Origin of the sequence: Vibrio sp. bablab_jr001 (assembly GCF_016464285.1) — a bacterium.
GTDB classification, from domain to species: domain Bacteria; phylum Pseudomonadota; class Gammaproteobacteria; order Enterobacterales; family Vibrionaceae; genus Vibrio; species Vibrio fluvialis.
Window position 1 is genome coordinate 345,265 of the sequence record NZ_JACDWZ010000092.1, and the last position, 115,343, is coordinate 460,607.

General features: G+C 47.7%; 104 protein-coding genes, 1 tRNA gene, 2 pseudogenes and 1 riboswitch (2 of these 108 only partly in view). Of the genes and pseudogenes, 47 read left to right on the forward strand and 60 right to left on the reverse strand.

Features of this window, described 5'->3' with window-relative positions; all coding sequences use genetic code 11:
- The 3 genes in view from JIG40_RS15240 to JIG40_RS15250 are tightly spaced (each overlapping or abutting the next) and all read right to left on the reverse strand, a layout consistent with a single transcriptional unit that may run on beyond the window.
- Positions 1 to 1,843, reverse strand: the 5' portion of a protein-coding gene (locus JIG40_RS15240) for a DUF3732 domain-containing protein (protein WP_199465605.1). 110 nt of this gene lie to the left of the window's left edge; the window shows 1,843 of its 1,953 coding nt (coding positions 1-1,843); its start codon is at positions 1,841 to 1,843; the stop codon falls past the left edge of the window.
- Positions 1,840 to 2,319 carry a three component ABC system middle component gene (locus JIG40_RS15245; protein ID WP_047886027.1) on the reverse strand — a complete coding sequence of 160 codons (480 nt, stop codon included), beginning with the start codon at positions 2,317 to 2,319 and terminating at the stop codon, positions 1,840 to 1,842. Before JIG40_RS15245 ends, JIG40_RS15240 begins: the two co-directional genes overlap by 4 nt.
- A complete protein-coding gene (locus JIG40_RS15250; protein WP_193256233.1) occupies positions 2,319 to 3,434 on the reverse strand; it encodes a hypothetical protein in 1,116 nt (371 codons plus the stop codon). The genes JIG40_RS15245 and JIG40_RS15250 overlap by 1 nt, the downstream gene beginning before the upstream one ends.
- Positions 3,435 to 4,082: 648 nt before the next feature.
- Between JIG40_RS15250 and JIG40_RS15255 the strand changes: the two genes are divergently transcribed.
- Together JIG40_RS15255 and JIG40_RS15260 are read left to right on the forward strand one after the other, a co-directional pair.
- The gene (locus JIG40_RS15255) at positions 4,083 to 7,022 is read left to right on the forward strand and encodes an RNA-directed DNA polymerase (protein WP_193256232.1); all 2,940 of its coding nucleotides are present in this window, start codon (positions 4,083 to 4,085) and stop codon (positions 7,020 to 7,022) included.
- Positions 7,023 to 7,054: 32 nt separating this feature from the next.
- Positions 7,055 to 7,531, forward strand: a complete 477-nt coding sequence (locus tag JIG40_RS15260; protein WP_193256230.1) for a hypothetical protein — start codon at positions 7,055 to 7,057, stop codon at positions 7,529 to 7,531.
- A gap of 512 nt (positions 7,532 to 8,043) precedes the next feature.
- On the opposite strand, the gene JIG40_RS15265 is transcribed toward JIG40_RS15260, so the two are convergent.
- Positions 8,044 to 8,253, reverse strand: a complete 210-nt coding sequence (locus JIG40_RS15265; RefSeq protein WP_039453138.1) for a helix-turn-helix transcriptional regulator — start codon at positions 8,251 to 8,253, stop codon at positions 8,044 to 8,046.
- Positions 8,254 to 8,352: 99 nt separating this feature from the next.
- Here JIG40_RS15265 and JIG40_RS15270 point away from each other — a divergent pair, with 99 nt between their 5' ends.
- The 5 genes from JIG40_RS15270 to JIG40_RS15285 all read left to right on the forward strand — a co-directional run bounded on the left by JIG40_RS15270 (position 8,353) and on the right by JIG40_RS15285 (position 11,039).
- The gene (locus tag JIG40_RS15270; protein ID WP_199465606.1) at positions 8,353 to 8,898 is read left to right on the forward strand and encodes a hypothetical protein; all 546 of its coding nucleotides are present in this window, start codon (positions 8,353 to 8,355) and stop codon (positions 8,896 to 8,898) included.
- A 1-nt stretch (position 8,899) separates the two neighbouring features.
- Complete coding sequence (locus JIG40_RS15275; protein WP_193256228.1) at positions 8,900 to 10,204, forward strand: HipA domain-containing protein; 1,305 nt, start codon at positions 8,900 to 8,902, stop codon at positions 10,202 to 10,204.
- 61 nt (positions 10,205 to 10,265) lie between these two features.
- Entirely contained in the window at positions 10,266 to 10,469 is a 204-nt protein-coding gene (locus JIG40_RS15280) for a hypothetical protein (protein ID WP_193256226.1), read from the forward strand.
- Complete coding sequence (locus JIG40_RS22965) at positions 10,466 to 10,600, forward strand: hypothetical protein (RefSeq protein ID WP_257390238.1); 135 nt, start codon at positions 10,466 to 10,468, stop codon at positions 10,598 to 10,600. Before JIG40_RS15280 ends, JIG40_RS22965 begins: the two co-directional genes overlap by 4 nt.
- Before the next feature lie 76 nt (positions 10,601 to 10,676).
- Positions 10,677 to 11,039: a transcriptional regulator gene (locus JIG40_RS15285; RefSeq protein ID WP_116921402.1), complete on the forward strand. Its 363-nt coding sequence runs from the start codon at positions 10,677 to 10,679 to the stop codon at positions 11,037 to 11,039.
- Positions 11,040 to 11,164: 125 nt separating this feature from the next.
- Here JIG40_RS15285 and JIG40_RS15290 read toward each other — a convergent pair whose 3' ends face one another.
- Positions 11,165 to 12,934, reverse strand: a complete 1,770-nt coding sequence (locus JIG40_RS15290) for an ATP-dependent helicase (RefSeq protein WP_193256224.1) — start codon at positions 12,932 to 12,934, stop codon at positions 11,165 to 11,167.
- On the reverse strand, positions 12,925 to 15,018 hold the full coding sequence (locus JIG40_RS15295; RefSeq protein WP_199465607.1) for an AAA family ATPase: 2,094 nt from the start codon (positions 15,016 to 15,018) through the stop codon (positions 12,925 to 12,927). The genes JIG40_RS15290 and JIG40_RS15295 overlap by 10 nt, the downstream gene beginning before the upstream one ends.
- A gap of 454 nt (positions 15,019 to 15,472) precedes the next feature.
- Here JIG40_RS15295 and JIG40_RS15300 point away from each other — a divergent pair, with 454 nt between their 5' ends.
- Positions 15,473 to 16,741, forward strand: a complete 1,269-nt coding sequence (locus JIG40_RS15300; RefSeq protein WP_244662680.1) for a hypothetical protein — start codon at positions 15,473 to 15,475, stop codon at positions 16,739 to 16,741.
- A gap of 1,128 nt (positions 16,742 to 17,869) precedes the next feature.
- The gene (folD, locus tag JIG40_RS15305) at positions 17,870 to 18,730 is read left to right on the forward strand and encodes a bifunctional methylenetetrahydrofolate dehydrogenase/methenyltetrahydrofolate cyclohydrolase FolD (RefSeq protein ID WP_020327859.1); all 861 of its coding nucleotides are present in this window, start codon (positions 17,870 to 17,872) and stop codon (positions 18,728 to 18,730) included.
- Positions 18,731 to 18,800: 70 nt separating this feature from the next.
- On the opposite strand, the gene JIG40_RS15310 is transcribed toward folD, so the two are convergent.
- The 4 genes from JIG40_RS15310 to JIG40_RS15325 all read right to left on the reverse strand — a co-directional run bounded on the left by JIG40_RS15310 (position 18,801) and on the right by JIG40_RS15325 (position 22,528).
- Positions 18,801 to 20,006, reverse strand: coding sequence for a NupC/NupG family nucleoside CNT transporter (locus JIG40_RS15310; RefSeq protein ID WP_024373149.1), 1,206 nt, complete (start codon positions 20,004 to 20,006; stop codon positions 18,801 to 18,803).
- A 209-nt stretch (positions 20,007 to 20,215) separates the two neighbouring features.
- The gene (locus tag JIG40_RS15315; RefSeq protein WP_024373148.1) at positions 20,216 to 21,163 is read right to left on the reverse strand and encodes a LysR family transcriptional regulator; all 948 of its coding nucleotides are present in this window, start codon (positions 21,161 to 21,163) and stop codon (positions 20,216 to 20,218) included.
- 90 nt (positions 21,164 to 21,253) lie between these two features.
- Positions 21,254 to 22,225: a lytic murein transglycosylase gene (locus tag JIG40_RS15320; RefSeq protein ID WP_199465608.1), complete on the reverse strand. Its 972-nt coding sequence runs from the start codon at positions 22,223 to 22,225 to the stop codon at positions 21,254 to 21,256.
- 24 nt (positions 22,226 to 22,249) lie between these two features.
- Positions 22,250 to 22,528 (reverse strand): YcgL domain-containing protein, encoded by a 279-nt coding sequence (locus JIG40_RS15325; protein WP_020327863.1) that lies wholly within the window; start codon positions 22,526 to 22,528, stop codon positions 22,250 to 22,252.
- A 201-nt stretch (positions 22,529 to 22,729) separates the two neighbouring features.
- On the opposite strand from JIG40_RS15325, the gene minC reads away from it, so the two are divergent.
- Genes minC through minE form a run of 3 tightly spaced genes read left to right on the forward strand, consistent with a single transcriptional unit; the run spans position 22,730 to position 24,496 of the window.
- Complete coding sequence (minC, locus tag JIG40_RS15330; protein ID WP_020327865.1) at positions 22,730 to 23,392, forward strand: septum site-determining protein MinC; 663 nt, start codon at positions 22,730 to 22,732, stop codon at positions 23,390 to 23,392.
- Positions 23,393 to 23,413: 21 nt separating this feature from the next.
- Positions 23,414 to 24,226, forward strand: coding sequence for a septum site-determining protein MinD (gene minD / locus JIG40_RS15335; RefSeq protein ID WP_020327867.1), 813 nt, complete (start codon positions 23,414 to 23,416; stop codon positions 24,224 to 24,226).
- Positions 24,227 to 24,232: 6 nt separating this feature from the next.
- Positions 24,233 to 24,496 carry a cell division topological specificity factor MinE gene (gene minE / locus JIG40_RS15340; RefSeq protein WP_004726580.1) on the forward strand — a complete coding sequence of 88 codons (264 nt, stop codon included), beginning with the start codon at positions 24,233 to 24,235 and terminating at the stop codon, positions 24,494 to 24,496.
- Positions 24,497 to 24,550: 54 nt separating this feature from the next.
- Here the strand turns inward: minE and JIG40_RS15345 are convergent, their stop codons facing one another.
- From JIG40_RS15345 to JIG40_RS15385, 9 genes are all read right to left on the reverse strand, one after another.
- Positions 24,551 to 26,398 (reverse strand): M3 family metallopeptidase, encoded by a 1,848-nt coding sequence (locus JIG40_RS15345; protein WP_199465609.1) that lies wholly within the window; start codon positions 26,396 to 26,398, stop codon positions 24,551 to 24,553.
- A 168-nt stretch (positions 26,399 to 26,566) separates the two neighbouring features.
- Entirely contained in the window at positions 26,567 to 27,682 is a 1,116-nt protein-coding gene (gene rnd / locus JIG40_RS15350; protein WP_020327869.1) for a ribonuclease D, read from the reverse strand.
- Between the two features lie 104 nt (positions 27,683 to 27,786).
- A complete protein-coding gene (gene fadD / locus JIG40_RS15355) occupies positions 27,787 to 29,484 on the reverse strand; it encodes a long-chain-fatty-acid--CoA ligase FadD (RefSeq protein ID WP_020327870.1) in 1,698 nt (565 codons plus the stop codon).
- 105 nt (positions 29,485 to 29,589) lie between these two features.
- On the reverse strand, positions 29,590 to 30,450 hold the full coding sequence (locus tag JIG40_RS15360) for an alpha/beta hydrolase (protein WP_199465736.1): 861 nt from the start codon (positions 30,448 to 30,450) through the stop codon (positions 29,590 to 29,592).
- Entirely contained in the window at positions 30,447 to 31,004 is a 558-nt protein-coding gene (locus JIG40_RS15365) for a Slp family lipoprotein (RefSeq protein ID WP_020429932.1), read from the reverse strand. Before JIG40_RS15365 ends, JIG40_RS15360 begins: the two co-directional genes overlap by 4 nt.
- Positions 31,005 to 31,022: 18 nt before the next feature.
- Positions 31,023 to 31,322: a hypothetical protein gene (locus JIG40_RS15370; protein WP_024373154.1), complete on the reverse strand. Its 300-nt coding sequence runs from the start codon at positions 31,320 to 31,322 to the stop codon at positions 31,023 to 31,025.
- A gap of 61 nt (positions 31,323 to 31,383) precedes the next feature.
- Positions 31,384 to 32,085, reverse strand: coding sequence for a tRNA (adenosine(37)-N6)-threonylcarbamoyltransferase complex dimerization subunit type 1 TsaB (tsaB, locus tag JIG40_RS15375; protein ID WP_032081518.1), 702 nt, complete (start codon positions 32,083 to 32,085; stop codon positions 31,384 to 31,386).
- An 8-nt stretch (positions 32,086 to 32,093) separates the two neighbouring features.
- Positions 32,094 to 34,022: an ATP-dependent DNA helicase gene (locus tag JIG40_RS15380; RefSeq protein ID WP_199465610.1), complete on the reverse strand. Its 1,929-nt coding sequence runs from the start codon at positions 34,020 to 34,022 to the stop codon at positions 32,094 to 32,096.
- A gap of 117 nt (positions 34,023 to 34,139) precedes the next feature.
- Positions 34,140 to 34,340, reverse strand: a complete 201-nt coding sequence (locus JIG40_RS15385; RefSeq protein ID WP_020327876.1) for a hypothetical protein — start codon at positions 34,338 to 34,340, stop codon at positions 34,140 to 34,142.
- 295 nt (positions 34,341 to 34,635) lie between these two features.
- On the opposite strand from JIG40_RS15385, the gene purU reads away from it, so the two are divergent.
- Entirely contained in the window at positions 34,636 to 35,469 is an 834-nt protein-coding gene (gene purU, locus JIG40_RS15390) for a formyltetrahydrofolate deformylase (protein WP_024373156.1), read from the forward strand.
- A gap of 69 nt (positions 35,470 to 35,538) precedes the next feature.
- Here the strand turns inward: purU and JIG40_RS15395 are convergent, their stop codons facing one another.
- Complete coding sequence (locus JIG40_RS15395; RefSeq protein ID WP_047462773.1) at positions 35,539 to 37,542, reverse strand: NADPH-dependent 2,4-dienoyl-CoA reductase; 2,004 nt, start codon at positions 37,540 to 37,542, stop codon at positions 35,539 to 35,541.
- Between the two features lie 211 nt (positions 37,543 to 37,753).
- On the opposite strand from JIG40_RS15395, the gene sppA reads away from it, so the two are divergent.
- Positions 37,754 to 39,604, forward strand: a complete 1,851-nt coding sequence (sppA, locus tag JIG40_RS15400; RefSeq protein WP_047462776.1) for a signal peptide peptidase SppA — start codon at positions 37,754 to 37,756, stop codon at positions 39,602 to 39,604.
- A gap of 133 nt (positions 39,605 to 39,737) precedes the next feature.
- Positions 39,738 to 40,751, forward strand: coding sequence for an asparaginase (ansA, locus tag JIG40_RS15405; RefSeq protein ID WP_020327881.1), 1,014 nt, complete (start codon positions 39,738 to 39,740; stop codon positions 40,749 to 40,751).
- Between the two features lie 80 nt (positions 40,752 to 40,831).
- Here ansA and JIG40_RS15410 read toward each other — a convergent pair whose 3' ends face one another.
- Positions 40,832 to 41,116, reverse strand: a complete 285-nt coding sequence (locus JIG40_RS15410; protein WP_020327882.1) for a DUF1315 family protein — start codon at positions 41,114 to 41,116, stop codon at positions 40,832 to 40,834.
- 114 nt (positions 41,117 to 41,230) lie between these two features.
- Between JIG40_RS15410 and JIG40_RS15415 the strand changes: the two genes are divergently transcribed.
- Positions 41,231 to 42,052 carry a DUF2989 domain-containing protein gene (locus JIG40_RS15415; RefSeq protein WP_199465611.1) on the forward strand — a complete coding sequence of 274 codons (822 nt, stop codon included), beginning with the start codon at positions 41,231 to 41,233 and terminating at the stop codon, positions 42,050 to 42,052.
- A 43-nt stretch (positions 42,053 to 42,095) separates the two neighbouring features.
- Here the strand turns inward: JIG40_RS15415 and msrB are convergent, their stop codons facing one another.
- A complete protein-coding gene (gene msrB, locus JIG40_RS15420; protein ID WP_020431689.1) occupies positions 42,096 to 42,500 on the reverse strand; it encodes a peptide-methionine (R)-S-oxide reductase MsrB in 405 nt (134 codons plus the stop codon).
- A 338-nt stretch (positions 42,501 to 42,838) separates the two neighbouring features.
- Between msrB and gap the strand changes: the two genes are divergently transcribed.
- The 5 genes from gap (at position 42,839) to JIG40_RS15445 (ending at position 47,382) form a co-directional block, all read left to right on the forward strand.
- Entirely contained in the window at positions 42,839 to 43,834 is a 996-nt protein-coding gene (gap, locus tag JIG40_RS15425; protein WP_020327886.1) for a type I glyceraldehyde-3-phosphate dehydrogenase, read from the forward strand.
- A 249-nt stretch (positions 43,835 to 44,083) separates the two neighbouring features.
- Positions 44,084 to 44,968, forward strand: a complete 885-nt coding sequence (locus JIG40_RS15430) for a D-hexose-6-phosphate mutarotase (RefSeq protein WP_199465612.1) — start codon at positions 44,084 to 44,086, stop codon at positions 44,966 to 44,968.
- Between the two features lie 82 nt (positions 44,969 to 45,050).
- Entirely contained in the window at positions 45,051 to 45,881 is an 831-nt protein-coding gene (gene rlmA / locus JIG40_RS15435; RefSeq protein ID WP_158142267.1) for a 23S rRNA (guanine(745)-N(1))-methyltransferase, read from the forward strand.
- A gap of 77 nt (positions 45,882 to 45,958) precedes the next feature.
- Complete coding sequence (locus JIG40_RS15440) at positions 45,959 to 46,891, forward strand: ChaN family lipoprotein (protein ID WP_199465613.1); 933 nt, start codon at positions 45,959 to 45,961, stop codon at positions 46,889 to 46,891.
- Between the two features lie 137 nt (positions 46,892 to 47,028).
- Positions 47,029 to 47,382 carry a hypothetical protein gene (locus JIG40_RS15445; RefSeq protein ID WP_020327890.1) on the forward strand — a complete coding sequence of 118 codons (354 nt, stop codon included), beginning with the start codon at positions 47,029 to 47,031 and terminating at the stop codon, positions 47,380 to 47,382.
- A gap of 136 nt (positions 47,383 to 47,518) precedes the next feature.
- Here JIG40_RS15445 and JIG40_RS15450 read toward each other — a convergent pair whose 3' ends face one another.
- Entirely contained in the window at positions 47,519 to 48,283 is a 765-nt protein-coding gene (locus JIG40_RS15450) for a DUF4344 domain-containing metallopeptidase (RefSeq protein ID WP_038127194.1), read from the reverse strand.
- A gap of 305 nt (positions 48,284 to 48,588) precedes the next feature.
- Entirely contained in the window at positions 48,589 to 49,029 is a 441-nt protein-coding gene (locus JIG40_RS15455) for a YcgN family cysteine cluster protein (RefSeq protein ID WP_024374733.1), read from the reverse strand.
- Between the two features lie 155 nt (positions 49,030 to 49,184).
- Here JIG40_RS15455 and JIG40_RS15460 point away from each other — a divergent pair, with 155 nt between their 5' ends.
- Positions 49,185 to 49,433 (forward strand): YkgJ family cysteine cluster protein, encoded by a 249-nt coding sequence (locus JIG40_RS15460; RefSeq protein WP_020327893.1) that lies wholly within the window; start codon positions 49,185 to 49,187, stop codon positions 49,431 to 49,433.
- A 132-nt stretch (positions 49,434 to 49,565) separates the two neighbouring features.
- Complete coding sequence (gene aqpZ / locus JIG40_RS15465; RefSeq protein WP_199465614.1) at positions 49,566 to 50,264, forward strand: aquaporin Z; 699 nt, start codon at positions 49,566 to 49,568, stop codon at positions 50,262 to 50,264.
- A gap of 53 nt (positions 50,265 to 50,317) precedes the next feature.
- On the opposite strand, the gene recR is transcribed toward aqpZ, so the two are convergent.
- The 7 genes from recR to JIG40_RS15495 form a co-directional block, all read right to left on the reverse strand.
- The gene (gene recR / locus JIG40_RS15470) at positions 50,318 to 50,917 is read right to left on the reverse strand and encodes a recombination mediator RecR (RefSeq protein WP_199465615.1); all 600 of its coding nucleotides are present in this window, start codon (positions 50,915 to 50,917) and stop codon (positions 50,318 to 50,320) included.
- Between the two features lie 15 nt (positions 50,918 to 50,932).
- Positions 50,933 to 51,262, reverse strand: a complete 330-nt coding sequence (locus JIG40_RS15475; protein WP_004726608.1) for a YbaB/EbfC family nucleoid-associated protein — start codon at positions 51,260 to 51,262, stop codon at positions 50,933 to 50,935.
- A gap of 78 nt (positions 51,263 to 51,340) precedes the next feature.
- A complete protein-coding gene (gene dnaX / locus JIG40_RS15480) occupies positions 51,341 to 53,410 on the reverse strand; it encodes a DNA polymerase III subunit gamma/tau (RefSeq protein WP_199465616.1) in 2,070 nt (689 codons plus the stop codon).
- A 21-nt stretch (positions 53,411 to 53,431) separates the two neighbouring features.
- Positions 53,432 to 53,977 carry an adenine phosphoribosyltransferase gene (apt, locus tag JIG40_RS15485; protein WP_020327897.1) on the reverse strand — a complete coding sequence of 182 codons (546 nt, stop codon included), beginning with the start codon at positions 53,975 to 53,977 and terminating at the stop codon, positions 53,432 to 53,434.
- A gap of 130 nt (positions 53,978 to 54,107) precedes the next feature.
- Positions 54,108 to 54,512 carry a YbaN family protein gene (locus JIG40_RS15490; RefSeq protein WP_061056707.1) on the reverse strand — a complete coding sequence of 135 codons (405 nt, stop codon included), beginning with the start codon at positions 54,510 to 54,512 and terminating at the stop codon, positions 54,108 to 54,110.
- A gap of 52 nt (positions 54,513 to 54,564) precedes the next feature.
- A complete protein-coding gene (locus JIG40_RS22970; RefSeq protein ID WP_020327898.1) occupies positions 54,565 to 54,696 on the reverse strand; it encodes a hypothetical protein in 132 nt (43 codons plus the stop codon).
- A gap of 188 nt (positions 54,697 to 54,884) precedes the next feature.
- Positions 54,885 to 55,988, reverse strand: coding sequence for a response regulator (locus JIG40_RS15495; RefSeq protein WP_020327899.1), 1,104 nt, complete (start codon positions 55,986 to 55,988; stop codon positions 54,885 to 54,887).
- A 240-nt stretch (positions 55,989 to 56,228) separates the two neighbouring features.
- Here JIG40_RS15495 and JIG40_RS15500 point away from each other — a divergent pair, with 240 nt between their 5' ends.
- Positions 56,229 to 57,104 (forward strand): LysR family transcriptional regulator, encoded by an 876-nt coding sequence (locus JIG40_RS15500; RefSeq protein ID WP_024373883.1) that lies wholly within the window; start codon positions 56,229 to 56,231, stop codon positions 57,102 to 57,104.
- Positions 57,105 to 57,164: 60 nt separating this feature from the next.
- Here JIG40_RS15500 and JIG40_RS15505 read toward each other — a convergent pair whose 3' ends face one another.
- From JIG40_RS15505 to fadI, 3 genes are all read right to left on the reverse strand, one after another.
- Positions 57,165 to 57,713: an NAD(P)H nitroreductase gene (locus JIG40_RS15505; RefSeq protein ID WP_020327901.1), complete on the reverse strand. Its 549-nt coding sequence runs from the start codon at positions 57,711 to 57,713 to the stop codon at positions 57,165 to 57,167.
- Positions 57,714 to 57,851: 138 nt separating this feature from the next.
- On the reverse strand, positions 57,852 to 59,978 hold the full coding sequence (gene fadJ, locus JIG40_RS15510) for a fatty acid oxidation complex subunit alpha FadJ (protein ID WP_100267406.1): 2,127 nt from the start codon (positions 59,976 to 59,978) through the stop codon (positions 57,852 to 57,854).
- Positions 59,978 to 61,285 carry an acetyl-CoA C-acyltransferase FadI gene (gene fadI / locus JIG40_RS15515; protein WP_032081507.1) on the reverse strand — a complete coding sequence of 436 codons (1,308 nt, stop codon included), beginning with the start codon at positions 61,283 to 61,285 and terminating at the stop codon, positions 59,978 to 59,980. Before fadI ends, fadJ begins: the two co-directional genes overlap by 1 nt.
- A gap of 566 nt (positions 61,286 to 61,851) precedes the next feature.
- Here fadI and JIG40_RS15520 point away from each other — a divergent pair.
- The 4 genes from JIG40_RS15520 to JIG40_RS15535 all read left to right on the forward strand — a co-directional run bounded on the left by JIG40_RS15520 (position 61,852) and on the right by JIG40_RS15535 (position 66,219).
- On the forward strand, positions 61,852 to 62,415 hold the full coding sequence (locus JIG40_RS15520; RefSeq protein WP_020327904.1) for a sigma-70 family RNA polymerase sigma factor: 564 nt from the start codon (positions 61,852 to 61,854) through the stop codon (positions 62,413 to 62,415).
- Entirely contained in the window at positions 62,408 to 63,133 is a 726-nt protein-coding gene (locus JIG40_RS15525; protein ID WP_199465617.1) for a DUF3379 domain-containing protein, read from the forward strand. Before JIG40_RS15520 ends, JIG40_RS15525 begins: the two co-directional genes overlap by 8 nt.
- Before the next feature lie 232 nt (positions 63,134 to 63,365).
- Complete coding sequence (locus tag JIG40_RS15530) at positions 63,366 to 64,628, forward strand: outer membrane protein transport protein (RefSeq protein ID WP_158124517.1); 1,263 nt, start codon at positions 63,366 to 63,368, stop codon at positions 64,626 to 64,628.
- Between the two features lie 301 nt (positions 64,629 to 64,929).
- Positions 64,930 to 66,219, forward strand: a complete 1,290-nt coding sequence (locus tag JIG40_RS15535; protein ID WP_199465618.1) for an outer membrane protein transport protein — start codon at positions 64,930 to 64,932, stop codon at positions 66,217 to 66,219.
- Positions 66,220 to 66,250: 31 nt separating this feature from the next.
- Here JIG40_RS15535 and JIG40_RS15540 read toward each other — a convergent pair whose 3' ends face one another.
- Positions 66,251 to 66,724 carry a low molecular weight protein-tyrosine-phosphatase gene (locus JIG40_RS15540; protein ID WP_158124514.1) on the reverse strand — a complete coding sequence of 158 codons (474 nt, stop codon included), beginning with the start codon at positions 66,722 to 66,724 and terminating at the stop codon, positions 66,251 to 66,253.
- A gap of 5 nt (positions 66,725 to 66,729) precedes the next feature.
- Positions 66,730 to 67,221, reverse strand: a complete 492-nt coding sequence (locus JIG40_RS15545) for a hypothetical protein (protein WP_199465619.1) — start codon at positions 67,219 to 67,221, stop codon at positions 66,730 to 66,732.
- Positions 67,222 to 67,845: 624 nt separating this feature from the next.
- On the opposite strand from JIG40_RS15545, the pseudogene JIG40_RS22885 reads away from it, so the two are divergent.
- The 3 genes and pseudogenes from JIG40_RS22885 to cobO all read left to right on the forward strand — a co-directional run.
- Positions 67,846 to 68,607: pseudogene (locus JIG40_RS22885) on the forward strand (PAS domain-containing protein); the annotation flags it as partial.
- Positions 68,608 to 68,736: 129 nt separating this feature from the next.
- Positions 68,737 to 69,144: pseudogene (locus JIG40_RS22890) on the forward strand (methyl-accepting chemotaxis protein); the annotation flags it as partial.
- Positions 69,145 to 69,300: 156 nt separating this feature from the next.
- A complete protein-coding gene (cobO, locus tag JIG40_RS15555) occupies positions 69,301 to 69,906 on the forward strand; it encodes a cob(I)yrinic acid a,c-diamide adenosyltransferase (RefSeq protein ID WP_020327913.1) in 606 nt (201 codons plus the stop codon).
- Positions 69,907 to 69,980: 74 nt separating this feature from the next.
- On the opposite strand, the gene JIG40_RS15560 is transcribed toward cobO, so the two are convergent.
- The 3 genes from JIG40_RS15560 to apbC form a co-directional block, all read right to left on the reverse strand.
- Entirely contained in the window at positions 69,981 to 72,095 is a 2,115-nt protein-coding gene (locus JIG40_RS15560) for an AsmA family protein (RefSeq protein ID WP_199465621.1), read from the reverse strand.
- 97 nt (positions 72,096 to 72,192) lie between these two features.
- On the reverse strand, positions 72,193 to 72,834 hold the full coding sequence (udk, locus tag JIG40_RS15565; protein WP_020327915.1) for a uridine kinase: 642 nt from the start codon (positions 72,832 to 72,834) through the stop codon (positions 72,193 to 72,195).
- Positions 72,835 to 73,009: 175 nt separating this feature from the next.
- Complete coding sequence (apbC, locus tag JIG40_RS15570) at positions 73,010 to 74,086, reverse strand: iron-sulfur cluster carrier protein ApbC (protein ID WP_199465622.1); 1,077 nt, start codon at positions 74,084 to 74,086, stop codon at positions 73,010 to 73,012.
- Positions 74,087 to 74,244: 158 nt separating this feature from the next.
- Between apbC and metG the strand changes: the two genes are divergently transcribed.
- Both metG and JIG40_RS15580 read left to right on the forward strand, forming a co-directional pair.
- On the forward strand, positions 74,245 to 76,296 hold the full coding sequence (gene metG / locus JIG40_RS15575) for a methionine--tRNA ligase (RefSeq protein WP_032081500.1): 2,052 nt from the start codon (positions 74,245 to 74,247) through the stop codon (positions 76,294 to 76,296).
- 220 nt (positions 76,297 to 76,516) lie between these two features.
- A complete protein-coding gene (locus tag JIG40_RS15580; RefSeq protein ID WP_024373872.1) occupies positions 76,517 to 77,323 on the forward strand; it encodes a hypothetical protein in 807 nt (268 codons plus the stop codon).
- A 55-nt stretch (positions 77,324 to 77,378) separates the two neighbouring features.
- Here JIG40_RS15580 and udp read toward each other — a convergent pair whose 3' ends face one another.
- From udp to JIG40_RS15595, 3 genes are all read right to left on the reverse strand, one after another.
- Positions 77,379 to 78,140, reverse strand: coding sequence for a uridine phosphorylase (gene udp / locus JIG40_RS15585; protein ID WP_020327918.1), 762 nt, complete (start codon positions 78,138 to 78,140; stop codon positions 77,379 to 77,381).
- Between the two features lie 258 nt (positions 78,141 to 78,398).
- On the reverse strand, positions 78,399 to 80,690 hold the full coding sequence (locus tag JIG40_RS15590; protein ID WP_024373871.1) for a zinc/cadmium/mercury/lead-transporting ATPase: 2,292 nt from the start codon (positions 80,688 to 80,690) through the stop codon (positions 78,399 to 78,401).
- Between the two features lie 132 nt (positions 80,691 to 80,822).
- Positions 80,823 to 81,239, reverse strand: a complete 417-nt coding sequence (locus tag JIG40_RS15595) for a CBS domain-containing protein (RefSeq protein ID WP_020327920.1) — start codon at positions 81,237 to 81,239, stop codon at positions 80,823 to 80,825.
- Positions 81,240 to 81,501: 262 nt separating this feature from the next.
- Between JIG40_RS15595 and JIG40_RS15600 the strand changes: the two genes are divergently transcribed.
- Positions 81,502 to 82,455 (forward strand): sensor domain-containing diguanylate cyclase, encoded by a 954-nt coding sequence (locus JIG40_RS15600; RefSeq protein ID WP_024373870.1) that lies wholly within the window; start codon positions 81,502 to 81,504, stop codon positions 82,453 to 82,455.
- Positions 82,456 to 82,523: 68 nt separating this feature from the next.
- Here the strand turns inward: JIG40_RS15600 and moaE are convergent, their stop codons facing one another.
- The 5 genes from moaE to moaA all read right to left on the reverse strand — a co-directional run bounded on the left by moaE (position 82,524) and on the right by moaA (position 85,285).
- Entirely contained in the window at positions 82,524 to 82,979 is a 456-nt protein-coding gene (moaE, locus tag JIG40_RS15605; RefSeq protein ID WP_020327922.1) for a molybdopterin synthase catalytic subunit MoaE, read from the reverse strand.
- A 1-nt stretch (position 82,980) separates the two neighbouring features.
- Complete coding sequence (moaD, locus tag JIG40_RS15610) at positions 82,981 to 83,226, reverse strand: molybdopterin synthase sulfur carrier subunit (RefSeq protein WP_024373869.1); 246 nt, start codon at positions 83,224 to 83,226, stop codon at positions 82,981 to 82,983.
- Positions 83,223 to 83,702 (reverse strand): cyclic pyranopterin monophosphate synthase MoaC, encoded by a 480-nt coding sequence (moaC, locus tag JIG40_RS15615; protein ID WP_020327924.1) that lies wholly within the window; start codon positions 83,700 to 83,702, stop codon positions 83,223 to 83,225. The genes moaD and moaC overlap by 4 nt, the downstream gene beginning before the upstream one ends.
- 9 nt (positions 83,703 to 83,711) lie before the next feature.
- On the reverse strand, positions 83,712 to 84,224 hold the full coding sequence (gene moaB, locus JIG40_RS15620; RefSeq protein WP_020327925.1) for a molybdenum cofactor biosynthesis protein B: 513 nt from the start codon (positions 84,222 to 84,224) through the stop codon (positions 83,712 to 83,714).
- A gap of 71 nt (positions 84,225 to 84,295) precedes the next feature.
- Entirely contained in the window at positions 84,296 to 85,285 is a 990-nt protein-coding gene (gene moaA / locus JIG40_RS15625; RefSeq protein WP_038127045.1) for a GTP 3',8-cyclase MoaA, read from the reverse strand.
- Positions 85,274 to 85,413: riboswitch (molybdenum cofactor riboswitch) on the reverse strand. (Overlaps the previous gene by 12 nt.)
- 182 nt (positions 85,414 to 85,595) lie before the next feature.
- Here moaA and JIG40_RS15630 point away from each other — a divergent pair.
- Positions 85,596 to 86,486: a YvcK family protein gene (locus tag JIG40_RS15630; RefSeq protein ID WP_199465623.1), complete on the forward strand. Its 891-nt coding sequence runs from the start codon at positions 85,596 to 85,598 to the stop codon at positions 86,484 to 86,486.
- Here the strand turns inward: JIG40_RS15630 and luxU are convergent.
- The 3 genes from luxU to uvrB form a co-directional block, all read right to left on the reverse strand.
- Positions 86,475 to 86,813 carry a quorum-sensing phosphorelay protein LuxU gene (gene luxU / locus JIG40_RS15635; protein WP_020327928.1) on the reverse strand — a complete coding sequence of 113 codons (339 nt, stop codon included), beginning with the start codon at positions 86,811 to 86,813 and terminating at the stop codon, positions 86,475 to 86,477. The two genes, JIG40_RS15630 and luxU, sit on opposite strands and share 12 nt — an antisense overlap.
- Before the next feature lie 6 nt (positions 86,814 to 86,819).
- Positions 86,820 to 88,181, reverse strand: coding sequence for a quorum-sensing sigma-54 dependent transcriptional regulator LuxO (gene luxO / locus JIG40_RS15640; protein ID WP_024373970.1), 1,362 nt, complete (start codon positions 88,179 to 88,181; stop codon positions 86,820 to 86,822).
- Positions 88,182 to 88,467: 286 nt separating this feature from the next.
- Positions 88,468 to 90,498, reverse strand: a complete 2,031-nt coding sequence (gene uvrB / locus JIG40_RS15645) for an excinuclease ABC subunit UvrB (protein WP_199465624.1) — start codon at positions 90,496 to 90,498, stop codon at positions 88,468 to 88,470.
- Between the two features lie 600 nt (positions 90,499 to 91,098).
- Between uvrB and JIG40_RS15650 the strand changes: the two genes are divergently transcribed.
- From JIG40_RS15650 to JIG40_RS15695, 10 genes are all read left to right on the forward strand, one after another.
- A tRNA-Asn gene (locus JIG40_RS15650) sits at positions 91,099 to 91,174 on the forward strand.
- Positions 91,175 to 91,387: 213 nt separating this feature from the next.
- Positions 91,388 to 91,969, forward strand: a complete 582-nt coding sequence (gene rsxA / locus JIG40_RS15655; RefSeq protein WP_004726646.1) for an electron transport complex subunit RsxA — start codon at positions 91,388 to 91,390, stop codon at positions 91,967 to 91,969.
- A complete protein-coding gene (gene rsxB, locus JIG40_RS15660; protein ID WP_020327943.1) occupies positions 91,969 to 92,568 on the forward strand; it encodes an electron transport complex subunit RsxB in 600 nt (199 codons plus the stop codon). The genes rsxA and rsxB overlap by 1 nt, the downstream gene beginning before the upstream one ends.
- A gap of 8 nt (positions 92,569 to 92,576) precedes the next feature.
- On the forward strand, positions 92,577 to 95,141 hold the full coding sequence (gene rsxC, locus JIG40_RS15665) for an electron transport complex subunit RsxC (protein ID WP_024373959.1): 2,565 nt from the start codon (positions 92,577 to 92,579) through the stop codon (positions 95,139 to 95,141).
- Positions 95,141 to 96,187, forward strand: coding sequence for an electron transport complex subunit RsxD (gene rsxD, locus JIG40_RS15670; RefSeq protein WP_024373958.1), 1,047 nt, complete (start codon positions 95,141 to 95,143; stop codon positions 96,185 to 96,187). The genes rsxC and rsxD overlap by 1 nt, the downstream gene beginning before the upstream one ends.
- An 8-nt stretch (positions 96,188 to 96,195) precedes the next feature.
- Positions 96,196 to 96,834 (forward strand): electron transport complex subunit RsxG, encoded by a 639-nt coding sequence (gene rsxG, locus JIG40_RS15675; protein ID WP_020327946.1) that lies wholly within the window; start codon positions 96,196 to 96,198, stop codon positions 96,832 to 96,834.
- On the forward strand, positions 96,827 to 97,519 hold the full coding sequence (locus JIG40_RS15680; RefSeq protein ID WP_020431771.1) for an electron transport complex subunit E: 693 nt from the start codon (positions 96,827 to 96,829) through the stop codon (positions 97,517 to 97,519). The genes rsxG and JIG40_RS15680 overlap by 8 nt, the downstream gene beginning before the upstream one ends.
- A gap of 62 nt (positions 97,520 to 97,581) precedes the next feature.
- Positions 97,582 to 98,223 carry an endonuclease III gene (nth, locus tag JIG40_RS15685; RefSeq protein WP_024373957.1) on the forward strand — a complete coding sequence of 214 codons (642 nt, stop codon included), beginning with the start codon at positions 97,582 to 97,584 and terminating at the stop codon, positions 98,221 to 98,223.
- A 9-nt stretch (positions 98,224 to 98,232) separates the two neighbouring features.
- Positions 98,233 to 98,649, forward strand: a complete 417-nt coding sequence (gene gloA, locus JIG40_RS15690; RefSeq protein ID WP_024373956.1) for a lactoylglutathione lyase — start codon at positions 98,233 to 98,235, stop codon at positions 98,647 to 98,649.
- Between the two features lie 127 nt (positions 98,650 to 98,776).
- Positions 98,777 to 99,214 carry a DUF2753 domain-containing protein gene (locus JIG40_RS15695; protein WP_020327948.1) on the forward strand — a complete coding sequence of 146 codons (438 nt, stop codon included), beginning with the start codon at positions 98,777 to 98,779 and terminating at the stop codon, positions 99,212 to 99,214.
- A 27-nt stretch (positions 99,215 to 99,241) separates the two neighbouring features.
- On the opposite strand, the gene JIG40_RS15700 is transcribed toward JIG40_RS15695, so the two are convergent.
- Entirely contained in the window at positions 99,242 to 100,126 is an 885-nt protein-coding gene (locus tag JIG40_RS15700) for an OmpA family protein (RefSeq protein WP_024373955.1), read from the reverse strand.
- Positions 100,127 to 100,481: 355 nt separating this feature from the next.
- Here JIG40_RS15700 and rnt point away from each other — a divergent pair, with 355 nt between their 5' ends.
- Both rnt and JIG40_RS15710 read left to right on the forward strand, forming a co-directional pair.
- Positions 100,482 to 101,141, forward strand: coding sequence for a ribonuclease T (gene rnt, locus JIG40_RS15705; RefSeq protein WP_020327950.1), 660 nt, complete (start codon positions 100,482 to 100,484; stop codon positions 101,139 to 101,141).
- A gap of 21 nt (positions 101,142 to 101,162) precedes the next feature.
- On the forward strand, positions 101,163 to 102,488 hold the full coding sequence (locus tag JIG40_RS15710) for a Na+/H+ antiporter family protein (protein ID WP_061056737.1): 1,326 nt from the start codon (positions 101,163 to 101,165) through the stop codon (positions 102,486 to 102,488).
- A 66-nt stretch (positions 102,489 to 102,554) separates the two neighbouring features.
- Here the strand turns inward: JIG40_RS15710 and purF are convergent, their stop codons facing one another.
- The 9 genes from purF to nagE form a co-directional block, all read right to left on the reverse strand.
- The gene (gene purF, locus JIG40_RS15715) at positions 102,555 to 104,069 is read right to left on the reverse strand and encodes an amidophosphoribosyltransferase (protein ID WP_020327952.1); all 1,515 of its coding nucleotides are present in this window, start codon (positions 104,067 to 104,069) and stop codon (positions 102,555 to 102,557) included.
- Between the two features lie 34 nt (positions 104,070 to 104,103).
- Complete coding sequence (locus JIG40_RS15720) at positions 104,104 to 104,595, reverse strand: CvpA family protein (protein ID WP_020327953.1); 492 nt, start codon at positions 104,593 to 104,595, stop codon at positions 104,104 to 104,106.
- Between the two features lie 62 nt (positions 104,596 to 104,657).
- Positions 104,658 to 105,218, reverse strand: a complete 561-nt coding sequence (locus tag JIG40_RS15725; protein WP_020431781.1) for an SPOR domain-containing protein — start codon at positions 105,216 to 105,218, stop codon at positions 104,658 to 104,660.
- A 15-nt stretch (positions 105,219 to 105,233) separates the two neighbouring features.
- Positions 105,234 to 106,502 carry a bifunctional tetrahydrofolate synthase/dihydrofolate synthase gene (gene folC / locus JIG40_RS15730; RefSeq protein WP_061056738.1) on the reverse strand — a complete coding sequence of 423 codons (1,269 nt, stop codon included), beginning with the start codon at positions 106,500 to 106,502 and terminating at the stop codon, positions 105,234 to 105,236.
- Positions 106,503 to 106,546: 44 nt separating this feature from the next.
- On the reverse strand, positions 106,547 to 107,473 hold the full coding sequence (gene accD / locus JIG40_RS15735) for an acetyl-CoA carboxylase, carboxyltransferase subunit beta (protein ID WP_020327956.1): 927 nt from the start codon (positions 107,471 to 107,473) through the stop codon (positions 106,547 to 106,549).
- A gap of 176 nt (positions 107,474 to 107,649) precedes the next feature.
- A complete protein-coding gene (gene truA / locus JIG40_RS15740) occupies positions 107,650 to 108,444 on the reverse strand; it encodes a tRNA pseudouridine(38-40) synthase TruA (RefSeq protein WP_020431785.1) in 795 nt (264 codons plus the stop codon).
- Positions 108,445 to 108,571: 127 nt separating this feature from the next.
- Positions 108,572 to 112,630, reverse strand: coding sequence for a FimV/HubP family polar landmark protein (locus JIG40_RS15745; protein ID WP_348541341.1), 4,059 nt, complete (start codon positions 112,628 to 112,630; stop codon positions 108,572 to 108,574).
- 459 nt (positions 112,631 to 113,089) lie between these two features.
- Positions 113,090 to 114,760, reverse strand: a complete 1,671-nt coding sequence (gene glnS, locus JIG40_RS15750; protein WP_047459147.1) for a glutamine--tRNA ligase — start codon at positions 114,758 to 114,760, stop codon at positions 113,090 to 113,092.
- A gap of 244 nt (positions 114,761 to 115,004) precedes the next feature.
- Positions 115,005 to 115,343, reverse strand: the 3' end of a protein-coding gene (gene nagE / locus JIG40_RS15755) for an N-acetylglucosamine-specific PTS transporter subunit IIBC (protein WP_020327960.1). It continues 1,152 nt past the right edge of the window; only the last 339 of its 1,491 coding nucleotides appear in the window; its start codon lies off the right edge, out of view; the stop codon is at positions 115,005 to 115,007.

Below are 115,343 nucleotides of genomic sequence, written 5' to 3' on the forward strand. Positions count from 1 at the left end.
GATCTCTTTCAAGTTCATTTAAGAACCGCTCAAAAACCTTGAATATATTTATTACTTGTTTAATATTCTCATCAACTTCTTCTTCACCCAATAACTCTTTTTTATTATTAGAAGAAAATCTTCTTGTTACTTTTGGGAAATATACCTGACTAGGTTGATCCAGAAATAATATTGCTGGTATTACAGAGTTTGAGCTTGAGGTTAATTTTAAAATTGACAAGAAAACCGCTAGATGGCAAGCTAACCAGTTCGCACCACTGCCCATTTCTGATAGTAGTATTTCTTGTTTGTTAAAGTAATAAGCAAATGTGAAATCTTCTGTTTTGAATTTCATTTCACCATTTCGTAAATCATCTTCAAAATCTAAGTCTTTTTTAAGCTCATTCATTGTCTCATTGATAAGTGCATTGGCCTCAGAAAATTTATGTTCAAGACCATAGCCTCGAATCTGTCTGATACAGGTTTCCAACTCCTCTTTCATAGCTGAAAGATCGTGGTTATCTTTTTCTAACTTTTGCCCTTCAATAAAGAACTCTAAGGTGTTCTCTATTCTTCCACGAATATTATTTAGTGAGTCCCTTATATCTAGATTATTTTTAACTCTGAATAATTTTCTTAATTGTCTTATTTCATTATCTATATTAGCTACGACCTGTTTTTGCTTGTCTCGCTTTAAAAGTAATGAGTTAAGAGACTTAGAACTGTCCTGTTTGTAACTACCAATTCGGGACAGTTCATCAAGAAGTAGCGCTCTAGAGCGCTTAACCTCTTCCACTTTAGAAACAACACTAGTTACTGGTGTGCTACATAACGGGCAACTAACACTGTTTTTAGGTATAGACTCATCTTGCGATACTTCTGCAAGGCGTGCCATCGAGTTGGAGTAATCTATTGACTCCTCCTCGTTTGCCTTAATAAGACTTATCAATTGATTACATTCATATAAAGACGTTAGCTCTTTATCTTTTGCTTTCTCTAAGGCATTTAGCTGTTTATTGAAATCAACATTTTGCTCTACATTCAATGGTACAGAAGGCAGGTTTCTCGCTAAACTTTTCAGCTTTTCCAGTGATGCATCTTCATCCAGAAATTTAAGATTTAACACTCTATAATACTGCCTAATTGGTATGAGTAATTTTTCTCTTTTTTCTTGAATACCTAGCAAAGCTTTCTTTTCTTCTGCCTCTATCTTTTTTATCTGCTTTTCTAAATCTTCAGATCTTTTCTTCAATCTGTAGTATCTGTTATCAACCCAGCCCATAAATATAGGAAATTGATCAATTACTATTCTACTTTTAATGAAGTTATCAAACCTGTAAAACAAACTATGCTTGTTAGCTATTAAATTTTGATGCTGAAAGAATAGTGAAGTAGCATTCCGAATTGAGACTTTCCCTTTATTAAGATTATAATCGTCATCATCATTCAATGATGTATCTTCAACCGATAATCCTAAGTGCTCTTCGAAATCCTTTTGAACCTCGAATCTAGTTCTAGTTTTCTTGGACTTAAAATAGTGAGAGTTAATTTCATTATCAACATTGAAACCAACCGAATATTCAACAGAAAAATAACACTTTGTTGGTTGATTATTTGAGCGTCCAATGATTATCTTTTTATTATTGTGTTCAAATACACAACAGAATATATCTGTGAAATCAGTAACTTTTCCCACAGGGATTGTAGAGCGCTTTGAAAACAAACAAAAATCTACAATCTCTATTAAAGCACTTTTCCCTGTTTTTGAGTCACCTGTTATTATGTTTAACCCTCGGTCAAAGCCAAGACGTTTCAAATCACCATCATGACCAATGAGAATTATATTTTTCAAATAAGCTTTCATATATTTGTGACCCTGGATTTAAGAAGAACATTAACATATCCTTCTTTCGCAAAAATAATACCTAAGTTATAAGATGCCTTTATAAACTCTTTTTTATAATCATTTGTTATTGACGTTTTTTCTAAATTATTCCCATTCAAAATGAAAGAACTAATTATAATTTCACAAATTGAACTGAGGTAGATTACCCCACAATTTGTCACAGACTTTGAGTATTGAACTTTATCATTTATAAAAAACAATCGTTCTTTAATTTCATCATCTTTTAGAAACGCCGTTTGAAATGTACTACTAGCATTAGACCTATTTAGTTTATCCCTTAAAACATCATCCATAACAAAAGGAACAACAAGATAAATCAACTCAAACTTCGCGCCTCGCTCATCAACTCGCCTAGCTCCTTGAATAAATGAATATAGTATTTCAGCAACAAAAGAGGGAGAATACTTCAAATCTCTAATAACCTGAGGATTCATTAGTCAATATCCTCTTCATTATATTTCCAAGTATAAGCGGTGTTATTAATAGCCTCGTGTACTTTACCTCTCATGAAGTAAGGTTTCGTACCACTTACCTCAGGCAATTCTAACACCGAACTATTATGAAATTCAAAATATGCTTTACAAGCTGCCTTGTTAGATTTAGATGAACCTAAATCTTCATAATCTATTTCGTAAGAATATTGTCTTTTATATCCTGTAGCTTTCTCTACCGCATCTAATAAATAGTTATCAATAATTTCGGGCATAATGTCTGGTTTAAGATCTACAAGGCTCTCTTCACTGTTTTTAGCTTTGAAGTAATCATTGAGAGCAACACCTCTATCTCTGCCTTTCAAACCAATATCTCTATACTCTAATAAAAACAAGTAACCGTCAGCATGCTGCTCCGTATCATACTCCGTGCGGTCTACAGGGAAAGGAATGCTATCTCCACTCCACCTGTTAACCTGAAACTGGAAAGCATCATCAAAATCATTGATATTAACCTTCCAATGTCGGTGGTCTACGATTGCATTTTTATTAACGTATGAGTATATCCAATGGAAAATGCTTTCTCTGTATGGCTCTAACACGCACTTCAATTTGCGAGCTTCCAATAAGCTCTTCCATTTCTCTTCTACATGTTCCCGAGATTGATCAATTGTAAATCTAGACAATATGCTCAATAGCTCGGTATCCGATGCATCTTCAAAAATTTTCTCATAGAGAGGCTTAATTGAGGATGATGGTACGTGAGACTTTATGATGTTGAGTTTTTCAAGGGCACTTCGTGTGTTCCAACCATGAAATATTGAACTCTCGGAAATGAAAGATGTCGTGTGTAACACAATTTGCTCAAACATAGAGGAGTCTTCAACCACCAAGTTCTTCAAAGTGTTCCAGAAATCTTTTGAGTTACTAGCTAAATTATGCTCTTCTACATGGTGTTTTACCTCTGTGAATGTCTTACCATCATAGACATCCCCAAAGCACTCTATCCAGATAGTCTCATTGGGTTTTGCTTCAAAGCACTTCTCAATGGCGATTAAAACTTGGTAAACATAGCCTAAATACTTTGGTGTAGCGTTGTTGGCAAAACCTTCTGTCATCGTGTCGATTACTCCTAGATTCACTCTACATTAACTTCGCGCACTGGGAAAAACTCGCGATCTCGGTATGTTCTCGAAATCAATTTCACCACCATGTTAGGTCGAAGCAAATAAAATCACCATAGTTACCATACGGTTAGAATGGATTAATTCTGTACAAATACTCCATGAATGCAAGTAAAACCTGTTGAATATTGAGCGGTGTAGTTATGAGACTTTGTAAAAAGGGTTACGCTTGTACAATTTTTACACCACTGAAGGGAAAGCTATTAAAACTCACGGGGGCAGGTCTTGTCTTTTGTCTCTTATTACTTTTTGTATATCAAAGTTGCCTGAGCATCATTTTGTAATTTGGAGGCGCAACTCACTTGGGGCAGAAATGTTTCAGCCCGAACAAATATGCATGGTCAATTGCGAAAGACGTTCATCATGGAAGTTACTTCACGCTGCTTGCGTGATGAGTTTGTCAAACGGAAAGGGGTAAGAACTGATTTAGCCACTCCAAATGCCCCAGCATAAGGCAAAGTTTAGTCATTAGCAGTATCGAAGCTTTTGATTAAAATTGCGAGACATATGATAACATAAGCGCATAAAGCCATTGCATAACCACAATGAATTAACACAAATCAATACTGAGACATGAAGAGCATGAAGTTAGATATAGAAACTATTAGAAGCGCATATCTTTCACTCAAGAGCTACGCTTATCAAGATAATCTCAACCTATTTTTGAAACAAAGAGTAGCTGCTTTCGAAAGTAAAGATCTTGACACATCTCTTCAAAAGATACTTTCCGTTCTAAAAAGCAAAAATCCAGTGGTTACTAATGATTTTAAAGATTGGTTGGACGAAATTTCCTATCATTTGTTACCGAAGTCAGTATCAAGAACTGAAGATATCAAACAAAACCAGCATAATGAGAGAAATGGCCTGTTCATTTCAAACATTACATCTTCACCTCAGTATCAAGTTGAAAAAGTAAACTACTTTATCAATGCCCCAGTTGAGCTTCATGTTATAGAGATGTTGTGGTGTACCGTAGTTGGCTCTGTAATGGATAGTAAACTGTCTGATGACTGTTATGGGAATAGACTCAAAAGCTTCCTGACCAGCAATGACACTGAGGATAAGCCTTCACATTACACTAAAGATATCTTTAAGCGTTATGTAGACCAATACAATCAGTGGCGAGATCAAGCTATTGAAATAGCATCAAACCTCGCGGACAAGGAAGAAGATGTTGCTCTTCTATCTCTCGACTTGAAATCATACTTCTATCATGTTGATTTCGATTTCAACTTAATATCTGACTTCATTGAACAAAATAAGGATAGTTTTGCCGACCTAGAATTGGCTAAGTTATTGACCGAAGCCTTGGAAAAAGTCCACGATACATACAATTATATTACTTATAAGTCCGCAACACTGACTCACCCTGATTGCCAGGAAAAATTTTGGCTACCTATAGGCATGGCTTCGTCCGCCATCATCGCCAACTGGTATCTATCTGAGTTTGATAAGGATATCTCTAATAAAGTTAGACCTTCTTACTATGGCCGTTACGTAGACGATATCCTGCTAGTTTTTAGACGCCCAAACTTTGAACAGCAAAACCCAATTGAAAGCTTTATTGAACACTATTTCAACAACCTATTGAAACGAGATAAAGGCCCAAAAGCTGACTATTTCATTACTATCGATCAGAACAAGCTTCCGATTCAAAGGGATAAACTAATACTCCAGTACTTCGACAAAAACCACAGTAAAGCTGGACTAGACATATTCAAACAAGAGCTAGAAGAAAGAAGTAGTGCTTTTAAGTTTTTACCTACAGAGCACATTGACAAAGAACTGGATAAATTTGCTTATGATATTCTGTATGATGGTTCAGCTAATAAGCTGAGGAGTATCGTTGGCCTGGCTGAAAATGAAACTGAGTTATCGAAGTATTTATCGAGCCATATAACTGCGCATAGACTCTGTAAGTTAGACTACAACAGCACTGTCATACCTGACATTCAACTTTTCTTTAGAGGAGCTAATGCCCTTCAATTCAACCGTCTTTGGGAAAAAGTCTACCAATATGCTCTGGTAACCAAAAGATATGATTTTATATTTAGATTCGTGAACACATTAGAATCTGAAATCAAGAAGATTCGGGTTATCCATCCTACAAGTAAAAGGGTTAGAAAAAGATTGACGACTAAACTCCACAAAGATATGGAGTTATATAACCATCTATCTCTATCTCTTACGGTCGCCTTGCTAGATATTGCTGAACCGCCAGAAGAAGGTACTGATGAGGCGTATAAAGTATTTCTAAGCAGCGGCAAAGACAAACTAGCGGCCTTCATATTTGAAAAGCAACTAGCCCATTACTCATGGTCATTTAGAAAATCAAATTTGCTTCGACATCATTTAGTTTCATGGCCATTAGCCAATTTTGCTGATTTCAACGGAGACCTTACGAACGAAGACTCGTTTCTAGAGATTGAAAAAGTTGCTTTGTGTGCTGAGAAAATAAAAATGTCACCTAGATTTATCCACTTAGATGAGTGGCAACTATTCAAACTACCCGATGCTCTTCACGCAGGAAAACAGCTAGTAGAATGGCAAAAAAGTTCCCTAATATCCTACGAGGAAAAGATTTTTTCCCAGAAACTACCTGTTGATTTTGAGCCACTAAACGATAAGAGCAACGTTAAGTCTACTTTTACTGTCGGGAGTAGTAAGAGCAAGCAAAGCATAAGACTTGCGTTAGCCAACATGGTTGTAGATGAGCGAGATATAGATTCATCTTTAAGGAAGGACAAGCGCTCCAATGTGAGCTACGAACGCCAAAAGAGGTTATATCAGCTACTAAACTCAGCGCTCAAAGAGCAGGCAGAACTCTTAATCATGCCCGAAGTAGCTATACCAGTCACTTGGCTTCCTTTTATGGTAGCTCACTCTCGCAGACATCAGATAGGGTTGATATTTGGGTTAGAGCATTGGGTCGTAGGCAACCAAGTTTATAATTTAATCATTGAAGTACTTCCATTCAAAACTTCGAACAAATATAAATCGTGCGCAATCTCCGTTAGGCTTAAAAACCACTACGCTCCTAGTGAATTAGAGCTTATTGATTCACTAAGACTTACACCCGCAAACATGCTGCATAAACCAAAGAACTATTACCATAAAGTAAATTGGAACGGAGTAAGTTTTACCACATACAACTGTTTCGAGTTATCTGACATAGAACACAGAACTCTATTCAAATCTGAAGTTGATATGATCTTCGCGTGTGTATGGAACAAAGATACTAACTACTACCAACATATCTTGGAATCTGCTGTCAGAGACCTTCATTGCTATGTAGTTCAATCCAATACGTCTCAATATGGCGGGTCTTGCGTACTTAGACCAAGTAAAACATTCAATAAAACAATGCTTTATGTCAAAGGTGGAAACAATGCTTGTGTTTTAACGACCGATATAGATATACAAAAGCTAAGGGAGTTTCAGTATAAATCTAGACCAGGTGCAGGGGACTCATTCAAGCACTTACCCCCAGGCTACGATTGCGAAAAGGTAATAAGTCGTTGAGATATTGAATAAAACACTTTTAGGAGATAAGTATGTGTTTTGATTTTGGTGCAGCACAATTTTTAAGTTTTGATTTCTGGGATGCACGAGCCGATATATTCGTCATGATAATCGCTTTCTTCGCACTTGTATTTGCCATCATCCAGATATTGTCTTCACGCAATGAAGCGAGAAGAGCTACAGCATACGCTTCATATCAAAGTTACTTAAATCTATGTTTTGAGCACCCACAGCTAGCCAGAGGTACTAAGGTGGATATAACGAGCGATCCAGCCACTTATTCAAAGTACCGTTGGTTTATCGCTCAGATGCTCTTTTGTTTTGAACAAGTGTTAGATGCTGAACCTAATAGCGATACATGGAACGAAGCTATCAAATCGCAGCTTAAAAGACATGTATGGCATCTTGAAGTATCAAAATCAGTGACTAGAAAAGAATGGAGTTCTCGGTTAAGAAAGCACTTACCAGAACCAAGAGAGCAAGCCACGGCGGAACTCATCTCAGACTAGTAACTAACTGTTGTGAGTTTATTCTAGGAAGCATCATGGACAGGAACTTATGGGCCCGTTGTAAAGACTCATGCATGATTTGGTAGTTTTGATTATATAGTGTCGATTACCTTCATTTTTCAATTCAATACCTACACAGTTCACTTTTTGACAAAAGTATGTCGGAGGCTTTACTCAATTAACAACTTTTGGATTACCTGTAGAATGGTATAAAGCATTAAGTAAAACCACGCGGAGATATGCTGAGTTCGGATAACTTCTAGTAGGGGCAAACGCATGCCCTAGATTTTGTAGATCATGTGCTTTAAACAATTTTGGGGCAAATGTTTATCAACGGTTTTCCTAAATTAGTGTGATCACCAAGCGATTATGTCGCACCTTAACTACCAACCGATTTTGTCTGTTGACTAATTACCAAGGGAAAATGACGTATCCGTTTCTATACCTAACCCTTTGAATAGGTCACAACAGCATATTTTATTCGCTAACCCATTGAGTATAAAGCTAAATAATTACGGCAATAACTCCTTCACATCACAGCCTAACGTGTCTGCAATCTGATACAACTTTTCAAGAGTGATATTGATTTTACCGCGTTCGATGCGGCTCATATAACTTCTATCTATCTCAGCGAGGAGGGCTAGCTTCTCTTGAGGTAAACCTTTGGATCTTCTCATTTGTACAATACGTTGGCCTACAGCTTCGGCAAGTTTCGTGTTCATGTTTTTTATTTATGAAATTAATTTCCTGAACAATGCACACTTGCGGACTATATGACCACGGATTATAATCCTCAAAATCAACACAATCGGTCATTTTTTATGCAAACGAAGGTAAAAATTAGAAAAGAGCTATTTCTCGCCATTTATTACAATGAACACTTCTCTGCCAACGACCTAAAATCCTTTCCATTAGATAGTGATGAAAAAGAATACTTATCGGATGAATACGTCGAAAAAAAATTGAAGGAAATGTCGTTGATCGGAGCAGTCCTCTCGTGCGGTTTCGATAAGCATGGTGATGAAGAATTTTCCAAAGGTTTTATGTTTAACCATATCGACTGGGAAGTCGTGGATTACGACAACTACAGTGAGGACTCCAACTACCTTTCTTTCAAAAGAGAAAGTCTTTTGACGATTTTGCAAGATAAACAGTCAGAGCTGTCAGAGTCCTATTCTCTTCATAAAAGGACATGGAAGCATTTCACTCAGTTGTGTACTCAACACTCAGAACTTCGGACGTGTTTAGATGAGTATATATCCGAGTATGACAATCGTAGATTGGATCTCAAAGCCGAAATGCTGGCAGTAGAAAACGCAATTACCTTCTACAAAAACACAACCCACCCAGTAGAAAGTGGGAGTTAACTTGCACAATCCTATACTTTACGCTCATGCCACAAACAACATGCTCGTGGGGCAGTTTGTCCAACAGTCGAAGACCTACTGGTCATTCTCATACTCTGATGAGTGGTTAGCATATGATTCAGCTTTCCCGATCTCGTTAAGCCTACCGCTCGTAAAGGGAGAATGCTCATCATTTAATGCACTGAATTTCATTCACAACCTGCTTCCTGACTTGAAAGAAGAACGATTAAGCCTTGCTCACTCGGTAGGTGTGCAATCCAACGATGCATTCAATTTACTCTCCAAGATTGGTCATGATAGCACGGGCGGCATTTCATTTACTGAGAGCAGGCAGGCACCAAATATAGGGCGGGAATATCGAGAGATCTCGGCAAGCGAATTAAATGAACTCGTTACTCAGCGTAAGTCATTTCTTCCTTTTTTTGGGGAATATCGACCTTGTATTTCAGGCACTCAACGAAAAACAACGCTAACTAGGTTGAACGGTAAATGGTACGTACCTCAAGAGAAATCAATCAGTAGCCACATTATCAAATATCCGATGGATGCGATTGTGCAAAGCAACTCAGTACTAGATATGAGCAGCAGTGTTGAGAATGAATTCATCTGCAATCAAATTGCTAAGGAGCTTGGTTTCAGTGTTCCCGATATAGAGATAATAACGACAGAATCAGGAGCGAAAGCCCTTGCTGTGGAAAGGTTCGACCGATGTTTTGTTGACGGAGTTGTGTCTCGTAGGCACCAAGAAGATTTCTGCCAGATTTTTGGTGTCCCTGAACATCAAAAATATCAATCGGAGAACAACCTCGGAGTCTCCAAAATTGTTGATGTTTTGTGTCTCTCAGCAGAAAGAAAGGCGAACAATCATGACTTTTTTAAGTTCATGGTGTTGCAGTGTCTCCTTGGTGCCACTGACGGTCATCTCAAGAACTTTTCCGTGCATATTGCTCCTGGCGGATACTATCAGCTCGCTCCGTTCTACGATTTGCTATCAGCTTATCCTGCCATCGGTGCCACTGGGTTAAATAAGCGAAAGTTAAAGCTAGCTATGGGACTGAAAGCATCGCGAGGATACAAATACCATATCAACAAAATTTGCTTACGCCATATAGAGCAGACAGCTAATCAGTTCGGTATCAGCAATGCGAACTGCCACGAAATCATCTCGGCCTTTCTCGCTCAATTCAGTAGCGCACTTAGCTCTATAGACAATCGATTTCCTGAAAAGGAGTTTTCGCTAGTGAAGGACGCAATATTTCAACATGCCACTAAGATCGTCGAAAAGTTAAACAAATCAATTAAGTAAACATCTCGGGTAACAATTATTGCCCATTTTGTAAACATACTCGTTAGCAGTGAGGGGAAAGATGGCTGAAACCACAACCAATGGAACTAACACGACTCTTGATTTGAAGCAGTCTTTCGCTCTACTAAGTGTCGATAAGAACGGTATCGTAACAATGAAGTTTGGTGATGAAGTAATGGTTTTTATGAACGACAAATGCCCAGCAATAGCTACAGATTTATTAAAAGTGATTGCGTCAATAAAAAACGGGAACAGCTATCAATGAAACGTGAGAAAGAGAAGATCAGTGGTCTAACAGAAACTTCGCGTGACAACCAGGATATTGATCGCTTGCTAGACTTACTCGAAAAAGACATAGAGCAACATCCTGGTAAGTTGATTGCTCCTTCTCAATAAATGGAAGAAGAATTAGATAAGATCGTCGGTGATTATTCAGTCGATTTAGATCGTGACTATTAAAATTGAGGATGGTATGAAGGCAAAAATCGGTATTCTATCAGAAGAGTTGGCTCGTAAGCGCATGATTCGCATTGCAGAAGGAAAAGTGATAGCTGAAGAACCTTACCCTCAATTTTTGTTTGAGTCACTGGCTGCGCTTTCACTACTGCTGTCTAACGAAAATGTTGAACTACTGAATTTGATTGCTCGCGAAAAGCCAAATAGTCTCGATGACCTTGCTGAAATAAGTGGGCGCAGTATCAAGGATGTTACTGATACCTTTGAAGCTCTGTCATCTAAGGGCTTTGCTTATCTGGATGTGAGGGGAAGTGAATCTCGACCAATAGCGTTGTTTACGACATTCGAGATCGTTATGGGCAGATCCCTTTTACTTTGAATCGCTAACTCACAACTGGACAGAAACGTTTTAGAATTGATGATCTACAGCGTTTCTGTCAGATTAGGAAAAGTATGTGAGGCCTTAGACGTTTGTATGATTTCAGTACCGCGTAGATCTCGGGCTTATAACTCAACGACCTTGAACAAGGGTGATAATTTTTCTTTATCTTTGTTCTTTAGAGTCGGAACTGATATAAACAATCTGTCCTTTGCTCGACTTACAGCTACGTAATAAATCCTATGTTCTTCATTGCTTTCGAGGTCTGGATTTATTAAAAACTCAAGGTCTTTTTCATCTGGTAAGTGGACTAACACATTATCAAAATCATCGCCTTTAGTTTTATGTATAGTTTTTATATCCCCCGACTCGCCGACTGTACATAGTTGGTTTATAATGTCTTTGTACAAAATACGTTCATATAAAGGTTTTTGCTTTCCTTTATCTGTGAGTTTTGAAATGGAATTGTGTATATTTTCCTTAATGAAAACAAAAAAATCATAAATACTTTTTTCTTCAAATTCACTTCGATTCGCCGTAAGTACAAAAAGACTATCTAATGCTTTTTTTCTTCTTATATCTTCATCTAAAATTTCACGGAAATTTTTTTCAATTTCGGCAACTGCTTCTTTAAACCTAAAGTTATTAGCGAAAAATAGCGCTGTAATACAGTTTATTACTTTATTTTTTCGTTCTGTATTTGAGTCGACATTTCTAATCTCATCTACGGGATTTACATCTGATACTCCGCCGTTAAAAACTCTGTTTAAATAGTATACAGAGATGTTACTCCTTGATATTACTTTAATTTCCCCGTCAACAACACTTTCCTTTAAATACTCATAAGCGTCGCAAATATTTCCCACCAGTAAATGTGGTAATACCCCTTTTTCTTGCCTATATGGGGTTTGCTCAATATCTTTTCTTATATGATTTAAAACATCAATAATTGAATTTGTACTACGTCTGTTTTGAGAAATAGTGTATTGGGTTGTCCTAGGTGAAATAAAGTTATCAAAATCGTTTGGTGTAGCACCTTGAAAACCATAAATTGACTGTGCTTTATCTCCAATAACACCAACTATAACACCTATTTCTTTAATTTTACTTATTATTTTAGACTGAATAGGGTTTGTGTCTTGAAATTCGTCGATGAATATATAGGGAAATTTAGATTTTATTACAGTCATAATAAATGGATTTTCTTCTATTAGCTTATAGCTAAAATAAAGTATATCATCATGGTGTAATATCCCTTTTCTCCAGAAAATCTTTTTGTATGTAATTAAGTCTTCTGATAAAGTATCTATGATTTTATTTGATATATACTTACGTTTCCCTGACTCACTATAATATGCTTCTTTGCTTTTGCACTTTAGTTCAAGGTTTAATTCCTGATCCATCGACCAATAAATTGTTCTTATCCAATTACTTAAGGCATCTTGATTGTTCTTTAGTTTTTGAAGCTGATTTATTGTATAAGGGTGTTTAAACTTAGCCTTACTTTTATGATTACTTAACCAATCATTGATTCTTTTAAGGCTAACGTAATGATCATCGTGGCCATCTATTTTTTCGAAGCTAAGTTCATACTCGGATGGCAAGAAGGATGCATAGGGCTTAATTATGTGTCTGTATAGGAAGCTATGAAGCGTACTTACTTCCGTATGTTGTGATGAGTTACCTAATCTACTATTGATTGTGTCAGCGGCAATGTTTGTATAAGTAATACACGCAACTTTACCAAATTTACCTAAACGAGTTGAATTTGATACTACATTACTAATATGACTTATTAGCCAATGAGTTTTTCCAGCTCCTGGACCTGCCGAAATCCTAAATTCATCATCAATGGCATTAATGATTGATTCAGATGTTATCGTATTTATGCACATAGAAAATCAATCCCATCCTTAATATATTGAGGTACTACAAATTCTTGGTATTCATCCGTACCTATTTTCTCAAGGTTTCTTTCTAATACGTCAGATAGTAATAGTGCATTTTCACCTTTACCCACGGAGTTCAAGTATCTGGATGCTAATATAGCTTTCTTTTTACTATACTCATCCCATGAACAGCTCTGAATGGACTCGATGATTCGATTGTTTTCTGCATGTGGTTTTTTCTCAGTTCCCTTATTCAATAGCTTAATGAACTCTTCAATTGGTAGTTCGTCAATTGAGTCCATTAATTTTTCCAGTTCTTTCTTATTACTAATGGAATCCGTTAACAGAAGTTTAAGTTTTGGGTTTTCTAAAACAAGCTCATATTCAAAGGTTTTACTCTTCTCTCCTTGGCTAAAGTATCTTATGTTTTTATGACTTTTATATTTATCAATCAATTGTGATGAGTTGTTAGAATAATCATAATTTTCGTTATCGGTTCCTAACTCAAAGGGATAACACTTCTCATAATTACCGCTTTCTACTTTTCTTACAGGGTCTCTATCAGTTAGACATACAACCTTTTTAGGAATAGCATTTTCATCATTTGTATCGAAAATTTTCAAGAAATGCTCGAAGTATCGACCACCAACATTAATTACGGAAATATGGTTATCTTCTAAGCATTTGGAAAGATCTGGCTGTGTTTTTTTGACTTCATTGTCATAATATTTTGCAAAAGTCGATATTAGTAACTGTTCAGCAATCCCTTCAACAAAGATAACTTTTTGAGCAAACAGCATGTCCGATTTAGTTGCATCTAAGAATCGCTGAACATACCTTTTACTATCATCATTCCCTAATGCTTTTGAAGGGTAGGAAACTGTATATTCTTCATCATCTGAATACAGATTGATTATATTTTCCAATTTACATGATGACGTTATATGTGTTGAGTGAGTTGTGATAAAAACTTGTCTAGCTTTATTATTCTTGTCACTTAAGAACTTCAATAGTTTGTGTTGCATAGATGGATGAAGATGTGACTCTGGTTCTTCAATTACTAACATTGGGAATATCTTAGCGTTACTTCCCATATAGCTACCATCAGAATTAACTTGCATTTTTGCCAAGAGAAGAGACATGTATATTAAGTTATTGTAGCCTAAACCATTATGAGTCGCGGGTACCGTTATTCCCGTTTTCTTTTTTATTATAAGTTGCAAAGCAAAAAGCATATCTTTTTCAGAAATACTACCATCAAAGTCAGGAAACGAATCATTAAAATCTGCACCAGTTTTGTTAGCATAGCCTAGTATTTCACCCTTTCCCTCTGATATTCTTTCATGCAGTTGCGCTAATACGCCTTCAGAGGATGCCTTAAACTTACTTTCTCTAGTCCTGATTTCTTGTACTTTTTGTTCTATTTCATCTGGTTTAAGAGTATTGATATTTTTCTTAAGATCATAGTCCATAAAAAACTGAAATACATCTTTGAGTAAATTATTTTTTCCGCTGAGCATGTCTCTTTCGACATCTCTAATCGCATCCAAGAACTGAAAATCAAATTTACTGATGGTTTCGCTACTAACAGGTTCTTTATTTTCAACTTTGCCAGCCCAAATTTTATACTTATATTTTCTTAAAAAGCTAGACTCAATGATCTTCCATATATCCTCTTTTGAAGTAGTATCTTTTACCTTATCTATCTCTTTTAAATAATTAGTTTGTTCTTTTTCTGGCAAAAATAGCTCGTAGGTTAGTTTAGCTTCATAATCCTCCTCAAGCTTAGTCAGGCAACTAGCAATCGCAGCTAAATCATCTGGAGTGTGGTCGTTCCCTTTTTTAAAGGTAACAGCTATCGAGACTTTTGGTGCTTCAATCTTTAACTCATCCAAAGGGATATTTTTGTTAAAATCGTCAATAGATAAACTCTTTGAAGATGAGTTATCTAGTACTACAGCTAATGCACGTAAAAGGTTTGTTTTACCTGCATTGTTATGCCCAACGATAACGTTAATATCATTTTTAAATTCTATTTTTTGACTTCTGAAGCTTCTGTAATTTGAGATATCGATGCTAGAAATGTACACGTTTTAATCACCCATGCAAAATTATACATATCTTAAGCGCAATGAATGTACCTACAAACCAATCACTCATTGCGATAATGAGAAACTCCTAGCATAACATCTTCAGCTATACGAACGGGTGAAGTGGATTATAAATTTGGTCACATAGTTTAAAGTTCTGGACATAAACAAAAACTAATTCAAATTGCGAGGGTTGAAGCCTGGTTCAATCCCGCTCTAGCTCGCTATGGGACAGTTCCGAGCTAGCCATAGGAACTAGCTCAATATTTGACAAAACCTTGTTACTATTTTTGGCGAGCGAGCTGTTTGTTTAGCTCTCTTCGGAGGGTATTTTAACTCGGCACAATTCTCAAAAACATTTCACATCGCACTTTTTCAAACAAACTAAAACACAGCTTGACACTGATAGAACAACTGGAAATATTTAGTTAAAACAAAAAATCAAGAGATTGAGATGATGAATATTTGTACACGCTATGAATGTGACACCTGCGAAACTTTGATTGATTGCCGTATAGGCTTTTCCAACCGAAAAGTTCAACCACTCCAATTTGCGTGCCCCGAATGTGGGGAACGTATTAGCTTCACATTAGGCTTTAATGACCTTGAGGGAGCAACGGAAATAAAGGAGTTTAAAGCTCCTTTCACTGGAGAAAACGTCTTCGTTGACTTGCATCTTGATTTCCCCACCACGTTTGGTGAGTACAAACAAGGTGACACTACGTTTATGCGTGTGATTAGCGAAATTGGACAAGAGTCTTTTGCCGATCTATCTAGACGCTTGGAACTTCTAAACCAGCTAGGAGAACATCACCGAACACTAAAACGTCTAGTGTCCCAATACAAGAAAGGTAATATAAAAGGATTTGAAAAAGTCATTAAGAGCCTTGAGAAGTTAGAGTTCATAAAGCTGAAATCACATAAACCTCAGGATGTAATTGCTGCTCTGTATTCCGCTACTTCAGTTATGTCTTCTCCATTGACCGTTTATGAGCATAGTCAAGAACTTAGTAAAGAAATGCCGAAAGTACTTCTAAGTCTTTACAATGAGCATCACAAGAACTTAAATGAGTTCTTTGATAGTTTACTAAGCACTGGCTTCTTGAAGAACGTTCACCATGAAACTTTGAGCTTGTACCCTAAGTTAATCAAGCTTGAAGTTCCTCTACGACCAGCTTTGTACTATGACTACAAAGCCGAAGAATTAGGCAATGTCCCTGCTAGGGTATCAACAACTAACTTCGAGTCTTGCAACAACGTCTATAAGGACTTAGCAGAGGTTTACTCTAGACAACTGGTACTAGTAGCAGGGTTGAACAATCTAATCAAACGCGGTGACTTTAACAAGTTTTCAGAAAAAGTACTCTTGAATAAGAAAGATAAACCTATTAAGGATTTCACATCGCTTGATAGGTACGCAGATGTTGATTTAGGCAGGAAGCTCGCTGCACTAGATGACTGTTTCTTCAAACTTGACGAAGAAGCGATTGATAACCAGCTTAGAAATGGTATCGCACACTACAAGTATAGCTATGATGAAGCAACGCAAATCATTACATATAACTCTGCCAAGGAAGGACTTACTAGAGACAAAACCATAGAAGTTAGTCTTATGGAATTCCTACGGAAGATGTTGCTTCTGTTCCGAGAAGTTCATTGTCTTAACCACATCATCAAAGCATTGCTTTTCCACAGCGTGTTGATTTTGAAGAAGCCCGTGTAACCATTCCTCATAGATGCGCTAAAAGCGCTTATTCATCTCTGTCAAGTTTATAGCATAACGAAGCACAAGCTATAACGTAATGTCTGCCTCAAAACCCGCAGGGGCAAAATCGTGTTTTGGGAAATGTTACATTAACACTTCAGGAACTAGTCGCAGTTTCTAAGGACTATCAACCACTCGATACTAGCTTAGTTGCACTTAAAACCAAATACAAAGGACGTAAACGTATCTTAACTTGAGATGATATATGAGAAGCTGTTTTTTTGATAAAAGAACCTAACTTTATCAAATCACGATTTAAAGATTTTAGATATGCTCTACGCAAAGAGCGAAGAACTACTTCAAAAAAAAAACGGTGCAGCAAAGATTTGCTGCACCGTCATATGTATGGCGTCCCCAGTAGGATTCGAACCTACGACCACATGCTTAGCTTACCACTACAGTTTTCACTGCCGCCTTAAGGCGTTTGTAGTCTGGACTATATCTTCACCTTAGTAACCTATTCCTAGGAAATCCGAAGATTTTATACCTTAGATGGAGGGCGCTTATGGTGTCTTACGCAATGAGTTCGCATTGCTCCACCTAGTCTCTGCACCTTCTCTACACGCTTGTAGAGCTAGGCTCAAGATTGCCACCGCCATTACGCGCTGAGGTTTCCTTGAATTCACCCTCTGCACTGTAAAGGTTTCCCAATACAGGCTCCAAATTTAAAGGCACGTGCTCTATCCAACTGAGCTATGGGGACTATATTCTTTAAACACTACCACTTTTTAAGTAAAGTGGTAACTAAAAATGCTTTGTGGTAACTCTCTAAAACCCTAAGTAGTAAACTTACCACCAACTAAACCCTTTCAAATCAATTACTCTCTTAACGAATGGTAATCTTTAGGGGGTTAGTTTTGCTCTATCCAGCTGAGCTAAGGGCGCGCTACAGGGAGAGGATTATACGAGTTAGAGAGGGTAAATCAACGGCTTTGTCTAACATTATGTTTCAAATGACCAAAATTTTGTCACTCAGACAATAAGTGCTGAAAAACAGAACAAAGCAAACGTTTGCTTATAGATGTTCTTCAAAATATCTGCGACAATGCGCGCAAAAATTTTCACTACGAATGTGTAAGGAAAGTCATGACTGCTCAAAATATTGATGGAACACTCATTTCTCAGACAGTACGTTCCGAGGTTGCGGCCCGTGTTAAGGCTCGCACTCAAGCAGGGCTGCGCGCACCTGGTCTGGCTGTGGTTTTAGTGGGTGAAGACCCGGCTTCTCAGGTCTACGTGGGCAGTAAACGCCGCGCTTGTGAAGAAGTGGGATTTGTTTCTAAGTCGTTTGACTTACCGGCAACCGCCACCGAAAACGAACTGTTGGCTCTGGTTGATCAACTGAATAACGATCCGGAAATCGACGGCATTCTGGTTCAGCTGCCTCTGCCTGCCGGCATTGACTCCACTCAGGTGCTGGAGCGCATCGTTCCGGAAAAAGACGTCGATGGTTTCCATCCTTACAACGTCGGTCGTTTGGCTCAGCGCATTCCTAAACTGCGCTCTTGCACACCAAAAGGCATCATCACCCTGCTGGATCGCTACAACATTCCGCTGCGCGGCAAACACGCGGTCATCGTGGGCGCTTCGAACATTGTCGGTCGCCCAATGACACTAGAACTGCTGCTGGCCGGCTGTACGACGACAACTTGTCACCGCTTTACCAAAGATCTGGAACATCACGTCCGTCAGGCTGACGTACTGGTGGTTGCGGTCGGTAAGCCGAATTTCATTCCGGGCGCGTGGATCAAAGAAGGCGCGATCGTGGTCGATGTCGGTATCAACCGTCTCGACACTGGTAAACTGGTTGGCGATGTGGAATACGATGTAGCTCGTACTCGCGCCAGCTTCATTACGCCGGTTCCGGGTGGTGTTGGCCCAATGACCGTTGCCAGCCTGATTGAAAACACCATGCTGGCCTGCGAGCAGTACCACACCAATAAGTGATGCTGTTTAGCAAGTTCCAAAAGCAAAAACCCCAGCCTAGGCTGGGGTTCTTTTTAGCTTAAGAAAGCACTTACAGTGACAGAATCACGCCGGCAATCGAAGCGCTCATCAGGTTCGCCAGAACGCCAGCGGCGATCGCGCGAAAACCGTATTTGGAGATGAAGCTACGACGCTCAGGGACCAGACTGCCCAAACCACCAATCAGAATTGCCATGCTTGAGATATTGGCAAAGCCACACAGCGCGAAGGTTACGATAGCCTGCGAATGTGCACTCAGCTGGGATTTCACATCCATCAATTGGATAAAGGCGACAAACTCGTTCACCACGATCTTGTTACCGATCAGCGAACCTGCCGTGATGGCTTCGTTCCATGGAATACCAATCAGCCAAGCCAGTGGTGCGAACAGATAGCCCAGAATCAGTTGGAAACTCAGTTCGATACCAAACAGTCCGCCAACCCAGCCCAACATGCCGTTCAGCAGCGCAATCACACTGACAAACGCCAGCAAAGTCCCGCCCACCGCTACGGCAATACGCACACCGGACATCGCACCGTCAGCCACAGCTTCCACCACGTTAGTCGCTTGCGGCAGATCCAGTTCGTGCGATTCAACCTGAACGTCGACCGTACCCTGCTCTGGTACCAGCAGTTTGGCCATCAGCAAACCCGCTGGTGCAGACATAAACGCGGCCGCAATCAGATAGCTCAAATCCACACCCAGCGATGCATAGCCCACCAGCGTGCCACCCGCAACCGATGCCAAACCACAGGTCATCACTGCGAAGAATTGCGAATCGCTCATTTGCTTCAGGTAAGGTTTTACCACCAGCGGCGCTTCGACCATGCCGACGAAAATGTTCGCAGTCGCTGACAGTGACTCAGCACGGCCAGTACCCAGCAGTTTCTGAATGCCGCCGCCAATCAGATTGATCACTTTCGGCATCAGGCCGATGTGATACAAACCGGAGATCAGCGCCGAGAAGAAGATGATGATACCCAGCACGTTTACGGCAAACACAAAACCAACACTGCCGGTTGCAATGCCGCCAAAGATAAATGCAATGCCTTCCTGACCATAGTTGATCAGCTTCGACACACTTTCGGTCACCGCATGCAGCACTTCTTTACCCGCGGGTACGTACAGCACCAACAAGGCAAAAATCACTTGCAGAGCAAACGCCAGCGCCACTGTGCGCAGCTGAATATTTTTTCTATCTGTAGAAAGTAACCAGGCAATGACCAGAATTGCCACAACACCAATAAGAGAAGACATAACGCCATCCAAATAAAAGGGGAACAGGAAAGGCGTCGGATTGTATAGCAGGAAAACGTGTGCGCAACTCGGGTTTGTTAATCAGCTGTGTTCAGAAACGCATTCCATCCCACGTTACTCATAACCCATTGATTTAACGCTGACTAAACGTTTGCTATTGAGTTATTTTTCCAAATGGAAAAAATGTTTTGAAAACGAGAAACAATCCATCACAACGATGGCAGGCGAACATAGGGTTCCAGTTGGGTATCCCAGTAACACGGTTCACCAATTTTCTGTTTGAGAAACTCGATCACGGCCGAGGTTTTTTTAGGCAGATGTTGGCGACTGGGATAAACGGCATAGAAGGGCATATTCTGGCTGGCCTGCCAGTCCGGCAGCAGTTGAATAAGTTTGCCACTGCGAAATTCATCGCGGATCAGATAGGTGGCCAGATACGCAATCCCCCACCCTGACACCGCGGCATCACGCACCGCTTCAGCCAAGTCGACCGAATAGTTGCCGGAGACTTTGATGCTCAGTTGCTGCTCACGGTTACGGAACGCCCAGCGCGTGTAGTCTCGATCCCAGCTGCGATAGATGAGGCAGTTGTGATCCAACAGATCGTTCGGTGTCTGCGGTGTGGAGTGATGCAACAGATAATCCGGGGAGGCGGCCACTACAAACTTGCAGTCCGCGAGGCGCTGGGCAATATAGCCTTCCGGCAGATGTTCGTTACTGGTGATCCACAAATCGAGCCCTTCGCTCAGCATATCGATTTTGTAGTCGAACAGATGTACTTCGACCTGCAAGTTCGGATACTGCTGACGCAGCTCTTCAAGCGCAGGCAATACATGCAGCGAGCCAAAGGATTGCGACAACCCCAGACGCAGCAGGCCAGAGACTTCCTCACGCTGGTTAATCAACTCATTATCGGCATCGCTGACCAAATCAACCAACTGCTCACAATGGCGATAGAACGACTCACCGGCTTCCGTCACCGTAAAACTGCGCGTGGTGCGCTGAACCAGCTTGATGCCCACCGAGGCTTCGAGTTGCGCCAGCTGTTTACTGACGTGCGACACCGACACGCCTAAATTGCGCGCAGCGGCGGTAAAGCTCTGATGTTTGATCAGCGCAGCGAACATCACCATCTGACTGGCCCGGTCTGCTAACACAGCAACTCCTGATTTGGCTTAATACACCGCAAATTAATCCTCTTGCAGTGTGGGGGGATATAATTAAGGGCTCTGCAGAGCCCTTAGTGGTTAAAATTTGATTCGGTCGGCTAAGTGACTGACCGCGAGCGCAAAGTAATACGAGCGGTTCCACTTCATCAGTACATTGTAGTTGTTGTACACCAGATAAATACGGCCACTTTCGTCGTCCGGCATGATCAACCAGGCTTTGATGTCGTCATCCAGCTTGGGCAGCGGTTTACCGTCGTAGCGGGTAACACCGAGTTTGCTCCACTCTTGCAGGAACTTGCCTTTCTCGGCCTGGCGACCTTCCAGCGCGTGATCAAACCCTTTCGGGATTTTCACCTGGCGTCCCCAGGTGTACTTGTCATCCCACCCGGACTGGCTCAGATAGTTGGCCGTGGAAGCAAACACATCTTCTTTGCTACCCCAAATGTCTTTCTTGCCATCGCCATTACCATCGGCGGCGAACGCCAAAAAGGAACTTGGCATAAACTGGCACTGACCCATCGCACCAGCCCATGAACCTTTCATTTCATCGGCTTTGATGTGGCCCTGCTGCAGAATTTGTAGTGCGGCCATGGTTTCCTTACGGAAAAACTCTTCACGGCGACCTTCGTAGGACATGGTCGACAACGCATCAATCACGCTATAACGACCCATGTGCGCGCCAAAGTTACTTTCCACGCCCCATAACGCCACAATAAAGCGCGGCTGCACGCCGTACTCTTTGCCGATGCGTTGCAGTTCATCGTAATGCTTTTCGTACAGTGCCTGCGCCTGGTTCACTTTCCACTCAGGCACAGCACGCGGAATGTATTCATCCAGAGTGAGCTTTTTCTCTGGCTGATTGCGATCCGCCACCACGGCACGAGGTTTGTATTCCACATAGGAAAAGGCATCGGTCAGCACTTGTTCAGAAATCCCTTCCTGACGCGCTTGTTGTTTTAGGCCTTCCACGTACTGTTCAAAGCTGATTTCATTCGCCAGAACCGGCGTTGAAAGGGTTAATCCCAGAATAACTGACAATAATTTTTTCAAGATGCCCTCCCCGAGTCATCCCGCTCAGGATTTGCGCTGAGCTTTTTCTTCTTTGTATTTCTCTAACAGATTCTCTGGAGGCGGCGGCAATTGCAAGAAGAAACCCTGTTCTTCCAGCGACGCTTTGACGTTATCCACATTAACCTGCGCTAACTGACGCTTTTCCAGATTCACCAGCATAACGAACACAGGTTTACCGAACATCTGCATCAGAGTGTCAGGGACCTGTGAAAAATCATCGCGTTTCGGGATGTAGAGATAGGTACCGTCTTTCTTAGAACTTTTGTAGATAGAACAAAGCATGAGAAGCCTTTTGTTGTCTTTAATCCGCCTTCCGGCTGAATTTGTCTATAAATGGTCAACTTTTACTAAAATTGAGCCTAAATCACTCATTTGACCGCAAGATAACTTGCTGCGCCTAGGCGCTGAATATAACATGACTTCCCTAGTCTCGGGCAACGCTCTTTCTTATGCAGCCAAGAGTTTATTGAGGTCAACGTTACGATGTCTAATACACCTGACCTGAAAGGTAGTAGTTTTACTTTGTCAGTTTTACACCTTTCTGACAATCAAATCGCCAGTACTGTCGAGTTTCTGAAACAGAAAGTCTCGCAGGCTCCGGCGTTCTTCGCCAACGCTCCGGTGGTGATCAATATTTCGAAAGTGGATGGCGACATCGACTTTCTGGCCCTGAAAAATGGCATCAGCGACGCGGGATTGATCCCGGTCGGTGTCACGGGTTGCAAAGATAAACGCTGTCAGTCGCTGGCATCAGAAGCGGGTTTTGCCGTCATGACCGCCAGCAACAGCCCGACCAAAGCGCCTGCGAAAATGGCGCCAACCAAAATCGTTCGTACACCGATCCGCTCCGGGCAGCAGGTGTACGCCAAAGATGGCGATTTGGTGATCCTCAATCACGTCAGCCCGGGAGCGGAAGTGATTGCCGATGGTTCCATTCATATTCACGGCACACTGCGCGGCCGGGCGATTGCCGGTGCCAGTGGTCAAAAAGAAGCAAGAATTATCTGTCATGATTTACAAGCTGAGCTGGTATCCATCGCTGGAAACTACTGGCTAAGCGATCAGATTGAAAGTGAGTTCTGGCAGAAGAAAGTGATGCTCAGCATGACTGAAGAGTCACTCCATTTTGAAATACTCACAATTTAAAATTCGAAAGGAAATTATTAAATGGCACGCATCATTGTCGTTACGTCAGGAAAAGGCGGTGTAGGTAAAACGACCTCCAGCGCCGCAATCGCGTCAGGCTTAGCGCTGAAAGGTAAGAAAACTGCGGTGATCGATTTCGATATCGGTCTGCGTAACCTTGATCTCATCATGGGCTGTGAACGCCGCGTCGTGTACGACTTCGTAAACGTCATCAATGGTGAAGCAACACTGAACCAGGCGTTGATCAAAGACAAACGCAACGAAAACCTGTTCATTCTTCCGGCTTCGCAGACCCGCGATAAAGATGCACTGACCAAAGATGGTGTGCAGCGCGTGCTGAATGAACTAAAAGAGATGAACTTCGATTTCATCATCTGTGACTCACCAGCAGGTATCGAGCAAGGCGCGCTGATGGCGCTGTACTACGCCGATGAAGCGATTGTGACAACCAACCCTGAAGTCTCTTCCGTGCGCGACTCTGACCGTATCCTTGGCATTCTGGATTCGAAATCGCTGCGCGCTGAGCAAGGTATGGAACCTGTGAAACAGCACCTGCTGCTGACCCGCTACAGCCCGGCTCGCGTTACTCAGGGTGACATGCTGAGCGTACAAGATGTTGAAGAAATTCTGCATGTGCCGCTGCTAGGTGTCATTCCGGAAAGCCAGGCCGTACTGAACGCATCCAACAAAGGCGTGCCGGTCATCTTTGACGAACAGTCCGATGCAGGCCAAGCTTACGACGACACCGTTGAACGCCTATTGGGCCAAACCGTGGAGTTCCGCTTCCTGACCGAGCCGAAGAAAGGCATCTTTAAACGACTTTTTGGGGGCTAGAGATTAATGTCATTACTTGAGTTTTTCCGACCACAAAAGAAAACATCAGCCAGCCTCGCCAAAGAGCGTTTGCAAATCATCGTTGCAGAACGTCGCAGCCAGAACGATCCGGCACCGACTTACCTGCCTCAGTTGAAAGAAGACATTCTGAAAGTGATTGCCAAGTATGTCGCGATTGACCCGAGCATGGTTGAGTTGTCATTCGAACACAAAGATGACGACATCTCCGTGCTGGAGCTGAACGTCAAGCTACCGGACGACGAAAAGTAAAAAAAAAGAGCCGACTCAGTCGGCTCTTTTTCGTTGTGAGAGTGCGTGATTTCGTTAACAGCCGTAGTGCTCAGCGATGAACGCCTCAAACTGCTCACACATCTGCTCGTCAGACTCTTGGTTGCTCGCCAGCTCCTTCGCACCATCCACGACGCGAATGGTCGCATTGAGTGACGCGACGGGTGCCTGCTGACGCGCAGACAATCCTTCAATTTTCTTCAGCTGACTTTGCCACGCCTGCTCTGCAGACTGGTTACACATGTCGGCTAAATACTTGGCGTTAAACCCTTCACCCGTCAGGCGAACAATGGTTTCATTGTGCGACACCTGGTTGCCATCATGCCAGTAATGCTTCGCCAGCAGCGGACCTATGTGCGGGTTATCGGTCAGATAACCAAACTTATCGAGGAAGTACGCACGTGTCTGGTAAACCGCCATGTGTGCCAACAAATAACCGTGATAGGCACACGCGGCTTCATCTGACAACAAGTGTGGGATCGCCAGCAGCGGGCGCGGGCTGCACTCAAGGCCGATAATGCGCTGCTCAGTGGCACGCATCAACGCTGTAATGCGCTCAGGCGTAAGTTCATCGTCGCTCAAATCATACAAAGCACGTTCAAAGTAAGGCACCAGCAAAATACTGCGCTCTTCGTAAGCTTTGAATGGCTGACGGCTGTAGACCATGGCTTTGATGACGTCATCCGGCACCACATCACCTTGAGCATTGAAGGCATACGTTTTCAGCCAGTCGGCATCGGTCAGCAGGCTGTCGCAGAACATGGATTGCGTTTCGGCGTACGCCATCGAAGTTGGGGCAAACTCCTGAGAGAAGCACGGTGCATTCAGTTTCACGTTGGCAAAGTGCGCCGCGTGGCCGCCTTCGTGGAAGAGTGTATTGATACCATCGTAGCCACTGCCGATCTGATCCGGTTTCGCGTTACTGGTGAAATTCACCTTAGCCGCCACCCACTGACCTTGATCGTAAAACGACGGGATCGGGCCATGACAGAACCCGTTCGGGTATTTGCCTTTACGATCAAGCAGATCCAGTGTCAGCTCTGCACCAGAATAATCGATATTCAGGCGGCCAAAAGACTCTACCCAACGGCGCAGCGAACGAGAAAACGGCACATACGGATCTAAGTCGCGCATTACATCGCCGGCAAACGAGAAGATGAAGTTATAGCCCGTGAGCGCTTGCTCCCCTTTCTCTGCCGCGAGCGCACTTAGACTGCGTTGATGGCTGTCACGTGTGCGCACTTCAAAATCATCCAGAATGGCAAACAGCTCATCGCTGGTCATCTTCTCTTTCTTCGCTACTGAGTAGTCAAAGAAAGTGCGATAACCGAGCGTACGGGCAAATTCGTTGCGCATCTTCACCAGTTCGATAAAGCCGTTATGCAGCAACCACTGCTCTAAATCCAGTAGCGCCTGATGTGCGCTTTGACGCACTGCTTCCACATCACTGGTGCGGATGGTCGCCGCCAGCGTCACCAGAGAGGCTTCGATCTGTTCACCTTGCTCATTGGTGTAATACAGTGGGTGCTTCTGTTTTTTCTCAAACAGATCCGCTTCAAACTGAATCAGCTTGGCTTTTAGTTGCTGCGCGGCTGTCGATTCCAGCGCGTGCGATTCAAACATCGCCAGCCAGCCTTCCAACCCGGCCAGAGTGCTGCGCTTTTCCTGCTCGTCGGTAATCGCCTGCGCAACGGTAATTTGGTCGCGAATGGCCTGAATTTGTTCACCGGCGCTGAGAAATTGCGTCCACTCGGTTTGCGCCTGAGTCGAACCGTCATGGTCATCGCTGATGCCCATGTACGTATCCCAGAAAAAGTCTTCTTTAACGCGATGAAGATGAAGATAACGATGGTTTAAATCGTTGAGATATTGCGTCGCTGTCATTGGATTCCTTTTATGACGTTGTCCGTTACCAGCCCCCATTATGGCATGCCTCCCCGGAGACAAATAATAATCAACCAGATTCATACCAAAAACGGATGTAAACTCACATTTACTGATTTTTCCTGCAAGCTGACAACAAAAAACCGGCCTGATGACCGGTTTTGCAGATTAAACAAGTTTTTCCAGCTTTTCGCCCAGTAGAGGCAGGCGCCAGCCTTGCATCACATCCGGCAATTTTTCCGGATCTTTATCTTTGTTCCATACCCAGTTCAACAATTGGTTGAGCTGCTTCTTGGAAGCCAGAAACTCCGTCGCCAATCCGGATGATTGCGAGACATTTTTCACTTCATCTTTCAGCTTTTTAAACAGCTGTTTGTAACCCGGATAGTCCATCAGCGGCACGATTTTCTCCGGGTACTGCTCTGGCGGGGTCTGCTGCGCGGCTTTAACGATGTTGATCATCTTGGTGCTGTGACGACGAATCGCATGCGGATCGATGCCTTCTTCTTCCATGCGTTTCGGACTACGCAGAGCCAGACGAGCGATGGTCAGCAGATCGTTTTCACGAATGACGAAATTAAGTGCCAGATCGCGGTTCACCGCTTCCTGATAACGCCAGGTCGCGAGTGGCTTGAGTACCGCCAGTTCCTTCGGTTTCAGCTGCCACGCTCCTTTGATATCAAGGTACGCCAGCTCTGGGTTGGAAGTGCGGGTACGCTTTTCCACTTGCAGTTCAGATTCTTGCTGCGCCGCTTCCCACCAGCCTGCCTGAATCACTTTCTCCAGCAACTGTTCGTACATTGGCATCAGATAAAACACATCCGCTGCGGCGTATTCAAGCTGCTTCTGCGACAGGGGGCGCGCCAGCCAGTCGGTGCGTGACTCGCTTTTGTCCAGTTCCACATTCAGCAGATCATTGGCCAGCGAAGCAAAGCCTGTGGACAGGCCGTAACCAAGAAACGCCGCCATAATTTGCGTATCCACCATTGGGAACGGCACACAACCAAAGCTGGTCTTAAATACTTCGATATCTTCGCCGCACGCGTGCAGCACTTTGAGAACCGAAGTGTCTTGCATCAGCTCGACAAACGGTGACATCTCATCGAGCGCCAACGGGTCGATCAGCGACAGGTTTTCACCGTCAAACAGCTGAATCAGGCCCAGTTGCGGATAGAAGGTACGGGTGCGGACAAACTCGGTGTCCAGCATGACAACGTCTGCGTCTCGCGCCAGAGCACACACACGTTCTAAATCGTTGAGTTGATCAATTATCTGATAATTCACAAAAGGCTCACTTTGTGTCTCCCTTACGGGTATCGGTGACCCTTGGGAATAAAAAATGCCGACGGTTAGGCCGGCATTGTAGCATCATTTTGATTTGATGTGCGTTATGCGCTTTTCTTCTGCTCAGCCAGCTGAGCATCGTTCTCTTCGCGCAGTACGCGACGCAGAATTTTACCCACGTTGGTTTTTGGCAGTTCTTCGCGGAACTCAATCAGTTTTGGTACTTTGTAACCGGTCAGGTGTTTACGGCAGTGCGTGATCAGTTCATCTTTGGTCAAGCTCGGATCGCGCTTGACCACGTAGATTTTCACCACTTCGCCCGACACTTCGTGTGGCTGGCCAATCGCGGCCACTTCCAGCACTTTGCCATGCAGTGCCACCACATCTTCAATCTCGTTCGGATACACGTTGAAGCCCGACACCAGAATCATGTCTTTCTTACGATCGACGATGTAAATCATGCCGTTTTCGTCAAAGCGCACAATGTCGCCCGTCGACAACCAACCCTCTTCATTGATGACTTCTTTGGTCGCTTCCGGACGCTGCCAGTAACCCTGCATCACTTGCGGGCCACGCACTTGCAGTTCGCCAGTTTGGTCGTAGTTCAACACATTGCCTTCGTCATCGACGATACGCACTTCGGTTGAAGGCACCGGTAAACCAATAGCACCGGAGTAATCAGCCAGATCGTACGGGTTACCCGTGACGAGTGGTGAACATTCGGTCAGGCCATAGCCTTCGAGCAAATGGACACCAGTGATCTTTTTCCATTTTTCTGCCACCGCGCGTTGTACGGCCATACCGCCGCCCACAGAGAGTTTCATGTTGGCGAAATTCAGCTCATGGAAATCTTCGTTGTTCACCAGAGCGTTAAACAGCGTGTTTACGCCAGTGATGGCTGTAAACGGATGTTTCTGCAACTCTTTGACAAAGCCTGGAATATCGCGCGGGTTGGTAATCAAGAGGTTGCTGCCACCCATTTCGATAAACAGCAGACAGTTCACGGTCAGCGCAAATACGTGATACAGCGGCAGTGCTGTCACCACCAGTTCACGGCCTTCGCGTAGCACAGGACCGTATGCACCTTTGGCTTGCAGCACGTTGGCAACCATGTTGCGGTGAGTCAGAATCGCTCCTTTCGCCACACCCGTTGTGCCACCAGTGTACTGCAGAAACGCAATGTCCTCGCCTGACATAAACGGCTTCACGTATTGCAGGCGACGACCTTTGTGCAGCGCTTTACGCATCGAGATTGCGCCCGGCAGGTCATACTTTGGTACCATGCCTTTGACGTATTTCACCACAAAGTCCACCAGCGTACCTTTAGCACGCGGCAGCATCTGGCCCAGACTGGTCAGAACGACGTGCTTAACCTGCGTGTTGGCAACGATCTGCTCCAGAGTATTGGCGAAGTTAGAGACGATCACGATGGCGCGAGCATCAGCATCGTTGAGCTGATGTTCCAGTTCGCGAGGAGTGTATAGCGGGTTAACGTTCACGGCGATCATACCCGCGCGCAGAATACCAAAGAGCGCCACCGGATATTGCAGTAGGTTCGGCATCATCAATGCCACGCGGTCGCCTTTTTTCAGTTTCAGTTCATTCTGCAGGTAAGCCGCAAACGCTCGGCTACGTTCCTCCAGTTTGCGAAACGTCATCACCGAGCCCATGTTGATGAAGGCTGGCTGGTCGGCGTATTTGTGCACTGACTGTTCGAACATTTCAACCAATGACAGATATTGGTCGGGATTAATGGTTTCCGGTACATCGCTTGGATAACGTGAGAGCCAAGGTTTATCCACAGTAATACTCCTCGTAATTGACTGGCGTATCTTGTTGTCATTATTAGAATGAACGCTATTACAGCACAGCCGACGTGCTTGAGCACGAAAGACCCAAACACTTGTTTAAATTTTGTTAACTAAGCCAAAAATTAGTTCTGCGACGAGTGAAGGCTGCTCAAGATGGCAATGATGACCACCAGAAATGGTAAACATCTCTAAACGATCGTTAGGCGAAATGTGGCGATCTTGCTTCAAATGGTGAAAACCCTGATCGCCCAATATAATCCGTTGCGGGCAGCGAATATGCTCCAACACTGCCTGTGCGTGTTCCCACGACATTCGGTACAACGATTCACTCTTAAGCTTGCTGTCGTGCCGCCAGCGCCATTGGTCGTCCACGCACTCAATACCCCGCTCAACAATCGGTGCGAGTAACTCAGCCGCAACTTGATTGACCGCGACACGGCGCTCAAGTGCTTGTTCAAAGCTGGTATAACCGCGTTCTGGTTTGCGTCGGATGCGTTGACGACTCATCACACCGTGACGTAATCGCTCAACACTGAGGGCTGGAGATTCCGCGAGTGGGCCGAAGCCTTCGATCTGAACTAATCCTGCGACTTGGTCAGGAAAGGCGGCACTATAGCAACTTGAAATCAAAGCACCAAGAGAGTGGCCGACTAACACCAGTCTGTTTGATGAAAAGTTAGCCAAAAGTTGGTAAATATCGTCAATATAGTCGTGAAATGGATAGAAACTGTGGCCAGATTTATGGTCTGATAGCCCATGTCCTGGTAAATCGATTGCGCAGAGGTGCCAATCGGGATTGAGATGATGCAAAGATTGCATAACCGTTTGAAAACTGGCGGCATTATCCAACCAGCCATGTAAAAAAACGACCGATATCTCGGCCGCTTCTGGATTGCCGACTTCGATCGCCGCCAGGCGTCCTTCGGCTAAAACATAACTTTGCGACTGCAGCATTATTTAACTTCTTGGATCACCCGGCCATCGCGTGGAAAATCATCGAAATGGCGGCAGTAGAAGTTGCGACAGGGAAACATGTAAGGTCCGGTATCGTCGATCACCACACGTTCCGTGACACGCCACAGATAGTAACCGTTGGCATTCATCACCGGGAACTGATGCTCAAAGTCGCCGACTTTGCCGCTTTCGGGCTCAGCCGTTGTACCGACCAGCGTGATCAGGCGGCCTTCTCCGAATGTGACCGGATCCAGGAAACCTTTCACGTAAGCGACAAAGCGCCCCTGCGGTTCGCTGGTTAAGCTTGGCCGTCCCGCGTCATCAATTGGTAAATTGACGATTTCTAAGCGGGTTTTGTCGGTTAAATTCTTGGTACTGGCGATCACACCACCGAGGCGAACCTCGCCTTTCTGAGCGGGATCTGCCTGAGTCCAGATCGTGTAATCGGTCACTACCGATTCACTTTGCGATGTTAACTGTTCAGGGAGGGACGCACACGCCGACAGCAATAATGCCGCCAGTCCGGTCAATGCTAATTTAAAATGATAGATTTTCATCGTTTACGTCCCATTAAATCAGATATAAATATCGACCCCAAGCATTTGAGCAAGTTCCTCTTTTCTCGCCTGGTTCATCACGTCCATATACTCTTCTAACGCTTTACGCGATCGGCCTTCCGGCAGATCATACTGCACCTGCGCACGATGGATATCGGACGGATCCATTTGACGAATGGAATTAGAAACAGCGGTCGCGACTTTGGTGGTTTGCGCCACCTCCGACGATCCCTTACTTACCTCATTCTTCTTTTTCGCTTTAGATGCCCGGTTAGCACCGGGTATCCGCGCGGGAGGCAATCCATTAATTGAAACCATGCTGTTCCTGCTCATTCAAGGCGGACGAACACGCCCAGCCTTTGCCTATGATCGTCCGGGATTATTCACGGCCCGGCAGCTTTTTCCACGCTACCGTGTCACGCAGATAAACCGGGCTGGCATTTTCCACTGCAACGGTGTTGCCTTTTTCCAGCTCATGCTTAGCCAGCACCACCATATCCTGCGCCTGTGGATACAGTACACCGCTGTCCTGACGCTCGATTGGCAGACTCGCCAGCGCTTCACTGTAGGCATCCCAACCCGTACCGGCAGTGCCCCAGATTTCGCTGCTTGCGCTGATTTTCTCACTCAGCGCTTGTGGCGGAATAACACACTCTTCATCTGTCGTTAGCCAAGTGCCATCTTCCTGACGCTCATAACGGCCCCAGTACACTTCGCTCATACGCGCGTCAATCGCACTGGCCACACGAGTCATACCGTGTTCACGGTATGCACCTTGTGCCAACGCAGCCAGCGTCGAAATGCCAATCATTGGTAAGTCAGCGCCGAACGCTAAACCTTGTGCAATTCCGATGCCAATACGCACACCAGTAAAGCTGCCCGGGCCACGGCCAAACGCCAGCGCATCCAACTCTTGCAACGTGACTCCGGCTTCTTTCAACACCTCGTCCACCATTGGCAGGATCTTTTTGGTGTGATCGCGCGGCGCCACTTCACTACGGCTGTACAGTTTGTCGCCTACCATCAAAGCAACCGAACAGGCTTCTGTTGCGGTATCTAAGGCAAGAATTTTTGCGCTCATGTATATCTCTAATTTATTGCTGTTTCTGATAAATGTTGCAGAAAGTCTTTCACCACATCCAGATCCCGCGTACGCGGAATCGGCGGTAAACTGGCCAGGAAAATGCCGCCATAGTCGCGGGTCACCAAGCGGTTATCGCAGATGATCAGCGCTCCTTTGTCTTTCTGGTCTCGAATAAGTCGTCCCACACCCTGCTTTAAGGTGATCACCGCTTCAGGCAGTTGTACCTGCGCAAACGGATCGCCACCACGTAGCTTGCAGTCTTCAATACGCGCTTTGAGCAGCGGGTCATCAGGTGCGGTAAACGGAAGTTTGTCGATGATAACACAGCTTAGTGTGTCGCCTCTAACATCTATACCTTCCCAGAAGGCCCCTGTCGCCACCAGCAGCGCGTTGCCGAGTTCCATAAACTCAGCCAGAGTTTTCTGCTTGCTGGTTTCCCCCTGCATCAACACTGGCAGCGTCAGTTGCTCACGAAACCGCTCTCCCAGTTCGCGCATCATGCTGTGCGAAGTACAAAGAAAAAAGCAGCGCCCCTGGTTCTGCTCAATCACCGGAGCCAGCATGCGTACTAGTTTATCGGCAAGTCCGGGACTGTTAGGTTCAGGCAGATAACGTGGCACGCACAGTTTGGCCTGCTGCTCATAATCGAACGGGCTGGGCAGAGAAAACTGCGCGGTCGGGGTCAAGCCCAAGCGATGGGTAAAATGGCCGAAGTCGTCGTTCACCGCCAGCGTTGCTGAGGTAAAAATCCACGCCCCTTGCTTCATTTCCATTTGTTCATGGAACTTATCGGCCACCGTCAGCGGTGTGATGTGCAGGCTGAAATGGCGCGGCGTGGTGTCATACCAGTAGGAATAACCGGTGATCGACACATCGCATACTCGCTCGATGCGTCCTTTGATGAGATTCGCACGCTCAAACGCGGTATCGAGCAGTTGGCTGCGACCCAGCGCCAGTTTAAGGACATCAATGGCGAAGTTGAGGCTATCAAGCACCCGTTCAATCTCGCGCGAAATAGACGGCGACTGCATCGCTTCGCGCCAGTTACCGCGATAACCCGGTTCACCCAACACAATGCGCAAATCCATCGCCGATTGCACTAACTTGTCGCCCACTTTTTGCAGTTGACGCATGTCTTTGGCTTCGGTGCGATAACCAATCTCGATGTCTTTCGCCAGCTCCTGAATCTGGCGGCTTGAAACCAACTGACCAAAATACTGGCTGGCAATATCCGGCAGTTGATGCGCTTCATCGAAAATAAACACGTCCGCCTCTGGGATCAATTCGCCAAAGCCGGTCTCTTTGATGGCTAAATCAGCCAAAAACAGGTGATGGTTGACCACCACCACATCGGCCTCCATCGCTTTGCGGCGCGCTTTCGAAACGAAACAGTCCTGATAACTCGGGCACTCTTTGCCAAGGCAGTTATCGTTGGTCGAGGTGATCGTTGGGATCACCAGGCTGTCTTCAGGCAAATCGTCGCACTCACCCAAATCGCCGGTTTTGGTTTCCGATGCCCAGCTGCGCACTTTGACCAACTGAGTCAGTAACGTCGGATCCGCTTCGTTGGTATGGCTCTCCACCATCTGGCGACTGAGGCGATCGAGACATAAGTAGTTCGCCCGCCCTTTGAGCAGTGCCACATTGCCATGAAAACCGAGCGCGCCAACCATCAATGGCAGATCGCGATGGAACAGCTGCTCTTGTAGGTTCTTGGAGCCGGTACTGATGATCACCTTTTTACCGCTCAGCAGTGCTGGAACCAGATAGGCGTAGGTTTTGCCCGTACCCGTTCCGGCCTCGACCACCAGCTGCGAGCTATGTTTAATGGCATTAGCGACCGCCTCGGCCATATCAATTTGCGCCTGACGAGCCTGAAAACCCGGAATGGCTTTGCCGAGTGCGCCTTGCTGAGAGAAGGTTTTTGCGATCATCCTGAGAGCTGACGGAAAATAGAATGTCGCGATTATGGCAGGTTTCCGCACAAGGCGCGAATCGGATTACGCTCGCGCCAACGTGCAGGAAAAAGAGGCAAAGCTAACCAAGTAGAGTTAACGCCGGTTCAGATACCGGGCCATCCAGGGCGGTGCATCATAACCCGTCCCGATTTCACACATCACTCTTGCCGCTTCAGCTGGCGAGGCTTTGTTTTCCCAAAGAGTATCAAGCAAAGCCTGATTGATGGGTTGATCCCCCATCAGAGCGGAAACACGTTCGACATACAACTTACGCGCAAGAAGTTCTTTATCCATAAAACACCACCTTGAATGCACACTAAAATGCCCGAATTTACTGAAGAATAAACCCGTAGCAGACCGTGATAGTTGTTGAAACCGATGTGAGAATAGATTAATTATAGACGCTATATTTTGGACTGCCCGACCGTTCCGGCACGTCCATCTTGTTATACATCCCAGGTCATTGGACTCCGTTATCCCACCTTCTTGTTCTTGCCGCCAATCTGGCTGCCACCTCAAGTTGATGGGTTACACCGCTTCAACTAAACACGGGATTCCAAAATAAAAGAAATGCACGGAAGTTGTATTAATGGAAAAGAAAACGCTCCTCACGCATTGTACAGATGCCCCGGGTTTGATCTCTAAAATCACCAATATTTGTTACAAGCACCAACTCAACATCATTCACAACAATGAATACGTGGACAACACCAGCGGCCATTTTTTCATGCGCACCGAGCTGGAAGGGTACTTCAACGATGAAACCCTGCTGGCGGATTTAGACCACGCCCTGCCACAGGGTGCCAAGCGTAAGCTCATCAGCTCAAGCCGTAAGCGGGTTGTGATTCTGGTGACCAAAGAAGCCCACTGTCTGGGCGACATTCTGATGAAAAACTTTGATGGCAGTCTGGACGTCGATATCGCCGCCGTCGTGGGTAACTACGATACGCTGCAAGGCCTGACCGAGAAGTTTGAAATCCCGTATCACTGCGTGTCTCACGAAGGTCTGAACCGTCAGGAACACGAGCAGAAGATTCTGGAAGTGATTGACAAGTACCAGCCGGATTACGTCGTGCTGGCAAAATACATGCGTGTTCTGACGCCGGGTTTTGTTGAAAAGTACCATCACAAAATCATCAACATTCACCACAGCTTCCTGCCAGCGTTCATTGGTGCGAAACCTTACCAGCAAGCTTATGAGCGCGGCGTGAAAATCATCGGTGCGACTGCGCACTTCGTGACCAACGATCTCGACGAAGGACCAATCATCAAGCAGGACGTGATTCCGGTCGATCACACGTTCAGCGCGCAAGATATGGCGCAGGCTGGCCGTGACGTTGAAAAAAACGTACTGAGCAAAGCATTAGCCAAGGTGCTCAACGATCATGTGTTTGTATACGGCAACAAGACGGTGATTCTGTAATCCACTCGGTTGCTGGGACGAAAAAGGCGCTTAATCGCGCCTTTTTTATTGTTCGCATGAGCGGTTAATTTACAGCTTAACGGCCAGCGTGACACCCTGGCGAATTGCGCGCACCGCATCCAGTTCACCTGCATGATCGGCGCCACCAATGACGTGCAGCTTGTCGCCCAATTGCTCCCATTTGTCTTCAAACGGACGTACTGACTCCTGCCCCGCACAAATCACTACTTTGTCGACTTCCAACAACTTATGCTGTTCATCAATTGAGATGTGCAAGCCATGAGGGTCAATCCTGTCGTAACTCACACCACCGAGTAAGTGAACGCCGCGTTTTTCCAGTGTGCGTTTATGGATCCAGCCAGTGGTTTTGCCCGGACCACGGCCGACACGCCCTTTACGACGCTGCAACAGCCACACTTCTTTGTCGCTGACCGAATCCGGATGCGGGTACAAACCACCAGGATGCGCGATATCGGTGTCGATGCCCCACTCATGCAACCAGTCTTGGAGATTGTGACCTTGCGGTTCGGTGATCATAGTCGCCACATCCACACCGATGCCGCCGGCACCGACGATCGCCACCTTGTCACCGACTGGTGTCTTTTCGCGGATCAGCGTTTGGTAATCGACGACTTTCTCAGGGTTATCCACGCCTTCAATTTTTACTCTGCGTGGCTCAACGCCTGACGCCATGACCACTTCGTCGTAGCCAGACAACATGTCGTAAGTCACTTCAGTATCAAGATGCAAACGCACGCCCGTTTCTTCCAAACGGTTGGCAAAATAGCGAATGGTTTCACGGAACTCTTCCTTGCCCGGGATCTGCATCGCGAGGCGGAACTGGCCACCAATACGGTCATTACGTTCAAACAGATCGACCTCGTGACCACGCTCTGCAAGCGTCGTCGCACTGGCAAGACCTGCGGGGCCGGCACCAATCACCGCCACCTTTTTCTTCACGCTTGCGGGTTGCACCACGATTTCTGTTTCATAACAGGCACGCGGGTTGACCATGCAGCTTGCCCGTTTGCCACGGAACACGTTGTCGAGGCAGGCTTGGTTACAGCCGATGCAGGTATTGATAAAAGCGGCTTTGCCTTGTTCTGCTTTAGCGACAAACTCTGCGTCAGCCAGGAACGGACGCGCCATCGACACCATATCTGCCTGACCGCTGGCAATAATTTTTTCTGCCTGTTCCGGCGTGTTAATACGGTTGCAGGTGACCACGGGCACCTTAAGGTGCGGTTTGATTTTTTCGGTTACCCAGGCAAACGCAGCTCGCGGCACCTGAGTCGCAATCGTCGGAATACGGGCTTCATGCCAGCCGATCCCCGTATTGATGATCGTCACGCCCGCGTCTTCTAACGCTTTGGCCAGCATCAGCACTTCTTCAAAAGTGCTGCCTTCTTCGACCAGATCGAGCATCGACAGACGGAAGATGATGATAAATTCTTTACCGACGGCTTCGCGAATAGCGCGCACCACTTCAAGCGGAAAACGGATACGGTTTTCGTAGCTGCCCCCCCAGTCGTCGTAACGCATGTTGGTGCGTTTACAGATAAATTGGTTGAGCAAATAGCCTTCCGAGCCCATCACTTCTACACCATCGTAGCCAGCCAGCTGCGCCAGTTCGGCGCTGTTGGCAAACGCCGCAATGGTTTTCCGGATTTGACGCGGGCTCATTTCGCTGGGTGCAAATTTAGCGATCGGTGCTTTAATTGAAGAGGCGCTCTGGGCAAATGGGTGCATGGCGTAGCGGCCTGCGTGAAGCAGTTGCAGCGCTATCTTGCCCCCGTGACGATGTACCGCTTCGGTCACTACCTGGTGCGCTTTAGCGTGTTTGGTTTTGCTGAATTCAGCGCTGAATGGGTGAAGGCGCCCACGCAGATTCGGTGAAAAACCGCCGGTAACGATAAGACCAACGCCACCTTTGGCGCGCTCTTCGTAAAAGGCAGCAAGTTTGTGGAGTCCTTCCTTTTGTTCTTCAAGACCGGTATGCATCGATCCCATCAGTACGCGGTTACGTAACTGAGTAAATCCAAGGTCTAAAGGCTGTAGCAGATGTGGGTACATGGTGACATCACTTTTATTTTTATCCTTTGGTCCGACCAGAATATGTATGTCATTACTAAAAATCAAACACGTGTTTACATATTTGTAACACCGATCAACCTTGCAGTTGTTTGGGTATAATGAATAACGTAGGATGTAACTCATTAATATCTCTCGGGAACTTGACCGAGCTATCCTCGACAAGCCACTCACTTGTTGCGCTGGAGACACAATGAAACAATTATTTCGATTTATCGGACTGATTTTTAAAGGTATTTGGAAAGTTATCACCTTTATTCGTCTGGCCCTCACCAACCTGATTTTCCTTCTCAGCCTGGCGATTATTTACTTCGTCTATATCCACGCTGAATCTCCAACGCCAACTGTCGACAAAGCGTCTGCGTTAGTGCTCAACTTGTCTGGCCCGATCGTGGAGCAAAGCACCTACGTCAACCCGATGGACTCCTTTGCCGGTTCAGTATTGGGGCAGGATTTACCGAAAGAAAACGTGCTGTTCGACATCGTCGATACACTGCGTCATGCCAAGGATGATGAGAAAGTCAGTGGCCTGGTTCTGGCGCTTCGCGACATGCCAGAAACCAACCTGACGAAACTGCGTTACATTGCCAAAGCGATCAATGAGTTCAAGGCGTCCGGTAAACCGGTCTACGCCGTTGGTGATTTCTACAATCAGAGTCAGTACTACCTAGCCAGCTACGCCAACAAGATTTTCCTGTCACCGGATGGTGCGGTGATGCTGCGTGGCTACAGTGCCTACAATCTGTATTACAAAACCCTGCTGGAAAAACTTGATGTAAACACGCACGTCTTCCGCGTCGGCACATATAAGTCAGCGATCGAACCTTTCATTCGTGATGACATGTCGGATGCTGCGCGTGAATCAGCATCTCGCTGGTTAACACAGCTGTGGGGGGCGTATGTGGATGATGTGGCGACGAACCGCCAGATCGATGCAAAGACGCTGACTCCAAGCATGGATGAGTTCCTGGCTCTGCTGAAACAGTCATCCGGTAATCTGGCAGACCTGTCCCTTAAAGTCGGCTTGGTCGATGAATTGGCAACACGCCAGCAAATCCGCAAAGAGTTGGCCGATATCTTTGGCAGTGATGGCGATGACAGCTACAACGCTGTGAGCTACTACGATTACCGACCAACGGTCACGCCAAAGTTTGACATGGCGAACGACGATATCGCGGTCGTGGTCGCAAGCGGTGCGATCATGGATGGCTCACAACCACGCGGTACCGTGGGCGGTGACACCTTAGCCTCACTACTTCGTCAGGCTCGTAACGACGACAAAGTGAAAGCCGTGGTGCTGCGTGTCGACAGTCCGGGAGGCAGCGCATTTGCGTCGGAAGTGATTCGCAACGAAATTGAAGCGATCAAAGCGGCTGGCAAACCGGTAGTGATCTCAATGTCGAGCCTGGCTGCGTCTGGCGGTTATTGGATCTCCATGAGCGGTGACCAAATCGTAGCGCAACCAACCACACTAACGGGCTCTATTGGTATTTTCAGCGTCATTACCACCTTTGAAAAAGGATTGAATAAGCTCGGCGTGTACACCGATGGCGTTGGTACTTCACCTTTCTCTGGCGTTGGCGTGACGACGGGGCTGACGGACGGCGTGAAAGATGCACTGCAAATGGGTATCGAGCATGGTTACCACCGTTTCATTTCTTTGGTTGCCGAAAACCGCCACATGTCTGAACAGGACGTCGACAAGGTGGCTCAGGGCCGCGTCTGGACTGCGCAAGATGCGCAGAAACTCGGGTTAGTAGACAAACTGGGTGACTTCGATGACGCAGTGGCGTTGGCTGCCAGTTTGGCCAAACTGGAGACATACAACCTGTACTGGGTGGAAGAACCACTGAGCCCGGCGCAGCAGTTCCTGCAGGATCTGTTCGGTCAGGTACGTGCTGGCTTGGGGCTTGATGTTTCCAGCCTGATGCCAGAAGCATTAAAACCTGCCACCAAACAGCTCGTGTCCGACGCCAGTCTGCTAAGCAGCTTCAATGATCCGAAAGGCTATTACGCGTTCTGTTTGACCTGTCAGGTTGAATAACGGCGTTAAGCCTTATAACTACTGCTCTTACCAGCATGATATCAAGAGGCGCTTTGTTATAAGCGCCTCTTTTTATTGCAGTGGTTTTCGCTATAATCCGCGTTCTGTTCCCCTACAAAAAGTGATGTCCCCCATGACAAGAAAACATATCTATATCGCCTACACTGGCGGCACCATCGGTATGAAAAAATCCGATCATGGTTACGTGCCGGTTGAAGGCTTTATGGAGAAGCAGCTGGCGAGTATGCCGGAATTCCACCGTCCGGAAATGCCACAGTTCACCATTCATGAATACGAACCGCTGATCGACTCTTCCGATATGACGCCAGAGGACTGGCAGAAAATTGCGGACGACATTCGCGACAACTACGACAAATACGATGGTTTTGTGATTCTGCATGGCACTGACACCATGGCTTATACCGCCTCTGCACTGTCGTTCATGCTGGAAAACCTGGGTAAGCCAGTCATCGTAACAGGCTCACAGATCCCGCTGGCAGAGCTGCGTTCAGACGGTCAAGCAAACCTGCTCAACGCGTTGCACATTGCGGCGAACTACCCGATCAACGAAGTGACGCTGTTCTTCAACAATCAGCTGATGCGCGGAAACCGCAGCACCAAATCCCATGCGGATGGTTTTAACGCTTTCACCTCACCTAACCTGCCACCCCTGCTGGAAGCGGGTATTAACATTCAGGTGAGCAACAACGTGAAACTGGGCGTGCAACCGGAAGGTGAATTCCGTGTACAGAACATCACTCCACAGCCAATCGGCGTGATCACTATGTATCCGGGTATCTCACACGAAGTGATTCGCAACACGCTGTTGCAACCTGTGAACGCGATGATTCTGCTGACGTTCGGTGTCGGTAACGCACCACAAAAACCAGAGCTACTGGCGCAGTTGAAAGATGCCTCTGAACGCGGCGTGATCGTAGTGAACCTGACCCAATGTCTGGCGGGTAAAGTCAACATGGGCGGTTATGCGACAGGCTGTGCGCTGGCAGACGCCGGCGTGATCAGCGGTTTTGATATGACTCCGGAAGCGGCATTGGCAAAACTGCATTACCTATTGAGCCAGAACTTATCGTACGAAGAAGTGAAAGTGCGCATGCAACAAGTTCTGCGTGGCGAAATGAGCCTGTAACGCGACGAATAGAGAGACAAAACCCCGCCAAAGCGGGGTTTTTTATATGACTTTCTGCACTCATCCACAGAGCTGACGATTTACTCTTGGTTTGGGTTGATGCGAACAATGTCTTCCTGACCCTGCTGAAAACGCTTTTTCAGCTCCGCTTTTGATTTAAACACCACATCGCCCCCCACACCGACACTCATGTGGTCGGCATTCAGATTGTGTTTTGACTGATACAACATCACAGCTTGCATACAGTAATCTCGCTGCTCCTGAGAAAGTGTTGTACCCTCAGGCCACTTACCCGTTTCCACAGCGAACACTAAACGCTCATACGCTTCGGGTGTGATTGCATCGATTAATTGATTTGCATCCATGATTGTTTCCTATTTAACACAGCTGATAAAAACAGTTCGCGTCACCTTAACTGGCTGGCATATCGAGTCAAGACCAGCTAAATAAATAAGTGTATCGGATCACAAGCCAACATTATGAACTGCGTAAAAACCTTAGTTATTTTGTCTCTACCGTTGTTACTCAGCGGATGTTTTGAGAATCGTAAGAACACAGAAAAGCTCTGCGCTGATAACCCTAACCTGCGTTGCGAACACCTCAACATGGACGACGGCCAGTGCCGTATTCCGCGTACCGATCTTATCTGGCACCGCTATGAGGTGCTCAAAAATCCGAGTGTGGACAACAAAATTCAGGAATATTCCTTCGTTAGTGCCTACCGCAAGTGCTTGGAGCTGGCATCACAGATCCAGCCGATTGATCAATCGGCGCTGAAGGAAAGGCGTTTTGATGCGCTAATTCATACCGGCAAAGAGCAAGAACGCCTGGTTAGCGAGCTGCGTCAAATGCGTACCCCGCATTCGCTCTATTTCTTGTGGAGCCAGACTGGTGATAATCAGGCGCGCCGTGAATTCCTGCAAATGGAAGGCAAGCCCGAGCTGGAAACCGCCGAACTGCAATACGCTTTGGCGACATTCTACACGTCGCGGGATCGTGAAAAGACCATCCGCCTGCTGAACCATGCGTTGGAACTCAGTAATGGTCAAACCGTCAACACAGAGATTTTTAAATCACTCGCGAGCACTTACCAAGCGCTGAATGACAAAGAACATGCCTATGTATGGGCCATGGTAGGCAAATCATTTGGTGTACCGCTGGCAACCCCAGCCGAACTGGAATTGCTCTACGGATTCAGTCAGGACAAATTTAAGCGGCTGGAAGGTTTGGCAGACGAAGTCATCAAAGCGATTAACACAGGTCAATTCTCCAGCCACATGATTCCTAACATCTTGGAATGATGTAAAGTTTCAACAACCAGCGGTGAAAGTTTCACCGCTTTTTTTAAATTTTGTTGAAAATTAACGACACAGAATTTACACAAAATCGTTCGCCAGTCGTCACCGGGCCATCGGGAAAAACATGCCCTAAGTGGCTGTCACAAGCTGCACAACGGATTTCAGTACGCACCATTCCGTGACTACGATCATCTAAATAACGAATAGCTTCATCGTTAAGCGGTGCGTCAAAACTCGGCCAACCGCACCCAGAATCATACTTGTTTTCAGAGCGGAAAAGTGGCGCTTCACAGCATGTACAGTGGTAAATCCCTGTCTCTTTATTATGCAAAAGTTTGCCAGTGAAAGGAGCCTCCGTCCCTCGCTCACGGCATACATAGTATTCTTCTTCACTCAGGCGTTCACGCCAGTATTCATCAGGTTTTGTTACTTTTTCTTCTTTCAGAACCACGTTACTTTCTTTCCTTTCTTATAGCGTATTCATGTGCATTTTTTGGATAAAAACTTGCGTACATCGCGCTTTGTAGCACATACTTTCTCACCATGACACGGTGGATTTTCGTTTTCTAAATTACCTAAGATAACTCGGGTATTTTACGTCAATTGGTAGAGATAATAAGCAGTGTCGAGTTTAAAAATTAACCATTTGCAACCGATTGTTAAAAAAAGCGTCGCTTTTTTTTGACTTTAAACAAGTTAAGTCCGATTATCTGTTGCAGACTTTTACTGGATTCTGTAATTTTACTACCAGTTATCTTTAATCAGAAATTAAGTTGTGGAGCAACTATAATGACTATCAAAGTAGGTATTAACGGTTTTGGCCGTATCGGTCGTTTCGTATTCCGTGCAGCACAAGAGCGCAATGACATCGAAGTTGTAGGTATCAACGACCTGATCGACGTAGATTACATGGCATACATGCTAAAATACGACTCAACTCACGGCCGTTTCAACGGTACTGTTGAAGTTGAAGGTGGTAACCTGATCGTAAACGGTAAGACTGTACGTGTTACTGCAGAACGTAACCCAGAAGACCTGAAATGGGACGCAATCGGTGTTGACGTTGTAGCTGAAGCAACTGGTCTGTTCCTGACTGACGAGACTGCACGTAAGCACATCACTGCTGGTGCGAAGAAAGTTGTTCTGACTGGTCCTTCTAAAGACGCAACTCCAATGTTCGTTAACGGCGTAAACTTCGACACTTACGCAGGTCAAGACATCGTTTCTAACGCTTCTTGTACTACTAACTGTCTGGCTCCAATCGCTAAAGTTCTTAACGACAAGTTCGGTATCGTGTCTGGTCTTATGACTACAGTTCACGCTACTACTGCAACTCAAAAAACTGTTGACGGTCCTTCTGCGAAAGACTGGCGCGGTGGTCGTGGTGCTTCTCAGAACATCATCCCATCTTCAACTGGTGCAGCTAAAGCAGTAGGCGTTGTTCTTCCAGAACTGAACGGCAAACTGACTGGTATGGCTTTCCGCGTACCAACTGCTAACGTTTCTGTAGTTGACCTGACTGTTAACCTAGACAAAGCAGCTTCTTACGCAGACATCTGTAAAGCAATGAAAGAAGCTTCTGAAGGCGAACTGAAAGGCGTTCTAGGCTACACTGAAGACGCAGTAGTTTCTCAAGACTTCATCGGCGAAACTTGTACTTCTGTATTCGATGCAGCAGCTGGTATCGCACTGACTGACAAATTCGTTAAAGTTGTATCTTGGTACGACAACGAAATCGGTTACTCAAACAAAGTTCTAGACCTGATCGCTCACATCTCTAAATAATGTAAGCGTTTAGCGAAGCTTAATCTTATTGATAAAGCGCAGAACGAAAGGCGACTCTAGGGTCGCCTTTTTAGTCTCTGACTTTTATCGGCGGCATGTTTGTTGCCGATGTACAAGGCGTTCCCCGCATACCCACGGCGGTCATTTTGAGTCGCTCGTCCTGCATCGCTGGACGGTCCACCGAAAGACATAAGAGATAGTAGCCGCAAGGTATTCAGGCCCGGAGCGCAATACTCAGGAGCGTTACTTATGGATTTACAGTCTCTTTCTGCCCTCACCGTTTTATCCGACTGCGTGACTGTAGTCGAGTACCAACAGGTTAAAATCGTCCGCGTGATTCATGAAAAAGCCACAGCAGGTATTGCTCTGCATGGCGGCCACGTGGTCTCATTCCAACCCGCCGGACAACCTGATCTCATTTGGATGAGTGATGCGGCAATTTTTGATGGCAAAACCGCTCTGCGCGGTGGCATTCCGGTTTGCTGGCCCTGGTTTGGCCGTTTAGCGAATCCTGGTCACGGTTTTGCCCGCAGCAACGAATGGCGACTCGTTGAGCATCGCGAAAACGAACAGGGCGTGATAGTGACCCTTGGCCTGAACGCAAACGACGCCACTCTGGCAATCTGGCCATATCAGTTTGACGTTCTGCTGCATGTCGAAGTGTCCGAGCAGCTAAAAGTCTCTCTGGAAATCCACAATACAGATGAAAAAGCCTGGACCTTCTCCGGTGCACTGCATACGTACCTGAACGTGGGCGACATCACTCAGGTACAAACCACAGGCATGGGCGCGGAATACATCGACAGCCTGCAAGACGCCAAAGTTTGTCAAGGTGGTGAAACTCTGGTTCTGACTGACACAATTGATCGCGTCTACACTCAACCGGAAGTACAAATCGAAGTGCAGGACCCGGTATTAAAACGCACGTTGGTGGTCGAAAATAGCGGCCACAACTCGGCAGTGTTGTGGAACCCTTGGTCACAAGGCGCCGCATCGATTGGTGATATGACTGACGATGGCTACAAAACTATGCTGTGTGTAGAGTCGACTCTCCATGCGCCTTGCCTATCGGCAGGCAAAACCCTTCAACCGGGCGAGCAGTATTTACTGACAACCACATTGTCCGTGAAATAATGTTAAGGGCAGCTTCGGCTGTCCTTTTTATTTTGTGTGCTTGCCGCTAAACTTACGCCTCAATTTTTAACGTGAGATCACCATGGCTTACCAGTGTCCCCTATGTCAGCAACCTTTATCTTTAACCGAACGGACTTACGCCTGTGAAAACCGTCACCAGTTTGATGTCGCCAAAGAAGGTTACGTCAACCTGATGCCAGCCCATCACAAGCGCTCCAAAGATCCCGGTGATAATAAAGAGATGATGCAGGCCAGACGCCGTTTTCTGGAAGCGGGCCATTATGACCCTATGCGTGACCAAATCGCGGTACTGTGTGCTCAGGCGCTGCAAGGCAGCCAACATCAACTGCTGGACATTGGTTGTGGCGAAGGCTACTACACCACTTACGTCGCCAACGCGCTTCAAGCTCAAAACCCACAAGCACAAACTTACGGACTAGATATCTCCAAAATTGCGGTTCGATACGCAGCCAAACGTTACACCAACTGTGAGTTCACCGTTGCATCCAGCCATCGCCTGCCGTTTGCTGATGCAGCACTGGATGGCATTCTGCGCATTTATGCGCCGTGCAAAGCTGAAGAGTTGCAGCGTTGTGTGCGAAACAATGGTGCTGTGATCACGGTAACGCCCGCTGCACGTCATCTTTATCAGTTCAAACAAGGCATTTATCAAGATGTTCGCCTCCATGAAGAGCAACCTGAGATCATCGATGGTTTTGAGCTGGAAACTCAGCAAAAGCTGAACTATATGATGACATTATCCGGAGAAGAGGCGTTTGACCTGCTACAGATGACACCATTCGCATGGCGTGCCAGCGAAGAGTTCAAATCTGAGGTTCGTGCCTCTGAGCAATTTGAGTGTGAAGCGGACTTTATGTTGCGAGTTTACCGTAAACAATCCCCAAGCGAATAAACGATAATAATTCTCATTTTATTTGCAACCCAAAAGGCTCTCCATTACCATTAGCCGATTTTCAATGGAGGCCTTTTATGCGATTTGCCCTACCCCTACTGCTTTCAGCATCCCTCATGGGTTGCGCAGCAACACCCCAAGTTACCACTTATTACGACTATCAACTCGCCTCCCCTATGGGTAACTCACTCACCCTATCGCAGTTTACTCAGGATATCAGAGACGCTGATGTCATCTTAGTCGGCGAATGGCACACCCATGCCGGCATTCACCGTTTTCAAACTGAGTTGCTGCAAGAATTGAGCAAATCAAAACGCCCGGTTGCGCTATCGATGGAACAGTTTTCTCGCCCGGATCAAGCCCTCGTGGATGCATACCTGCGGGGTGAAATCGGCGAACAATATCTGATTCAACAAACCAGTGCCTGGCCAAACTATGAAAGTGATTACCGGCCTTTGGTAGAACTTGCCAAGCAGCAGAAAATTGCCGTCATTGCCGCCAATGCCCCTAAATCTGTCGTGCGCTGCATCGGCCGCTATGGCGCGGCTTATCTCGAGCAGCTGACACCCGATGAACGCCTTCAGGTTGCAGCGCAAATCAATACGCAAGATTCAGTCTACAAACAACAGTTTATGGCTTCCATGCATCATGGCACACCCCAACAAACCGAGAACCAATTTGCCGCACAGATCACCTGGGATGAAACAATGGCGGAAAGTATTGTGAATTACCTGACTAAGCATCCGGGCGCACGCGTGATGCATATTGCTGGCTTATTCCATACTCAGAATGGCCTAGGAACCGCCGCATCCATTCTGCGCCGTAATCCATCGCTGAACATCGTTGTTGTCACTCCTGTTTCAGACTGGCAAACGGAAGGCCAGGACTATCAGCTGCGGGTGCTTGCGCCGCCAGTGCGCTACGTTAAACCTGAACATCAGATGGAAGCGTTTAAACAGCTGACACATCGCAATGCCGATTTAACCTGTAAGCCATTGAACAACGAATAGTTTGCTTTTAATCCTGATGATTATCAAAACAGGCATAATGTTTGCTTGACGAATTAGCACACAAAATGTGTAAAAATCGCACAAGTTTTTCACACCCCTGTCGATATAGTGACTGAGAGGCAAATTAGGAGAGATGTATGAACCCAGTAGGCGTAGGATCAGCGCAGCTGTATTCCCCCCAAACGGTGAAATCTCAGGTGTCGGCGACGAGCGAACAGAAATCTGAGCCTGCACCACTCAAGGTTGAGCAGAATAAAGTGACGCTGTCGGAAGAAGGCAAAGCCTTGCTTGCCGCTCTGAAAGAAATTGAAGATGGAAAGACACCAGACATCAAGGATAAAAGCCTGGGTGATAAAGTGGAATCCTTTACCTATGGCGCTCTCGGCATGGGTCACCCAAATGACGTGAAGAAAGAAGATGACTCCTCTTATTCCGCGGGGCAATATCTTTCCGCTGCGGCAACGATCGGCAGTATTTTGCTTTTGATTTAGATACACACTCTCGTTTCGAAAGCACTACTAAGGCTTTACCGCTCATTGACACACAGATCAAACTCCAATGTTTGACCTGTGTGTTGTGTTAGTCATTCTCATAAACACAAAGCGTTAAACAACTGTCGGTTGTTGGTCATAATGTTCTTACTGGCAAGTATGTATGCCAGTTATTGTTTACCTGCTGATAATTGTCGATGCAGAATTCCTTTCTATCTTTGAGGTAATCTTTACCCACTTCATCTAGCAGATACGCGTATTCTTTAGGGTTGCTACCATATACCAAACAAAGTGTTGAAAAATACCTTTGCAAGTCAAAACTATGCTCATCTATGTATTCATCGGATTGGTAATACTCTGGCCGTTCTTCAGACTCAAATGCAAACATGTCAGCAGCACTGATGGCTATCTCGCTGCCATCATCGACATAATCTAGCAAAATGATCGTGGCAAAGTTATCGACCGCATCTTCTTCTTTACCAAGGATTGGAATACCTTTATCTGCAATATATGCGTGGCCAATTTCATGCAACAGTGTGTGTAACAAGGTATCCGATACACCCTCTTTCACAGAGCGTCCATATTTCTCCGCATAACCATTTTTCTGAAAATAATTCAGCGCTTCAGTATAGAAAGTATAAGGGATAGATATCACATGATTTTCTGGGTCATATAACGGCCCCTCATTTTCACCGTAATGAATTTTTAACAAGTCATCAAATGGAAACAAAGAATCTGATAATGCGACAACTATCTTGTTAACACCACTATCATTGATGTCCTGAACCGTCTGCTGTTCCTCTTTAGATTGAGGGGGAGAAAACTCAATACTGATATTGCTCTTAGCTAATGCGGAAGTCACAGAGAAACAGGTTACCAGTAGCGCTACTAAGATTTTCATGTCGGTCTTCTTATCTAAATGCGAGAAAAGCATCTTAGCAGAACTTTAATGTCTAAAAGCAAAGACAAACGGTGCTTTGGCTGAATTGCAACTCGACATGGGCAACTAGTCACTATCTAGCTTTAGCTTAAACTTAAAGGCGTCAATGATCCTTAGACGTTAAAGTGACCTTGTTAGAACACTACTTGAAGATAAATAACCTGAAAAGATGACGACAAAGTGGCGACAGAGATTAGTAAGATGTGCGTTTTGATGGGATTTATGGCGATAAGGCATTGAATAAAGCCTTATCGCGCCTTGTTTACTTACTGTCGCGAAGGGTGGTTCAAAATGTGGTCCTCCCAGTCGATCACATCAATTTCGTAAACGACTTTATTGCGCACGCTTTCGTTGGCCGCATGCATCGCTTCTTTTGAGCCGGTGATCAATGGGTGCCATTCTGGCAACGTATCGCCACTCGCCAGCAAGCGATAAGCACAGGTATCCGGTAACCAGTTAAACTCGTCGATTTTGTCACGAGTCAGCTTCAGGCACTCTTCGCCTGAATTGAAACGGTTAGGGTAATCTTTACAAGAGCAAGTTTCGCTGTTCAGCCAACTGCAGGCGACGTTGGTGTAATACACCTCATCGGAGTCTTCATCCATTAGCTTGTGCAGGCAGCATTTGCCACAGCCGTCGCACAGAGATTCCCACTCTGCTTCTGTCATTTGATCCAGAGTTTTGCTTTGCCAAAATGGAGTACTCATAACACCTGTTTTCCTGTCTTGTTTCAGGGGGACGATTTATACCCTCCTCCCCCACAAAGTTCAAGGATAAATATTCCGCAATTTCGCTGTGATGAAGCGTGATTTCTGTTAGGATCGGCGCCCTTATTGAGCGGATACACAAAAACGAGGTCATGATGGACTGTCGATTAGGCTGCGGCGCCTGCTGCATTGCGCCAAGCATCTCTTCCCCTATTCCGGGTATGCCAAATGGCAAACCTGCCGGGGTTCGTTGTATTCAGCTCAACGAAAACAATCTGTGCAAACTGTTCGGCAAGCCAGAACGCCCAGCCGTCTGCCATCACTTTAAACCATGTCCCGTAGTTTGTGGTCAGACAAACCAGGAAGCAATGGCGAATCTCACCGAATTAGAGCAACTCACATAAGAGATCAGTTTCACAAACTTTGTTTACGCTACCATCCTCAAGTGTTTGCAATTCCCTGACTTTACCTCTTCCGTCTAGCAGTATTTTCCTTGCGTTTTTTGAGTTTTCCATACATTTTGCAAGGTTTAATATATGAATAAGTATATCGCTGAAATGTTCGGCACCTTTTGGCTGGTTCTCGGTGGTTGTGGCAGTGCTGTATTGGCCGCAGGCTTTCCCGATGTGGGGATTGGCTTGCTCGGCGTCGCATTGGCGTTTGGTCTCACTGTTTTAACAATGGCATTCGCCATTGGTCATATTTCCGGTTGTCACCTTAACCCGGCAGTCACCGTTGGTCTTTGGGTAGGCGGTCGCTTCTCAGCCAAAGACGTGATTCCTTATATCGTATTTCAAGTGATTGGTGGTGTGATTGCTGCCGCTATCTTGTATGTGATCGCGTCTGGCCAGGCAAGTTTTGTTGTTGCCGCTTCAGGTTTTGCGGCCAACGGTTTTGGTGATCATTCACCGGGTGGATATTCTCTGACCGCTGCATTGGTGTCAGAAGTGGTCATGACCGCTATGTTTCTTTTGGTGATCATGGGTGCTACCGACAATCGCGCGCCGCAGGGTTTTGCGCCTATCGCAATCGGCTTGTGCCTGACTTTGATTCACTTAATCAGCATTCCTGTCACCAACACATCCGTCAACCCAGCACGCAGTACTGCGGTCGCATTGTTCGTAGGTGATTGGGCGATTTCTCAATTGTGGCTATTCTGGTTAGCACCGATTGTCGGTGGTGCTCTGGGTGCGTTAATTTACCGTTCTTTGCTCGCAGAACAAGTCTCTGCTTAAATCATTCAATGACGCTCTGCTCATAAAAAACCGCGCTTGAAAGCGCGGTTTTTTTACAACTTTTGTCGGCCGAGTAATGAGTGAGACAGCGTGGTGCCGTCGACCAATTCCAACTCACCGCCGACAGGCACACCATGAGCGATTCGGCTGGCGGAGACATCATGTTCGCGGCACAATTCCGCAATGTAATGTGCGGTCGCTTCGCCTTCCACCGTCGGATTGGTGGCTAGAATCACTTCGGAAATACCGCCTCGTTGAAGACGAAAATCCAGCACATCCAAGCCAATATCACTTGGCCCAATCCCATCAAGTGGAGACAGGTGCCCCATCAACACGAAATAACGTCCGGAGTACTGACCGGTCGCTTCCACAGCGGCGATATCAGCAGGGCTTTCCACCACGCATAGCTGACCGTTTTCCTGGCGTTTAGGGTTTTGACAGATGTGACACACTTCTTCTTCTGTGAAGGTGCGACATTCGCTGCAATGGTCGATTTCCACCATTGCCTGACTCAGAGCATCTGCCAGTTGCAAGCCGCCTTTGCGGTCTCTTTGCAACAAATGAAAGGCCATACGCTGCGCTGACTTGGGGCCAACCCCAGGCAGACAACGTAAGGCCTCCATCAAATGCTCCAGCATATGACTGGTACGCATTAAATTAACTCGTCGTTAGAACGGCATTTTCATGCCTGGTGGTAGTTGCATACCGCCAGTCACGCCCGCCATTTTTTCTTTCTGAGCTTCTTCAACACGGCGCGCGGCGTCGTTAAACGCAGCAGCAATCAGGTCTTCCAGCATTTCTTTGTCGTCTTCCATCAGACTCTCGTCGATGTCAACACGGCGTACGCTGTGGCTACCAGTGATTGTCACTTTGACCAGACCAGCACCAGATTCACCGGTGATTTCCATGTTTGCGATTTCTTCTTGAAGCTTTTGCATGCGTTCTTGCATTTGTTGGGCTTGCTTCATTAGGTTGCCCATACCGCCTTTACCAAACATCTTTGTCTCTCTGGTTTATCTTAATTGTTTTACATACTGTGGGGTTGATTGATGTAAATCTCAAGCCCGCAGTTGCCGTTAAATCGGTCTAACACTGTCTTTATCAAGTTCAGCGCTAAAACGTCGCTCAATAAATTGTACATTAGGATCGGCCACCAGATTGTCGATGGCACGTGAGAGTTTGCCCTGATAAAGGCGCTCTCTAAGCTCTAAAGGTGTTTCACCGTCTTCACCGATGGTGACGGACAGATGACAATCCTCATTCAATTGGTCATTCAGAGCCTGCAGAAGTTCACTCTGCGCTTTGTCCGTATTGAGGTGTGCGTGCGATGGACGCAATGTCAGCTCAATCGACGCTCCGTTTTTTTTGTAGGTCGAATTCAGCGCTAGCTGCTCCACCAATTTCGCCGTATGTAAACGTTGAATCAGGCTGGCCCACTGATCGAGTTCAATCGCCTCATGAATCAACTTTTCAGTCATTTCCGGCGTTTTTTCATGTTCTAGGGCACGTTTGATCTGCGTTGGCGTCAACTCACTCTTTACCTGCGTTTCCACCGGCAGGTTTTGCGTAGGACGCCATTGATACGCTTCATCATCCGGAGTGTCATCGACAGACGTCGCAGAATAAGGCGACATCTGCGCAGCATGCTGGCCACGCTGGGCTACACGCTCAAGAACCGAAACCGGTTTAGCAGATGCCGCATCAGGCTTTTTTGGATCAGAACCTTTCTGAGCCAAGCCTTGACGCTGAGAACGCAGTTGATGACGCAATCCCACCATCGGCGATGGTTTGCGTTCACTCTCAACTGTTGATTGTTGAACGGGCACCTCTGGTTGTGAAGCACTTTGCGGCGCAGGTTGAGGCACAGGTTCAATCATCGGCTCAGGTACACTCGGCGGCGGAGCTGAAGGACGCTCGTACTCGGCTGGCTGCGGCTGAACTCTTGGTGCCGCGTGTGGCGCTTGAGATGCGGATACTGGCGCAGCTGCAGGCTGAACAGTTTGAGGCTGACTTGGCGCAACTGCTGCCGGCTGAGTCGAAATCACCTGTGCAACCGAAGCCTGCGACGGTCGGAACGCCATCATACGCAGAGTGATCATTTCGATACCAACACGCGGCGTTGGTGACAACGACAAATCATCACGACCTTTGATTGCAATCTGGTAATAGAGCTGTACATCTTGCGGCGATAGGCTTTTGGCCAGCCACTGAATTTTCTCAGCATCAGGCTGCGCTTTATCAATGCTGGATGGCAGCGCTTGATACATCGCGACACGATGAAGCTGCGCCGCCAGTTGCTGCAACAATCCATCCCACTCCACACCGTTTTGAGCCAGTGCTTCAATGCTGTCCATGACGGTTTGTGGTTGCGTGCTGCTGATCGCTTGCAGTAAATGCAACGCTTGATCGGTATCGAGTGTCCCCAACATATGAGACACCACATCCTGCTGCACCTGGCCGTTGCCAAGAGCGATGGCCTGATCGGTTAAACTCAGCGCATCACGCATACTGCCATCGGCGGCATGCGCAATCATCGCCAGTGCTTTACTTTCACTGCTTACCTGTTCGGCAGCTAAGATGTGTTCCAACTGATGCTGAATATTTTCAACATTGATCGGTTTGAGGTGGAATTGCAGACAACGAGACAAAATCGTCACAGGAAGTTTCTGCGGATCCGTCGTTGCCAGCAGGAATTTCACATACTCTGGCGGCTCTTCTAAGGTTTTCAGCAGCGCGTTAAAGCTGTGACGAGACAGCATGTGTACTTCGTCAATCAGGTAAACCTTAAAGCGACCGCGAGCTGGTTTGTACTGAACATTATCCAGCAGTTCACGGGTATCTTCGACTTTAGTTCGTGAGGCCGCATCGATCTCCAACAGGTCGACAAATCGCCCCTGATCGATCTCTTTACACGTCGCACATTCACCACATGGTGTGGCGGTGATGCCCGTTTCACAGTTTAGTCCTTTGGCAAACAGACGACCGATGGTCGTTTTACCAACACCACGCGTGCCGCTAAACAGGTACGCATGGTGCAATCGGTTCTGCGCCAGAGCATTTTCTAAAGCCGTTAATACATGTGCCTGACCCACGACTTCGTTAAATTTGGTGGGTCGCCATTTTCGCGCTAAGGCAAGATAACTCATGAAACCTTCCGATGTGAGTGTTTAGTGACCTTCAAATTCACAGATGCTGTAAACGTTCAAGCCTAAACCTTCAAGACGCTTGTCACCACCAATTTCTGGCAGGTTGATAACAAACGCCGCATGCTCAACTTCACCACCCAACTGACGGATGAGTTTTGTTGTCGCTTCAATCGTACCGCCAGTTGCCAGCAAATCATCCACTACCAGTACTTTATCGCCTGGCTTGATCGCATCTACGTGGATTTCTAGAGTGTCAGTGCCGTATTCCAAATCGTAGGTTTGCGCTACGGTTTCGCGTGGCAGCTTGCCTGGTTTGCGAACAGGCACAAAACCCACACCCAGTTCCAGTGCTAATGGCGCGCCAAACAGGAAGCCGCGCGCTTCAGTACCAACGACTTTGGTGAAACCCATCTCTTTGTAACGATCCAAAAATAATTGGATGGTTGCCTGATAGGCTTTGGCATCTTCAAGCAGGCTGGTCACGTCGCGGAACAGGATGCCTGGTTTTGGATAGTCTTGAATGCTTTTGATGCTTGATTTGATCAGTGAAAGAGTTTCGGTTGTCATAACTAATTTAACTTCGATTGGCCTGACGCGGTACAGAGCCGAATCAGGTAATAAGGTTTCCGCCGGTCAATTTTCACCGTGCAGAAAAAACAAACGCCCACTCGAAGAGCGGGCACACTTCCACATAATGCTAGTGATTTTCTTGTTGGTTAGCAACCAGCTCGTGAGTCGGAAGTCGCAGAAAGCAGGTGATCAATACCACAAGCCCAACAAACAGCAGAGCTTTCAACCATAAATGAGGAATAACGGTAATCGAAAATGCGAAACTGAGGAGTATGAAGATGCAACCGCGTTGCTTTACCCGCTTGGAAACAGCTTTGTTCTGTTGCCAATTAGTCAAAATCGGCCCGAACAGTCGATGTTGATGCAACCAACGATGGAATTGAGGGCTGCTGCGCATAAAGCATGCACTGGCCAACAACAAGAAAGGAGTGGTGGGTAGAAGAGGAAGTACGATGCCCAGGATCCCCAGGCCAACACTGAGACCACCAACAATATTTAACAGCAGATGACGAATATTGATGGTGAACCTCACTTAAGCCAAACCCAACTCTCGAACCGTGCCGACATTTGGGTTTGAAACTTGATTAGAAACCTGCGTAACCGTTCACTACGCGAATCCACGTCAGGGTCGCTGGAAGGGTTGGGATCAACAGGGCTGCAATAAAACCTAAAAAGTACAGCACATTGTAAGGTTCTTTAAACTCTTTGTCTGCCATGATTAGCTTCTCTAGTGTAGGTGACTTACTTTCAGTCCGGCCCCAAAAAACAGAGCATCGGATTAATAATTGTTTTGAGGCGCTGACTATACCTTAAACAATTTGTCACAAACACGGACAAAGCATGTGGTTATTATGGGTGGGTTAAATAGCTCACACTCTGTAGGCAGAGTGTGAGCAGAAGGACGCTAGGTAGCAGCACCTTGGTAGATATCGAGAATAAAACTGCTGGCGCCAAGGCAACTGAGTGACAGTTGGCAGGCGTTATGAATCAATAAGTCTTTAGTAATGAAATTCTTCATACAGTTTTCGCCCAACTTTACACCCGCCGCAATATGCTGCGTCATGTAACCGTTCGACCACTGACTATCCAATCCCGCAGGCAGAATAGACAAGGTTCCATCGCTCAGGTTGGCGAGACCGAAAACAGCCGCGACCGGTTCTGCACAATCGGAACACTCAATGCCACGTTCGACAATCTCCGCCAAATCTTTGAGATCGGCGTTAAAACTGCGTAAGTTGCGCAGGTAATCGTGAAACAGTGCCCGCACCAATAAGGTACTCGCAACGCCTTTGTCCCCATCGCTGGATGAGTCGACAATATAAAACGCAAACTGCCCATTCATCAGCCATGCATAATCAAAAACCAGCGGCATAACGTCGGTGGACTGCAGTAAACGGTAACTGCATTTCCATACCCCTTGCGCCGTATCTTTATCAGGCAAAAGCGCGTGTAACAAGTCTTTAGCCGCACTCGGATTATCGTGCAAGTACTCCAGATGCCAGTGCAGTTCCTGCTCTTCGGGAATGTCTCCTCCTCCATCGACTCGGAACCATTGGCTGGAAAAATCGCGCAGATCAGCCATGTGATGCGAGGCATCTTCCAACGTGCTTTCAATAGCGCAACCTAAATGTTCATGATTTCCAATCGGCTTGGCGAGAAAGTCCTTGATCCCGTAGCGCAAAGCCTTGGCCACGTCAGACATTTCATCCGTGCCAGACACGACAATCATGGGTAAAGATGGATATTCCAAACTTACTTCTTCAACGAATTCAATGCCATCGAGCACGGGCATTGATAAATCACACAGCACCAGATCCGGTGCTACTTTTCTGAGCTTTCTCAGCCCATCCAGGCCGTCTTCTGCCTCCATCACCTTATATCCCTGAGCGGACAGATAGCCACTGGTGATCCGTCTGAAAATCGGATCATCATCAACTAACATAATCAGCTTTTCAGACAGCGGTTTGGGAGCCGAGAATTCATTAGCCCTGATGTGAGTTTTATACATAGCTTCTACCTCACTATGCTCTTCCTGTTCACAATCTGCTTTATTGTTATAAGATGGTTTCATACGTTACTTAAAAAGTAGTCATGAAATAAGATTTATACAAATATTCCACTTTGCACGGCAGTTGCATACTATATGTATGGAATATCACGAATCGCACGACAAGTTGACGTGACGCAATCTTTGACAACTGATATCCGTATAAATTACTCAAATTCGTAAAATAATGTGTCAGGAACAATGAAATTAGATGACCTAAACCTCTTTCGACTGGTTGTCGAAAATGGGAGCTACACCGCTACTTCCCGCAAGACGATGATTCCTGTAGCGACCATCACCCGACGCATTCAAGCGCTTGAAGATTCTCTGAATCTAAGACTTTTGAATCGCCATGCTCGCAAACTCTCTTTAACTGAAGCAGGTGAACGTTTTTTTAGTGACTGTTCACCGTTATTGCAACGTTTGGCGTCAATGGCAGAAGAAATTACCGACGAATGTCGCGGTGCTTCTGGCAAGATCAAAATTTCGTCACCCTATAATTTGACGAAGCGCATGATGATGCCGATGTTCAATGAGTTCATGAAAAAGTACCCGGAAATCAACATTGAACTGACCACCAGTAACCACGCAGATCAACTTGATCCAACCGAGTGGGACGTCATTTTCCGCGTCGGCCCACAACGTGACTCGAGCCTGATTGCGAGAAAAATCAGTGAAGTGAAAGATATTCTGGTCGCCAGCCCGGATTATCTGGCTAAGAATCCCGCGCCAACTCATGCCGAAGACCTGAATCATCACTCGCTGCTGAAAGGTTATCCGCTCATTAAATGGCAACTGACGAATACAAAAGGCGAGACCGTCATCAACGGTGACAAAGGACGTTTTCAGGCCAACGCACTGAACGTGGTAAGAAGCGCCTGTTCAGAAGGCTTAGGCATTACTCTGATGCCGGATGTGATGCTGCGTGAATACATCGCAGATGGCAGCTTGGTACGCGTTCTCAGTGATTGGAGCGCCAACCCTCGCGACATTTACATGCTCTACAACCACAAAGATCATTTGCCGGAAAAAGTCCGTCTGTTTATTGATTTTGTGATTGCTTACCACATTCATTGATCGACACAAAAAAGAGGGCCACAGGCCCTCTTTTACGTAGAGAATTCAAACGCACGCTGATTAGAGAAATTCCACAAACTGGCTCAGCTCGCGTTCTGGCACTTTCATTGGCGTGGTTCCCGGAGTTCCCAAGTAAAGGAAACCCACTATCTGATCATCGCCTTCCAAACCAAAGGCTTGATGTACCTCAGGATGGAACATCCAATTACCTGAACGCCAAATACCCTGATAGCCCTGAGCAATAGCGGCCATCTGCATCGCTTGTACTGCGCATCCGGCTGACAAATGCTGTTCAAACGCGGGGACTTTTTCATGAGGCGTGACTTTCGCGATCACAGTGATCACCATTGGGGCACGAAATGGCGCATTTTTCACTTTCGTTACTACTGCTTCTTCACTGTTATCGGCAATTGCCGCTTTAACCAGAATGTTGGATAGCTTCTGCAATCCGCTGCCCTGAGCTATGACAAAACGCCACGGCATCAGGTTGGCATGATCCGGTGCGCGCAATCCGGCACGAATAATATTTTCCAGTGCCTTGCCTTCTGGTGCGGGAGCATCCAGTTTGGCAACTGAACGGCGGTTTAACAGCAGTTCAAGTGCATCCATGTTGAATCCTTCTTACTTCTTGATATTTCGAATTATGCTAGCACAGAATTTTGGCTGACACTTGTGGCTGATGTCGGGATTGAGAGAAAAAAAACGGGGCCAATGCCCCGTTCATGTCGACGACAAAAATATCGTTCATTACGCCGGATAAAAATGCTCGTCCAAACCAGCTCGCGTCAGCAGACCGTCGCACGGCGCAAAGCGGTCACCGTATTTCTCAGCATGCTGATTCATGAGTTCGACCAACTTTTTGATGCCAATATGATCCATGTAGCGGAACGGACCACCCAGGAAAGGCGGGAAACCGATACCGAAAATGGCACCGATATCGCCGTCACGCGGGCTGCGGATAATACCCTCATCCAGACAACGCACCGCTTCATTCAGCATCGGCAGAATGCAGCGCAATGCGATATCTTTATCATTGAACTTAGATTCCGGAGTCAGCTTCAGCAATTTGTATACTGACTTGTCGACTTCCTTCTTCTTGCTGCCTTTATAGCTGTAGAAACCTTTACCCGATTTACGGCCTTTACGACCATCATTCAGCAACGTATCGAACACGTCCGGCCCTTGGAAACGCGGCCCCAACTCTTTGACCAGAATCGGCATGATCTTCGCACCGATATCAACGCCAACTTCATCCAGCAAAGTAATTGGCCCGACCGGGAAACCGAAATCAAGCAGGGCTCGGTCAAGGTTTTCAATCGGCTCACCAGCCATCAGGATTTGGGCGGCTTCATTCATGTACGGCGCCAAAATGCGGTTCACGTAAAACCCAGCGCAGTCTTTAACCACAATTGGCGTTTTGCCCTGTTTACGCGCAAGAGCAACCACCGTAGAAATGGTTTCATCCGAGGTCGTTTCATGCGGAATCACTTCCACCAGCGGCATTTTCTCAACCGGACTGAAGTAATGCAGGCCGACGATATTTTCCGGGCGTGCCGCTTTGGCGGCGATTTGGTGAATCGGCAGCGATGAAGTATTGGTGGCGAAGATGGTGCTCAACTTAGCATTGGCTTCAATATCCGCCACCATCTGCTGTTTCAGCGACAAATCTTCAAACACCGCTTCAATGACCACATCGGTATGATTAAAGCTGGTGAAATCGGTTCCGCCAGTGAGCTTGCTCATCTCTGCTTGCAGCTGTGCTTTGCTCAGAATTCTGCGCTTGCGCTGCTTGTCGAACAACTTGTAGTTGTAGTTGAGCGCGTTCAGGATGCCGTCGTTAGACACATCTTTAATACGGACAGGCACCTTCGCTTTGGCCACGCTGACATGGCTGATGCCCGCGCCCATCAAACCGCCACCCAACACGCCAACGCGATTCACTTTCAGCGGTTTAGCGTCAGAACCGTTCTCTTTTTTCATCTCTGTTGTAGCAAAGAAGATCGAACGCAACGCTTTCGATTCCGGTGTCATCACCAGTTCACCAAAACGCTTGGCTTCCAGCTCAAGTCCCGCTTTCATGCCCTTTTCCAGACCATGCTGAATCACTTCCAGAATCGCCTTGGCTGCCGGGTAGTTACCGCGCGTCTTTTGTTCCGTTTTCTTACTCGCCTGATCAAAGATCACTTTGCGACCAAAGCCCGTCTGCGACATCAGCTTTTCTTTGGTCGACAATGGAACTTTGCCTTTTTTCTTACCTTTTTCGTCAATAAAGCGTTTAGCGACATCCAGCAGGACAGCTTGTGGCACACAAGCGTCAACCACACCCAGTTTTTTCGCCTTTTTGGCGCGGAGCTGCTTACCCGTAAGAATTAAGTCCAGCGAAGGCAGCAAGCCAATCAAACGAGGCAGACGCTGCGTACCACCTGATCCAGGCAGCAGGCCGAGCATCACTTCCGGCAGACCAAGACGGGTTTTGTCATCATCACTGCACACTCGGTAATCACACGCAAGAGCCAGCTCTAGGCCACCGCCCAAACATGGACCATGAATCGCAGCGACCACAGGGAATGGCAGATCGGACAACTGCTGGAACATCTCCTGGCCTTGAGTAGCCAGCGCTTGTGCTTCCGGCGCCGAAGTACAGGCCTCCAGCATGCGTACGTCCGCACCCGCGATGAAATTGTCGGGCTTAAGTGAATGTACAATCAGGCCTTTGAGCTGACTTTTTTGTGATTCCAGTTGTTTGAACACCGCTTGCATGTCTTCGGCAAACGCCGCCTGCAAGGTGTTCATTTTTTCTCCGGGCACATCAATCGCCAGCCACGCAATGTTCTGCTCATCAACACTCAGATGAAATGCTTTAGATTGGCTCATTACTCCACCTCCAGAATCATTGCTGCGCCCAGACCACCCGCGGCACATGCGGTATTCAATGCCAAACCGCCGCCGCGACGTTTCAATTCGCGCAGTGTTTGCGTGATCATACGTGCACCTGTCGCCGCAAATGGGTGTCCGTAAGCCAGTGAACCGCCCAGTACGTTAAACTTGTCCATATCGACTTCACCAATCGCCTGACTGCGGCCTAAACATTCTTGGGCAAACTTATCGCTGGCAAACATTTTCAGGTTAGCCAGTGTTTGTGCGGCGAACGCTTCGTGCATATCGATCAGGGTGAGATCGCCGAGCGTAATACCCGCTCGATCGAGTGCCATCGGTGTCGCGTAAGACGGGCCCATCAGCATGTCTTTTTCAACACCGATCGCGGAAAATGCGTAAGAGCGAATGTAGCCGAGGATCTCAAGCCCTAACTCTTTCGCGCGGCCTTCACGCATCAGCATGATGGCCGCCGCGCCATCGGTCAGTGGCGTACTGTTCGCAGCGGTCACACTGCCGTATTGGCGATCAAACGCCGGGCGAAGTTTGGCATAGCCTTCAAGAGTCGAATCCAGACGAATGTTGTTATCAGTATCGATCCACTTTTTGTACGGTTCAGGGAAAGCCGTCATCACTTCGCCGCGAATCTTACCGTCTTTCCATGCCTGCGCTGCCAGTGTGTGAGAACGGTGCGCAAGCGCATCCTGATCCTGACGCGAAATACCATGTGACTTCGCCATCTGCTCAGCCGTCTGTCCCATAGATAAACCGGTTGAGTATTCCGCCACTGCCGGCGGCACTGGCATCAAATCTTTCAGAGACAATGATTTCAAGACGTTCAGCTTCTGACCTAGCGTTTTGGTTTTGCTTAGCGCAAGCAGACTGGAAGCCAGCTTCTTGGAAACGCCAATCGGCAAAACAGACGAGGAATCCGCACCACCAGCGATACCGATATCAATCGTGCCAGCCATAATGCTTTCGGCCACGTTGACGGCGGACTGGAAGCTGGTCGCACAAGCTCGGGTCACACTGTAAGCATCGGTATGAATGTTCATGCCTGTGCCCAGTACGATTTCACGTGCAATGTTGGGTGCTTCCGGCATCTGCACGACCTGACCAAATACCACCTGCTCGATCAGCGCAGGATCGATATCCGTTCTTGCCAGCATCTCGCTGACAACCATTTTGCCCAAATCAACAGCTGGCACTTGGCCAAATTCTGTACTTTGGCGCGCAAAGGGAGTACGTAGACCCGCTACGACAGCTACACGTTCACCCGAACGTGTTCTCACTTCCTGTTTGCCCATTGTTTCTCCTTAGAATAAGAGGTCTGACCTGATGCATTGTAACGAGATTGTTAAGACAATCAAACAACTGTTTGGAATAACGTGATATTTGCATCGAAACACGGATTAAGTGTAGTTGAATCAAGAAGTTTACTCGTCCAGTCTTTGTCAGAGCGGGTAAGCAATAGAATGGTGGGGGAAATGCGGGCAAAAAAAAACCACACATAACTGTGTGGTCGGAATGTTTTTTAAAGCAATTAACTTACGCCAATTGAAAATAATCAGTTTCCTGATTAGGAGAAAGTAAAGTCAGCCTTCAAAAGGAAGTGTCATCTTGCTCAACACGCTAGTCGCAATGACTAACTAGATGACAGGAGTTACTATAGCCACTTCGGACGATGAGATTTTGAATTAGATCAATTTTATCTTGGTTTTATGGGGCCAACGCGGCCTAAACTTGATTCAAAACAATCTCTGAGCACATTTCCAAACTGATTAGTAATTGTGCATAGCACCCTCACAACCAGAATGAACACCCAAAAGGCGTCGGCCTCTAACCGACGTGGCGTAAACAAACGGAGACTTTTGTGTCGCTACTAAAAATATTTGGAAAGAAAACTTCCAACCGTCCGGTCAATAGCGGTATGGACAGACAAAGAAAATACGAAGCACTGGTTCGTGCTTACCATCGTGATCTCTACCGTTATGCTTATTGGTTGTGTAAAGACCAGAGCATCGCGCAGGATCTGGTGCAGGAAACCTGCTTAAGGGCGTGGAAATCGCTCGACAGCTTACAAGACGAGAAAGCAGCAAAGTCGTGGCTCATTACCATATTGCGGCGCGAAAACGCACGTCGTTTCGAACGCAAGCAGTTTGAGTTGGTCGATCTTGACGATCATAGCGGCGAAGCCAAAGTCTCGGATGATGCCCACCATCAGCAGGAGTGGTTGCATGCGCAAATCATGAAGCTGGATGTGGAATATCGCGAGCCGCTGTTTCTGCAGGTTATTGGAGGTTTCAGCGGCGAAGAGATAGCCGAGATACTGGAACTCAACAAAAACACCGTGATGACCCGACTGTTTCGGGCACGCAATCAGTTAAAAGAGATGTTAGATTCTTCAGAAAATTACAGGGGGCAGCAAAATGGATGATTTAGAATTTCGCCGCCGCATGTTGTCGGATCCGAAACATCGTGACAAAGCGATGCACGAAGCTATCGCCTCCAGCGAAGCGAACAGCAAATTTGCCGACGATGTGTTGAACCTGGACGCCAGAATTGCTGAAGCAATGCGCGTTGATGTGCCCGATGGCTTGGCGGATCGAATCTTGTTCAGCCACAGTTCGGCTGCCGATAATGTCGTGCGCCCACGCTTTGTACGCCGTGCGATGGCGATGGCTGCCTCCGTTGCTTTTGTTATCGGTTTAGCCGTTGGCCAGGTCAATTGGGGCAACCTGTTGGTAACACCCGCGCAAGCCAGTCTTGCAGATATCGCCGTTAAACACGTTTTGGATGAAGAAGTGTTTGTTTCTGCATTAGATGAAGCGGTTAGTTCGCGCCAAATCAATGCGAAAATGCAACCTTTCGCCTACAACCTGAACGGTACGTTTCCGTATCACGTCTATTACCTGAACCACTGCGGATTTGGTCATGCCAACGCCGTTCACATGGTGTTTCAGGGTGAAAAAGGCAAGGTAACACTCTTTTTGACCTCGATGCCGAGTAAACAGAACGTTCAGTTCGACAAAGACGGAATGTCCGGTGTCATTGAGCCTATGGGCAACATGAGCCTGATACTGATTGGCGATGAGGGGGAAAATGTCGCTAAGATTGCCGAACATCTGATGCCGATGATAAAACCTGCGAAATAAAACCAAACCCGCTCCCAGAGCGGGTTTTTTAATTGTTAAAATAGAGTTAAAACTCTAAAAAATCACATATCAGAGCATTTTCGTGCCAAATGGTCATCATTTCTATAACTTTATCATCCAATTAGACAATGGTCGGATTTCTATACTCTATACTTGCGTCTAGTATCAGCCACCAACTGAGCAATTGCTCAAAACAAACGCCCAAAGAGGCGAATAATAAGGAAAAGTCTAAATGAACAAGACGCGTCTGTTTAAACAGTCACTATTAGCAGTGACAATCTCCCTGGCTACGCAGCAAGCAATGGCTGCTGGCTTCCAGCTCAACGCTCAATCTGCAACTGGCCTTGGTCGTGCATTCGCAGGCGATGCCGTTATCGCAGATAACGCTGCTGTTATGTCTCGTAATGCCGCTGCTATGGCTCTGTTTGACAAAACTTCACTTTCATTAGGTTTCGAAACGATTACTTCAATGATCGAAGTAAAAGATGCAACCTATACCAATGCAGCAGGTCAATCATCAAATGCAGATTATGATGACGCTGGTGCAACTTCTGTTGCTCCTAATATTCACCTTATCGTTCCAGTAAACGATAAATTCGCTTGGGGTGTAGATGCATACTCTAACTTCGGCACTAAGACCGAATTCAGCGGTTCATATGCTGGCGGTGAATACGGCGGTAAAACAGAAATTCTAAGTATGAATTTTGGTTTAGCGGGATCATACCGTCTGAATAAACAGTGGAGCTTCGGTGCGGGTCTAGATGTTATTTATGGACAAGGAACACTTAAAAGAAGTTTCAGCGATGAGTATTACACCGGACCAGTTGTTGACACGACTACTGGTATGTTGAATGCCTTGAACGGTTACAATGCTGTAGACGTTGATAAAGCAGACGGCTGGGGTTTAGGATTTAACGTCGGCACTGTGTGGGAGCTGGATGATAACAACCGTTTCGGCTTGTCTTACCGCTACAGCCCAGAAATTACAGCGAAAGACGGCGACAAAGAAGTAAAACTGCCACTCCCAGATATCGCAGAGTTTTCAGGTTACCACCGTATTGAAAACACCCAATTCGCTGTGCACTATAGTATTCAGTACATCGGCTGGGGCAAATTCGACAAAATCGAGTTTAAAAACGAAACCATCAGTGAAAAAGTTTACGACTGGCAAGACGGTTGGCACTACGCTATCGGTGGTACTTACTACCTGAACAAAGACTGGACGCTACGCGCGGGTTACATGTACGACACCAGCGCACAGGATAAAGTTACATCCATCTCTGTTCCTGATTCAGACCGTCAATGGTTCTCAACTGGTTTTACTTACAACATTGATGAACAATCTAATGTCGATTTCGGCTTTACCTACCTAATGGGTAAAGACGTTGATGTATCTGAATCAACTACAGTATCAGGTACAACAGTTTCTACCCTCACAGGTACAACTCACGCGGATGCTATCCTAGTCGGCTTACAATACAGCCGCACTTTCTAAGCATTTTCACGACATTTTTTGATTGGTAAAGGGCTGGTTTTCCAGCCCTTTTATTTTTTAATCCTTCCTGATTCACGTATCTCAGCGCACACTTGTGTTCTATTATGCTCAATCTACCCTACAGTTGTACGCTGAAAGAACAATAACCACACAGTTTAAATCAGATATTTCCACTAATTATTAAGAAATTTGCGGATTTTATATCCAAACAGGCTTAATACAGTGTTTTTTATTGTTAAAGCAAAAGCTCTAGTTTTAGACTTCGCGGTTACCAATTCAGATAATTTCAGCGAACAATAAGATGAAAACTAATAAAAAATTTCTTTCTATTGCAGTAGCATGTGGTTTAGCAAGTGTATCTAACTTAACTCAGGCAGCAGGCTTTCAGCTGGCGGAGTACTCTGCAACGGGTCTTGGCCGCGCGTACGCTGGTGAAGCCGCAATCGCAGACAATGCCGGTTCACAATGGCGCAACCCAGCAATGCTGACTTATCTGAAAGGGACGCAAATTTCTGCTGGCGCACTCTACGTTAACCCGAATGTTGACGTTGAGGGTGACGTTAGTTTCTACGGAAGCACTTCAAGCACCAGTTCATCTGATTACGCCAACGACGCCGTCATTCCGAACTTCTACATTTCTCACCAAGTGAACGAAAAATGGGCTCTAGGTCTCGCATTTGGTACCAACTACGGTATGGAAACCGAGCTGGACTCTGGATTTGCAGCCAGCCACTTCGGTGACGAAGCTATGGTTACAACCATAGAAGCGAATGCGAACATCGCCTACCAACTAACAGAAACCGTTAGCATTGGTGGTGGCATCCGCTACGTCATGGGTGAAGGCCATTTTGGTGCGAAATCGCCAGCACAAACTGAAGCTCTGGGCCTGACGAAAGGCACAACGCTGAAGTACATGGAAGGTGATGACACCAGTTGGGGCTGGCAAGCGGGTGCGGCTTGGCAAATGACTCCAAACAACCGTGTTGGCTTCGCTTATAAATCAGAAGTAGATCTGAAGCTGTCTGGTTCAGCGAACATGTATGTTCAGTCATACGGCAAAGTTTTGTCGGATACTGGTTACATGATGCTGACTCTGCCTGCAACGGCAGAACTCTCTACCTACCACCAACTAACCGATCAGTTTGCTCTGCACACCAGCATCAACTGGACGGATTGGAGCAGCTTCGAAAAACTTCAGGCTGAACTTGATACCATGGGCACAGTCATGGTGAAGGAAGAGAACTGGAAAGATAACTACCGTTTCGCCGTGGGTGCGACATACCAGGTTGATCCTAAACTGGCGCTGCGCAGTGGTGTGGCTTATGACACTGCAGCAGTAAGCACCAAAAACCGCACCATTACTATTCCGGAAACCGACCGTATCTGGCTGAGCGTGGGTGCGGGCTACGACGTTACCGAGCAACTAACGCTGGACGCGGCCTTTACTTACATTTTTGCCAAAGACGCAGACATTCTGGAGTCTCGTGGCTATGACTCTGATAACTCCGCAGAAAAAGTTGGCGGCCAGTTTGATGGCCAGATGACAGGTAACGTCTGGATTGTAGGTGTGCAAGCAAGCTACCGCTTCTAATCTCTATCAGGATTAAAAAGGCCGGTGATCATCACCGGCTTTTTTGTTTCAGTTGCAACAGCAACTGCTCAGAAGCATCTTCAATAAGATCTAACACCAACTCAAATCCGTTCTCCCCGCCATAGTAAGGGTCTGGGATCTCATCGTAGTCGGAATGGCCATAACTGAGAAACAACGCAAGTTTGTGGTGATATTGCTTGGGGCAACGTTGTTGTAATTCCAATAAGTTATCTCGGTCTGCAGCAAGAATCAGATCAAACTGCTCAAAATCGCTGTCCCGCACTTTGCGCGCCTGCATTCCTGCGAACGAATAACCGCGCTTTTCACCCGCAGATCGGGCTCTTGGGTCAGGCGGATTACCCTGGTGATAGCCAATCGTTCCCGCTGAATCAATCTCTATGTCTAACCCCAGTCCCTGCGCTTTGGCTTTCAGCACCGCCTCTCCGGTTGGCGAACGACAAATGTTACCCATACACACCACAAGAACCGCCGGTTTCTTTTTCATCTCATTCATCCCAACTTGTTTTTAAACAGTGTACGTGCCGCTTGGTCCCATTGCAGCAGAAATTGCACAAGCGATTGAATGTGATGCTGCCAACTAAACCATTGGATTCGGTAACTCTCACGTTGTTTTTGCTTGTACGCCTCACTGTTGTCACCCGCAACATAACAGTCGTATTCAACCAATGCATTAATCAGATAGCTGCGGGTAAATGTGGGCGGTTCATTAGACAGAAAATTACGCGAAATCAGCTCGTGACTTCCTCCCATTTTCAAAGCAAAACCGCCGACAACGAGTGGAACAAGAGATCTAAGAGGCGCGACCGGCAACCTATAACTGCCATGGTTTACTTGCTGCCACTGAGTTTCAATAGCATCAAACAGTCGTTGATGCGTTGACCCACCTTCTGCCAAAGACGGAACGTAAACGAAGTAGAGCCAATCGGCTAGCCGTTCAGATTCACGTGCAACTTCGTCAAGCACGGCCTTGGTCCGGCGCATCCTCTCTTGGCACTCATGCGAAACCGATTCATGATTTTCCGTTGTTACCCATGGTTTGACGTGAGCTACACATCCCATCGCGTTTCCCCCAACACAGTTGATGAACACGCAGTATAAAACAATACTGTATATAAAAACAGTATCAGTAAGTTACAGGTATACGTTGAGGTCAAAAAAAGAAGGGCTGAGCAATTGCCCGGCCCTTCAGCAAGCGAAGTGTATCGTAGAAATATTCTTGTTGATTTCACTCATTACTATAGATGCTTGAGTCAGTTTGACAGTGCAACAACGCTTTCTATATTGCTAACTGCAACCGACTTCAAACAACTCAATGTAACTGACAGATTTATCAGGCTTACAACCTGAATGCTGACTCCGTTTTCCTAAGCAATGTCGCAGGAAGGCGAAAGAGTAAACTTCAACTAAACTGATTGCATAAGCATCAACAACCGCTGGTGTGAAACAAGCTGGTACATACTTGTTGCACCAATAGTTGTTGCATCGCAAATTTATTGAATCAAGTTGAAATGTTCGACTAAAGAGCAAAAACATAATCTTGAATTTACCAATACATATGCGTAAATGTTTTGTGCAAGGCCTTGTTTCATTTGTTGAGGGAATAACATGTTTGGGTCGAAAAAAAAGCAGCATGCACTGCAAGCCCTGGAAAATGAGAAGTTTCAGTTTGAGTGCTTTCAAAACGCAATAAAGGAACAGGTTCCGTATATTGAATTCACACCAGATGGGCACATACGTTTTGCCAACTCTCTATTTTTGGGCGTCGTGGGCTACACACTGGAACAAATTGCGGGCAAGCATCACAGCCTACTATGTTTCCCCGAAGATACGGTGACAGCCGAATATAATCAGCTCTGGGGCGATCTAAAGAACGGTAAGCCCGTCCGTGGGCGCTTTATTCGCAAAGACAGTCAAGACAAAGCAGTTTGGGTCGCAGCGACCTATTTTCCTGTGGTGCAAAACGGCAAAGTGGCGTATGTCGCGAAAGTGGCGTCCAACGTCACGCAGGAGCAGGTCGAACTGGAGCGAAACCAAGCACTACTCAAGGCAATGGACAAATCGCTGGCGGTGATCGATTTTACTCCTGACGGCACTGTCCTCAACGCCAACAAGAACTTCCTTTCCTGCCTCGATTATCGACTCGATGAAATTACTGGCCAGCATCACCGCATGTTTTGCGAAGACGACTTTTACCAAAGCAACCCGAATTTCTGGTCGGATCTTGCGACAGGCAAAATTCAATCCGGGCTATTTAAACGTCGAGACAAACATGGCCGAGTCATATGGTTGGAAGCCACCTACAACCCGATTTTCAATCATGAAAACAAAGTGGTGAAAATCATTAAACTGGCAAGCGATATTACTGAACGAGTGGAGCAAGCCATGGTAGTACGTGATGCCGCGAAGAAGTCGTGCCAGATTGCAGAAGATACCGTCACCATCGCACGTCAGGGGCAAGATTCTATCGCTTCGATGCTATCAAACTCCAAAGAGATCAACGCCGCCGTCGATGCCGTCAGCGGCCTGATTGAAGAACTCAACCGCCAGTCGAAAAGCGTCGAAGCCATCGTCTCCACCATCAGTGAAATCGCCGAGCAAACCAACTTACTCGCACTGAATGCTGCGATTGAAGCTGCGCGAGCTGGTGATCAAGGGCGAGGTTTTGCGGTAGTCGCCGATGAAGTACGTAAACTGGCTTCGCGCACCTCAACCTCAACCTCAGAGATCGCTGCTGTGATCGACAAAAACTCGCAAATCATCGGCAATATCGATCACAAAATCAAAGTCGTCTTCGATAAAGCCTCACACGGTGAAAATCAGGCCAACACGGTCTCAGGCGTGATTGAGGAAATTATCTACGATGCGGATCTGGTATCAGAGACTGTACAGAAGCTCTCTATCTAGCGTCGATTCATGCTGCCAGCACGCGGGTTGGCAGCTCTCTTTTTCCTGTTGACCACATCACGTTCTTCGGCTGATTATCTCCATGCTTTTCGTTGGTTTTTGCCGCGCTATTGTTGAGCTATCATAGCGATAACTTAACGATAGAAAGGATGGCTCATGTCCAGCGAAGAGACCAAACAACAACGCCATCAGGCAAGGCAACAGAAAGTCAAAGAACAAGTGGACGCCCGCGTAGCCGCGGCACAGGAAGTGAAAGGTCTGCTGCTGATCATCACTGGTAACGGCAAAGGTAAATCCACTTCTGGCTTTGGCACGATTGCCCGCGCTGTTGGTCACGGCAAGCAATGTGCGGTTGCCCAGTTCATCAAAGGCACCTGGGACAACGGCGAACGTAATCTGCTGGAAAAACTAGGCGTCGAATTTCAGGTAATGGCGACGGGCTTCACCTGGGAAACGCAGAATAAAGAAAGCGATACTGCCGCGGCCCAATTGGTGTGGCAGGAGTGCAAACGCATGTTACAGGACGAGTCACTGGACGTGGTTTTGTTTGACGAACTGACTTACATGGTGAGTTACGGTTACATCGACCTCGATGAAGTGGTTGAAGCGCTGAACAACCGTCCACTTATGCAGTCCGTGATCATTACGGGACGCGGCGCACACCGTACTCTGATTGAAATGGCCGATACGGTGTCGGAAGTGAAGAACGTTAAGCACGCTTTTGAGTCTGGTGTTAAAGCACTGCAAGGTGTTGACTGGTAAAGTAGCGTTAAACGTTGCCATCGAAAAAGGGCTGGAAATTCCAGCCCTTTTGTTTTGTTGTGTATATAACGCGCTTAATTGAACAGGCCTTTCAGTAAGCCGTCTACGGCTTTTTTGGTGTTCTCGTCTTTGATCTTGTCGTTGATTTTCTCAAGCCCACGATCAATCTCTTTTTGCGCTTTCTGTTTCAGCACATCATCAAACACCAATTTGAATTTCGGATCAGCCCATTTGCCGGAGACATTAATCGGAATGGTCACGTCACGCAGCTCGTCAATGTTCTTACCACCCTGCCCTTCCAAGGAACCAACAATAGAGGTACGCACCAGAAAATCGACCGTCTCCTGAATGTAGTTCGCTTTGCCTTCGCCATGAATGCGCAGCAGTGGTGACTGCATACTTAAGTTATCGGTCGTCATTTCGCCTTTGTTCAGCTTCAGGGTCGCGGTCATAGCACTGAAATCGGTTTTCTGTACCGAGTTATCCTCACTCACCGACTGACCTTTGATTTTGGCGTAATTGGTGCGAATAAGCTGTGCCACGTTAATGCCATTGACAGCACCATCAGCAAAGTTGATGGCCACTGTACCCGCCAGGTTTTGCTTGATGCCCGTTGGCGTCAGGCTTTTACCTTGTACGTTGACATCGATATTTCCGGTACCTTCCAATTTGTCGTTATCCAGCACATCTTTCATTAGCGGCTGGATCTTAACGCCGGTGACGGTCTTTTTGATTGTGTAAGTGGCCGGAGTTTTACGAGCATCGATCTGTGCGGTAGCTTTTACACTGCCCTGATACAGATTGGCCGTGAACGATTTCAGATCAATCACACCACGGTTGACCGTAAAACTGGTCTTCACATTCTGCATTTTGGCGTTGCTGGCTTTGAACTTATCGATGGTCACATCCCCCGCCACATCCAGCGTCTTCAACGCGGACAAATCCGGTTCGGTTTCTGCTTTGTCTGAAGGGCTGGTTCCAGCCGAACCACCAGCGGCTGGCTTGCTTTCTGCCGTTGCTGCTGGCTGTTTATTCAGCCCCAGGAATTCATCTAAATCAATATCCGGGCTGTGCAGATTAAAGCGAACTTTGGGAATATCACCCAGTGCGACGCTGGCTTTACCATCAAACTGCAGCGCATTTGCGCTAAGTTTATCCAGCACAACATTGAGCATGTTCTTGGTCATATCAAATACAACCGAAGATTGCATCGTTACTTTCATCGGAGACTGAGGCAGTGCCGCACCTTCAAGATTCGCCGTCAGGTCCAGTTTGTCGACACTCACCTGACTGATGGCCTTATCAACCTTCACCGATGCGCTGCCGCTGGCATCGAGCTTCATGTCCGAAGCCGTACCTTTCACCGAGAAGGTCAGAGCGTTGGCCTGATCAAATTCAAACGTCGCCAAATTCAATTTCGCAGAATCAATACGCGTCGCGGGGTCACTGAAATTTGCATCCAGCACGATGTTTCGCAGCGCGTACTGTTTGAAGTCTTTCGACAGCTTGATTTCCGCGTTACCGCTCGCACCAAACTGCTGCTGGTTATTGCTGCCTTTCGCTGCAAAATCCACTTTGGTCCAGGTATCAGCCGCAAACTCAGAAACTTGCAGCTGCACATCGTACAGTTTGGTTTGCGTGCCTGCTTTGCGATCCTGAATCTCTAACAGCGCATTGTTGATGGCGATACCCGCAAGATTGATACTCCAATCCTGAGCAGCCGTAGATTCTGAGCCCGATGTTTGCGCAGGCGCTTGTGTTGCATCCGATGTTTCGCCGGATGTGGAAGTCTGCTGCGCTTTGGTCAGGCTATCTAAATTGGAACGGCCATCTTTGAGCGTTTCCAGATGGACTTCAGCCCCATCCAGACGGATGTTGCCGATCTGTAGTTGTTTGTCGAACAGTGGCATCACGGATACATCAATCCCAACACTGTCTACTTTAAATAGGTTCGGACTGGTGAATCCTTGAGGGTTCTTGAGCTCAGTTTTACCCAGTTCAAAACCGATAGACGGGAAGAATTGCCAACCAATATCGCCTTCGATCACCAGATCGAGGCCGGTTTGTTTTTTGGTCTGTTCAACCAGCAGCGGTTTAAACTGGTTCGGATTAACCAGAATCACTAAGGCTGCGATCGCGCCTAGCACGACGATCAACAATGCAGCAACGAACAGGAACAGTTTTTTCATCTGCTTTTTCCTTGCGTGACGGATAAAGAAAGTGGCACCTAAAGTGCCACTTATACTAAGAAAAATAAAGTCAGCTATTGCTAAGCATTGGTTAAAATTACGATTTTAGCAACTTAGCAATGTGCGCTTTCAATACGTCAATCGCGATGCGGTTCTTGCCACCACGAGGAACGATAATGTCAGCGTATTGTTTTGACGGTTCAATAAATTGCATGAACATTGGGCGAACCGTTTTCTGGTACTGAGACAATACCGATTCCATCGTACGACCACGTTCTTCCACATCGCGTTTTACGCGGCGCAGCAGACAGATATCCAGTGGAGTGTCCATAAAGATGGTCGCGTGCATCAGGTCGCGCAGGCGAGGATCGGTCAGAAGCAGAATGCCTTCCAGAATGATCACTTTCTTTGGTGTCATTGTGGTTGTGTTCGAGGTGCGAGTATGTTCTGTGTAGCTGTATTCAGGCACTTCCACCGCTTCACCGCGGGTCAGCTTCTGAAGATGTTCACAAAGCAGATCGTGGTCAAGCGCATTCGGGTGGTCATAGTTGGTTTTGACGCGATCTTCCATGCTCAGATGACTTTGGTCTTTGTAATAGCAATCTTCCGTGATCACACCAATTTGATGGTCGCCTACTTTCGCACGCAGTTCATTATAAATGGTACTTGCGATGAGGCTTTTCCCAGAAGCAGAAGCGCCAGCAATACCGACGATGACGCATTGATTATTATCAGACATGTATATGCACCCGATACGTGTAGATGAGGAAACGAAGATAAACCGCCTGATTATAGGGAGTTCATGGGGCAGATACCAGTTTGCAGTAGAGCTAAATGTCAGTAATTTCCGGAATCGAACAACATTAAAGCAGAGCAAACGATTACATTCGCTCTGCAAAATTTTGTGATCTGTGTTACTCCACTAAAGTGAAGCTGATTGGGTCCGGTTTGGCTTTTCCTTGCCAGTATAAATACGCGCAAATTCGTTCCGCCAAGTCGAGATACAGGGCAGTATGTTCGCTGTCCGGATGCGCGATAACGGTCGGCTTCCCTGCATCGATATCTTCACGCATTTGAATGTGCAGTGGTATTTGTGCCAGCAGCGATAAACCATACTCGCCCGCCAGTGTCTGCGCGCCGCCCACACCGAAGATGTGTTCTTTTTCTCCACAGTGGCTGCAGATGTGATAGCTCATGTTCTCCACCAGACCGACGACGGGCACGGCCACTTTGTCGAACATCGCGGTACCTTTACGTGCATCGGCCAACGCTAAGTCTTGCGGTGTGGTCACAATCACAGCGCCGGTAACCGGAATCTGCTGCGCCAGCGTCAGTTGAATGTCGCCCGTACCCGGCGGCATATCAAGCACCAGATAATCCAAATCCGGCCATTCGGTTTCATTAAGGAGTTGCGCCAATGCTTTGGACGCCATCGGACCACGCCAGATGGTGGCATCCGACTTATCCACCAGGTAACCAATTGACTGTGTCGCGATGCCGTGCGCCATCACTGGCTGCATCCATTTATTGTCGCGTACGCTCGGTTTGGCATCCGTCTGACCAAACATCATCGGCACGGACGGGCCATAGATATCCGCATCGAGAATGCCCACCTTTGCACCACACGCAGCAATCGCCAGTGCCAAATTGGCAGCCGTGGTTGATTTACCGACGCCCCCTTTCGCAGAGGTCACTGCAATGATGTTTTTCACCCCTTTCACCGGATTCGTAACCTGAGTTTCGAGCGCTTTCGGTTGCACTTTGATTGTGTAGTCAAAGGCGGCGACCGTCTGAGCCGATTGCTGCTGCGCAATCCAAGCCTGCAATTCAACAGCGATGCTGCAGCTGGCAAACGGCAACTCAATCACAAACGAACCTGTGGGTGAAACCGTGACAAAACCAGGCGCGGATGCCCAGTCGGAGAGTAGATAAGGGTGAGAAAACTGACTTAACCAGGAACAAAAGTCCTGTTTGGACGTAAACGTGAGCATAGGTCCTCCTTTTTGCCTCATGCTATCACTCTCATGCATCAGACAGAACCCCGAAAAAGTTAAGGCTTTGGCCCTACTCACGCCTTGGAGTTAACAGCGTCATCAGGTAGTATTATCCATCACATTAAATACCTATCAAACAAAGCGAATAATTAAGTATGGCAACTGAACCAAGAAAACTTTTGGTAACTTGTGCCCTTCCGTACGCTAACGGTTCGATCCACTTAGGTCATATGCTTGAGCATATCCAAGCGGATATTTGGGTTCGTTACCAGCGCCTACGCGGCAACACTGTAAACTTCATCTGTGCTGACGATGCTCACGGCACGCCAATCATGCTTAAAGCGCAACAGATGGGTATGACTCCGGAAGAGATGATTGCTGCGGTCAGTGAAGAGCACCAAAAAGACTTCGCAGGCTTTGATATCAGCTTTGACAACTACCACAGCACACACAGTGAAGAGAACCGTGAACTGGCTTCTCACATCTATCTGGAGCTGAAAAAGAACGGTTTTATTTCCAGCCGCACCATTTCTCAGCTATTTGACCCTGAGAAAGAGATGTTCCTGCCGGATCGTTTCGTTAAAGGCACCTGCCCGAAATGTAAATCTGAAGACCAGTACGGCGACAACTGTGATGCTTGTGGCGAAACTTACAGCCCGACAGAACTGATCAACCCGAAATCAGCGGTTTCTGGCGCGACGCCAATCATGAAAGATTCTGAGCACTTCTTCTTCGATCTGCCTCAGTTTGAAAGCATGCTGAAAGAGTGGACACGTTCAGGCTCACTGCAATCTGAAACGGCCAACAAGATGCAAGAGTGGTTTGAATCTGGCCTGCAACAGTGGGACATTTCCCGCGATGCGCCTTATTTCGGTTTTGAAATTCCGGGCGAAAAGAACAAGTTCTTCTACGTGTGGCTTGATGCACCTGTCGGTTACATGGCGTCGTTCAAAAACCTGTGTAACAAGACTGACGGTCTGGACTTCGATGAATACTGGAAGAAAGACAGCACCACAGAGCTGTACCACTTCATCGGTAAAGACATTGTTTACTTCCACAGTCTGTTCTGGCCAGCGATGCTGGAAGGCAGCGGTTTCCGCAAACCAAACAACGTGTTCGTACATGGCTACGTGACGGTAAACGGCGCGAAGATGTCTAAGTCTAAAGGGACGTTCGTGAAAGCAAGCACTTACCTGAACCACTTGGATCCTGAGTGTCTGCGTTACTACTACGCCGCGAAACTGAACAGCCGTATCGACGATCTGGATCTGAACCTGGAAGACTTCACTCAGCGCGTGAACGCTGACGTGGTGAACAAGATTGTCAATCTGGCTTCACGTAACGCAGGTTTCATCACCAAGCGTTTTGACGGCAAACTGTCTGACAGCTTTGCAGAACCTGAGCTGTACAACGAATTTGCCGCGGCTGCCGATCGTATCGCTGAACTTTACGAAGCGCGCGAATTTGGCCGCGCCATTCGTGAAATCACCGCGCTGGCGGATAAAGCCAACCAGTACGTTGACGAAAAAGCACCTTGGGTTGTGGCCAAACAAGAAGGTCAGGATCAAGCACTGCAGGATATCTGTACTGTCGGTATCAACTTATTCCGCGTTCTGCTGACTTACCTGAAACCGGTGATGCCAGCACTGGCGGCTCGCTCAGAAGCCTTCCTGAACCAAGAACTGACTTGGGACGGCGTAGCTCAACCTCTGACTGGCCACACCGTCAGCGCGTTCAAAGCGCTGTTCAACCGCATCGATCCTAAACACATCGAAGCGATGATTGAAGCATCGAAAGAAGAAGCTGCTGCTGAGAAAGCCGCTGCAGAAGCTGCCGCACCTAAAGCGCAGCAAACTGAGCTGAGCAAAGACCCTATCGCAGCCGAAATCGAATTTGATGACTTCGCGAAGGTTGACCTGCGTATTGCTAAGATTGTCTCTTGTGAGTCAGTGCCTAAAGCGGACAAACTGCTGAAGTTCCAACTGGATATCGGTGGTGAAATGCGTCAGGTATTCTCGGGAATCAAAGCGGCTTATAACCCGGAAGATCTGGTTGGCAAATACACCGTTGTGGTGGCTAACCTGAAACCACGTAAGATGAAGTTCGGCATGTCAGAAGGCATGATTCTGGCCGCCGGCCCTGGTGGCAGCGAGCTTTGGATTCTGGAACCTCATGAAGGTGCTCAACCAGGTATGCGTGTGATGTAATCGCGCTCACCTGCGTTTAAAATCAAAATGTTAAGGCTCCCGGTGCCGATTGGCCCGGGAGCTTTTTTATTGAACCAGCTCACACTTTTAGGTCAATTTGCACAACTTCAGTGCAAAAAGATTGTTGAAAACTTGTTAATTCATTGATTTATAAAGACAAAAAACTTGGCATCAAGGCTGCTAACTCTTTAGGAGTATAAACACTAACAAGGAGTTGGTTATGTTTGTCTTTATTTCGATGCTGATTTCGATAGGCATATTGTGCCTGATGTTCTTCTTTGCCAAACAAAGAGAATCGACCCTTCAACGCAAATACGAACTGTTGGTTGACCTGCGTCAGCTGCTTTATCTGTGCCGCCAGCACCGCAGCGCAACTCATCATGCTCTGATGTTTGGTGAACACCGTGACGCTGAGCTGAGCCATCTGCACGACCTGATTCACGAAAAATCTAACCATTTGATCGCAACCGCTCACTTCGACAACAAACCTATGTACCGCATTTTACAGTTGAAGTTGAAAGCACTGATGAAAGAGTGGTCAGATCGCAGTATCTCCCGTAACCAGATGGTACACGGCAAAGCGATTCGTCACTGTATGTTTCTGATGGATGAAGTGATGTTGGCATGGCTGGTGGAGTCCAGCCGTGAAGATTTGAGCGATGAATACCACATGAACTGGCAGCAAATCATCGATACCATGGATGCTCTGACGCAGTTGCGTATCTGTATTGAAGATATGCACACTCAGGAAGGCCGTTCGCGCATGCAACATTATTGCGACTTGGTGCGCCGTAAGCTGAATCAACTGGCGCTGATAAGCCCGCTGTCTATTGCCTCACCAGCCTGTTCAAAAGCGATGCATTTACTGTCTGAACTGCATGACAATCAGGCCTTTGATATGGATGCCGAACAGCTGTATCAACTGACCTCAGATGTGTCACTGAGCATCGCGCATGTGTATGACCAGATGCTGGCTGATCTGACTGAAAGCCTGTACCTGCCATTGCCCAAATTAGTTATTGCCTGATCGCAAACGACAGACATAAAAAAACGCCACCCGACGGTGGCGTTTTTCATTGAAATTATTTCAGCATTTTACGCGCGGCTTCTACCACAACTTTGATAGAGCGAGCTTCGGTCTCTTTCAGCGTAGAATGATCCGGGATTTCTTTCTGAGTGCGGTTGATGATAACACCCGCCACACAACCCGCTTTCAGACCTGAACTTGCACACATGGTCAGCAGGGTTGCTGATTCCATTTCAAAGTTCAGTACGCCCATTTCCTGCCACTCTTTCATAGAGCCTTGGAAACGACGGACAACACGACCAGTAAACGTGTCGTAACGCTCTTGACCTGGGTAGAAAGTATCGCTGGATGCAGTCACGCCCATGTGGACGGTTGCACCGCTCTCTTCTGACGCCTGTTTCATCGCTGTTGCCACTTCAAAGTCAGGAACCGCAGGGAACTCCATTGGAGCAAAGTGCAGGCTGGCACCGTCAAGACGTACAGAACCCGTAGTGACAATCATGTCGCCCACATTAACATTTGGCTGAATAGCACCCGTAGTACCAACGCGAAGGAAAGTGCGAACGCCCAATTGCGCCAGTTCTTCAACCGCGATAGAGGTAGAAGGACCGCCGATACCCGTTGAACAAACCACAACCGGTTTGCCATCCAGTTCAGCACGGTATAGCGTGTATTCACGATGGCTGGCCAGGAACACTGGGTTTTCCATTAGTTCCGCGATCTTTTGCACGCGCGCAGGATCGCCTGGAATGATTGCCAATGTTGCACCATTCAGATCAGCTTCGGTAACACCAAGGTGGAATACGGCTTGAGACATAAGTAGCTCCTTCATTGTGGCTTATTCAGCTCATAAATATGTTTGGGTACCGTGCTACTTTAGCCGAGCGGGCCCCAACATTAAGTGACAAAACTCACAAGTATTAACGCAATAAGAAATTACATTTCATTAAAAAATGATCTTTATCACACAAAATTGTCATTGTGATGCAACTATGAGCAATATCACTATCAACGGCGAGTAACGTGACATGGCAAGGCGGCACCTTGCCATGTGTCAGTATAGCCAGTGCAATGACTATTTTTTAAACTTCAGCAGACGCAACGCATTGAGCGTCACCAGCGCCGTTGCACCGCTGTCTGCCAATACCGCTACCCACAGCCCGGTCACCCCAATCAGACTGGTGACCAGAAAGATACCTTTCAGACCCAGCGCTATGGTCACGTTCTGACGAATGTTGCTCAGAGTCGCTCGTGATAGCGCAATCATGCCGGGTAACTCATTCAATCGGTTGTGAGTAATGGCCGCATCCGCCGTTTCCAGTGCCACATCCGTACCACCGCCCATCGCAATACCGATGTTAGCTTCTTTCATTGCTGGCGCATCGTTGATGCCATCCCCTACCATGGCAACATGTTGCTGCTGCGCCAGTTGGCGAACATATTCCACTTTGTCCTCTGGCATCAGGCTGGCCTGAAAATCCATATTGAGTTGGCTGGCTATTGCCTGGGCACTGCGCGGGTTATCACCGGTCAGCATAGTCGTGTGAATCCCCATTTGGTGCAGTGCCGCTATCGCTTGCTGCGCATCTTCACGCAGCGTATCTTGCCAGGCAATGATACCGATAGGCGTGTCATTCTCCAGCGCCACCACTACGGTTTTTCCTTGTGCTTCCATCGCCGCAACTTGCTCGCTGACAGAGTCAGCCAGTGGCACGTCAACCTTGCCCGGCGCCAACACTCGGTAGAAATGCTCGCCAATTCGTCCTGCCACACCGCGCCCCACCAAAGCTTGTTTATCTTGCGCATGCGGTAATGTCAGTCCTTGATTCTGCGCTTTTTTGACCAGCGACATCGCCAGTGGATGGCGTGAGCCCTGTTCAATCGCGGCAGTGACCGTAAGCAGTTGATCTGGCGACAAACCGGAGAGTGCCACAATGTCGGTCACCTGCGGTTTACCTTGAGTCAGCGTACCGGTTTTATCAAAGGCAACACTTTGGATCCGGCCTAATTGTTCAAGCGCTGCTCCCCCTTTAATCAACGCACCACGTCGTGCACCCGCTGCCAAACCCGACGTAATCGCCGCCGGTGTCGAAATGACCAGAGCGCACGGACAGGCAATCAGTAACATCGCCAAACCACGGTATACCCAAGTTTCCCACGGTTGAGCAAACAACAGTGGCGGTACAGTGACTACCAGCAGCGCGACGACCATCATCAGCGGTGTGTACCAACGGCTGAACTGGTCAAGAAAACGCTCCATCGGCGCCTTACGCGAATCCGCTTCTTCAATCAGATGCAAAATGCGGTCGATGGCATTTTCACCCTGACGTGAGGTGATTTTGAGCTGAATGACGCGATCAACCACCACCGCACCTGCGGCTATCTTATCGCCACGAACGTGCTCAACGGGCAGAGATTCGCCGGTCAACGCACTCTCATCCATGCTGGCAACCGCATCTAACAGCAGACCATCGGCAGGCAAACGCCCGCCCGGTGCAACTTCCACAATATCACCCGGACTGAGTTCACTGGCAGGGACTTCAATCCTCTCGCCAGATTGCAGACGAACAGCCGTCTCTGGCACCAGTTCCATCAGCGCCTGCACACCACTGCGAGCTTTTGAGGCCGCAAACGCTTCGAGGCGTTCACCAATCAAAAACAGCAGCAGAACCATTGCTGCCTCAACAGTTTCTCCGAGATAAAGAGCTCCCACAGCCGCGACGGTCATGAGTGTTTCAATGGCAAATGGCGTGCCTGATTTGGCGAGCTTCCACGCTTTAGTGGCGATGGGCACAAGACCGGCAATACAGCTGATAGTAAAAATCCAGCGCCCGGCTTCCACCGACCAAAGATTCGTCAATGTCCCGATAGCCATCATGGCCGCGAGTGCAACAATACGCAGGGTATCCGCTTCAAGCAGCGGATGGCTCGGTTTGGCCGGCTGGGCGGAACTCTTTTGCTGATCGTCGTAGATCTTAAATCCGGTGTTGGTGACTGCCTGCTCAATCGCCGCAGCCGTTGAGGCTGAGTTGAATTGCACCACCAGTTTTTCCGTCGCAAACAGCACGCGAGCGTCGACAATATCGGTCAGTTGGTTAACAGCCGTTTCAATTTTGCGTGCGCAGGATGGACAATCCATCCCCACCACACGCCAGCTCTGCTTGTAGGTTGAGGTTCCCCCAGCGGGTTCGTCCTCGTCAGGGCCATCCGCCCCACTGCAACTGCTGGATGAACAGCATCCACCCTCAGAATTGGTCGCACCAGCAGGGTGAATGGATTGAATTTTCGGGCTTGCTGAGCAGGACACCGATTTAATGGTTGGTGCTGCAGACTTTTCTGAGCGGCAACCTTCATGCTTGGTACACATAGCGCTTCTCCTTTTATCAGGCTTAACCCGATGCTACACCTTGGAGTCTACTCCAAGGTCAAGCACTAATTTTTTAGGGCTTCAGACAAAAAAACAAAAGGCACCGAAGTGCCTTTTTGCCTGTTAAAGGCGTTAGACTGGATGTTTGAAGCACGCCGCCAGATTTTTCCCGATCGCCTGCAGCACGTCCCGGCGGGTAATAATGCCGACCAGTTTCCCTTCATCTACCACCGGATACACTTTCGGTTTACCCACTTTCATCATTTCTGCCAACTCAATGATGGACATATTGGGTGAAACGGAGAGCACTTCTTTGTGCATGCAATCGCTCACGATGTGGGTGTCCTGGCAGTAATAGCTCACTTTAATCAGCTTCTCCAGCAAGTCCTGCTCAGAGAGGAAACCAATCACGCGCTCATTATCATCAATCACCGGGCCACCTAAATGGTTTGAGTGGATCACGCGATCCAAAGCCGCGGTCAGTGACATATCCGGTTTGAAAGTGACCGCTTTGACGGTCATGTAGTCTCTTACTTTTAACGAATCCATAGCGGTCTCCTTGCTCGCAACCTAATGTTGCTTATTTAGTAAGTGTTGACTAATTTCTTGATTTTACTAAATGGAAAACCTCAATTTTGTCGATAGATTTTTCCGATGAATTCGGCGTCAACCTGCCCCATCTCTCTCACGCTTTCAGCACAATTTTCTAAAACCTGTCTTATTTATTAGTCACTGCGCATCCGGTAGGCTTTTTCCTGAGATATCATCTATATGTTAACTATTGACTCAACCATCAATAGAGACCGCCGTAGTGAACTCAGTCTTCTATTCTGTCATTTCCGCTAACCCCGACCTGCTGCATGTCGTGTTTGAAGCGCTGCCAGAGCCTACGTTTTTGATCAATCGTGAAGGTATTTACGTGGAAGCCTGGGGTGGGACCGACACGCAGCGTCATCATAATCCGGCGACCATTATCGGTATGAATCAACAACAAGTCCTGCCCGCAGATAAAGCCATCTGGTTCAATCGTGTTATCGGAGAGGCGCTGAAAACCGGCCTGGCGGCGGAATTGGAATATGAGCTTGATCCGAAGCAGATGCCCTGCTTTGAGGATGTTGAGGGGCCACGAGATCTGCAGTTTTTTAACGCGCTGGTGATCCCGCTGCCCAACACAGAGTTCGTATTGTGGATTGTGCGCAACGTTACTGAATACCGCCGCACTGTCGACAAACTGGCCCGCCATCAACTGGAACTGGAACACCTGACACATATCGATCATTTAACGCAGGTTTACAACCGCTATGCGATGGACTCATTGCTTCCGCAGGCACTGGACGTGGCGAAACTGGATCAGCTTTCGTGCGCACTATTTATGATTGATATTGACTGCTTTAAGGAATACAACGATTTTTATGGTCATCTGCAAGGAGACGAAGCGCTCAAACAGGTCAGTCAGGCACTCAATCATTGGAAACGCAAAGGTGATCTCTGTTTTCGCTATGGCGGTGATGAATTTTTGTTGTTCATTCCTGATATCAGCGTCGAGCAATGCGAACACAAAGCGCATCAATTGCTGAGCGAGATTCAAACGCTCGCAATTCCGCATCACAATTCTCACGTCAATGATGCGCTGTCTGTAACCATCGGCATACACCATTGCCTGCGTTTGTCCTCGGACATGACCGCAGAAAAGCTGGTCGCTATTGCTGACAAGGCTCTGTTTCACGCCAAACACCAGCGACGCGGCACAATGCACATTTACTGATGCAGAAACCGCTGCATAAAAAAACGGCAGAGACGATGAAATCTCTGCCGCCACTTTTATTCGTCAGATTATTGCTGCCAGCGCTCTGCGGCTTTCGCATCTGATTCGCGTGAATCGACCCAGCGAGTGGATTCTGTAGTGCGTTCTTTTTTCCAGAATGGCGCTTTGGTTTTGAGGTAGTCCATCACAAACTCACACGCTTCGAACGACGCACTGCGATGAGCACTGCTGACACCAACAAACACGATTTGATCGCCGATATCCATGTCACCGACACGATGAATGACACGAACTTTCTGTAAGGACCAGCGACGCTCAGCTTCATCACAGATTTCAAGCAAGGCTTTTTCGGTCATACCCGGATAGTGTTCCAGATGTAAGCCAGTCACGTTGTCACCCAGATTCATGTCGCGCACTTTACCGACAAACGTCACCACGGCCCCGGCCTGTGTCCCAGCAGAAAGCTGGGCATACTCATCAGCCACAGAAAAATCCTGTACCTGAACAGAAACTCGGTTATCCATATTAGCCTCCGGTTACCGGTGGGAAAAAGGCCACTTCGTCGCCATCACTGAGCGCGAAATCCATCGGCACAATCGACTGATTGACCGCTGCCAGCAATTTGCCGGGCTCCAGCGCCAGCGACCATTTTCCTGGTTGTTCAGCCAGATAAGCACGCACTGCTTCCACCGTGGGAAATTGTGCTTCCAACGTCAGACTGTCGCACTCAACCAGTTCACGAGTTTGGGCAAAAAATAACACTGTGATCATGCGTCCACCTTAAAGTGACCCGATTTACCGCCGGTCTTTTCCAGTAGTCTAACTTGCTCAATCACCATGTCTTTCTGCACCGCTTTACACATATCGTAAATGGTCAGCGCGGCGACCGATGCCGCAGTCAGCGCTTCCATTTCCACGCCTGTTTTTCCGGCCAGTTTGCACACCGATTCAATGCGTACCCGACTTTCCGCTTCAATCGCTTCCAACTGCACTTCGACTTTGGACAACAACAATGGATGGCACAGTGGAATCAAATCCCAAGTTTTCTTCGCCGCCTGAATCCCAGCAATACGCGCAGTCGCAAACACATCACCTTTGTGGTGCTGACCTGAAATAATCAGTTGTAACGTTTCCGGTGCCATACGAATAAACGCTTCAGCCCGCGCTTCGCGGACAGTGTCACTTTTGGCGGAAACATCAACCATGTTCGCCTCTCCGGAGGCATTGATATGGGTAAACTGACTCATTTCGCCCCCTTATACCGAGAGATGCGGCATAAAGTTACACGGACGATGACTGGCATCCATTTGTTGTCTGATGATCTTCGTCCAGCCCGTACGGCATGCCCCGGTTGAACCCGGCATCGCGAAAATCACGGTATGGTTGGCAAAACCTGCCACCGCTCGCGACTGAATGGTCGAAGTCCCGATCTCTTCAAAAGACACCATACGGAACAGCTCACCAAAGCCTTCCACTTCTTTATCAAATAGTGGCTTGAGCGCTTCCGGCGTGCTGTCGCGGGAAGTAAAGCCCGTGCCGCCAGTAATCAGAATGGCCTGCACGTTCTCGTCAGCGATCCACTGTGAAACCACAGCGCGGATCTTGTACATATCATCAATAACAATTTGCTTGTCGATCAGCTTGTGACCCGCTTCCTGAAGTTGTTCTGCCAGATAGCGGCCAGACGTATCGTTCTCTTCCGTACGCGTGTCAGATACCGTCAGAACGGCAATGTTAGCAGGCTGAAATTTGCTTTCTGCGTGACCCATGAGTTCACCTTTATCAATAATCGTTGAATGTGTTGTCGGCCCGGCAACAAACCCGGCCCAAAGAGAAATTATTAACCGCCGATCGACGCCAGATGTGGCGTCATACCCGTATTTCCGTCATGCAAGAAATGGCTGACCGATTTGGTTTGCAGCTGAGCTTGGATACGCGCAATCAACGCGTTTTCTTGCGTATCGTCTTGCAGTAAGTCGCGCAGTTCCACGCCATGATCACCAAACAGGCACAAGTGCAGCTTGCCTAACGCAGACACGCGCAGACGGTTGCAACTACTACAGAAATTTTTCTCGTACGGCATGATGAGGCCAATTTCACCTTGATAATCGGCATGCACGAACACTTGGGCCGGTCCATCATTATTCGCGCGGGCTTTCAGTATCCAGCCGTCGGCAATCAATTGATTGCGAATTGCGGTGCCGGAAACATGCTGGCGGCTGAACAGATCGTCCATCTCACCAGTCTGCATCAGCTCGATAAAACGCAGTTGAATCGGACGATGTTTGATCCAGTTGAGAAACTGGGGCAACTCCTGAGCGTTAAGATCTTTCATCAATACAACATTGACTTTGACCTGCTCGTAGCCGACCTCAAATGCACGATCGATACCCTGCATCACCTGATGGAAACGATTTTCGCCGGTAATTTGATGAAACATGCGCGGATCCAGGCTGTCTACGCTGACATTGATGTGCGTTAAGCCTGCCGCTTTCCATTCCGCAACACCTTTCGCCATGCGATAGCCGTTGGTGGTGGTCGCGACTTTCTGGATTCCCGGCGTTGAAGCCACCGTATGGATAATCTCGGTAAAATCTTTGCGCAGACTCGGCTCACCGCCGGTAATACGCACTTTGGAGGTCCCGCAATCGGCAAACGCATTTACCACACGCTTGATTTCTGGCAGGGTCAAAAAAGAGGAATTCTTATTGCCCGACGGGTGATACCCATCAGGTAAACAATAAGTACATTTGAAGTTACAGACATCTGTAACGGATAAGCGTAAGTAGTAAAACTTACGCTGAAATCTATCTTCGAATTGTTGCGCCACGTCACACCTTTCCAAACACGGGAGGCATAATCATTTCCAACTATGCCCTTGTGGCTCAAGGCCACTGGCTTATCCACCGTATCCTGCAACAGGACTTAGCTGAAATAAGCTCGGAGTAATGGCAACTAATGAGATCAACTTATGGGTTACTCAATAGCAGCTGATTGGTAAAATACTTAAAAAGAGTACGTGATTCCAGTGCAAGCACGAAAAAAACTCACTAGTACCTCAAATTACCCCAAAATAAGTATGAGATATAAATCAATTCCTCTAAATTGTAGCGGATTGTGAAAATATAAGAAGAAGAGAGATGACTCTGTACCAGAACAAGAAAGTGGTCGCGATTGGCGGTGGCCACGGTTTAGGACGCATGTTGGCTGCGTTAAAAATTTTTGGTTCTAACGCCACGGGGATTGTTACCACCACCGACAACGGAGGCTCAACCGGGCGCATTCGTCACTGTCAGGGCGGCATCGCCTGGGGCGACACCCGCAACTGCATTAACCAGTTAATCACAGAGCCATCCATCAGCTCAATGATGTTCGAGTACCGCTTCAAAGGCGCGGGCGAACTCGATGGCCACAACCTGGGCAACCTGATGCTGACCGCATTAGACCACCTTTCTGTGCGTCCGTTGGAAGCCATCAATCTGATTCGTGGCATGCTCAAAGTTGACGTCAACATCGTACCGATGTCTGAACACCCTTCTGATCTGAAAGCGCTGTCTGTGGACGGTAAATGGGTGACGGGCGAGACCAGTGTCGATGAGATGCAACAAGATTTACGCCGCCTAGATCTGGAGCCTGAAGTGCCAGCCACTCGCGAAGGCGTGTTGGCCATCGCCGACGCCGATGCGATCATACTCGGCCCGGGCAGTTTTCTGACCAGTATCATGCCACCGCTTTTACTGCCGGAAATGGGACAGGCCATTGAAAACAACACCCGCGCCAAGCTTATCTTCATCGAGAACCTGTCACCAGAATATGGGCCAGCGGGTCGTATGACACTGCGTCAGAAACTGGAATGGTGTGAACGCGCCTGTCACGGCCGAAAAATTGATGTGGTGATTGGTGCCGAAGCACATCCGGATCTGGACAGCGAATGGAACTGCGTGACACGCGATTTGGCTTCACCCAACCGCGACTGGCGTCACGACAGGGTGAAACTGCGTAAAGCGATTGAAGAGCAGTTAAGCGATTAACTGCGAATAGCTTTGACGAGTATGCTGGATAAGGTCAATCATAATCGCCGTATCCAGCGTTTCATCGATGGTCGTGCCTTGTTTGGCCCGACTATCAATATCAACCGCTTTGGCACACAACTGATCAGCCCCAAAGCTCGCCGCACTGCTTTTCAACGCATGGCTGATCTCTTTGAGATACTCCAGTTTATCACCGTATGCCTCATTGCTCAGATTTGCGCGATAAGTATCCAGTTCACCTAAGAAAATTTCCACCAGAACGGGGACATTTTCTTCACCAATTTCCTGTGCCAGATTATCAATCTTGCTGAGATTCATCAGTTCCATGTGCGCTTACTTTTCCTTTTCCTGCACCTTCTCGTTCCAGGTTTGCAGTTTGCGATAAATAGTGGATGGGCTGACGTCCAGATAACCGGCAGCACGCGGAATATTGCCATCGCAGGCTTCAATCGCTTTCTCAATGGCTTGCTTTTCCGTCATCCACAGCGGGAAGATTTCGTGAACCGATACGGGCGCGGCACTAGCCTTCGGTACACTGATGATGCTTTCGCTTGGCTGATTGAGCGGTGGTGGCAGCATATTCAGGGTGATTTCACGCCCTTCATTCAGCACCACAACGTTGCGCAGTACATTCTGCAGCTGACGCACATTACCCGGCCATTCGTATTGTTTAAAACGTTCTACGACTTCCGGAGCGAGACGGACAAATCCTTTGCCCTCTTCTTTCGACATATAGCCCAGCAGCGAATAGGCAATTTCAATGACATCATCGCCACGCTCACGTAAAGGCGGCAGATGCAGTGGAATGACGTACAGACGGTAGTACAAATCTTCACGGAAACGGCCTTCCTGCACTTCTTTCCATGGGTCACGGTTGGTCGCGCAGACAAAACGCACATCCACACTTTTCATTTTTGACGAGCCGACTTTCTGGAAGGTGCCGGTCTGAATAAAGCGCAACAATTTAGTCTGCAGATCGAGATCCATTTCGCACAGCTCATCGAGGAACAGAGTGCCGCCGTCGGCCAATTCTGCAGCGCCCTGGCGATCCGTTGCTGCGCCAGTAAATGCGCCTTTAACATGACCAAACAATTCACTTTCAATCAGATCTTTAGGAATCGCGGCACAGTTAATCGCGATGAACGGTTTGTCGCCGCGTCGACTGGCGGCGTGAATCGCTTCCGCGCACACCTCTTTACCCGTACCGCTTTCTCCAGTAATGAAGATACTTGCCTTACTGCTGGCCGCAGAGTCAATGGTGCGATAAACCGCAAGCATGGTTTGACTACTGCCGATAAAGCCTTGGTAATTCTGGTTACCCGGATTGTCAGCTTCATTCTTCAGCTTGCTGGCTTTACGAATCGCATTGTTTACCGTGACACGTAAGCGGTCTGCTTCACACGGTTTGATGAGGAAATCCTGTGCGCCATGACGCATCGCCTCAACCGCAGTATCAATTGAACCATGTGCGGTCATAAAAATCACAGGTACATCCGGCGAGCGCTGTTTAACAGCGTGTAATACGTCCATACCGGTCATGTCCGGCAGGCGCAGATCGAGTAGAATGAGATCCGGTTCGCGATGCGCGATACTTTCGATCGCTTCACGCCCAGTTCCGACGATGTTGATATCGATCTCTAGCGGAGTCAGGTACGAGCGATATAACGCCGCCACTGACGCCGTATCTTCGACCATCAGCAGATATTTCGCCTTATGATGAATATCATTTAATTGCATAACCTAGCCATTTATCTTTTGCATTTTGCTTAATAGTCGCATTTGGAGTTGCATTTTGCAAATTCAAAGCGATATTTCCGCAAAAATAGTGTCAGAATTCCAAAGAATCACCGAAATACAAACTGGCACAGAATATGCTTTATTCAATTTGACCCGCAAGGGTCACCTAGCCAACTGACGTTGTTAGTGAATACGATATTCACGATATAACAGCCAATAGAACTCTTTTCTATTGGCTATTTTTTTAGCTATTAACAATGAACTGCTGACGCAGCTTTTCAAGCTGATCGCGTTTTTCTGCAGCCAGTTCAAACTCCAAATCCTGTGCATGTTTGTACATCTGAGCTTCGAGTCTGTTGATCTCTTTTTCCAACTGCTGTGGTGTCATAGTATCGTAGCTGGCTGACTCTTCCGCAACCTTCGCCAAAGGCACAACTTTGCTGGTACGTTGCTTACGCGACTTGGTAATATCACCCAACTCCATGATATCTTTCACGTTGCGCTTCAACGCTTGTGGCTCAATGCCCATTTTTTCGTTGTACGCTTGTTGTTTCTCGCGGCGACGACTGGTCTCATCCATCGCTTTTTTCATCGACTTGGTGATGTTGTCCGCGTACAGGATCGCTTTACCCTTCAGGTTACGAGCGGCGCGGCCAATGGTCTGAATCAATGACCGTTCAGAGCGCAGGAAACCCTCTTTGTCAGCATCCAGAATCGCCACCAGCGAGACTTCTGGCATATCGAGACCTTCGCGCAATAAGTTAATACCCACTAACACGTCAAACACACCGAGGCGTAAGTCACGAATGATTTCTACCCGCTCCACGGTATCAATATCCGAATGCAGATAACGTACTTTGACATCGTGTTCGTGCAGGTATTCAGTTAAGTCTTCGGCCATCCGTTTGGTCAGTGTGGTCACCAGCACCCGCTCATCTTTCACCGCGCGAATGCGAATTTCGGACAGTAGATCATCGATTTGAGTCGCGACAGGCCGGACTTCAAGCTCAGGATCGAGCAAACCGGTTGGACGCACAACCTGATCCGCAATTTCACCATCGGATTTCTCCAGTTCGTAGTTACCCGGAGTTGCGGACACAAAGATGGTTTGCGGTGCCAGAGCTTCGAACTCTTCAAACTTGAGTGGTCGGTTATCCAATGCCGAAGGCAGACGAAAACCATACTCGACCAACGTCTCTTTACGTGAGCGGTCACCTTTATACATTGCGCCAATCTGCGGCACGGTCACGTGCGATTCATCGATCACAAGTAGGCCGTCGTGTGGCAGGTAATCAAATAGGGTCGGTGGCGGCTCGCCTTCCGCGCGTCCGCTGAGATAACGGGAATAGTTTTCTATCCCTGAGCAGAACCCCAGCTCATTCATCATTTCGATATCAAATTGAGTACGCTGAGAAATACGCTGCTCTTCCAGCAACTTGTTGTTGTCGAGCAGATACTGACGTCGCGATGCCAGTTCAGTTTTGATGTTTTCGATGGCATCGAGAATACGCTCTCGTGGCGTAACGTAGTGTGTCTTCGGATAAACGGTAAAACGTGGCAGATCGCGCTGCTTAATCACCCCAGTCAATGGGTCAAAAATGCTGATGCACTCCACTTCATCATCAAACATTTCTACGCGCACGGCATCCTGATCCGATTCAGCCGGGAAGATATCAATCACCTCACCGCGCACTCGGAACTGACCGCGTTCGAACGCCACATCATTGCGTGAATATTGCAGCTCAGCCAGGCGACGTAGCATGTCCCGTTGATTAATCACATCTCCGCGACGCAAATGCAGCATCATTTTCAGGTAAGAATCCGGATCGCCCAGACCATAAATCGCCGACACCGAAGCCACAATGATGGCATCTTTACGCTCAAGAAGCGCTTTGGTTGCCGACAGACGCATCTGTTCAATGTGTGAGTTGACCGCGGCATCCTTCTCAATAAAGGTATCGGTCGTCGGTACATACGCCTCTGGCTGGTAATAATCGTAGTAAGAGACGAAGTATTCTACCGCGTTGTTAGGAAAGAAGCCTTTCATCTCGCCGTACAATTGTGCGGCCAACGTTTTGTTGGGAGCCAGCAGAATCGTCGGACGTTGAGCCTGTGCGATCACATTAGCTAAAGTGAAAGTTTTCCCCGAGCCTGTCACGCCAAGTAATGTCTGATGGGCCAACCCCGCATCAATTCCCTCCAGAAGTTGGCGAATCGCCTCTGGCTGGTCGCCGGATGGTTGATAGTCGGAGACCAATTCAAATGCTTTGCTCATGTCATCCTCATTAATGCTGTCTATCTATACAGGACATTGTCACTGCTGGGTGCGGAAAAAGGCAAGTGAATATTCGCTCCATAACCAGCAACCAACGTCTCAGAGACCGGTTTGAGTAGGTACGCAGAACTTGCGTCTTCGATCGCGGAAAAAAATAAAATAGTATTGGCTTCAGCTAAATGACTTTGTTATTATCTTCAGCCCCATAAGCCGTCCGGCAACCTAATTCTTCAAAAAACAATCCACGGGTTTTCCCCAATTTTTCTAAATTTAACCTTTAACTAACATTTCTTCACTACGAACACTCCAGTTAATTCACCTGTACATAACTCATAAAAACTCAATAAATACAGTAAATTAAACTAATAACGCAATCGATTACATGTTTGTTTTTGACTTGAGCGTTGACACAAAACGTAATTGCTCAGATTTCATTAACACACTTATCCACAATTTTGGTGGATAAGTGAACCTAGCTCATACCGGATAAGGGATGCAGAAAAGTAAAGCCTTTATCGCTGCTTTTTTTAGCCCTTTTTTAAGTTTCGAAGGTTGACACTCGAATCCCAGCTCGTTAACATCCGACCCGCATCAAGCAATTCCCCCTTAGTTCAGTCGGTAGAACGGCGGACTGTTAATCCGTATGTCGCAAGTTCAAGTCTTGCAGGGGGAGCCAAATTCGAAAGCCCAGCTATCTAGCTGGGTTTTTTCGTTTCTGCCACCCGAACAACTCACCACAAACCGATAAAATCTCCGTCAGGATTCATCACAACTACGCCGATTTGCGTATAATTTTTGTTCAGCAAACTAAAACCTTAACTTTCCTTGGTTGTTATTGGCTACGCAAAGCTGGATAATGCCGGGATCGGAATTTCAAACTTATATAACTATGACCGAATATCTTTTGTTGTTGGTCGGCACCGTGCTGGTAAACAACTTTGTACTGGTAAAGTTCCTGGGCTTGTGTCCTTTCATGGGCGTCTCAAAGAAGCTGGAAACCGCCATTGGCATGGGGTTAGCAACGACTTTCGTTCTGACTCTCGCTTCCGTGTGCGCGTATCTGGTGGAAAGCTACATCCTTCGCCCACTTGGTATTGAATATCTGCGCACCATGAGCTTCATCCTGGTGATTGCCGTCGTGGTTCAGTTCACCGAAATGGTGGTGCATAAAACCAGCCCGACGCTTTACCGCCTGCTGGGTATTTTCCTACCGCTCATCACCACCAACTGTGCGGTACTGGGCGTGGCGCTGCTCAACATCAACGAGAACCACAACTTTATTCAGTCAATCATCTACGGTTTTGGCGCGGCAGTCGGTTTCTCTCTGGTTCTGATCTTATTTGCGTCAATGCGCGAACGTATTCATGTCGCTGACGTTCCAGCTCCGTTCAAAGGCGCTTCGATTGCCATGATCACCGCTGGCCTGATGTCACTGGCCTTTATGGGCTTTACTGGTCTGGTGAAATTGTAATGAGTACCATCTTAATCGCTGTTTTGGTGCTGGCTGCGCTGGCCGCCGTCTTTGGCGCCATTCTTGGTTTTGCTTCGATTCGTTTTAAAGTCGAAGCGGATCCGATTGTCGATCAAATTGACTCCATACTGCCGCAGACTCAGTGCGGCCAGTGTGGTTACCCGGGTTGTCGCCCTTACGCAGAAGCCATCGCCAATGGTGACGCTATCAACAAATGTCCTCCAGGTGGTCAGGCGACCATTGAGAAACTGGCGGATTTGATGGGCGTCGAAGTTCAGGAGTCGGCACACGATCTGGACGACAACGTCAAAACTGTCGCCTTTATTCACGAAGATATGTGTATCGGCTGCACCAAATGTATTCAGGCCTGTCCGGTCGACGCCATTGTCGGCGGCAACAAAGCTCTGCATACCGTCATTAAGGATGAATGTACCGGTTGCGATTTGTGCGTGGCCCCCTGCCCGACCGACTGTATTGAAATGATCCCTGTAAAAACGACGACGGATACCTGGAAGTGGCAAATGAACGCGATTCCAGTGGTTGATGTTACCCATTCTTCATCGGGTGAATCTGATGATTCTCAGAAGAGTGCGAGTTAAGGACTGGTATGTTGTCATTAATCGATAAAATTCGAACCGGCTATCTCTGGGATTTCCCGGGAGGCATTCATCCGCCGGAAAATAAAGTTCAGTCTACTCAGACGCCGTTGGTCGAAGCCAGCCTAGCAAATGAATTCGTATTACCACTCAAACAACACATTGGTAAATCAGGTGATCTGCTGGTGCAGGTCGGCGATAGAGTACTTAAAGGCCAGCCTCTGACCTCATTCTCGACCACGTTCATGTTGCCAGTCCACGCCCCAACGTCAGGTGTAATCAGTGCCATTGAGCCGCGTACGGTGGCGCATCCATCCGGACTCAGTGAACTGTGTGTGGTGATCACACCAGATGGTCAGGACCAGTGGTTTGAGCGTCAACCGATTTCCGACTACACGCAAGTGGCGCCGGAAGAGCTGATCGACATCATTCGCAACGCAGGTATTGCCGGACTCGGCGGTGCAGGTTTCCCGACCGCAAAGAAAATTCAATCAGGCCTATCTCGCGTAGAAATCTTCATCGTCAATGCGGCGGAGTGTGAACCTTACATTACCGCTGACGATGCGTTGATGCGTGAACACGCACAAGAAATTATCGACGGCATCGGAATTGTCGAACACATTCTGCAACCTAAACTGACCGTCATTGGCGTCGAAGATAACAAACCGGAAGCGATTCAAGCGCTGCAACAAGCCGCTGAAGGCAAAGACATTGTTATCCGCGCCATTCCAACCAAATATCCGTCAGGCGGCGCCAAGCAGCTGATTAAGCTGCTAACCGATCTGGAAGTTCCAGCGGGCAAACACTCGGCGGACATCGGCGTCATTGTGCAAAACGTTGGCTCAGTTCAGGCGATCAAACGCGCCGTGATAGACGGCGAACCGCTCATACGTCGCGTCGTGACCCTGACGGGTAACACCTTCGTTCAGCCGCGTAACGTTTGGGTGCGCTTAGGAACACCAGTGCAGTCACTGCTAGACGAATTCGGTTATAAAGCCGATAAGAAACTGCCTCGTCTGATCCTCGGCGGTTCAATGATGGGCTTTACTCTGCCTCACGCCAACGTGCCGATCGTCAAGATTGCCAACTGCATTCTGGCACCAAGCCGCAACGAAATTCCGCAACACGATTACGAGATGGCTTGTATCCGCTGCGGGCAATGCGCCGACGCGTGTCCGGCGTCGCTGTTACCTCAGCAGTTGTACTGGCACTCAAAAGCGGAAGAGTACGAGAAATGCGAAGAGCTCAATCTTAAAGATTGTATTGAGTGTGGAGCCTGCGCCTACGTGTGTCCAAGCGAAATCCCTCTGGTGCAGTACTATCGCCAGTCGAAGGCGGAAATCAAAAACCGTAAGTGGGAAGCCGAGGCCGCTGAGCGCGCCAAGCTGCGTTTTGAAGAGAAAAAAGCGCGTATGGAGCGCGAAAAAGCCGAACGCGAAAACCGCTTTAAGAAAGCCGCTGACGATCGCCGTAAAGAAATGCAACAAAGTGGTGGCGAAGACGCTATTGCCGCTGCCATTGCACGCGTCAAAGCGCAGAAAGCACAAAGTGAAGCGGGCGATGCGCCAGTCAAACCTGCGGTAGCGGCGGCGATTGCTAAAGCCAAAGCAAAACAGGCGGAAGCTGCGAAAGCGGGCGCAACCGAGCCCGATAACTCAGACATGGCCAAACTGCGCGAAGAGCGCAAACGTCAGGCTAGAGAACGTAAGGCGGAAAAAACAGAAGTCAGCGAACTGCCCGCAACTGGTGATGACAAAAAAGATGCTGTCGCCGCTGCCATTGCTCGCGCCAAAGCGCGCAAAGCCGCGCAGCAAGAGTCCGGCGATGAGCCAGAGTTTCCAGCACCATCGGTTGAAGAATCAGCTGACGATCCAAAGAAAGCCGCTGTCGCCGCCGCAATCGCTCGCGCCAGAGCACGCAAAACCGCGCAGCAAGAGTCCGGCGATGAGCCAGAGGCTCCAGCACCATCGGCTGAAGAACCTGCTGAAGATCCAAAGAAAGCCGCTGTTGCCGCTGCGATTGCCCGCGCCAAAGCACGCAAAGCCGCGCAGCAAGAGTCCGGCGATGAGCCAGAGGCTCCAGCAACATCGGCTGAAGAACCTGCGGAAGATCCAAAGAAAGCCGCTGTTGCCGCTGCGATTGCCCGCGCCAAAGCACGCAAAGCCGCTCAGCAAGAGTCCGGCGATGAGCCAGAGGCTCAAGCACCATCGGTTGACGAACCTGCGGAAGATCCAAAGAAAGCCGCTGTTGCCGCTGCGATTGCTCGCGCCAAAGCACGCAAGGCCGCGCAGCAAGAGTCCGGCGATGAGCCAGAGGCTCAAGCACCATCGGTTGACGAACCTGCGGAAGATCCCAAGAAAGCCGCTGTTGCCGCTGCGATTGCTCGCGCCAAAGCACGCAAGGCCGCGCAGCAAGAGTCCGACGATGAACCTGAGGCTCCAGCGCCATCGGCTGACGAATCAGAAGACGATCCAAAGAAAGTCGCTGTCGCCGCTGCGATTGCCCGTGCAAAAGCACGCAAAGCCGCGCAGCAAGCGGAGAATCAAAACAAGAATAACGTTGAGGAGAACGACTAGTGGCGTTTTTCATTGCCAGCTCCCCACACGCGCGGACTAAACGCAGTACCGCCGACATGATGAAATGGGTCGCGATCTGCGCCCTGCCTGGGTTACTAGCCCAAAGTTATTTCTTTGGTTTCGGTACCTTGATTCAACTGGTATTGGCGATTGCTGTCGCAATGCTGTTTGAAGCGGGCGTCATGCTACTGCGTAAACGCCCGGTGCGTTTTGCATTGCGTGACTACAGCGCTATTGTGACCGCATGGCTGCTCGCCATTTCCATTCCGCCACTCTCGCCGTGGTGGATTGTGGTGATCGGTCTGGTGTTTGCCATTCTTATTGCTAAACATCTTTATGGCGGGCTGGGACAAAATCCATTTAACCCAGCCATGATCGCTTATGTGGTGCTGCTGATTTCATTCCCGGTACAAATGACCAGTTGGATTGCACCTTCAGAGCTGGCGCCAGAGCCCATCTCATTGGTGGATTCATTCTCGCTCATTTTCACTGGCTTTAATCTCGACGGCCTGTCGCTGCAACAGATTCGTACCGGCATCGACGGTATTACCATGGCGACGCCGCTTGACTCGATCAAAACTTCATTGCGTACCGGACATACCCTGTCTGAAGCGATGGCTCAGCCACAGTTTAATGGCCTGGCTGGCGTAGGTTGGGAATGGGTGAACCTCGCCTATCTGGCAGGTGGCCTGATTCTGATTAAACTGCGCGTGATCAACTGGCACATTCCAGTCGCGTTTTTGGCTGGCCTGCTGGTCACCAGTTTGTTAATGACTTTGTTTGTTCCTGGCACCACTGCTTCACCGCTGATGCATTTGCTGTCTGGCGCCACCATGCTGGGTGCGTTCTTTATCGCGACCGATCCAGTGACCGCCTCGACTACCACCAAAGGTCGCCTGATTTATGGCGTGTTCATTGGTGCCTTGGTGTTCATCATTCGCAGCTGGGGTGGTTTCCCTGACGGTGTCGCGTTTGCCGTGTTGCTGGCCAATATGTGTGTACCAATGATCGATTACTACACCAAACCACGTACCTACGGGCATTAAGGAGCATTATGTTAGCCGCTATTCGTAAAAACGGTCTTGTCCTTGCTGTCTTTGCCTGTGCTTCGACAGGTGTGGTTGCATTAACTCACTACATGACCGAAAGTCAGATTAAAGTGCAGGAAAATAAGCAGTTGCTGTCGGTTCTCAACCAGGTAGTGCCCCCGGCATTGCATGACAATGAACTGTCGCAGTCGTGTACACTGGTCAGTGACCCGATGCTCGGTAACAACAAACCGATGCCAGTTTATCTTGGCACTCTCAATGGTGAACCGAGTGCCTTGGCAATTGAATCCATTGCGCCAGACGGCTACAACGGTGCGATCAAGATTATTGTTGGTATCCGTAACGATGGCACCATTACCGGTACTCGCGTGCTGGCACATCAGGAGACACCGGGACTGGGTGATAAAATCGACCTGCGCATCACCAACTGGATTCTCAGCTTTACGGGTAAACAAGTCACGGCGGACAACGAAGATCAGTGGCGAGTACGCAAAGACGGCGGTCAGTTTGACCAGTTCACAGGTGCAACCATTACACCGCGAGCGGTAGTAAAAGCCGTGAAACAGACAGCGCAGTACGTCAATCAACACCGTGAAGCTATCTTTAAGCAACCTTTGAACTGCGGAGGTGAACACAATGAGTGATCACAAAACGCTGATAAAAAATGGGATGTGGAACAACAACCCGGCCCTGGTTCAACTGCTCGGCTTATGTCCGCTACTGGCGGTTTCCTCGACCGTGACTAACGCCCTGGGCCTCGGTATTGCCACGCTGCTGGTGTTAGTGAGTTCCAACGTCACGGTTTCACTGGTACGCGACTACGTGCCAAAAGAAGTGCGCATTCCGGTGTTTGTGATGATTATTGCGGCGCTGGTGACCTGCGTTCAGCTGCTGATGAATGCCTACGCGTATGGACTGTACCTGTCACTGGGTATCTTTATTCCGCTGATCGTCACTAACTGCATCATTATCGGTCGCGCGGAAGCTTACGCGTCAAAAAATGACGTTCTGCCCTCTGCACAAGACGGTTTCTGGATGGGCCTTGGCATGACATCCGTACTGGTCGTGCTCGGTTCTCTGCGCGAAGTGATTGGTAACGGTACCTTGTTTGATGGCGCAGATCTGCTCCTCGGTGACTGGGCGAAAGTGCTTAGAATCGAAGTGTTCCACTTCGACAACAGTTTCTTACTGGCTCTGCTCCCGCCAGGTGCTTTTATTGGCGTCGGCTTTCTGATCGCCGCAAAGAACGTGATCGACAAACAGTTGGCAGCCCGTCAGCCGAAACAAGAAAAACCCGCGATTGAACGGGTTCGCGTGACCAACGTATAAAAATCATCATCAGCCGCAGCATATAAACTGCGGCTGCTGTTTCAAGGAAGCAATGAATCACAATGAATAACAGCAAACGTGTCGAGATTCTGCAGCGATTAAGAGACAACAATCCGAATCCGCAGACCGAACTCAACTGGAACACGCCGTTTGAACTGCTGATTGCGGTGCTGCTTTCGGCGCAGGCGACAGACGTCAGCGTCAACAAAGCCACCGACAAACTGTATGCCGTTGCCAACACGCCTCAAGCGATGTGGGATTTAGGTGTTGATGGCGTCAAGGAATACATTAAAACCATCGGTCTGTTTAACTCAAAAGCCGAAAACGTGATTAAAACCTGCCGCATTCTGCTCGACCAACATCAGGGCGAAGTGCCGGAAAATCGCGAAGCGTTAGAAGCGCTGCCTGGCGTAGGGCGCAAGACGGCCAACGTTGTACTCAATACCGCCTTTGGCTGGCCGACCATTGCGGTCGATACCCATATTTTCCGCGTATCGAACCGCACCAAGTTTGCCGTCGGCAAGAACGTGGATGACGTGGAAGCAAAACTGCTGAAAGTTGTACCGAAAGAGTTCAAACTCGATGTCCATCACTGGTTGATTCTGCATGGCCGCTACACTTGCGTGGCACGCAAGCCTCGCTGCGGCAGCTGCATTATCGAAGACCTGTGCGAATTTAAAGATAAAGTTTACCCGGAAAGCTAGGAGTCCATTATGTCAAACAATCGTATTCTTCATACCATGCTGCGCGTTGGCGATCTTGACCGTTCAATTGAGTTTTACACTCAGGTGATGGGTATGAAACTGCTACGCAAAAACGAAAATGCCGAATACAAATATACGCTGGCATTTTTAGGCTATGGCGATGAATCAGAAGGTGCAGTGATTGAACTGACTTACAACTGGGGCGTTGAGAGCTACGACATGGGTAATGCCTACGGCCACATTGCCATTGGCGCAGACGATATTTACGCTACGTGTGATGCCATCAAAGCGGCGGGCGGTAATGTCACCCGTGAACCGGGCCCAGTGAAAGGCGGCACCACGCATATTGCTTTCGTGAAAGACCCAGATGGCTACATGGTTGAACTGATTCAGAACAAACAGGCCACCGCGGGTCTGGAAGGTTAATCCCCTCTCATACTTGAACAAAACCGCCCAAGTGGCGGTTTTGTTTTATTCCCCTCAATCCTCATGGTTTACATGATAATAATTATTATTTAAATTAAACTTATTCAGGCTCATGAAGGATTGACCGATGACCATCAAAGAGTGGGAAAAACATACTTTACTGGCAGATATCGCCATGCAGCAGGCAGATCATCTGCGCAGCATTCTCCATTACCAGCAGGCGCTGACATTGAGTGACAGACTCGGTGAAGCTGAAGACATTGAGCTGGAAGATCGACTGATGATCTCGGTGATTTCGTGTCACAACATGGCCGGGTTCTGGCGAACGATTGGCGATAACCAGTACGAACTCAAATATCTGGAACTCGCATCAGAGCGGATCCTGACCTTGATTCCCCAGTGTGGTAATCCGAGTTGCGAAGCGTTTGTGGATTCCCTGGGTTGCTGTAAGAAAGCCTTGATTGAATTTATGAAACGCCATCCTAACCCCCAGTTGGCAAAGCTGGTCAAGGACATCGATTCCGCATCAAGCTGCAATTTGATTGCCAAGTTTCGTTTGAATTAGGGCTGACTCTACAGCCCTATTTCGCGATCACACCTGCGTGCGACCAAGCGAGATCACCACGCGGCGGTTCTTGTCTTTGCCGATCGGCGATGCATTGTCGGCAATCGGACGACGTTTGCCATAGCCCTGTACCTGAATGCGATCCGCGGGCAGTCCGAGTGACTCAAAATATTTCTGCAGTGATTCCGCCCTTTTTTCCGACAAGCTTTGGCTCTCATTTTTGCCATCCGTTGCGTCGGTATAGGTGGCCACCAAGACCAAATCGATATCCGAGTTATAGCGAATGTATTCCGCAATTTGAGCCAGACGTTTTTGTGATGCTTTGTTCAGCTCAACACTGTCACCACGGTCGTAATGCAAGATAGTAAATGAGATGTCTTCAAAACTGTATGGCAGCAGGTTGGACACACAGTCGCTGAATGCGTTGTACTTCGGCTGAAACAGTACCGACGACAACGCAACTTCGATGCGTTGATCACGGCTCTGCCAGTCTTGATAGCTGAATGTCGGATAGCGCCCTTTTTCCAGTTCACTTAACAACGCCCAAGCAGTCTGGCCGCCAATGTAACCGTCAAATTGTTTGAAAAACTGAATATTGGTAATGCGATCTGCGCTTTCACCTGGTCGCCAAGCCGGCGGCATAGACACTAAGCTGACATTGCGGGTATCCCCCATCGGCCGACGCATCTTGAGTTCAAAATCGAGATTAATTTTCTTACTGGCGTGCGAGGTAAATACCGCATCGCCGTAATTCGGAATGGGGTGCACCAGTTGGCACTCGAGCGGCGTATTGATCGCCATCTGCCAACTTGACTGTTGCGGCGTTGCCACATAGCGCTTCTCCATTGCCGCAGCGGCAAATGCAGAACAAGCGCCAAAAGCAACGATACTTGTTACAACCCATTTATTCATAAGGACTTACTTCTCTTTACGCGGCCAGCGGCAATGACGAAATCTTGCCGCCGCATTCATTTCTTATCGAATAATGCAAAAACCTCGCCAACCCTTACCCTGCCTATATCTCATTGCACAAAACTTCAGCAACACTGCCCTGTTCAACGGCCTTTTATTGGTTTGAAACCGTAATTTTATGGCCGCTTTTCTCCTTTCAATTCTATGTGGCTGCGAGCGTGACAAAAATAAATGAATCCGCTTGAATATAGCGCAACAAATGGCGAATTTAATTGCGCTTTAATCTACCTATTTGGTTTTTCTCACGGGGAGAATCTGCAATAATGCTGCCCCTATCACATAAGCTAGGGATCACATGACAGACACAAATGAAGCTCTGACTCTGAAAAAGCGCTTTCGCGGCTATTTCCCAGTCGTAATCGATGTAGAAACTGCAGGATTCAACCCACAAACTGATGCGTTGCTGGAAATTTGCGCAGTGACATTAGCGATGGATGAAAACGGCAATTTACACCCTGCTTCGACGATTCACTTTCATGTCGAACCTTTCGAAGGCGCCAATATTGAAAAAGCGGCGCTGGAATTTAACGGTATTTATGATCCCTTTAGTCCGTTACGCGGTGCGGTTACCGAAGACCACGCACTGAAAGAGATTTATAAACAGGTACGCAAAGAGCAGAAAGCTGCCGATTGCAGCCGCGCCATCATCGTTGCTCACAACGCGGCGTTTGACCATGGTTTTGTCATGGCTGCCAGCGAACGTTGTAAACTCAAACGAGTCCCTTTCCATCCTTTTGCTACTTTTGATACGGCAACGCTCAGCGGCCTGGCTTATGGTCAGACTGTTCTGGCCAAAGCCTGCAAAGCGGCCGGGATGGAGTTTGACAATCGTGAAGCCCATTCTGCACTTTACGATACTCAGCAAACCGCGGAGCTGTTCTGCGGCATCGTTAACCAATGGAAAGCACTTGGCGGCTGGCCGTTGGCTGACGACAATGACCTTAATAATAAGTAAGCACAACTGACCGAGAAGTATATGAACCCTGTAGTCATTTCTGTCTGTGTCATGCTGGTTCTGGCCCTAATGCGAGTAAACGTCGTCGTTGCACTGACGTTTAGCGCCATCGTTGGCGGCCTAGTAGCTGGTATGAGTTTAAACGACACCGTTGCCGCATTTGAAAGTGGTTTGGGTGGTGGCGCGACCATCGCTCTGAGCTACGCAATGCTGGGTACTTTTGCCGTGGCCATCTCGAAATCGGGTATCACCGATCTGCTGGCTCAAAGCGTCATTAAGCGCATTCATGGCCGACATAGCATGGCAGCATCGACTGGCATGAAATACGTCGTGATCGTGGCACTGCTGCTGATGGCGATGTCTTCTCAGAACATTATTCCGGTGCACATCGCGTTCATTCCAATTCTGATCCCGCCATTGCTGGGCGTGTTTGCACGTCTGGGCATTGACCGTCGTCTGATTGCTTGTGTACTGACGTTTGGTTTGATCACGCCATACATGGTTCTACCGGTAGGTTTCGGCGGCATTTTTCTTAACAACATTTTGCTGAAAAACCTACATGATAACGGCCTGGAAAACGTTACTGCCAGCCAAGTACCGATGGCAATGCTGCTGCCGGGCCTAGGCATGGTATTCGGTCTGCTGGTTGCGATATTCTTCTCTTACCGTAAACCACGCGTTTACAAAGAGACTGAACTAACGGTCGTGCATCAAGAAACAACGGCTATCAACAAGAAGCATATTCTAGTGGCTGGCGTCGGCATCCTAGCGGCTCTCGCAGTGCAACTGACAACAGGTTCGATGATCATCGGCGCACTGGCTGGCTTCATGGTATTTACTTTTGGTGGCGTAATTGCGTGGAAAGAAACCCACGACGTGTTTACCAAAGGCGTCCACATGATGGCCATGATCGGTTTCATCATGATCTCGGCAGCGGGTTTTGCGGCTGTAATGAAAGAGACTGGTGGCGTGGAAACTTTGGTGTCATCTCTGGCAACCAGTATCGGAGACAACAAACCGCTGGCGGCGCTGCTGATGCTGGTTGTTGGCTTGTTGGTGACCATGGGTATCGGTTCATCATTCTCGACCATTCCAATCATTGCGACCATTTACGTGCCACTGTGTCTGGCATTTGGCTTCTCGCCAATGGCAACCATCGCCCTGGTGGGTACGGCGGCGGCCTTGGGCGATGCGGGCTCTCCTGCCTCAGACTCAACACTTGGTCCAACGTCCGGTCTGAATGCGGATGGTCAACACGAGCATATTTGGGAAACTGTGGTTCCGACCTTTGTTCACTACAACCTGCCGCTGATTGCGTTTGGCTGGTTGGCTGCCATGGTGTTGTAAGCTCTGAGCTGAATCACAGGTACAAAAAAGGCTTCCCGCGGGAAGCCTTTTTATTGGCAAAGTGTATTACGCGCCTTCGTTGTGCAACTCAAGGTTTGCCAGTTCCTGTTGGATTTCACGTTGCGTCTTCGCGTCATCACTGCGCATTGACTCAAGAAAGTCCAGGTATTGCTGGTCAATATCCCCTGTCACGTACTCGCCGTTAAAGACCGAAGTTTCAAACTTAGCGATGTCCTGATTACCAGCACGTACCGCGTCAACCAAATCATCCAGGGTCTGGAAAATCAGCGCATCAGCACCGATCTGCTTACAAATCGCTTCGTTGTCACGACCGTGAGCAATCAGCTCATTAGCACTCGGCATGTCGATACCGTAAACGTTCGGGAAGCGAATCTCTGGCGCTGCAGACACCATGTAGACTTTCTTCGCACCGGCGTCACGCGCCATCTCAATGATTTGCTCAGAAGTAGTGCCGCGTACGATAGAGTCATCCACCAGTAGTACGTTCTTGTCTTTAAACTCAGAACGAATGGTGTTGAGCTTACGACGTACAGATTTCTTACGCTGTTGCTGGCCCGGCATGATAAACGTACGGCCCACATAACGGTTTTTCACGTAGCCCTGACGGTATGGTTTATCCAGCGCCTGAGCGATTTGTAGCGCGATATCACATGAAGTTTCCGGAATCGGAATCACCACGTCGATGTCGAGCTCTGGGAAGTTGGCTTTGATACGGTCGCCCAGTTTTTTGCCCATTTCAACGCGCGCGCTGTAAACCGAAATCTTATCGATGAACGAATCCGGACGAGCAAAGTATACAAATTCAAAAATACATGGGTTGAGAACCGGATTGTCAGCACACTGCTTAGTGAACAGTTCACCTTCAAACGTCGCGTACACCGCTTCACCCGGTGCGACATCACGCATGAAATCAAAACCGACGGCATCGAGCGCTACCGATTCAGACGCGACCATATATTCCGTGCGACCATTCACTTCACGTTTACCCAGACACAGAGGACGGATACCGTGCGGGTCACGGAAAGCAATCATACCGTGGCCAATGATCATCGCAGTCACCGCGTAGGCACCGCGAATCGCACGGTGCACATTAGCAACTGCGCGGAAGACGTCTTCTGCTGTAACGTTGCCTTTCACGGTGTCGATTTCGTGTGCCAATACGTTCAGCAGCACCTCTGAATCCGAAGTGGTGTTGACGTGGCGACGGTCTTTTTCAAACAGTTTCTGGCGAACTTCGTTGGCATTAGTGAGGTTGCCATTGTGAGCGAGGGTGATACCAAATGGCGAGTTGACGTAGAAAGGTTGAGCTTCAGAGGCACTTGAACTGCCTGCGGTTGGGTAACGAACGTGTCCGATACCGACGGAGCCCTGAAGGCGCTGCATGTGTTTCGCTTCAAAGACATCCTTCACTAAACCGTTCGCTTTACGCAGACGAAAACGATTGCTTTCTATGGTACAAATACCAGCGGCATCTTGGCCACGATGCTGCAATACCGTTAACGCGTCATAAATTGACTGGTTTACAGGCGTTGTACCCACGATTCCAACAATACCACACATGTCCTAATCCTCGATTTGCGACAATTGCTGGCGCTTATACAGCGCCAGACAGAAAACTTGATGTTGCTTGTAAGTGTTCAAAGAACGGAGCAATAATGCGGCTAAATTCCGGCACCAGCTGCGAGCCCTTCCACCACTCTGAGCTTGGGAATGCGGTGAACGCATCCATAAAAAATAAGGCCGCTGCAACAATCAGAACTCCGCGTAGTGCGCCAAAAACGACACCCAGAATTCTGTCTGTTCCTGAAAGTCCGGTCTTTTGTACTAACTGCGAAATCACGTAGTTAACGATCGCACCCACAACCAATGTTGCGACAAACAGAGCGGCAATAGCCGATCCGTTGCGAAACATTTCATCCTTAATGTTAGTAAAGTATACCGCCAGCTTGGCGTAGTATTCCGAAGCGATATAAAACGCTCCAAACCAAATCACTAAGGACAGGGCTTCTTTCGCAAAGCCACGAACCAGACTGATCAGTGCAGACAAACCAATCACACTTAAAATGACAATATCTAACCAATTCATGAGTTCTTACATTCTAAGTTGGCGCGCATTTTAACAGAAAAATACGCGACGCAAACGTTTTCTTAAGGGTTTAGTGGTTTAAATTTGAGCAATTGACCTTTCGCGCCGGTAATTTTCTCTAATTCCAGCAACTGTTTTTCCAGCTTACTTTTGGAGACATCCGGACCAATGATCACTCGGGTAAAACCATTTTCTTGTTTGGTATGAGCCTGATAGCCGCGCTTTTGCAAATCATCGACAACGTTTTTCGCATTCTCGGCATTCTTCAGCGCCATAAGCTGAATAATCCACGCACTGTCCTGATAATCATTTTTCTCAGGCACATTACGTACCGCTGTCGCTAAAGGTTTGCTTGGCTGAGTAGCAGGCGTAGACACTGTATTACTGACTGGCGCCGTGTCTACCGCCGTGACCGGTGATTCAGGCAAGGCGACTTGATCTTCCACCGGGTCCAACACTTCAAATTTTTCCACTTCACTCTCAAGCTCAGGCTTGATCGGAATGCTGGCCATTTCTTCTTTGTAGTGCAGTTTTTTACCATCCAGCACATCCGGTAACACAATGACACCGATAGCGACAAGAATGATGGTACCAACCAAACGGCTTTGAAATTTACTCGCCATTGATACTCCCTTGGATTAAGACGGGTTGTTGTTTTGCCAATGCTCCAACACTTCACCCACAGTGTGGAAAGAGCCGGCCACGACTATGACATCGTCTGACTGCGCTTGTGTCAACGCCGCTTCAAATGCCACGACCGGATTGGCGTAACGCGTTTGCGATTCAGCCAGATACTGACACAGCTCATCGGCACTGGCCGCGCGCGGACCGCTCAACGATGCAGGATACCATTGCTTAACCACAGGTTTTAAAATCGCAAGCGTCGACTTCACGTCTTTGTCATGCAGCATGCCGACAACCAGATGCACGCTTTGGCCGGGGAAACGCTGCTCAAGTTGAGATACCAGATATTCAGCTGAATGCGGGTTGTGCGCCACATCCAGTAAAATGGTTGGTGCATCGCTGATTTTTTGCATGCGACCGGCCAAAGTCGCCTTCTTCAGTCCTTCGACAATGTTGACATCACTGATTTCAAGTCCTGAACATCCGAGAGCCATCAATGCGGTCGCTGCGTTTGGCAGCGGCAAGGTTGGCAATGGCAGATCCGTCAGTTCAAATGAGCCGCTACGCCATTCCCAGCGCGTCTCGCTCACTTTGTCATACGTAAATTGGATACCGACCTGATGGAATTCGGCGCCAATGTCATCCGCATGCGCCGCCACGGTTGCTGGCGGTTTAGGCTGACCACAGATGGCGGGTTTACCTGCACGGTAAATCCCAGCTTTCTCATAACCGATGACGTTGATGTCATCCCCCAGCCAATCCACATGGTCGATCGCCAAACTGGTAATCACTGACACATCATGGTCAACCACGTTGGTGGCATCTAAACGACCGCCGAGGCCAACTTCCAGCAGCACCACATCAACGTTCTCTGTTTGGAACAAGCGCAGCGCGGCCAAAGTACCGAATTCAAACAAGCTGAGGGTAATCTCTCCACGTTGCTGCTCAACAAACGCGAATGCCTGAGTGTGCTTTTCATCACACATGTCTTGGCCGTTGATACGCACACGCTCGTTATAGCGAATAAGATGGGGGGAACTGTACACGCCAACCGAATAGCCCGCTTCCAGCAAAATGGCTTCCATCAAGGCGCAAGTTGAGCCTTTGCCGTTAGTGCCGGCAACCGTAATGACGGTAGGAGCTGGTTTGGTAAGATTGGCTTTTTGAGCGACCGCCTGAACACGATCCAGACCGAGGTCGATGGCTGAGGTATGAATATGGGTTAAATAATCAAGCCACACCGAAAGAGGCGATGTGGCTTGAGGAATTGGGTTTTGACTCATCTAACGTAGAACCATTGTTTTGCTTGGTTTAGTTAGAGCCTACTTTACCCTTTTTTGTTCGCTTCTGGTACAGAATATGCGGCTTCATTTGGCGCATCGTTCACAGAAACTACCAGCGGAGACTCCTGACGAGTCATTTTCGCCAGCAGGCCAGCAACGCGTTGACGCATTTCACGACGGTCTACGATCATGTCAATCGCGCCGTGCTCCAGCAAAAACTCACTGCGTTGGAAACCTTGTGGTAATTCTTCACGTACCGTTTGTTCGATAACACGGCGACCTGCGAAGCCGATCAGAGCTTTCGGTTCGCCGATATTGATGTCACCCAGCATCGCCAGACTGGCTGATACACCGCCCATGGTTGGGTCTGTCATCACGGAAACAAACGGCAGGCCTTTTGCGGACAAACGCTCAAGCGCAGCACTGGTTTTCGCCATTTGCATCAGCGACATCAATGCTTCTTGCATACGTGCGCCGCCGCTGGCAGAGAAACAAACCAGACCGCAGTTCGCTTCGATTGCAGCGTCAACCGCACGCACGAAACGCGCGCCGACCACTGACCCCATTGAACCACCCATAAAAGAGAATTCAAATGCACACGCAACCACAGGAATGCTCATCAACTCGCCTTTCATTACAATTAGCGCGTCTTTTTCGCCACTGCTCTTCTGAGCTGCGGCAATACGCTCTTTGTAACGTTTGGAGTCTTTGAATTTCAGTTTATCTTGCGGCTCCAGCTCGTCCGCGATTTCGTAACGGTTTGCTTCGTCCAGAAACGTTTCAAGACGACGACGCGCCTTCATACGCATGTGATGATTACATTTAGGACAAACTTCAAGATTGCGCTCTAGTTCAGCGTAATAAAGCACCTGTTCACAAGATGTACATTTGGTCCAAACCCCTTCTGGGATAGACGCTTTACGTGAACTTCCGATGTTGCTTTTTTCTAAAATCTTTTCAAGCCAGCTCATGCAAGACCTTTTACTCTCTCATCTGCCGCTGTATTGCGACAGATTCTAATTCGACATTAACGCGTGTGGATTAAAGCATAGAAAATGCCAACTGTGGACAAAAAACTGGTTGTACCTATTTCTTGTACGGGCATCCCACGCACAATATTGTTCATATTTGAACCAATTACTGCCAATTAGTTCAAATTCTCAGGTAAGAATAGCGGACCAAGCGGCGCTTTGGGTAAATCAAACACCTCAGGATAGTCCACATCGACCAGATATAAGCCTTCTGCCTTGGCTGTCGCCCCCGCGAGCCTGCGGTCTTTGGCTTCCAGCAGCCACTGAATCCACTCGGGCTCCTGCTCACCACGACCAACGGCAATCAAACTGCCGGTAATATTACGCACCATATGGTGGACAAACGCATTCGCTTTAATATCAATCACTATGTAGCGTTCGTGGCGAGTTACATTTAAGTGCATTATGTTACGCCAAGGACTGCGTGACTGACAATGCACGGCTCTAAATGACGTGAAGTCATTCTCACCCAGCAAGAATTGTCCTGCACGATGCATGCGTTCAACATCCAATTCACCGTGATAATGGCTAACACCGGAAGACATAATGCCTGGTCGGAACATATGATTGTAGATCACATAGCGATAACGACGCGCCGTCGCGCTGAATCGGGCATGAAATTCGTCCGGGACTTCTTTGGCCCAACGCACTGCAATGTTTTTCGGCAAATTAGCGTTGGCCCCCATCGACCAGGCCACCATTTTACGCGTCGCAGTCGTATCAAAATGAACCACCTGACCCGTACCATGTACTCCGGCGTCAGTTCTGCCTGCACACTGTACTTCGACAGGATGATTAGCGATGACCGTCAGTGCCTTTTCCAGCTCTTCCTGGACGCTTTTTACTTCGCGTTGGCGCTGCCAGCCATAGTATTGAGTTCCATCGTACTCGATACCCAAAGCGATTCTCATGTTCTCTTCTCTCAAGCAAACTAGGGCGTTGAAAATGGGGCGGGCAGTATAAACCCTATCGCGTAGAATTTCTAATAGGCAAAAAAAGAGGTAACCCAGTTACCTCTTTTCATTTAATGTTGATAGCCTATGCTCGACCGTTAATGACATCAATCAAACGTTTAGCTTGCTGACGAATATCGTCACTGCCGTCCACGATGGCCTCTTCCAGCAGTTTAACGGCACCTTTTTCATCGTTCATTTCCATGTAGATTTTGGCCAGATCCAGCTTGCCTGCAGCCTCTGAATTGCTATCCACATCAACATCCGAAATTTCACCAATCACATCCGGGAACTCATTCAAACCAACGTCCAGCTTGAGTTCCTCATCATCTGGATTAAAAGCAGTATCTTCGCGTTCAACCTGAGCCATCAGTTCATCAATAGTCATGAAATGCTTCTCTTGCGGGTCGAAGTCGGCGAGATCTTCCTGCGTTGCCCAGTTTTCTGTTGCCACTTCCGGCTGCTGGTTTTGAATATCTGATTGCCAGACAGCACGTTCTTCTTCTGGTACTTCATCCGGAATGGTGGCTTGCTGATCGGGGGTCAGACTAAATCCATTCCAGTCTTCGCCGCCCATTTGCAACATCGCATCAATGTCCATGCCAGCACTGTCGATAGTTTGTGCATCAATTGGCTGATCGAATGAGAAGCCTTCATTCTCTTCATTTTCATCAAGCAGTGAATTGAGTGAACGCTCATCAAACTCCTGATGCGCCATCGCCTCAAAGTCAATTCCAGCCTCTGCTTCAGGCGAACGCTCAGGATCAATATCAGAAGAAGCGATTGAATCTGCCAGTGCATCTTCTTCGCTGTATTCCGGTAACTCTAAGTCATCGAATTCAAACTCATCTTCTGCCTGAGCATCAGCCAATTCTGCGGCGAGATCTTGTTCTTTAACTTCAGGCTCACCCGATAACTCCGGCTGCGCCATCGCATCTGCCAGCGCATCTTCTTCGCTGTATTCCGGTAACTCTAGGTCGTCGAATTCAAGCTCATCGCCTGCCTGAGCGTCAGCAAAGTCAGCAGTAAGGCCTTCTTCTTTAACTTCAGGCTCACCCGATAACTCCCGCTGCGCTATCGCATCCGCCAGCGCATCTTCTTCGCTGTATTCCGGTAGCTCTAGGTCGTCGAATTCAAACTCATCTTCTGCCTGAACATCGGCCAATTCTGCGGCGAGATCTTGTTCTTTAACTTTAGGCTCGCCCGACAACTCCGGCTGCGCTATCGCATCCGCCAGCGCATCTTCTTCGCTGTATTCCGGTAGATCCAAGTCGTCGAATTCAAACTCATCTTCTGCCTGAGCACCGGCAAATTCGGCCGCGAGATTTTCTTCTTTAACCTCTGCTTCGGGCTCACCCGACAACTCCGGCTGTGCTATCGCATCTGCCAGCGCATCTTCTTCGCTGTATTCCGGTAGCTCTAGGTCGTCGAATTCAAACTCATCTTCTGCCTGAGCGTCAGCAAAGTCTGCGGCAAGGCCTTCTTCTTTAACTTCAGGCTCACCCGATAACTCCGGCTGCGTAATCGCGTCGGCCAGCGCATCTTCTTCGCTGTATTCCGGTAGCTCCAAGTCGTCGAATTCATACTCATCTTCTGCCTGAACATCGGCAAATTCGGCCGCGAGATTTTCTTCTTTAACCTCTGCTTCGGGCTCACCCGACAACTCCGGCTGCGTAATCGCGTCGGCCAGCGCATCTTCTTCGCTGTATTCCGGTAGCTCCAAGTCGTCGAATTCAAACTCATCTTCTGCCTGAACATCGGCCAATTCTGCGGCGAGATTTTCTTCTTTAACCTCTGCTTCGGGCTCACCCGACAACTCCGGCTGCGCCATCGCTTCCGCCAGCGCATCTTCTTCGCTGTCTTCCGCTAGCGCTAATTCATCGAAATCAAACGATTCATCATCCAATTCTGCCGCGAAAAAATCGCACTCAACATCGTTGTCATCTGATGCCGAAGTGGTCTCTGAGACATTGTCGCGAACACTCTCAACGATCTCGGTGTTTTCTGCTCCATCTAGTTCTGCCATGAAGTCGGCCGAAGATAGCGGTTGGCTATCCTCCACTATTTCACTGGTTGATTCTGACTCTTCATCCAACAGCCAGTCATCATCTTGTGGGACACCAAACTCGTTCGCGATAGGTTCGGGCACAGTCACTGCTGTTGGCGTTTTTTCTGGCTGCATCTCTGCCCCAGAATCAGTACCTTCAATTTCAGGATTGAAATCGAAGGCCTCATCTTCAAACGCTGATTCCTCGTCATCATCGAGATTGAACTCTTCGAGCAACGGATCATGTTCTGGAACAGAACTCAGCAAATCATCTTTGAAGTTGTCACTGTTAAACTCTGCAGTTGGTTCCTGAGCCAGCTGTTCAATTTCCAACAACTCTTCAAAAAACTCCGTACCGTCATCTAAAACAGGCTCTTCGACCGATTCAGAAGCCACATTTTCAGTTTTAACTGGTTGCTCTTCTTTCTCCACCCATTCATCGAGCAGGGTTGGGCTGTTGTGGTCAAACTCCTCGCTTGGTTCCGGCGCAGACTCATCCAGCAATTCGTTCAATAATTTGTCGCTGGCAACATCAAAGTCTTCATCCAGCTCGAGTGTGTCCAAGCCGTCTTCGTCAGCGATGAGTTCATCAAGCAGATCCGTGCTGTCACTATCGAGAGTAACATCTTCATCAATTAGCTCGTCCAGCAACGCCGTCTCTTCAAAGTTATCGGCTTCAGCTTCCAGCGTATCCAAATCTGCTTGCGATTCGATGCTGTTAAACAGGCTCTCCAGATCCTCATCCGAGGTCATTTTCACATCGGTCTGAGTGAGCTCACGTTCAATCGGATCAGACATCAGCTCGTCAAGGTTGTCATCCAGCAACGTATCAAAATCGAGGTCGTCGGCAGTGTCGTCTTCTTGATCGAATCCACTCAGCAGCTCATCCAACATCGATTGATCAATCGCATCTGACTCCAGATCTTCCACTTCACCATCATTTGCGAGCAGAGATTCGATTTCAGCCTGCGACATGTCACCGTCATCAGACAGATCAAAGGCCGCTTCATCATCGTCATCATTCGCATTGTGCGTCGCTTCATCCAGCGCACGCTCCATCTCTTCCAGACCGAGCGCTTTCTCTTCGCTGTTGACGCTGATACCGCTGTTGCTGCCAAACTCAGTATCCAGATCGCCATCATCGTCAATACCAGCGAATGGGTCTTGTCCATCCTCGCCTTCGAGATTGAAATCAAGATCACTCTCATCCAGGTCTGCGAAGATATCGTCTTCATCTTTACTGTCGACTTCGTCACTGAACAGTTTTTCACTGTCGTCAGTATCACCAAACAAATCATCGTCAAGCAGCAGTTCATCATCCAAACCATCAATTTCGGGTTCACCGACAGTGACAGGTGCAATAGCAGCTTCCGGAGTTGCAGTTTGAGCAGGTTGCAGCGTAGGTTCCGTTGATGAAGACTTCGAGCGACGACTCAGCAACATCAGCACCAGTAAACCAATTAACAAACCCGGGATCAGCGCTAACAAGCCAACCATCCAACCATTGGACAACAGTTGGTCGAGCGCAGATGGCGCGAGTTTTTGTGCTTCATCGCGCTTGACGCGCTCTTCCTGCAGCAATTTCTCGACTTCAGAACGGATGCGGTTCTCATCGCCGAGTTCCTGTTTCAGGTTGTCGACTTCAGATTGCATCTGCGCCACCATCAGGCGCAGTTTGTGATTTTTCTCTTCCAGAGCAACCAACTCGGTATCTGAAGCTGCAATCTGTTTTTCTACCTTCTCGACTTCAGGCTTCACTGTATCAACCATTGCAGGCACAGTGACGGTTTCAGCAACCTTGGCTGTGGCCTGCTGAGTTTTCGCTTCCACTACAGGTTGAGGCTTTGCGATTGGAGCAGGTTGAATCGCGGGCTTAACGTCTCCCTGATTGAGGCGCGCTTGATGCGCTGCCATAATATTGATCGCCTCTTGCGTTGTCGCACTACTCACTTGAGCCAGAGAAGGCACTCGGAGTGTGCTGCCCGGGATCAGGCTATGAATATTTTGATTTTCAAACGCTTGAGGGTTGAGACGATAGATAGCCAGCAATGTTTGCTGAACCGTTACCGCCGCAGAAGGCTTTAGACGAGTGGCAATCGACCATAAGGTGTCTTGCTCGGTTGTCGGACCAAAAAATGTTGAAGGCTCGCTATTTGCAGAGGATGCAGCGTTACGCACAATCTCACTGCTGAATTGCGGAGAAGATTGTACCTCACCGCTCGGGCCGATAAGGCGAATGCCTTCTGCACTTACGATAGAAGTCTGAGTGACGGCAGCCACTGCCAAAGGCAACAGCAATCGCTGGAAAAATTGACGCATAAAAGGCTCAGCTGAATGCTTTAACTAAAGGAATACAATGATCTGTTAAATATATCGGATCAGCTAGGCAAAACTATAGGCTGTAAGGCAAAAAATGTGTCTCGACCACAATAATCGCAGGAATCTCACACAAATTTTGTGCTCGGGGCAGGTCTCCGCTCACGTGTGAGGTGATTATTGATAAAAATAAAGCCAGCGTTGTGCTGGCTTTATTTCAATGATCACAGTGCAAAACGCTTACTCAGCGTCGATTTTAGCCCAAGTATCGCGCAGGCCAACGGTGCGGTTAAATACCAACGCATCTGCTTTAGAATCTTTGGCATCGGCACAGAAGTAACCCATACGTTCAAACTGATAACCGAACTCAGCTTCAGCAGAAATAAGACTTGGTTCAATGAAACCGTTCAGTTTCACCAGTGATTCTGGGTTGATTGTCGCGGCAAAGTTATCTGCTGCGCCCGGGTTTGGCACGGTGAACAGACGGTCATAAAGACGGAATTCCGCAGGTACGCCTTTATCTGCTGAAACCCAGTGAATAACACCTTTTACCTTACGGCCATCTGCAGGATTTTTACCCAGAGTATCTGCATCGTAGGTACAATAGATGGTCGTGATGTTACCTTGCTCGTCTTTCTCAACGCGCTCAGCTTTGATCACGTATGCACCACGCAGGCGAACTTCTTTACCCAGAACCAGACGTTTGTATTTTTTGTTGCCTTCTTCACGGAAGTCTTCACGTTCAATCCATACTTCACGAGTAAACGGTACTTCACGCTCACCCATTTCTGGTTTGTTCGGGTGGTTTGCAATATGCAGCATTTCAACAGAGTCTGCAGCAAAGTTCTCAATCACAATCTTAACTGGATCCAGAACCGCCATCGCGCGCGGGGCGTTTTCGTTCAGATCGTCGCGAATGCACGATTCCAGCACACCGAATTCAATCAGGTTGTCCTGCTTGGTCACGCCGATACGTTTACAAAACTCACGGATAGAGGCTGGAGTGAAACCGCGACGACGCAGACCTGAAATGGTTGGCATGCGTGGGTCGTCCCAGCCTTCCACCAATTTTTCAGTCACCAGTTGGTTCAGCTTACGCTTAGACATAACCGTATATTCGAGATTCAGGCGGCTGAATTCGTACTGACGTGGGTGGCAATCAATCGTAATGTTGTCCAGAACCCAATCGTACAGACGGCGGTTGTCTTGGAACTCAAGTGTACACAGTGAATGTGTAATGCCTTCCAACGCATCAGAGATACAGTGAGTAAAGTCATACATCGGGTAGATGCACCACTTGTCACCTGTCTGGTGGTGTTCCGCAAAGCGAACACGATACAACACAGGATCACGCAGCACGATGAATGAAGACGCCATATCAATTTTCGCACGCAGACACGCTTGGCCTTCAGCGAAACCACCATCACGCATTTTTTCAAACAGCGCGAGGTTTTCTTCCACACTACGATCACGATATGGGCTGTGTTTACCTGGCTCTGTTAATGTGCCACGGTATTCACGGATCTGCTCAGGACTTAGCTCTTCAACGTACGCTAAACCTTTTTGGATCAGTTCCACCGCATATTCATAAAGCTTGTCGAAGTAATCCGATGAATAACAAACATCGCCAGACCATTCAAAGCCTAACCAGTTCACATCTTTCTTAATCGACTCAACGTATTCGAGATCTTCTTTTTCTGGGTTTGTGTCGTCAAAACGTAAATTACACTGACCCTGATAGTCCTGAGCAATACCAAAGTTCAAACAGATCGACTTCGCGTGTCCGATATGCAGATAACCGTTTGGTTCTGGCGGGAAACGAGTATGCACGCTAGTGTGTTTACCATCCGCTAAATCTTTATCAATGATTTGGCGAATGAAGTTCGATGGACGAGCCTCAGCTTCACTCATCTATAGCACCTCAAAGTTTATTTAGTATTGTCAGAAAAATTTTTCTGCATTTAAAAGCTTCAAAAGCCCGGCAGAGCAGAAATTATTGCCGCTAATGATCCACAATTCTGAACGAATTCACAATAAAAACTGCCGTTTTCTTATGATTATTTCTGGAGTCCGGCGGTTATATCGCCAATCAAATCAAACGAAAAAGCCTTCGCACGAGGCGAAGGCTTCAATTATGGCTAGAGTCTGAAAAGGCTTATGCCTGTTTTGCGTCAGTTAAGTGCTCTTCTGGTTGAATCGCTTTCATCTGACCAGCAACGATTTCAGCCAGTGGACCAAGAATAACTTGGAGGTTGTTAGAACCCAGTTTCACCACGCCCATTGCGCCCAGAGCCTTCAGCTCTTTCTCGTCGATGATAGACATATCTTTGACTGTCAGACGCAGACGAGTGATACACGCATCAATGTTAGATAGGTTTTCGTGACCACCCAGAACTTTCAGGTACTGTTTCGCCAGTTCTGAAGTCTCTGTTGAACCTTTAGAAACTGCAACAGTTTCATCTTCATCTTCACGACCTGGAGTTTTCAGACCGAA

Excerpts from the sequence above, each read along its gene's own strand:
- JIG40_RS15540 (WP_158124514.1), bottom strand. The coding sequence starts at position 66,724 with ATGAAAAAGAAACCGGCGGTTCTTGTGGTGTGTATGGGTAACATTTGT.
- accD (WP_020327956.1), bottom strand. The coding sequence starts at position 107,473 with ATGAGCTGGCTTGAAAAGATTTTAGAAAAAAGCAACATCGGAAGTTCA.
- JIG40_RS15395 (WP_047462773.1), bottom strand. The coding sequence starts at position 37,542 with ATGTACCCACATCTGCTACAGCCTTTAGACCTTGGATTTACTCAGTTA.
- fadJ (WP_100267406.1), bottom strand. The coding sequence starts at position 59,978 with ATGAGCCAATCTAAAGCATTTCATCTGAGTGTTGATGAGCAGAACATT.
- JIG40_RS15445 (WP_020327890.1), top strand. The coding sequence starts at position 47,029 with ATGAACCCAGTAGGCGTAGGATCAGCGCAGCTGTATTCCCCCCAAACG.
- folD (WP_020327859.1), top strand. The coding sequence starts at position 17,870 with ATGACTGCTCAAAATATTGATGGAACACTCATTTCTCAGACAGTACGT.
- JIG40_RS15255 (WP_193256232.1), top strand. The coding sequence starts at position 4,083 with ATGAAGTTAGATATAGAAACTATTAGAAGCGCATATCTTTCACTCAAG.
- JIG40_RS15365 (WP_020429932.1), bottom strand. The coding sequence starts at position 31,004 with ATGAAAATCTATCATTTTAAATTAGCATTGACCGGACTGGCGGCATTA.
- JIG40_RS15525 (WP_199465617.1), top strand. The coding sequence starts at position 62,408 with ATGGATGATTTAGAATTTCGCCGCCGCATGTTGTCGGATCCGAAACAT.
- JIG40_RS15720 (WP_020327953.1), bottom strand. The coding sequence starts at position 104,595 with ATGAATTGGTTAGATATTGTCATTTTAAGTGTGATTGGTTTGTCTGCA.
- JIG40_RS15285 (WP_116921402.1), top strand. The coding sequence starts at position 10,677 with ATGAAGGCAAAAATCGGTATTCTATCAGAAGAGTTGGCTCGTAAGCGC.
- luxO (WP_024373970.1), bottom strand. The coding sequence starts at position 88,181 with ATGGTCGAAGATACGGCGTCAGTGGCGGCGTTATATCGCTCGTACCTG.
- JIG40_RS15300 (WP_244662680.1), top strand. The coding sequence starts at position 15,473 with ATGATGAATATTTGTACACGCTATGAATGTGACACCTGCGAAACTTTG.
- JIG40_RS15370 (WP_024373154.1), bottom strand. The coding sequence starts at position 31,322 with ATGGTTTCAATTAATGGATTGCCTCCCGCGCGGATACCCGGTGCTAAC.
- folC (WP_061056738.1), bottom strand. The coding sequence starts at position 106,502 with ATGAGTCAAAACCCAATTCCTCAAGCCACATCGCCTCTTTCGGTGTGG.
- JIG40_RS15630 (WP_199465623.1), top strand. The coding sequence starts at position 85,596 with ATGACTCTGTACCAGAACAAGAAAGTGGTCGCGATTGGCGGTGGCCAC.
- JIG40_RS15280 (WP_193256226.1), top strand. The coding sequence starts at position 10,266 with ATGGCTGAAACCACAACCAATGGAACTAACACGACTCTTGATTTGAAG.
- moaC (WP_020327924.1), bottom strand. The coding sequence starts at position 83,702 with ATGAGTCAGTTTACCCATATCAATGCCTCCGGAGAGGCGAACATGGTT.
- rnt (WP_020327950.1), top strand. The coding sequence starts at position 100,482 with ATGACAGACACAAATGAAGCTCTGACTCTGAAAAAGCGCTTTCGCGGC.
- JIG40_RS15310 (WP_024373149.1), bottom strand. The coding sequence starts at position 20,006 with ATGTCTTCTCTTATTGGTGTTGTGGCAATTCTGGTCATTGCCTGGTTA.
- JIG40_RS15385 (WP_020327876.1), bottom strand. The coding sequence starts at position 34,340 with ATGGATAAAGAACTTCTTGCGCGTAAGTTGTATGTCGAACGTGTTTCC.
- glnS (WP_047459147.1), bottom strand. The coding sequence starts at position 114,760 with ATGAGTGAAGCTGAGGCTCGTCCATCGAACTTCATTCGCCAAATCATT.
- JIG40_RS15265 (WP_039453138.1), bottom strand. The coding sequence starts at position 8,253 with ATGAACACGAAACTTGCCGAAGCTGTAGGCCAACGTATTGTACAAATG.
- JIG40_RS15270 (WP_199465606.1), top strand. The coding sequence starts at position 8,353 with ATGCAAACGAAGGTAAAAATTAGAAAAGAGCTATTTCTCGCCATTTAT.
- metG (WP_032081500.1), top strand. The coding sequence starts at position 74,245 with ATGGCAACTGAACCAAGAAAACTTTTGGTAACTTGTGCCCTTCCGTAC.
- JIG40_RS15700 (WP_024373955.1), bottom strand. The coding sequence starts at position 100,126 with ATGAATAAATGGGTTGTAACAAGTATCGTTGCTTTTGGCGCTTGTTCT.
- JIG40_RS15545 (WP_199465619.1), bottom strand. The coding sequence starts at position 67,221 with ATGCGCCGGACCAAGGCCGTGCTTGACGAAGTTGCACGTGAATCTGAA.
- rlmA (WP_158142267.1), top strand. The coding sequence starts at position 45,051 with ATGGCTTACCAGTGTCCCCTATGTCAGCAACCTTTATCTTTAACCGAA.
- JIG40_RS22965 (WP_257390238.1), top strand. The coding sequence starts at position 10,466 with ATGAAACGTGAGAAAGAGAAGATCAGTGGTCTAACAGAAACTTCGCGT.
- JIG40_RS15415 (WP_199465611.1), top strand. The coding sequence starts at position 41,231 with ATGAACTGCGTAAAAACCTTAGTTATTTTGTCTCTACCGTTGTTACTC.
- moaE (WP_020327922.1), bottom strand. The coding sequence starts at position 82,979 with ATGGATAACCGAGTTTCTGTTCAGGTACAGGATTTTTCTGTGGCTGAT.
- JIG40_RS15440 (WP_199465613.1), top strand. The coding sequence starts at position 45,959 with ATGCGATTTGCCCTACCCCTACTGCTTTCAGCATCCCTCATGGGTTGC.
- udp (WP_020327918.1), bottom strand. The coding sequence starts at position 78,140 with ATGTCTCAAGCCGTATTCCACCTTGGTGTTACCGAAGCTGATCTGAAT.
- sppA (WP_047462776.1), top strand. The coding sequence starts at position 37,754 with ATGAAACAATTATTTCGATTTATCGGACTGATTTTTAAAGGTATTTGG.
- apt (WP_020327897.1), bottom strand. The coding sequence starts at position 53,977 with ATGACAACCGAAACTCTTTCACTGATCAAATCAAGCATCAAAAGCATT.
- udk (WP_020327915.1), bottom strand. The coding sequence starts at position 72,834 with ATGTCTGATAATAATCAATGCGTCATCGTCGGTATTGCTGGCGCTTCT.
- JIG40_RS15380 (WP_199465610.1), bottom strand. The coding sequence starts at position 34,022 with ATGATCGCAAAAACCTTCTCTCAGCAAGGCGCACTCGGCAAAGCCATT.
- JIG40_RS15455 (WP_024374733.1), bottom strand. The coding sequence starts at position 49,029 with ATGAGTACTCCATTTTGGCAAAGCAAAACTCTGGATCAAATGACAGAA.
- rsxC (WP_024373959.1), top strand. The coding sequence starts at position 92,577 with ATGTTGTCATTAATCGATAAAATTCGAACCGGCTATCTCTGGGATTTC.
- recR (WP_199465615.1), bottom strand. The coding sequence starts at position 50,917 with ATGCGTACCAGTCATATGCTGGAGCATTTGATGGAGGCCTTACGTTGT.
- JIG40_RS15595 (WP_020327920.1), bottom strand. The coding sequence starts at position 81,239 with ATGGATTCGTTAAAAGTAAGAGACTACATGACCGTCAAAGCGGTCACT.
- cobO (WP_020327913.1), top strand. The coding sequence starts at position 69,301 with ATGTCCAGCGAAGAGACCAAACAACAACGCCATCAGGCAAGGCAACAG.
- uvrB (WP_199465624.1), bottom strand. The coding sequence starts at position 90,498 with ATGAGCAAAGCATTTGAATTGGTCTCCGACTATCAACCATCCGGCGAC.
- fadI (WP_032081507.1), bottom strand. The coding sequence starts at position 61,285 with ATGGGCAAACAGGAAGTGAGAACACGTTCGGGTGAACGTGTAGCTGTC.
- JIG40_RS15450 (WP_038127194.1), bottom strand. The coding sequence starts at position 48,283 with ATGAAAATCTTAGTAGCGCTACTGGTAACCTGTTTCTCTGTGACTTCC.
- moaD (WP_024373869.1), bottom strand. The coding sequence starts at position 83,226 with ATGATCACAGTGTTATTTTTTGCCCAAACTCGTGAACTGGTTGAGTGC.
- minC (WP_020327865.1), top strand. The coding sequence starts at position 22,730 with ATGTCTAATACACCTGACCTGAAAGGTAGTAGTTTTACTTTGTCAGTT.
- JIG40_RS15725 (WP_020431781.1), bottom strand. The coding sequence starts at position 105,218 with ATGGCGAGTAAATTTCAAAGCCGTTTGGTTGGTACCATCATTCTTGTC.
- apbC (WP_199465622.1), bottom strand. The coding sequence starts at position 74,086 with ATGCTCACGTTTACGTCCAAACAGGACTTTTGTTCCTGGTTAAGTCAG.
- JIG40_RS15345 (WP_199465609.1), bottom strand. The coding sequence starts at position 26,398 with ATGACAGCGACGCAATATCTCAACGATTTAAACCATCGTTATCTTCAT.
- moaB (WP_020327925.1), bottom strand. The coding sequence starts at position 84,224 with ATGGGTCACGCAGAAAGCAAATTTCAGCCTGCTAACATTGCCGTTCTG.
- JIG40_RS15460 (WP_020327893.1), top strand. The coding sequence starts at position 49,185 with ATGGACTGTCGATTAGGCTGCGGCGCCTGCTGCATTGCGCCAAGCATC.
- truA (WP_020431785.1), bottom strand. The coding sequence starts at position 108,444 with ATGAGAATCGCTTTGGGTATCGAGTACGATGGAACTCAATACTATGGC.
- JIG40_RS15475 (WP_004726608.1), bottom strand. The coding sequence starts at position 51,262 with ATGTTTGGTAAAGGCGGTATGGGCAACCTAATGAAGCAAGCCCAACAA.
- JIG40_RS22970 (WP_020327898.1), bottom strand. The coding sequence starts at position 54,696 with ATGGCAGACAAAGAGTTTAAAGAACCTTACAATGTGCTGTACTTTTTA.
- luxU (WP_020327928.1), bottom strand. The coding sequence starts at position 86,813 with ATGGAACTGATGAATCTCAGCAAGATTGATAATCTGGCACAGGAAATT.
- minE (WP_004726580.1), top strand. The coding sequence starts at position 24,233 with ATGTCATTACTTGAGTTTTTCCGACCACAAAAGAAAACATCAGCCAGC.
- JIG40_RS15580 (WP_024373872.1), top strand. The coding sequence starts at position 76,517 with ATGTTTGTCTTTATTTCGATGCTGATTTCGATAGGCATATTGTGCCTG.
- aqpZ (WP_199465614.1), top strand. The coding sequence starts at position 49,566 with ATGAATAAGTATATCGCTGAAATGTTCGGCACCTTTTGGCTGGTTCTC.
- minD (WP_020327867.1), top strand. The coding sequence starts at position 23,414 with ATGGCACGCATCATTGTCGTTACGTCAGGAAAAGGCGGTGTAGGTAAA.
- JIG40_RS15260 (WP_193256230.1), top strand. The coding sequence starts at position 7,055 with ATGTGTTTTGATTTTGGTGCAGCACAATTTTTAAGTTTTGATTTCTGG.
- rsxB (WP_020327943.1), top strand. The coding sequence starts at position 91,969 with ATGAGTACCATCTTAATCGCTGTTTTGGTGCTGGCTGCGCTGGCCGCC.
- gloA (WP_024373956.1), top strand. The coding sequence starts at position 98,233 with ATGTCAAACAATCGTATTCTTCATACCATGCTGCGCGTTGGCGATCTT.
- JIG40_RS15495 (WP_020327899.1), bottom strand. The coding sequence starts at position 55,988 with ATGTATAAAACTCACATCAGGGCTAATGAATTCTCGGCTCCCAAACCG.
- tsaB (WP_032081518.1), bottom strand. The coding sequence starts at position 32,085 with ATGAGCGCAAAAATTCTTGCCTTAGATACCGCAACAGAAGCCTGTTCG.
- dnaX (WP_199465616.1), bottom strand. The coding sequence starts at position 53,410 with ATGAGTTATCTTGCCTTAGCGCGAAAATGGCGACCCACCAAATTTAAC.
- JIG40_RS15410 (WP_020327882.1), bottom strand. The coding sequence starts at position 41,116 with ATGGATGCAAATCAATTAATCGATGCAATCACACCCGAAGCGTATGAG.
- JIG40_RS15245 (WP_047886027.1), bottom strand. The coding sequence starts at position 2,319 with ATGAATCCTCAGGTTATTAGAGATTTGAAGTATTCTCCCTCTTTTGTT.
- JIG40_RS15695 (WP_020327948.1), top strand. The coding sequence starts at position 98,777 with ATGACCATCAAAGAGTGGGAAAAACATACTTTACTGGCAGATATCGCC.
- JIG40_RS15530 (WP_158124517.1), top strand. The coding sequence starts at position 63,366 with ATGAACAAGACGCGTCTGTTTAAACAGTCACTATTAGCAGTGACAATC.
- JIG40_RS15250 (WP_193256233.1), bottom strand. The coding sequence starts at position 3,434 with ATGACAGAAGGTTTTGCCAACAACGCTACACCAAAGTATTTAGGCTAT.
- ansA (WP_020327881.1), top strand. The coding sequence starts at position 39,738 with ATGACAAGAAAACATATCTATATCGCCTACACTGGCGGCACCATCGGT.
- purU (WP_024373156.1), top strand. The coding sequence starts at position 34,636 with ATGGAAAAGAAAACGCTCCTCACGCATTGTACAGATGCCCCGGGTTTG.
- JIG40_RS15430 (WP_199465612.1), top strand. The coding sequence starts at position 44,084 with ATGGATTTACAGTCTCTTTCTGCCCTCACCGTTTTATCCGACTGCGTG.
- JIG40_RS15500 (WP_024373883.1), top strand. The coding sequence starts at position 56,229 with ATGAAATTAGATGACCTAAACCTCTTTCGACTGGTTGTCGAAAATGGG.
- nth (WP_024373957.1), top strand. The coding sequence starts at position 97,582 with ATGAATAACAGCAAACGTGTCGAGATTCTGCAGCGATTAAGAGACAAC.
- JIG40_RS15535 (WP_199465618.1), top strand. The coding sequence starts at position 64,930 with ATGAAAACTAATAAAAAATTTCTTTCTATTGCAGTAGCATGTGGTTTA.
- JIG40_RS15560 (WP_199465621.1), bottom strand. The coding sequence starts at position 72,095 with ATGAAAAAACTGTTCCTGTTCGTTGCTGCATTGTTGATCGTCGTGCTA.
- JIG40_RS15325 (WP_020327863.1), bottom strand. The coding sequence starts at position 22,528 with ATGCTTTGTTCTATCTACAAAAGTTCTAAGAAAGACGGTACCTATCTC.
- JIG40_RS15290 (WP_193256224.1), bottom strand. The coding sequence starts at position 12,934 with ATGTGCATAAATACGATAACATCTGAATCAATCATTAATGCCATTGAT.
- JIG40_RS15710 (WP_061056737.1), top strand. The coding sequence starts at position 101,163 with ATGAACCCTGTAGTCATTTCTGTCTGTGTCATGCTGGTTCTGGCCCTA.
- rsxA (WP_004726646.1), top strand. The coding sequence starts at position 91,388 with ATGACCGAATATCTTTTGTTGTTGGTCGGCACCGTGCTGGTAAACAAC.
- JIG40_RS15505 (WP_020327901.1), bottom strand. The coding sequence starts at position 57,713 with ATGGATGCACTTGAACTGCTGTTAAACCGCCGTTCAGTTGCCAAACTG.
- rsxG (WP_020327946.1), top strand. The coding sequence starts at position 96,196 with ATGTTAGCCGCTATTCGTAAAAACGGTCTTGTCCTTGCTGTCTTTGCC.
- JIG40_RS15680 (WP_020431771.1), top strand. The coding sequence starts at position 96,827 with ATGAGTGATCACAAAACGCTGATAAAAAATGGGATGTGGAACAACAAC.
- gap (WP_020327886.1), top strand. The coding sequence starts at position 42,839 with ATGACTATCAAAGTAGGTATTAACGGTTTTGGCCGTATCGGTCGTTTC.
- JIG40_RS15590 (WP_024373871.1), bottom strand. The coding sequence starts at position 80,690 with ATGTGTACCAAGCATGAAGGTTGCCGCTCAGAAAAGTCTGCAGCACCA.
- purF (WP_020327952.1), bottom strand. The coding sequence starts at position 104,069 with ATGTGTGGTATTGTTGGAATCGTGGGTACAACGCCTGTAAACCAGTCA.